This window comes from Bacillus sp. I-2 (genome assembly GCF_001974945.1).
In the GTDB taxonomy this organism is placed as follows: domain Bacteria; phylum Bacillota; class Bacilli; order Bacillales; family Bacillaceae; genus Bacillus; species Bacillus safensis.
Map to the genome: position 1 here is coordinate 173,014 of NZ_LZRW01000032.1, position 115,343 is coordinate 288,356.

Annotated in this window: 127 protein-coding genes, 2 pseudogenes, 1 riboswitch and 3 other annotated features (1 of these 133 running past the window's edge); of the genes and pseudogenes, 110 read left to right on the top strand and 19 right to left on the bottom strand. The window is 41.5% G+C overall.

The window, feature by feature from the left end; genetic code table 11:
- The 3 genes from BAE31_RS09865 to BAE31_RS09875 all read right to left on the bottom strand — a co-directional run.
- Positions 1-800: the 5' portion of a T7SS effector LXG polymorphic toxin gene (locus BAE31_RS09865; protein ID WP_076840335.1), read on the bottom strand. The gene continues 748 nt to the left of window position 1, outside the view; 800 of the gene's 1,548 nt are visible here — the first part of the coding sequence; the start codon lies at positions 798-800; its stop codon lies beyond the left edge, outside the window.
- Positions 801-894: 94 nt separating this feature from the next.
- The gene (locus BAE31_RS09870) at positions 895-1,083 is read right to left on the bottom strand and encodes a hypothetical protein (protein WP_076840336.1); all 189 of its coding nucleotides are present in this window, start codon (positions 1,081-1,083) and stop codon (positions 895-897) included.
- Positions 1,084-1,679: 596 nt separating this feature from the next.
- A complete protein-coding gene (locus BAE31_RS09875; protein WP_024427819.1) occupies positions 1,680-2,075 on the bottom strand; it encodes a VOC family protein in 396 nt (131 codons plus the stop codon).
- Positions 2,076-2,409: 334 nt separating this feature from the next.
- Between BAE31_RS09875 and BAE31_RS09880 the strand changes: the two genes are divergently transcribed.
- From BAE31_RS09880 to BAE31_RS09905, 6 genes are all read left to right on the top strand, one after another.
- Complete coding sequence (locus BAE31_RS09880) at positions 2,410-2,559, top strand: teichoic acid D-Ala incorporation-associated protein DltX (RefSeq protein WP_024427820.1); 150 nt, start codon at positions 2,410-2,412, stop codon at positions 2,557-2,559.
- Between the two features lie 14 nt (positions 2,560-2,573).
- Positions 2,574-4,079 (top strand): D-alanine--poly(phosphoribitol) ligase subunit DltA, encoded by a 1,506-nt coding sequence (gene dltA, locus BAE31_RS09885; RefSeq protein WP_076840337.1) that lies wholly within the window; start codon positions 2,574-2,576, stop codon positions 4,077-4,079.
- Positions 4,076-5,260 (top strand): D-alanyl-lipoteichoic acid biosynthesis protein DltB, encoded by a 1,185-nt coding sequence (gene dltB, locus BAE31_RS09890; RefSeq protein ID WP_076840338.1) that lies wholly within the window; start codon positions 4,076-4,078, stop codon positions 5,258-5,260. Before dltA ends, dltB begins: the two co-directional genes overlap by 4 nt.
- A 21-nt stretch (positions 5,261-5,281) precedes the next feature.
- The gene (gene dltC, locus BAE31_RS09895; RefSeq protein WP_024423191.1) at positions 5,282-5,518 is read left to right on the top strand and encodes a D-alanine--poly(phosphoribitol) ligase subunit 2; all 237 of its coding nucleotides are present in this window, start codon (positions 5,282-5,284) and stop codon (positions 5,516-5,518) included.
- Entirely contained in the window at positions 5,518-6,684 is a 1,167-nt protein-coding gene (gene dltD / locus BAE31_RS09900; protein WP_025092477.1) for a D-alanyl-lipoteichoic acid biosynthesis protein DltD, read from the top strand. The genes dltC and dltD overlap by 1 nt, the downstream gene beginning before the upstream one ends.
- 95 nt (positions 6,685-6,779) lie before the next feature.
- Complete coding sequence (locus BAE31_RS09905) at positions 6,780-7,199, top strand: YkvA family protein (RefSeq protein WP_024423190.1); 420 nt, start codon at positions 6,780-6,782, stop codon at positions 7,197-7,199.
- A 33-nt stretch (positions 7,200-7,232) separates the two neighbouring features.
- On the opposite strand, the gene BAE31_RS09910 is transcribed toward BAE31_RS09905, so the two are convergent.
- Positions 7,233-8,276: a lactonase family protein gene (locus tag BAE31_RS09910; protein WP_076840339.1), complete on the bottom strand. Its 1,044-nt coding sequence runs from the start codon at positions 8,274-8,276 to the stop codon at positions 7,233-7,235.
- 433 nt (positions 8,277-8,709) lie between these two features.
- Between BAE31_RS09910 and ilvE the strand changes: the two genes are divergently transcribed.
- The 14 genes from ilvE to yihA all read left to right on the top strand — a co-directional run bounded on the left by ilvE (position 8,710) and on the right by yihA (position 27,057).
- The gene (ilvE, locus tag BAE31_RS09915; protein ID WP_039180440.1) at positions 8,710-9,624 is read left to right on the top strand and encodes a branched-chain-amino-acid transaminase; all 915 of its coding nucleotides are present in this window, start codon (positions 8,710-8,712) and stop codon (positions 9,622-9,624) included.
- Positions 9,625-9,632: 8 nt separating this feature from the next.
- Positions 9,633-9,880 (top strand) — a binding site (T-box leader).
- A 122-nt stretch (positions 9,881-10,002) separates the two neighbouring features.
- Entirely contained in the window at positions 10,003-11,727 is a 1,725-nt protein-coding gene (gene ilvB / locus BAE31_RS09920) for an acetolactate synthase large subunit (protein ID WP_025092480.1), read from the top strand.
- A complete protein-coding gene (ilvN, locus tag BAE31_RS09925) occupies positions 11,724-12,242 on the top strand; it encodes an acetolactate synthase small subunit (RefSeq protein WP_007501584.1) in 519 nt (172 codons plus the stop codon). Before ilvB ends, ilvN begins: the two co-directional genes overlap by 4 nt.
- 18 nt (positions 12,243-12,260) lie before the next feature.
- Positions 12,261-13,289, top strand: coding sequence for a ketol-acid reductoisomerase (gene ilvC / locus BAE31_RS09930; RefSeq protein ID WP_024423187.1), 1,029 nt, complete (start codon positions 12,261-12,263; stop codon positions 13,287-13,289).
- Positions 13,276-14,829: a 2-isopropylmalate synthase gene (locus BAE31_RS09935; protein ID WP_024423186.1), complete on the top strand. Its 1,554-nt coding sequence runs from the start codon at positions 13,276-13,278 to the stop codon at positions 14,827-14,829. Before ilvC ends, BAE31_RS09935 begins: the two co-directional genes overlap by 14 nt.
- 18 nt (positions 14,830-14,847) lie before the next feature.
- The gene (gene leuB / locus BAE31_RS09940; protein ID WP_076840340.1) at positions 14,848-15,945 is read left to right on the top strand and encodes a 3-isopropylmalate dehydrogenase; all 1,098 of its coding nucleotides are present in this window, start codon (positions 14,848-14,850) and stop codon (positions 15,943-15,945) included.
- A 40-nt stretch (positions 15,946-15,985) separates the two neighbouring features.
- Positions 15,986-17,401 (top strand): 3-isopropylmalate dehydratase large subunit, encoded by a 1,416-nt coding sequence (gene leuC, locus BAE31_RS09945; RefSeq protein WP_076840341.1) that lies wholly within the window; start codon positions 15,986-15,988, stop codon positions 17,399-17,401.
- A 13-nt stretch (positions 17,402-17,414) separates the two neighbouring features.
- Positions 17,415-18,014: a 3-isopropylmalate dehydratase small subunit gene (leuD, locus tag BAE31_RS09950; protein ID WP_024423183.1), complete on the top strand. Its 600-nt coding sequence runs from the start codon at positions 17,415-17,417 to the stop codon at positions 18,012-18,014.
- A gap of 125 nt (positions 18,015-18,139) precedes the next feature.
- Positions 18,140-19,147, top strand: a complete 1,008-nt coding sequence (ddcA, locus tag BAE31_RS09955) for a DNA damage checkpoint antagonist DdcA (RefSeq protein ID WP_041107110.1) — start codon at positions 18,140-18,142, stop codon at positions 19,145-19,147.
- A gap of 240 nt (positions 19,148-19,387) precedes the next feature.
- On the top strand, positions 19,388-20,662 hold the full coding sequence (gene tig / locus BAE31_RS09960; protein WP_034279803.1) for a trigger factor: 1,275 nt from the start codon (positions 19,388-19,390) through the stop codon (positions 20,660-20,662).
- A gap of 251 nt (positions 20,663-20,913) precedes the next feature.
- Positions 20,914-22,179: an ATP-dependent protease ATP-binding subunit ClpX gene (gene clpX, locus BAE31_RS09965; protein WP_024423180.1), complete on the top strand. Its 1,266-nt coding sequence runs from the start codon at positions 20,914-20,916 to the stop codon at positions 22,177-22,179.
- Positions 22,180-22,315: 136 nt separating this feature from the next.
- Entirely contained in the window at positions 22,316-23,977 is a 1,662-nt protein-coding gene (gene lonB / locus BAE31_RS09970) for an ATP-dependent protease LonB (protein WP_041107108.1), read from the top strand.
- A gap of 171 nt (positions 23,978-24,148) precedes the next feature.
- A complete protein-coding gene (gene lon / locus BAE31_RS09975) occupies positions 24,149-26,473 on the top strand; it encodes an endopeptidase La (protein WP_024423178.1) in 2,325 nt (774 codons plus the stop codon).
- The gene (gene yihA / locus BAE31_RS09980) at positions 26,470-27,057 is read left to right on the top strand and encodes a ribosome biogenesis GTP-binding protein YihA/YsxC (protein WP_024423177.1); all 588 of its coding nucleotides are present in this window, start codon (positions 26,470-26,472) and stop codon (positions 27,055-27,057) included. The genes lon and yihA overlap by 4 nt, the downstream gene beginning before the upstream one ends.
- Before the next feature lie 42 nt (positions 27,058-27,099).
- Here yihA and BAE31_RS09985 read toward each other — a convergent pair whose 3' ends face one another.
- Positions 27,100-27,585 carry a hypothetical protein gene (locus BAE31_RS09985; protein ID WP_076840342.1) on the bottom strand — a complete coding sequence of 162 codons (486 nt, stop codon included), beginning with the start codon at positions 27,583-27,585 and terminating at the stop codon, positions 27,100-27,102.
- Between the two features lie 242 nt (positions 27,586-27,827).
- On the opposite strand from BAE31_RS09985, the gene hemA reads away from it, so the two are divergent.
- The 8 genes from hemA (at position 27,828) to ysxE (ending at position 36,625) form a co-directional block, all read left to right on the top strand.
- Positions 27,828-29,195, top strand: coding sequence for a glutamyl-tRNA reductase (hemA, locus tag BAE31_RS09990; RefSeq protein WP_076840343.1), 1,368 nt, complete (start codon positions 27,828-27,830; stop codon positions 29,193-29,195).
- Positions 29,196-29,202: 7 nt separating this feature from the next.
- Positions 29,203-30,033 carry a cytochrome c biogenesis protein gene (locus tag BAE31_RS09995; RefSeq protein ID WP_024423174.1) on the top strand — a complete coding sequence of 277 codons (831 nt, stop codon included), beginning with the start codon at positions 29,203-29,205 and terminating at the stop codon, positions 30,031-30,033.
- Between the two features lie 37 nt (positions 30,034-30,070).
- The gene (hemC, locus tag BAE31_RS10000; protein WP_034279812.1) at positions 30,071-31,003 is read left to right on the top strand and encodes a hydroxymethylbilane synthase; all 933 of its coding nucleotides are present in this window, start codon (positions 30,071-30,073) and stop codon (positions 31,001-31,003) included.
- Entirely contained in the window at positions 31,000-31,791 is a 792-nt protein-coding gene (locus BAE31_RS10005) for a uroporphyrinogen-III synthase (RefSeq protein ID WP_076840344.1), read from the top strand. The genes hemC and BAE31_RS10005 overlap by 4 nt, the downstream gene beginning before the upstream one ends.
- A complete protein-coding gene (hemB, locus tag BAE31_RS10010) occupies positions 31,791-32,759 on the top strand; it encodes a porphobilinogen synthase (protein WP_029706177.1) in 969 nt (322 codons plus the stop codon). The genes BAE31_RS10005 and hemB overlap by 1 nt, the downstream gene beginning before the upstream one ends.
- A 27-nt stretch (positions 32,760-32,786) precedes the next feature.
- Positions 32,787-34,079 carry a glutamate-1-semialdehyde 2,1-aminomutase gene (gene hemL, locus BAE31_RS10015; protein ID WP_076840345.1) on the top strand — a complete coding sequence of 431 codons (1,293 nt, stop codon included), beginning with the start codon at positions 32,787-32,789 and terminating at the stop codon, positions 34,077-34,079.
- Positions 34,080-34,215: 136 nt separating this feature from the next.
- Positions 34,216-35,556: a LysM peptidoglycan-binding domain-containing protein gene (locus tag BAE31_RS10020; RefSeq protein WP_076840346.1), complete on the top strand. Its 1,341-nt coding sequence runs from the start codon at positions 34,216-34,218 to the stop codon at positions 35,554-35,556.
- A gap of 37 nt (positions 35,557-35,593) precedes the next feature.
- Positions 35,594-36,625 (top strand): spore coat protein YsxE, encoded by a 1,032-nt coding sequence (gene ysxE / locus BAE31_RS10025; RefSeq protein ID WP_041107093.1) that lies wholly within the window; start codon positions 35,594-35,596, stop codon positions 36,623-36,625.
- A gap of 51 nt (positions 36,626-36,676) precedes the next feature.
- Here the strand turns inward: ysxE and BAE31_RS10030 are convergent, their stop codons facing one another.
- Complete coding sequence (locus BAE31_RS10030; RefSeq protein WP_003216497.1) at positions 36,677-36,865, bottom strand: hypothetical protein; 189 nt, start codon at positions 36,863-36,865, stop codon at positions 36,677-36,679.
- A gap of 168 nt (positions 36,866-37,033) precedes the next feature.
- Positions 37,034-37,263: a binding site (T-box leader), on the top strand.
- 59 nt (positions 37,264-37,322) lie between these two features.
- On the opposite strand from BAE31_RS10030, the gene BAE31_RS10035 reads away from it, so the two are divergent.
- The 6 genes and pseudogenes from BAE31_RS10035 to BAE31_RS10060 all read left to right on the top strand — a co-directional run.
- Entirely contained in the window at positions 37,323-39,965 is a 2,643-nt protein-coding gene (locus BAE31_RS10035; protein ID WP_041107091.1) for a valine--tRNA ligase, read from the top strand.
- Between the two features lie 65 nt (positions 39,966-40,030).
- On the top strand, positions 40,031-41,335 hold the full coding sequence (locus tag BAE31_RS10040) for a bifunctional folylpolyglutamate synthase/dihydrofolate synthase (RefSeq protein WP_076840347.1): 1,305 nt from the start codon (positions 40,031-40,033) through the stop codon (positions 41,333-41,335).
- A gap of 147 nt (positions 41,336-41,482) precedes the next feature.
- A complete protein-coding gene (locus BAE31_RS10045) occupies positions 41,483-42,214 on the top strand; it encodes a prepilin peptidase (protein ID WP_024427839.1) in 732 nt (243 codons plus the stop codon).
- A gap of 157 nt (positions 42,215-42,371) precedes the next feature.
- A complete protein-coding gene (locus tag BAE31_RS10050; protein ID WP_226014647.1) occupies positions 42,372-43,388 on the top strand; it encodes an SPOR domain-containing protein in 1,017 nt (338 codons plus the stop codon).
- Between the two features lie 177 nt (positions 43,389-43,565).
- On the top strand, positions 43,566-44,135 hold the full coding sequence (locus tag BAE31_RS10055; protein WP_024423165.1) for a Maf family protein: 570 nt from the start codon (positions 43,566-43,568) through the stop codon (positions 44,133-44,135).
- A gap of 47 nt (positions 44,136-44,182) precedes the next feature.
- A pseudogene (locus BAE31_RS10060) lies at positions 44,183-44,572 on the top strand (UPF0758 domain-containing protein); the annotation flags it as partial.
- Between the two features lie 9 nt (positions 44,573-44,581).
- Here BAE31_RS10060 and BAE31_RS10065 read toward each other — a convergent pair.
- The 3 genes from BAE31_RS10065 to BAE31_RS10075 are packed head-to-tail and all read right to left on the bottom strand — an operon-like array spanning position 44,582 to position 46,931.
- Positions 44,582-46,000 (bottom strand): recombinase family protein, encoded by a 1,419-nt coding sequence (locus BAE31_RS10065; protein WP_076840348.1) that lies wholly within the window; start codon positions 45,998-46,000, stop codon positions 44,582-44,584.
- A gap of 47 nt (positions 46,001-46,047) precedes the next feature.
- On the bottom strand, positions 46,048-46,485 hold the full coding sequence (locus BAE31_RS10070; RefSeq protein WP_076840349.1) for an ImmA/IrrE family metallo-endopeptidase: 438 nt from the start codon (positions 46,483-46,485) through the stop codon (positions 46,048-46,050).
- Between the two features lie 17 nt (positions 46,486-46,502).
- Positions 46,503-46,931 carry a helix-turn-helix domain-containing protein gene (locus BAE31_RS10075; RefSeq protein WP_047946298.1) on the bottom strand — a complete coding sequence of 143 codons (429 nt, stop codon included), beginning with the start codon at positions 46,929-46,931 and terminating at the stop codon, positions 46,503-46,505.
- A 253-nt stretch (positions 46,932-47,184) separates the two neighbouring features.
- Here BAE31_RS10075 and BAE31_RS10080 point away from each other — a divergent pair, with 253 nt between their 5' ends.
- The 41 genes from BAE31_RS10080 to BAE31_RS19485 all read left to right on the top strand — a co-directional run bounded on the left by BAE31_RS10080 (position 47,185) and on the right by BAE31_RS19485 (position 78,427).
- Positions 47,185-47,457, top strand: a complete 273-nt coding sequence (locus BAE31_RS10080; RefSeq protein WP_076840350.1) for a helix-turn-helix transcriptional regulator — start codon at positions 47,185-47,187, stop codon at positions 47,455-47,457.
- A 68-nt stretch (positions 47,458-47,525) separates the two neighbouring features.
- Positions 47,526-47,681 (top strand): hypothetical protein, encoded by a 156-nt coding sequence (locus tag BAE31_RS19655; protein ID WP_170871289.1) that lies wholly within the window; start codon positions 47,526-47,528, stop codon positions 47,679-47,681.
- Positions 47,678-47,953: a YqaH family protein gene (locus BAE31_RS10085; protein ID WP_076840351.1), complete on the top strand. Its 276-nt coding sequence runs from the start codon at positions 47,678-47,680 to the stop codon at positions 47,951-47,953. The genes BAE31_RS19655 and BAE31_RS10085 overlap by 4 nt, the downstream gene beginning before the upstream one ends.
- Before the next feature lie 192 nt (positions 47,954-48,145).
- Positions 48,146-48,694 (top strand): host-nuclease inhibitor Gam family protein, encoded by a 549-nt coding sequence (locus BAE31_RS10090; RefSeq protein ID WP_076840352.1) that lies wholly within the window; start codon positions 48,146-48,148, stop codon positions 48,692-48,694.
- Between the two features lie 3 nt (positions 48,695-48,697).
- Positions 48,698-49,645, top strand: coding sequence for an AAA family ATPase (locus BAE31_RS10095; RefSeq protein ID WP_076840353.1), 948 nt, complete (start codon positions 48,698-48,700; stop codon positions 49,643-49,645).
- Positions 49,635-49,832, top strand: coding sequence for a hypothetical protein (locus BAE31_RS10100; RefSeq protein WP_073206656.1), 198 nt, complete (start codon positions 49,635-49,637; stop codon positions 49,830-49,832). Before BAE31_RS10095 ends, BAE31_RS10100 begins: the two co-directional genes overlap by 11 nt.
- Before the next feature lie 21 nt (positions 49,833-49,853).
- Positions 49,854-50,291, top strand: a complete 438-nt coding sequence (locus BAE31_RS10105; protein ID WP_076840354.1) for a DUF669 domain-containing protein — start codon at positions 49,854-49,856, stop codon at positions 50,289-50,291.
- Between the two features lie 60 nt (positions 50,292-50,351).
- Positions 50,352-52,766: a phage/plasmid primase, P4 family gene (locus BAE31_RS10110; protein ID WP_076840355.1), complete on the top strand. Its 2,415-nt coding sequence runs from the start codon at positions 50,352-50,354 to the stop codon at positions 52,764-52,766.
- Positions 52,767-52,973: 207 nt separating this feature from the next.
- A complete protein-coding gene (locus tag BAE31_RS10115) occupies positions 52,974-53,411 on the top strand; it encodes a hypothetical protein (protein ID WP_076840356.1) in 438 nt (145 codons plus the stop codon).
- Positions 53,408-53,947: an ERCC4 domain-containing protein gene (locus BAE31_RS10120; RefSeq protein WP_034319962.1), complete on the top strand. Its 540-nt coding sequence runs from the start codon at positions 53,408-53,410 to the stop codon at positions 53,945-53,947. The genes BAE31_RS10115 and BAE31_RS10120 overlap by 4 nt, the downstream gene beginning before the upstream one ends.
- Positions 53,944-54,135, top strand: coding sequence for a Fur-regulated basic protein FbpA (fbpA, locus tag BAE31_RS10125; protein WP_076840357.1), 192 nt, complete (start codon positions 53,944-53,946; stop codon positions 54,133-54,135). The genes BAE31_RS10120 and fbpA overlap by 4 nt, the downstream gene beginning before the upstream one ends.
- Positions 54,116-54,631, top strand: coding sequence for a putative metallopeptidase (locus BAE31_RS10130; protein ID WP_076840358.1), 516 nt, complete (start codon positions 54,116-54,118; stop codon positions 54,629-54,631). The genes fbpA and BAE31_RS10130 overlap by 20 nt, the downstream gene beginning before the upstream one ends.
- A gap of 124 nt (positions 54,632-54,755) precedes the next feature.
- The gene (locus tag BAE31_RS10135; RefSeq protein ID WP_076840359.1) at positions 54,756-55,682 is read left to right on the top strand and encodes a DNA cytosine methyltransferase; all 927 of its coding nucleotides are present in this window, start codon (positions 54,756-54,758) and stop codon (positions 55,680-55,682) included.
- Positions 55,683-55,703: 21 nt separating this feature from the next.
- A complete protein-coding gene (locus tag BAE31_RS10140; RefSeq protein WP_083703999.1) occupies positions 55,704-55,886 on the top strand; it encodes an XtrA/YqaO family protein in 183 nt (60 codons plus the stop codon).
- A 277-nt stretch (positions 55,887-56,163) separates the two neighbouring features.
- On the top strand, positions 56,164-56,598 hold the full coding sequence (locus tag BAE31_RS10145; RefSeq protein WP_076840361.1) for an ArpU family phage packaging/lysis transcriptional regulator: 435 nt from the start codon (positions 56,164-56,166) through the stop codon (positions 56,596-56,598).
- 174 nt (positions 56,599-56,772) lie between these two features.
- Positions 56,773-57,117 (top strand): structural protein, encoded by a 345-nt coding sequence (locus BAE31_RS10150; protein WP_076840362.1) that lies wholly within the window; start codon positions 56,773-56,775, stop codon positions 57,115-57,117.
- Positions 57,118-57,424: 307 nt separating this feature from the next.
- On the top strand, positions 57,425-57,817 hold the full coding sequence (locus BAE31_RS10155; protein WP_076840363.1) for an HNH endonuclease: 393 nt from the start codon (positions 57,425-57,427) through the stop codon (positions 57,815-57,817).
- Complete coding sequence (locus tag BAE31_RS10160) at positions 57,814-58,077, top strand: Gp49 family protein (RefSeq protein ID WP_076840364.1); 264 nt, start codon at positions 57,814-57,816, stop codon at positions 58,075-58,077. Before BAE31_RS10155 ends, BAE31_RS10160 begins: the two co-directional genes overlap by 4 nt.
- A 231-nt stretch (positions 58,078-58,308) precedes the next feature.
- Positions 58,309-58,797, top strand: coding sequence for a phage terminase small subunit P27 family (locus tag BAE31_RS10165; RefSeq protein ID WP_076840365.1), 489 nt, complete (start codon positions 58,309-58,311; stop codon positions 58,795-58,797).
- The gene (locus BAE31_RS10170) at positions 58,784-60,511 is read left to right on the top strand and encodes a terminase large subunit (RefSeq protein WP_076840366.1); all 1,728 of its coding nucleotides are present in this window, start codon (positions 58,784-58,786) and stop codon (positions 60,509-60,511) included. Before BAE31_RS10165 ends, BAE31_RS10170 begins: the two co-directional genes overlap by 14 nt.
- Before the next feature lie 14 nt (positions 60,512-60,525).
- Positions 60,526-60,726 (top strand): hypothetical protein, encoded by a 201-nt coding sequence (locus BAE31_RS10175; protein WP_076840367.1) that lies wholly within the window; start codon positions 60,526-60,528, stop codon positions 60,724-60,726.
- Between the two features lie 6 nt (positions 60,727-60,732).
- Positions 60,733-61,968, top strand: a complete 1,236-nt coding sequence (locus BAE31_RS10180) for a phage portal protein (RefSeq protein WP_076840368.1) — start codon at positions 60,733-60,735, stop codon at positions 61,966-61,968.
- Positions 61,946-62,536: an HK97 family phage prohead protease gene (locus BAE31_RS10185; protein WP_076840369.1), complete on the top strand. Its 591-nt coding sequence runs from the start codon at positions 61,946-61,948 to the stop codon at positions 62,534-62,536. The genes BAE31_RS10180 and BAE31_RS10185 overlap by 23 nt, the downstream gene beginning before the upstream one ends.
- 52 nt (positions 62,537-62,588) lie before the next feature.
- Positions 62,589-63,749, top strand: a complete 1,161-nt coding sequence (locus BAE31_RS10190; RefSeq protein ID WP_073206599.1) for a phage major capsid protein — start codon at positions 62,589-62,591, stop codon at positions 63,747-63,749.
- Positions 63,750-63,761: 12 nt separating this feature from the next.
- Positions 63,762-64,064, top strand: coding sequence for a head-tail connector protein (locus BAE31_RS10195; protein WP_076840370.1), 303 nt, complete (start codon positions 63,762-63,764; stop codon positions 64,062-64,064).
- Positions 64,046-64,378, top strand: coding sequence for a phage head completion protein (locus BAE31_RS10200; RefSeq protein ID WP_076840371.1), 333 nt, complete (start codon positions 64,046-64,048; stop codon positions 64,376-64,378). The genes BAE31_RS10195 and BAE31_RS10200 overlap by 19 nt, the downstream gene beginning before the upstream one ends.
- Positions 64,378-64,761, top strand: a complete 384-nt coding sequence (locus BAE31_RS10205; RefSeq protein WP_076840372.1) for an HK97-gp10 family putative phage morphogenesis protein — start codon at positions 64,378-64,380, stop codon at positions 64,759-64,761. Before BAE31_RS10200 ends, BAE31_RS10205 begins: the two co-directional genes overlap by 1 nt.
- Positions 64,758-65,150 (top strand): DUF3168 domain-containing protein, encoded by a 393-nt coding sequence (locus tag BAE31_RS10210; RefSeq protein ID WP_076840373.1) that lies wholly within the window; start codon positions 64,758-64,760, stop codon positions 65,148-65,150. Before BAE31_RS10205 ends, BAE31_RS10210 begins: the two co-directional genes overlap by 4 nt.
- Before the next feature lie 14 nt (positions 65,151-65,164).
- Complete coding sequence (locus tag BAE31_RS10215; RefSeq protein ID WP_076840374.1) at positions 65,165-65,770, top strand: major tail protein; 606 nt, start codon at positions 65,165-65,167, stop codon at positions 65,768-65,770.
- 74 nt (positions 65,771-65,844) lie between these two features.
- Entirely contained in the window at positions 65,845-66,168 is a 324-nt protein-coding gene (gene gpG / locus BAE31_RS10220) for a phage tail assembly chaperone G (protein WP_076840375.1), read from the top strand.
- Between the two features lie 235 nt (positions 66,169-66,403).
- Positions 66,404-70,063, top strand: coding sequence for a phage tail tape measure protein (locus BAE31_RS10225; protein WP_076840376.1), 3,660 nt, complete (start codon positions 66,404-66,406; stop codon positions 70,061-70,063).
- Positions 70,060-70,887: a phage tail domain-containing protein gene (locus BAE31_RS10230; protein ID WP_076840377.1), complete on the top strand. Its 828-nt coding sequence runs from the start codon at positions 70,060-70,062 to the stop codon at positions 70,885-70,887. Before BAE31_RS10225 ends, BAE31_RS10230 begins: the two co-directional genes overlap by 4 nt.
- Positions 70,888-70,895: 8 nt before the next feature.
- On the top strand, positions 70,896-72,797 hold the full coding sequence (locus BAE31_RS10235; RefSeq protein ID WP_076840378.1) for a phage tail protein: 1,902 nt from the start codon (positions 70,896-70,898) through the stop codon (positions 72,795-72,797).
- A gap of 41 nt (positions 72,798-72,838) precedes the next feature.
- A complete protein-coding gene (locus BAE31_RS10240) occupies positions 72,839-74,710 on the top strand; it encodes a right-handed parallel beta-helix repeat-containing protein (protein WP_076840379.1) in 1,872 nt (623 codons plus the stop codon).
- A gap of 11 nt (positions 74,711-74,721) precedes the next feature.
- A complete protein-coding gene (locus BAE31_RS10245) occupies positions 74,722-76,326 on the top strand; it encodes a BppU family phage baseplate upper protein (RefSeq protein ID WP_076840380.1) in 1,605 nt (534 codons plus the stop codon).
- A gap of 14 nt (positions 76,327-76,340) precedes the next feature.
- A complete protein-coding gene (locus BAE31_RS10250; protein ID WP_076840381.1) occupies positions 76,341-76,613 on the top strand; it encodes a hypothetical protein in 273 nt (90 codons plus the stop codon).
- Positions 76,610-76,750, top strand: coding sequence for an XkdX family protein (locus tag BAE31_RS10255; RefSeq protein ID WP_076840382.1), 141 nt, complete (start codon positions 76,610-76,612; stop codon positions 76,748-76,750). Before BAE31_RS10250 ends, BAE31_RS10255 begins: the two co-directional genes overlap by 4 nt.
- A 33-nt stretch (positions 76,751-76,783) precedes the next feature.
- Complete coding sequence (locus BAE31_RS10260) at positions 76,784-76,996, top strand: BhlA/UviB family holin-like peptide (RefSeq protein WP_073206560.1); 213 nt, start codon at positions 76,784-76,786, stop codon at positions 76,994-76,996.
- Positions 76,997-77,019: 23 nt separating this feature from the next.
- Positions 77,020-77,283 (top strand): phage holin, encoded by a 264-nt coding sequence (locus BAE31_RS10265; RefSeq protein WP_076840383.1) that lies wholly within the window; start codon positions 77,020-77,022, stop codon positions 77,281-77,283.
- Positions 77,284-77,343: 60 nt separating this feature from the next.
- Positions 77,344-78,141 (top strand): peptidoglycan recognition protein family protein, encoded by a 798-nt coding sequence (locus BAE31_RS10270; protein ID WP_076840384.1) that lies wholly within the window; start codon positions 77,344-77,346, stop codon positions 78,139-78,141.
- 106 nt (positions 78,142-78,247) lie between these two features.
- A complete protein-coding gene (locus tag BAE31_RS19485; RefSeq protein WP_139336381.1) occupies positions 78,248-78,427 on the top strand; it encodes a hypothetical protein in 180 nt (59 codons plus the stop codon).
- A 38-nt stretch (positions 78,428-78,465) separates the two neighbouring features.
- Here the strand turns inward: BAE31_RS19485 and BAE31_RS10275 are convergent, their stop codons facing one another.
- Positions 78,466-79,194 (bottom strand): hypothetical protein, encoded by a 729-nt coding sequence (locus BAE31_RS10275; protein ID WP_076840385.1) that lies wholly within the window; start codon positions 79,192-79,194, stop codon positions 78,466-78,468.
- 182 nt (positions 79,195-79,376) lie between these two features.
- Between BAE31_RS10275 and BAE31_RS10280 the strand changes: the two genes are divergently transcribed.
- Entirely contained in the window at positions 79,377-80,510 is a 1,134-nt protein-coding gene (locus tag BAE31_RS10280) for a Rap family tetratricopeptide repeat protein (protein ID WP_076840386.1), read from the top strand.
- Positions 80,500-80,637: a hypothetical protein gene (locus BAE31_RS19660; protein WP_167753087.1), complete on the top strand. Its 138-nt coding sequence runs from the start codon at positions 80,500-80,502 to the stop codon at positions 80,635-80,637. Before BAE31_RS10280 ends, BAE31_RS19660 begins: the two co-directional genes overlap by 11 nt.
- 26 nt (positions 80,638-80,663) lie before the next feature.
- On the opposite strand, the gene BAE31_RS10285 is transcribed toward BAE31_RS19660, so the two are convergent.
- Together BAE31_RS10285 and BAE31_RS19665 are read right to left on the bottom strand one after the other, a co-directional pair.
- On the bottom strand, positions 80,664-80,855 hold the full coding sequence (locus BAE31_RS10285) for a hypothetical protein (protein WP_076840387.1): 192 nt from the start codon (positions 80,853-80,855) through the stop codon (positions 80,664-80,666).
- 22 nt (positions 80,856-80,877) lie between these two features.
- Positions 80,878-81,030 (bottom strand): hypothetical protein, encoded by a 153-nt coding sequence (locus BAE31_RS19665; protein ID WP_170871290.1) that lies wholly within the window; start codon positions 81,028-81,030, stop codon positions 80,878-80,880.
- 123 nt (positions 81,031-81,153) lie between these two features.
- Here BAE31_RS19665 and radC point away from each other — a divergent pair.
- From radC to pheA, 15 genes and pseudogenes are all read left to right on the top strand, one after another.
- Positions 81,154-81,456, top strand: a pseudogene (gene radC / locus BAE31_RS10290) (RadC family protein); the annotation flags it as partial.
- A gap of 89 nt (positions 81,457-81,545) precedes the next feature.
- The gene (locus tag BAE31_RS10295) at positions 81,546-82,565 is read left to right on the top strand and encodes a rod shape-determining protein (protein ID WP_007501538.1); all 1,020 of its coding nucleotides are present in this window, start codon (positions 81,546-81,548) and stop codon (positions 82,563-82,565) included.
- 27 nt (positions 82,566-82,592) lie between these two features.
- Positions 82,593-83,492 (top strand): rod shape-determining protein MreC, encoded by a 900-nt coding sequence (mreC, locus tag BAE31_RS10300; RefSeq protein WP_024423163.1) that lies wholly within the window; start codon positions 82,593-82,595, stop codon positions 83,490-83,492.
- A complete protein-coding gene (gene mreD / locus BAE31_RS10305; RefSeq protein ID WP_024423162.1) occupies positions 83,489-84,007 on the top strand; it encodes a rod shape-determining protein MreD in 519 nt (172 codons plus the stop codon). Before mreC ends, mreD begins: the two co-directional genes overlap by 4 nt.
- 54 nt (positions 84,008-84,061) lie before the next feature.
- Positions 84,062-84,745 carry a septum site-determining protein MinC gene (minC, locus tag BAE31_RS10310; protein WP_024423161.1) on the top strand — a complete coding sequence of 228 codons (684 nt, stop codon included), beginning with the start codon at positions 84,062-84,064 and terminating at the stop codon, positions 84,743-84,745.
- Positions 84,746-84,747: 2 nt separating this feature from the next.
- Positions 84,748-85,551 (top strand): septum site-determining protein MinD, encoded by an 804-nt coding sequence (minD, locus tag BAE31_RS10315; protein ID WP_017358134.1) that lies wholly within the window; start codon positions 84,748-84,750, stop codon positions 85,549-85,551.
- A gap of 218 nt (positions 85,552-85,769) precedes the next feature.
- Complete coding sequence (locus tag BAE31_RS10320; RefSeq protein WP_076840460.1) at positions 85,770-86,561, top strand: M23 family metallopeptidase; 792 nt, start codon at positions 85,770-85,772, stop codon at positions 86,559-86,561.
- A complete protein-coding gene (locus tag BAE31_RS10325; RefSeq protein WP_076840389.1) occupies positions 86,554-87,423 on the top strand; it encodes a M50 family metallopeptidase in 870 nt (289 codons plus the stop codon). The genes BAE31_RS10320 and BAE31_RS10325 overlap by 8 nt, the downstream gene beginning before the upstream one ends.
- A gap of 66 nt (positions 87,424-87,489) precedes the next feature.
- Positions 87,490-87,562: a sequence feature (ribosomal protein L21 leader region), on the top strand.
- Between the two features lie 12 nt (positions 87,563-87,574).
- Positions 87,575-87,883, top strand: coding sequence for a 50S ribosomal protein L21 (rplU, locus tag BAE31_RS10330; RefSeq protein WP_003216781.1), 309 nt, complete (start codon positions 87,575-87,577; stop codon positions 87,881-87,883).
- Positions 87,884-87,897: 14 nt separating this feature from the next.
- Positions 87,898-88,236: a ribosomal-processing cysteine protease Prp gene (locus BAE31_RS10335; protein WP_034279847.1), complete on the top strand. Its 339-nt coding sequence runs from the start codon at positions 87,898-87,900 to the stop codon at positions 88,234-88,236.
- 12 nt (positions 88,237-88,248) lie between these two features.
- Entirely contained in the window at positions 88,249-88,533 is a 285-nt protein-coding gene (rpmA, locus tag BAE31_RS10340; RefSeq protein ID WP_003216586.1) for a 50S ribosomal protein L27, read from the top strand.
- A gap of 257 nt (positions 88,534-88,790) precedes the next feature.
- On the top strand, positions 88,791-89,384 hold the full coding sequence (locus BAE31_RS10345) for a sporulation initiation phosphotransferase B (RefSeq protein ID WP_024423157.1): 594 nt from the start codon (positions 88,791-88,793) through the stop codon (positions 89,382-89,384).
- 21 nt (positions 89,385-89,405) lie between these two features.
- On the top strand, positions 89,406-90,692 hold the full coding sequence (obgE, locus tag BAE31_RS10350; RefSeq protein WP_076840390.1) for a GTPase ObgE: 1,287 nt from the start codon (positions 89,406-89,408) through the stop codon (positions 90,690-90,692).
- A gap of 55 nt (positions 90,693-90,747) precedes the next feature.
- The gene (locus BAE31_RS10355) at positions 90,748-91,191 is read left to right on the top strand and encodes an ACT domain-containing protein (RefSeq protein WP_008342790.1); all 444 of its coding nucleotides are present in this window, start codon (positions 90,748-90,750) and stop codon (positions 91,189-91,191) included.
- 18 nt (positions 91,192-91,209) lie between these two features.
- Entirely contained in the window at positions 91,210-92,088 is an 879-nt protein-coding gene (pheA, locus tag BAE31_RS10360; protein ID WP_024423155.1) for a prephenate dehydratase, read from the top strand.
- A gap of 24 nt (positions 92,089-92,112) precedes the next feature.
- On the opposite strand, the gene BAE31_RS19670 is transcribed toward pheA, so the two are convergent.
- Both BAE31_RS19670 and BAE31_RS10365 read right to left on the bottom strand, forming a co-directional pair.
- Entirely contained in the window at positions 92,113-92,655 is a 543-nt protein-coding gene (locus BAE31_RS19670; protein WP_170871291.1) for a transcription repressor NadR, read from the bottom strand.
- Between the two features lie 3 nt (positions 92,656-92,658).
- A complete protein-coding gene (locus BAE31_RS10365; protein WP_170871292.1) occupies positions 92,659-93,801 on the bottom strand; it encodes an IscS subfamily cysteine desulfurase in 1,143 nt (380 codons plus the stop codon).
- Positions 93,802-93,895: 94 nt separating this feature from the next.
- Between BAE31_RS10365 and nadB the strand changes: the two genes are divergently transcribed.
- The 5 genes from nadB to BAE31_RS10390 all read left to right on the top strand — a co-directional run bounded on the left by nadB (position 93,896) and on the right by BAE31_RS10390 (position 99,561).
- Complete coding sequence (gene nadB / locus BAE31_RS10370) at positions 93,896-95,470, top strand: L-aspartate oxidase (RefSeq protein WP_076840391.1); 1,575 nt, start codon at positions 93,896-93,898, stop codon at positions 95,468-95,470.
- The gene (gene nadC / locus BAE31_RS10375; protein WP_041107077.1) at positions 95,452-96,315 is read left to right on the top strand and encodes a carboxylating nicotinate-nucleotide diphosphorylase; all 864 of its coding nucleotides are present in this window, start codon (positions 95,452-95,454) and stop codon (positions 96,313-96,315) included. The genes nadB and nadC overlap by 19 nt, the downstream gene beginning before the upstream one ends.
- Positions 96,302-97,411, top strand: coding sequence for a quinolinate synthase NadA (gene nadA / locus BAE31_RS10380; RefSeq protein WP_041107075.1), 1,110 nt, complete (start codon positions 96,302-96,304; stop codon positions 97,409-97,411). The genes nadC and nadA overlap by 14 nt, the downstream gene beginning before the upstream one ends.
- 131 nt (positions 97,412-97,542) lie before the next feature.
- Entirely contained in the window at positions 97,543-98,814 is a 1,272-nt protein-coding gene (gene safA, locus BAE31_RS10385; RefSeq protein WP_076840392.1) for a SafA/ExsA family spore coat assembly protein, read from the top strand.
- Between the two features lie 132 nt (positions 98,815-98,946).
- A complete protein-coding gene (locus tag BAE31_RS10390) occupies positions 98,947-99,561 on the top strand; it encodes a YhcN/YlaJ family sporulation lipoprotein (RefSeq protein ID WP_076840393.1) in 615 nt (204 codons plus the stop codon).
- A 45-nt stretch (positions 99,562-99,606) separates the two neighbouring features.
- Here the strand turns inward: BAE31_RS10390 and BAE31_RS10395 are convergent, their stop codons facing one another.
- On the bottom strand, positions 99,607-100,239 hold the full coding sequence (locus tag BAE31_RS10395; RefSeq protein ID WP_024423148.1) for a LysE family transporter: 633 nt from the start codon (positions 100,237-100,239) through the stop codon (positions 99,607-99,609).
- 235 nt (positions 100,240-100,474) lie between these two features.
- Positions 100,475-100,583, top strand: a riboswitch (TPP riboswitch).
- Positions 100,584-100,709: 126 nt separating this feature from the next.
- Here BAE31_RS10395 and thiC point away from each other — a divergent pair.
- Positions 100,710-102,470, top strand: a complete 1,761-nt coding sequence (thiC, locus tag BAE31_RS10400) for a phosphomethylpyrimidine synthase ThiC (protein ID WP_076840394.1) — start codon at positions 100,710-100,712, stop codon at positions 102,468-102,470.
- Positions 102,471-102,505: 35 nt separating this feature from the next.
- On the opposite strand, the gene BAE31_RS19675 is transcribed toward thiC, so the two are convergent.
- The gene (locus BAE31_RS19675; RefSeq protein WP_170871293.1) at positions 102,506-102,652 is read right to left on the bottom strand and encodes a hypothetical protein; all 147 of its coding nucleotides are present in this window, start codon (positions 102,650-102,652) and stop codon (positions 102,506-102,508) included.
- A gap of 191 nt (positions 102,653-102,843) precedes the next feature.
- On the opposite strand from BAE31_RS19675, the gene BAE31_RS10405 reads away from it, so the two are divergent.
- Positions 102,844-103,026, top strand: coding sequence for a hypothetical protein (locus tag BAE31_RS10405; protein ID WP_008342761.1), 183 nt, complete (start codon positions 102,844-102,846; stop codon positions 103,024-103,026).
- A 32-nt stretch (positions 103,027-103,058) separates the two neighbouring features.
- Here BAE31_RS10405 and BAE31_RS10410 read toward each other — a convergent pair whose 3' ends face one another.
- Positions 103,059-103,703, bottom strand: coding sequence for a serine/threonine protein kinase (locus BAE31_RS10410; protein ID WP_041086432.1), 645 nt, complete (start codon positions 103,701-103,703; stop codon positions 103,059-103,061).
- Between the two features lie 239 nt (positions 103,704-103,942).
- On the opposite strand from BAE31_RS10410, the gene BAE31_RS10415 reads away from it, so the two are divergent.
- The 7 genes from BAE31_RS10415 to yajC all read left to right on the top strand — a co-directional run bounded on the left by BAE31_RS10415 (position 103,943) and on the right by yajC (position 108,960).
- Positions 103,943-104,443: an intercompartmental signaling factor BofC gene (locus BAE31_RS10415; protein ID WP_073979823.1), complete on the top strand. Its 501-nt coding sequence runs from the start codon at positions 103,943-103,945 to the stop codon at positions 104,441-104,443.
- A 148-nt stretch (positions 104,444-104,591) separates the two neighbouring features.
- Positions 104,592-105,197, top strand: a complete 606-nt coding sequence (ruvA, locus tag BAE31_RS10420) for a Holliday junction branch migration protein RuvA (RefSeq protein WP_076840395.1) — start codon at positions 104,592-104,594, stop codon at positions 105,195-105,197.
- A gap of 11 nt (positions 105,198-105,208) precedes the next feature.
- On the top strand, positions 105,209-106,213 hold the full coding sequence (gene ruvB / locus BAE31_RS10425; protein ID WP_024423143.1) for a Holliday junction branch migration DNA helicase RuvB: 1,005 nt from the start codon (positions 105,209-105,211) through the stop codon (positions 106,211-106,213).
- Positions 106,206-106,406: a DUF2905 domain-containing protein gene (locus BAE31_RS10430; RefSeq protein ID WP_012010741.1), complete on the top strand. Its 201-nt coding sequence runs from the start codon at positions 106,206-106,208 to the stop codon at positions 106,404-106,406. Before ruvB ends, BAE31_RS10430 begins: the two co-directional genes overlap by 8 nt.
- 34 nt (positions 106,407-106,440) lie before the next feature.
- Complete coding sequence (queA, locus tag BAE31_RS10435; RefSeq protein ID WP_024423142.1) at positions 106,441-107,469, top strand: tRNA preQ1(34) S-adenosylmethionine ribosyltransferase-isomerase QueA; 1,029 nt, start codon at positions 106,441-106,443, stop codon at positions 107,467-107,469.
- A gap of 31 nt (positions 107,470-107,500) precedes the next feature.
- A complete protein-coding gene (tgt, locus tag BAE31_RS10440) occupies positions 107,501-108,646 on the top strand; it encodes a tRNA guanosine(34) transglycosylase Tgt (RefSeq protein WP_025092430.1) in 1,146 nt (381 codons plus the stop codon).
- Between the two features lie 47 nt (positions 108,647-108,693).
- A complete protein-coding gene (gene yajC / locus BAE31_RS10445; RefSeq protein ID WP_008360993.1) occupies positions 108,694-108,960 on the top strand; it encodes a preprotein translocase subunit YajC in 267 nt (88 codons plus the stop codon).
- Between the two features lie 48 nt (positions 108,961-109,008).
- Here yajC and BAE31_RS10450 read toward each other — a convergent pair whose 3' ends face one another.
- Positions 109,009-109,386, bottom strand: coding sequence for a TIGR04086 family membrane protein (locus BAE31_RS10450; protein ID WP_076840396.1), 378 nt, complete (start codon positions 109,384-109,386; stop codon positions 109,009-109,011).
- Positions 109,387-109,538: 152 nt separating this feature from the next.
- Between BAE31_RS10450 and BAE31_RS10455 the strand changes: the two genes are divergently transcribed.
- Positions 109,539-110,201: a DUF421 domain-containing protein gene (locus BAE31_RS10455; protein WP_076840397.1), complete on the top strand. Its 663-nt coding sequence runs from the start codon at positions 109,539-109,541 to the stop codon at positions 110,199-110,201.
- A gap of 1 nt (position 110,202) precedes the next feature.
- Here the strand turns inward: BAE31_RS10455 and spoVB are convergent, their stop codons facing one another.
- Positions 110,203-111,753, bottom strand: a complete 1,551-nt coding sequence (gene spoVB / locus BAE31_RS10460) for a stage V sporulation protein B (protein ID WP_076840398.1) — start codon at positions 111,751-111,753, stop codon at positions 110,203-110,205.
- A 116-nt stretch (positions 111,754-111,869) separates the two neighbouring features.
- Here spoVB and BAE31_RS10465 point away from each other — a divergent pair, with 116 nt between their 5' ends.
- The 3 genes from BAE31_RS10465 to BAE31_RS10480 all read left to right on the top strand — a co-directional run bounded on the left by BAE31_RS10465 (position 111,870) and on the right by BAE31_RS10480 (position 115,307).
- Positions 111,870-112,166 (top strand): post-transcriptional regulator, encoded by a 297-nt coding sequence (locus BAE31_RS10465; RefSeq protein WP_003216788.1) that lies wholly within the window; start codon positions 111,870-111,872, stop codon positions 112,164-112,166.
- 41 nt (positions 112,167-112,207) lie between these two features.
- Positions 112,208-114,436 (top strand): protein translocase subunit SecDF, encoded by a 2,229-nt coding sequence (secDF, locus tag BAE31_RS10470; protein ID WP_041107052.1) that lies wholly within the window; start codon positions 112,208-112,210, stop codon positions 114,434-114,436.
- Positions 114,437-114,818: 382 nt separating this feature from the next.
- A complete protein-coding gene (locus BAE31_RS10480) occupies positions 114,819-115,307 on the top strand; it encodes a cation:proton antiporter regulatory subunit (RefSeq protein WP_073979791.1) in 489 nt (162 codons plus the stop codon).
- Positions 115,308-115,343: the final 36 nt, after the last annotated feature.

A 115,343-nucleotide genomic window follows, 5' to 3' on the forward strand; every position in this document is an offset into this window, starting at 1 on the left:
TTTTGATTGATTTTATTAGACGGTTTCTTCTTCACAAGAGTATCCACATTCGATTGCTCTTTATCATTCAGCTTGTTCAGCATGATCATCATTGGGTTTTCTTTAGGGTTGTCTATTTTTTCATTCAATTCGCTGATGTTGCTGCTGATTTTTTCTTCTTTTCCACCTTTGAAAATAGAGCCTTTTTGATAACTGGTAATTTCAATTTTCGGGCCAGTGAACATCTTGCTTAAAGTATCTATGTATTGCTTCATTGTGTGAAGGGAACTTTTTGTTTCATTTAGAGCACTTGTTTGTTCTCTGTCAAATGCATGAAGTAGTCCAATGGTTTTGGACGTCTCAAGCCAGGCTTTTTGATAGCTTTGTTGAAAAGCAGATTCATCTACATGAGGCAAATGCGCAATATGGCTGACCCTGCTGAGGGCTTGATTCACATCGGATACAATATCAGAAATAGTCCGTTCGGCTTTTTTTAACCCTTGGTCAAGCTCGTGTTCAATGAATGATTGAGAGATAAAACCATTCGGGTTTGATTCAAAAGCATGAAGTGCCTGTTTTGTCTTTTTTAGTGCACCACTGTATTCTTCAATGACGATCTGAAAGAATTGCAAAAAGGGAATGTGACACTCCATATAAAAATCTTTTATCGCTTGTCCAGCTTCTCCCTTCAATGCACCATCTAAGGAGATGATTTGGTTGATTTGCTTTTCTAGGGACTTAACATTATGTGATTGCTGCTTCAACTTGTTCAGCGTTTGGTCAATTCCATTCTTCAACTCAAAGACATCAAGGGTTTTCATTCCGTTCTCCTTTACTTTCTGTTAGTACTCGAAGCAATTAAGCGTCCACATAAAGAAAGGGAGCTGCATAAACGACAGCTCCCAAGTTGAGGAGTTAATTTTTCTTTTTTCTGTAGTCTTTTACTAAGCTTGAAACAACTAACCCCATCACACTAAAAGCCACAAGATAAAATAAAACATTTGTTACAGGTGTATCAATTTTCCCTAAGATCATCACAAGGGCAATAATAGCGCTGGGTAAAGTAATTAATAACATTTTGGATGGCGTGCTTTGCTGTGACACTTAATGACCTCCTGATTGATCCATTAAATAGATATTTTAGTTGATTTTAACATATGGAGATTGTGCGAACAACATAAGGGGGATAGCAATTTACTTTAAGAGTGGACGAACGAAACTTGCCGATTTTATGGAAATCATTTCAATTAAACCTTTTGTGTAATAAAATGTATATGATTTATACAAAGGGGTGAGATGGCGTGAAGCATTTTTTCACGGCAATCGTAGTGGCTATCATTGTCGGGATCATTGTATATGTTGCAGATAATCGTTTAAGCATGTTTCCGTTGATGCTGATTTTAGCGGTTGCGATCTAAGCAGAATTAGCGAAGCATTGATTAAGAAATACTCAAAAGAAAATAGTTAATAGCACCGCCCTCCATTGGAAGGGCATTTTTAAATTAACCTCCCTAATGAAAAAGGCATTGTAAAGTGGTAAATATGCAAAAGAGAAAATATTCTTTCTCTCCAACTAAAAAAAGTAAGGTGTATAAAATCAAAACGGAGAACCCGCTTGCCTTATGACGGATTTTCTTATCATGCAATGACGAGAAACCCATGAAATCATGGGTTCTTTTATTTCTCTAGTCAAACTAAAATCAAGGTGCCACCAATTCAACTTTCATTCTATCAGGATCTTCGAAATAAACTGCGTAATGTTTATCGCCGCCTGCGAAGGGGTGTGTATCGGTATAAAGAATTTTAACCCCCATGCTTTTTAACTTTTCAGTCATATCATCTACTTGCTGCCGGGAACTGGCATGAAAAGCCAGGTGGTTTAGACCTGCCCTGCGTCTATGATATGGTATGTCCATAAATCGTTCCTCCGTTTGTACGAAAACGATATAAGTTTCTCCTAATTTCCAACTTCGACCGCTTTCCCAGGTTTGATACGGCTCGTAGCCTAACTCCTCTAAAAACCACCCCCAAAAAATAATCGAATTCTTTAAATTCGAAACATTTAGTTCAATATGATGAATAAGTCCTTTTGACAATAGATGAGCCCCCCCATTTAGAAGATTAATGATTATATGACTTAATGTAACTTAATTCAGATGAATATGGAACTCTATTTAATGGTTTAGCTGTTAATGAATAAATCTAAAGAAGAATATGCTGCTTCTCGACAGCTTTCAGCAATTTTAAGGCAAATTTAAGCTCGGATTTCATTTCAAATGTATTAAATCTTTGTTACAATAAGACAGCTTTGCGCAAAAGAGACGTTCTAAGGTTCGACATTTTTTTAGTATTTCTTAAAAATTTTATGTTTTAACATGAAACTCTTTTAATGATTCATGCGTCTCTATAAGTGTCAAAAGAAAAGAGGTTATCAATATGCTATTCAAAAAGCTATCAGAAAATAAGTCTGTAAAATGGATAGGATATACAAGCTTTTACTTACTTATTTTGCTATTATTGTTCTTTATTTACGGATTCCACACAGCAAATACGGGATCATTCATTTACAACGATTTTTAATTGGAGATTAAATTATGAAACTATTACAAACGATTCATGAATACCAGCAAACGAAACCAACACAGCCAGCATTTGTTTCTCAACATGCATCGATCACATATGATGAGCTATGGCATTTATCAGACCAAATGGCTGGTGCGATCGATGCAGTCACAGCTGGCAGTGAACCTGTCATTGTATACGGTCATATGGAGCCAGAGATGCTGATTTCTTTCTTAGGTAGTGTGAAATCAGGCAGACCATATATTCCGGTCGACATCTCAATACCTGTCGAGCGCATCGTCTCTATCATTGAAAGCTCAAAAGCCAGTCTATTGATATGTGCAAATGAGCAGAATGTATTAGATGTAGAAGAACACATTGAAGTGAAGAGTGCGGCATCGCTTTTAGCACTTGAAAAAGAAGCACCGCCATCCACGCAGTGGGTTCAACAAGATGATGTTTTTTACATTATTTATACGTCTGGCAGTACTGGAAAACCGAAAGGCGTTCAGGTAACAGCCAATAATTTAGAAAGCTTTACAGAGTGGATGTGCCGTGACTTCCCAATTGGTGAAGGACGCACATTCTTAAATCAAGCACCATTTTCTTTTGACTTATCAGTGATGGATCTCTATCCAGCCCTTCAATCAGGCGGCACGCTTTACTGTTTAGTGAAAGATCTTGTGAATAAGCCAAAGGATATGTTTGTAGCACTTGGTCAATCTGACGTTGAAGTGTGGACATCAACACCTTCTTTTGTGCAAATGTGCTTAATGGATCCTTCCTTTACAGGGGAGCTTTTACCAGAGCTGAACGTTTTCTTGTTCTGCGGTGAGGCGCTTCCTGTAGCTGTAGCAAGTGCACTTCTTGAGCGTTTTCCAAAGGCGCAGGTCTTTAATACGTATGGTCCAACTGAAGCAACTGTTGCGATTACATCGATTGAAGTGACGCAGGCGATTCTTGATCAGCACGATTCTTTACCAGTAGGCTATGCCAAACAGGATACAGACATCGTCATTTTAGATGAAGAAGGCAAGACACTTCCTGATGGTGAAAAAGGAGAAATTGTCATTGTGGGGCCAAGCGTCACAAAAGGCTACTTAGGTGAACAAGCCTTGACAGATAAAGTGTTCTTTGAATACGAAGGACGTCCTGCTTACCGTACAGGTGACGCAGGTGTGGCGAAGGATGGATTAATTACGTGCCATGGCCGTCTCGATTATCAAATTAAGCTTCATGGATACCGGATGGAGCTTGAAGAAATTGAATATCATGTAAGCGAGACAACCTATGTCAATGCTTGTGTAATTGTTCCATACCAGCCAAATGGTCATGTGGAGTACTTGATTGCAGCGATTGTTCCAGCAGCTCATTCATTTGAAAAAGAGTATCAGCTGACAAGCGCGATTAAGAAAGAAATGGCGGATTCACTGCCAGCGTACATGATCCCAAGAAAGTTTGTCTATCTTGAGCAGCTGTACATGACGCCAAACGGGAAGGTTGACCGTAAGAGAATCGCGAAAGAGGTTCTTCTATGATTCCGTTTAGTTCATTCTTTTTCTTCATTCTAATTGGTATTCTTCTTTTGCCGACGATCATTCTTGGTCTTCGCGGCAAAAGAATGCAGGGCTACAACATGTTTGCAACGGTTGTGGCGCTGGCACTTATTTTCTCAAAGGATGCCCATGGCGCGCTGCTGCTCTTCTTGTTCACGGTGTGGCAAGTCTTCATCATCCGCCTGTACCTTGCATACAGGTTAAAGGCGAATCAGGCATCTGTTTTCTATGCAGCAGTGGTGGCATCTATTTTGCCGCTTGTGCTGTCAAAGATTTTACCGTTCTTTTTAACTCATCAGCCGCACCAGCCGCCGCCAATGAACTGGCTGAGCTTTTTGGGGATCTCGTACTTAACATTTAAAGGTGTTCAGTTAATTATCGAGACAAGAGACGGCTTGATTAAGAAGAAAATTCCGATTCACCGTTTGGTCTATTTCATTGTCTTTTTCCCGACGATTTCATCAGGTCCGATTGATCGTTACCGCCGATTTGAAAAGGATATGGATACACCGCTTGAAAAGGAAGCATACAGTGATCTTCTATATGCCGGTATTCATAAAATTTTCATTGGCTTCTTATATAAGTTCATTATTGGTTATCTGATTCACACATATATTCTGATGAATATTCATCACATTAGCAGCAGTCACTTTGTTCAGCAGTTAACATATATGTATGCTTACAGCATGTATTTGTTCTTTGACTTTGCTGGATATACAGCGTTTGCTGTAGGTGTGAGTTATATGATGGGGATTAAATCACCAGAGAACTTTAATAAACCGTTTATCAGCCGAAACATTAAAGACTTCTGGAATCGCTGGCACATGTCCCTGTCCTTCTGGTTCAGAGACTACGTGTTTATGAGATTTGTGTTCTTTATGACCAAAAAGAAGTGGATCAAGAACCGAATGGCTGTATCAAATATCGGGTACTTTGTCCTCTTTCTATTGATGGGTGCTTGGCATGGTCTTGCCCTTCAATATATTATTTACGGACTATATCATGCAGTTGTCATGTCCGGTTACAATTTATTTGAGAAATGGAATAAAAAGCACAAGTGGTGGCCGGATAATAAGGTCACAATGGTTGTGTCTATCATTATTACATTCCATGTGATTTGTTTCGGATTTTATATTTTTTCAGGAAAACCATTTCATCATTAATGATTAAGGGAGTAGAAAATTATGGAATTTAAAAATCAAGTATACGGTATTATTGCAGAGGTTTGTCAGGACGACGTTGTGAAAGAAAATCCAGAGATTGCGATTTTTGAAGAAGGCCTTCTTGATTCATTTGGTACAGTAGAACTGCTTATGGCAATTGAAAGTCAACTCGGAATCACTGTTCCGATTACAGAATTCGATCGTGATGTGTGGGATACGCCGAATCATATTGCTGAGCAGCTGGCAGAGATGAAGTAATGAAAAAGCGTTTTTTTGGGCCGCTTATTTTAGCGGCTGTTCTATTCATTGGTGTTCTTCTTGTACCAAATGCATGGCTCTCACACCTGATCCCAAAAGACAAATTACAAAAGTCAGCCACAGAATTAGATCCAGGGATGTTCCAAGGGCTCTACTTACAAGATGAAATGCTAAAAGATCCAACTTATTTGCCGATCTATGGATCTTCTGAACTATCACGTTTTGATCCATATCACCCTTCGAATTTCTTTCATGAGAATCCTCAAGGGTTTACACCTTATCTTATTGGAAAAGGTGGATCGCAATCATTAATTCATGCGATGAACTTCGCAGCGCATATGGATGAATTAAAAGGGAAGAAGCTTGTATTTATCGTGTCCCCGCAGTGGTTTGTGAAATGGGGATCTGATGAGAATCACTTTGCACCGAACTATTCAGCGCTTCAAGCGCTGAATCTCGCCTATAATAAAGAAATTGATCCAACTGTGAAAAAAGAGCTGATCAAAAGAATCATGAAGTTTAAAGCAGTCAAAAACGACATGGTGATTACAGAGCTTTTTAAAGCAGAGCTATCTGGAAACAAGTTCGCTTATGGCGCGATTTCTCCTATTGCGAAAATGTATTATGGCATGCTTCAAAAGAAAGACATGTACTATACGATTGGATCGGGGCATGAGCGCAAGCTTCAACCGTCTCCTTCAGTCAAAGGAAAAACATGGGCTGAGCTTGAAAAAGAAGCGAGCATTTTTGGTGCGAAAAGAGCAGGGGACAACCCGTTTTATATTAATCAAAAACTGTTTGACCACAAGCTGAAACCGATCATGAAAAAGATGAAGGATTCCCGTGAAGGCCACTCTTATGCGGAATCACCAGAATACAAAGATTTTCAAATCATGCTGGATATTTTAAAACAGGCAGGGGCGAAGCCTTTGTTTGTGACGATTCCTGTCAACGGAAAGTGGTATGACTACACCGGTTTTCCGAAAGAAGGCCGTACAGGTTATTATGAAAAAATCAATCGTCAAATTCGAGATAATGGGTATGAAGTCGCAGATTTGACTAAGCATGAGTACGATCCATACTTCTTTAAAGATACGATTCATGTGTCTTATAAAGGATGGGTTTACATCGATAAGGCAATTGAAAAGTTTTACAAAGAGCAGTAGAATGCAGCAGCTTTCTGCTGCTTTTTGTTTGTCGAATCGGCGGATATCTTGTATAACTAAGGGAAAAGGGCTATGCTGTAGATGGAGGCGATATGATGAATCGTTCTGAGAAAAAAGAACTATTAAAGCGTTCGAAGAAGCATTTTAATGATCATGCCTTTTGGGAAAAGCTAAAAAAGACGGCACAAAAAGCTGGTGTCTCTCTTGTCTATGCTGTGCTATTACTTTACTATACATTGCAAAAACCCGAAGTGCCGGTCAAAGCAAAGACCCTGATTATTGGAGCACTCGGCTACTTTATCCTTCCACTTGATCTCATTCCGGATACATTGATTGGTGTTGGCTATACAGATGATTTAGGCGCCATTACATTTGCTCTGCTTCAAGTAGCGATGTACATTGATGATGATGTGAAAGGGAAAGCAAAAGACAGGCTGTCAAAATGGTTCGGCGAAAAAACCGATACGTCTTTGATTGATCAAAAGCTTGAGGATGGCGGTATGCCGTCTGTATAAAGAAAAGCCTCCGTTATTGGAGGCTTTTTTCTTTTACCCTAAAAATTTCACGCAAACTGGGTGAGGGACGGTAATGTCTGATTGTAAGACAGTGAGTCGTCCTGTTTCTTTGTCGCGTTTGTATAACACGAGATTGCTAGATTCTTGGTTTGAACCGACGAGGAATACTTCTGTTGGATCAAGCACAAAATCTCTAGGCCAGTTTCCTTCAGAAGAAGCAATCTCGACTAGGCTTAATTGGCCGTCATCGTCTGCTTTAAAAATCGCAATGCTGTCATGACCGCGATTTCCTGCATAAACAAATTGTCCGTCTGAAGAGACATGAATGGCACTGCCTTGATTGTTCTCTGTAAAATCGCTTGGAATGGTCGCGATTGTTTGGATCTCTTCAAAATGACCATCTTCAAAGTAACGAAGCACAATGACCTCGGAGCTTAGCTCTGTCATTACATATGCCACAGGTTTCGTTGGGTGGAATGTGATATGACGAGGTCCGCTGCCTGGCTTTGTTTCAAATGTATGAGCAAGCTCAAGTTTGCCGTCTTCTTTCTTATACGTATAAATTCCATCTGTTCCAAGGTCAACAGCCACTGCAAATTGTTCATCTGGTGTGAGACCCATAAAGTGAGTGTGCGGTTTTTCCTGACGATCTTCGTTAGGGCCAGTTCCTTCATGCTGCACCTGTGAGAGCGTGCGGATCACTGAGCCGTTTTCAGCATCGATTTCATACATCTCTGCTGTCCCTTTATGATAATTCGCTGTATACGCCGTTTTCGTTTGACTGTCCACGCTGACGTGGCAAGGAGAAGCTCCATCGGCAAGCTCTTGGTTGATGAAGTGAAGTCTGCCTGTTGTTGAATCAATTTGATACGCAGCAAGGCCGCCCTGTGATCCTTTTTTCACAACAGCATAAACAAACTTTTGATCCTCTGACACGGTTAAATATGTAGGATTTTCAAGTTCAGCAGCGACTTCTACTTGCTCAATCTGCTGCTTGTCCGTATTTAATGTAAACGTATAAACGCCTTTACTGTCTCCCTTAGTATACGTACCGATATAACCTCTGATGTTAGCCATGTATTGCCCTCCTTCTATTAGATGCTCTCATTCTATCATAAATTCATAGGAAAACGCTTTAGAAAGGCATGCCAAAAGAAAAAACAAAGTCAATGAAATCTCACAATATTCATCAAAAATGTTGTGAAAAAATATCACAAAAGTTTTCTCAAAAGAAAACCGTTCATGTAAAGTAAATAAATTGAAGAAAAAATACAAAAAATTTTAAGTTTTTTCATTCCTTGTCTAGCAAAGGTGTAAGCGTATACATTTAATTTTGATTAGTCTAAATTGTCTAATAATTTTAAAAATGCTGTTGACACTGTATGGAAAGCGGCGTAAGATGGGTTCAACAAAAGCTAAACAAACACGCAGTGCAAGCGAGAGACACTTCAATATAAAGTGTCTGAAAATTCAACTACTTTTTGTTTGAAAGAGAGGGTGCTCACTGAAAATGGAAGACCAAAAGGAACAGTGGATCTTTTTAAACGATGAACTCGTGAAAAAAGAGGATGCGAAAATTTCAGTTTACGATCATGGCTTCTTATATGGCGACGGTGTTTTCGAAGGGATTCGCGTGTATAACGGAAATATCTTTCGAATGAAAGAACATTTAGACCGCCTGTATGATTCCGCTAGATCCATTATGCTGAACATTCCATATTCACTTGAGGAACTCACGGAAAAAATGATTCATACAGTTGAAAGGAACGGCTTAAAGGACGCCTATATCCGCCTTGTCGTCTCAAGAGGAGCAGGTGATCTTGGATTAGATCCTAACAACTGCGGGAGAGCCAATACAGTGATCATTGTAGAGCCGCTGGCCATTTTTCCAAAGCACCTATATGAAACGGGTATTGATATTGTGACGGTTCCAACAAGACGAAATCGTCCAGATGTCCTTAGCCCAAAAGTGAAATCATTAAACTATTTGAATAACATTCTTGTCCGAATCGAAGCCCATATGGCCGGTGTGAGTGAAGCGCTGATGCTGAACGATCAAGGGTACGTGGCGGAAGGTTCTGCAGACAACGTGTTTATTTATAAAAAAGGCAAGCTTTATACACCGCCAGGTTATATCGGCGCACTTGAAGGCATTACAAGAAATGCCATCATGGAGATTGCAGAAGACTTAGGCTACGAAGTGAAAGAAGAACCATTCACAAGACATGATGTGTATACAGCTGAAGAAGTATTTCTAACAGGAACCGCAGCCGAAGTCATCGCCGTTGTAAAAGTTGACGGCCGTACAATCGGTGAAGGAAAACCTGGGTTCCACACAAACAAACTTCTTGAACAATTCCGCAAGCGAGTAGTTGAAGAAGGAGAAAAAGTCGTTTTTACAGATGAAAACATTCATGCAAGTTAAATAGATATCGATAAACGTTGAAGAGGACTAGTAGCTTTAGAGTCAGTATCTACAGAGAGCCGGTGCTAGCTGGAAACCGGTGTTACTTTCTAAAGTGAACTCACCTCTGAGTGTCTGCTTGAAATGATAGTAGGGCAGACCGAGTGACATTGCTCACTCGTTACCAAAATGGACGAAAGATGTCCATGAGACGGCAGCAGGATATGCCGTGAACAAGGGTGGTACCGCGAAAAAACAAAGCTTTTTCGCCCCTTTGACCTAGTGAAAAGTAGTGTCATTGTGGGGTGAGAAGGCTTTTTTATATGGTCTCATATCTCTATCTTGAATAGAAAAGGGTGAAAGGACTTGACTGAAGCAAGACAAAGAGGAGGAAATCAAATGGGGACAAATGTACAAATGGAGACGGAAAAATCAAAAGCGCCACAAACGATGAACGGTGCACTCATGTTAATTGAAGCACTCAAAAGAGAAAAAGTAGAAGTCATTTTCGGCTATCCAGGCGGAGCAGTTTTACCAATCTACGATAAAATTTACGATTCTGGTTTATTTCATGTCCTGCCAAGACATGAGCAGGGAGCGATTCACGCAGCAGAAGGATACGCAAGAGTATCTGGTAAACCAGGTGTTGTCATTGCAACATCAGGGCCGGGAGCGACAAACCTTGTGACAGGGATTGCAGATGCAATGATTGATTCACTTCCCCTTGTTGTATTCACAGGGCAGGTGGCAACGTCAGTCATTGGATCGGATGCTTTCCAAGAAGCTGATGTACTCGGCATCACAATGCCAATTACAAAGCACAGCTACCAAGTAAGAAATCCAGAGGAATTACCGGGTGTCATTAAAGAGGCATTCCATATCGCAACAACAGGCAGACCTGGTCCAGTTTTGATTGATATTCCAAAAGATGTCGCAGGCATTGAAGGAACGTTTGAATATGATCAGCCAATTGATTTACCTGGTTATCAGCCAAAAGTAGAGCCGAACTATTTGCAAATTCGCAAATTGGTAGAAGCTGTCAGCAGAGCGAAAAAACCAGTCATTCTAGCAGGAGCCGGCGTACTTCATGGCAAAGCATCTGAAGAATTAAGACAGTATGTAGAGCAGCAGCAAATCCCAGTCGCTCATACACTGCTTGGACTTGGCGGATTCCCGGCAAAGCATCCTCTTTTCCTAGGGATGGCCGGTATGCATGGCACATATGCAGCGAACATGGCTCTTCATCAATGTGACCTGCTCATTTCAATCGGAGCAAGATTTGATGACAGGGTAACAGGCAACCTTAATCATTTTGCGAAACATGCGAAGGTGGCTCATATTGACATCGACCCAGCGGAAATCGGCAAGAACATTCATACCCATATCCCGGTTGTTGGAGACAGTAAGCTCGTTCTTGAAGAACTGATCAAGCAAGACGGGAAGCAAGGAGAATCAGACGAATGGAAAAATCAATTAGATCAGTGGAAGGAAGAATATCCACTCTGGTACGTTGAAAACGAAGCAGAAGGCTTTAAGCCTCAAAAGCTGATTGAATACATTCATCAATTCACAAAAGGTGAAGCCATTGTCGCAACTGATGTCGGACAGCATCAAATGTGGGCTGCTCAGTTCTATCCATTTGAAAATGCAGATAAGTGGGTAACATCTGGAGGTCTTGGCACAATGGGCTTTGGATTACCAGCAGCCATCGGCGCTCAGCTGGCTGATCAAGAGGCAACTGTTGTGGCAATTTTAGGAGACGGAGGTTTCCAAATGACCCTGCAAGAACTTGCCGTTATCCGTGAGCTGAACCTTCCAGTCAAAGTGATTGTACTCAATAATCACAGCCTTGGAATGGTAAGACAATGGCAAGAAATTTTCTACGAAGAACGCTACTCACATTCTAAATTTTCAGAGCAGCCAGACTTCGTCAAATTATCTGAAGCTTATGGCATTAAAGGAATCAGAATCTCATCAGACGAAGAGGCGAAAGAAAAGCTTGAAGAAGCCTTAACCTCTAGAGAGCCTGTTTTCATCGATGTCAATGTAGCGAGAGATGAAAAAGTATTCCCGATGGTAGCACCGGGGAAAGGACTTCATGAGATGGTGGGGGTGAAACCTTGAAAAGAATTATTGTGTTGACTGTATTAAATCGATCAGGCGTACTGAACAGAATCACAGGCCTCTTTACTAAAAGACACTACAACATTGAAAGCATTACGGTCGGCCATTCTGAGATTCAAGATGTATCACGCATCACGTTCGTCGTCCATGTAGACCAGGAGAAAGACATCGAGCAGCTGACAAAACAGCTGAACAAACAAATCGATGTTCTGAAGGTAACAGACATTACAAACCAATCAATCGTTCAGCGAGAGCTGGCTTTGATAAAAGTCGTATCTGCACCAGCATCTAGAATGGAGATCACGGGGGTCATTGAACCGTTTAGAGCTTCTATTGTAGATGTGAGCAGAGAGAGTGTCGTCATTCAGGTGACAGGTGAGTCTTCAAAAATTGAAGCACTCATTGAATTACTTAAGCCATACGGCATTAAAGAAGTCGCCAGAACTGGCACTACGGCCTTTGCGAGAGATAATCAGCAAAAGCCGCAAACAAATAAAACAATTTCAATTGTCTAAACAAAAGGAGAGAGTCAAATGGTAAAAGTATATTATAACGGTGATATTCAAGAAAACGTATTAAATGGTCAAAAGGTAGCGATCATTGGCTACGGATCACAAGGTCATGCACATGCATTGAACTTAAAAGAAAGCGGCGTAGATGTGATCGTCGGCGTAAGAAAAGGCGGATCTTATACAAAAGCACAAGAAGACGGTCATCAAGTATTTACAGTAAAAGAAGCAGCAGCACAAGCAGACGTAGTCATGGTACTACTTCCAGATGAGCAGCAAAAGAAAGTATACGATGAAGAAATCAAAGATCAATTAGAAGCTGGCAATTCACTTGTATTCGCACATGGATTCAACGTTCACTTCCATCAAATTGTTCCTCCAAGTGACGTAGATGTGTATCTTGTAGCTCCAAAAGGTCCAGGACATCTTGTGAGAAGAACATATGAGCAAGGCGCTGGTGTACCTGCCCTATTTGCTATCTATCAAGATGTATCTGGTCAAGCGAAAGACAAAGCACTTGCTTATGCGAAAGCGATCGGCGGAGCAAGAGCGGGCGTTCTTGAAACAACATTTAAAGAAGAAACAGAAACGGATCTTTTCGGTGAGCAGGCAGTTCTTTGTGGAGGTCTTACTTCACTAGTGAAAGCAGGTTTCGAAACGTTAACAGAAGCTGGTTATCAGCCAGAGCTTGCATACTTCGAGTGTCTGCATGAACTAAAATTGATCGTTGACCTTATGTATGAAGAAGGCTTAGAAGGCATGAGATATTCAATCTCTGATACAGCACAATGGGGTGACTTCGTATCAGGACCACGCGTTGTGGATGCAAAAGTAAAAGAATCAATGAAAGCTGTTTTGACTGATATCCAAAACGGTACATTTGCAAAAGAATGGATTGTTGAAAACCAAGTGAATCGTCCACGTTTCAATGCGATCAATGCAAATGAAAATGAGCACCAAATTGAAATCGTTGGTAGAAAGCTTCGTGAAATGATGCCTTTCGTTAAACAAGGAAAGAAAAAGGAAGCGGTGAGCGTCGGTGCGGAAAATTAATTTTTTTGACACAACACTTCGGGATGGAGAGCAATCACCAGGAGTGAACTTAAATGCACAAGAAAAGCTAATCATTGCAAAGCAGCTTGAGCGCCTTGGGGTTAATATCATCGAAGCGGGTTTTCCCGCTTCATCCCGAGGGGATTTCTTAGGCGTACAAGAAATTGCAAGAACGATTAAAAACTGTTCTGTTGCTGGTCTTGCACGATGTGTGAAAGGTGACATTGATGCTGCATGGGAAGCATTAAAAGATGGAGTGGAGCCAAGGCTTCATGTCTTTATTGCCACTTCTGATATTCACCTGAAGCATAAACTAAAGAAAACACGTGAAGAAGTAGTAGAACAGGCTGTCGCAATGGTAAAATATGCGAAAGAACGTTTTCCAGTTGTCCAATGGTCAGCAGAAGATGCGTGCCGTACAGATCTTGCTTTCTTGGCAGAAATTGTAGAAAAGGTCATTGACGCTGGGGCGAGTGTCATTAACTTGCCAGATACAGTTGGATACCTAGCGCCAAAAGAGTACGGTAATATTTTTAAATATATGAAGGAACACGTTCCGAATATCGACCGCGTCAACTTGTCCGCTCACTGTCACGATGATCTAGGAATGGCTGTGGCAAACTCACTTGCTGCCATTGAAAATGGAGCAGATCAAATTGAAACGGCTGTCAACGGAATTGGCGAGCGCGCTGGAAATGCCGCGTTAGAAGAAATTGCAGTAGCTCTTCATATTCGAAAAGATTTTTACCAGGTCGAATCAACGATTCAATTGAATGAAATTAAGCGTACAAGTGATGTAGTGAGCAAATACTCAGGAATGATTGTGCCGCGTAATAAAGCAGTCGTTGGAAACAACGCATTTGCACATGAATCAGGTATTCACCAAGATGGTTTCCTCAAAGAAAAAACAACCTATGAAATTATTTCTCCAGAGCTTGTCGGCGTGACAACAGATGTGCTTGTCCTTGGAAAACACTCCGGAAGACACGCGTTTAAAGACCGCATGAAAACACTAGGCTTTAAACTAACGGAAGACGAAATCAATAAATTCTTTGAGACTTTCAAGAACTTGACAGAGAAGAAGAAAGAAATTACAGATGATGACTTGATCTCTATTATATTAGAAGAAAAAGTAGCAGACCGAAAAATCGGCTACGAATTTGAAAGTCTGCAAGTGCACTATGGAACAGAACAAATGCCAACAGCAACAGTTTCTCTGAAAAATCAAGAAACACAGGAAGTCATTCAAGAAGCAGCTACAGGTGCAGGCAGTGTAGAGGCTGTGTACAACACGCTTGAGCGCTGTATGGAAGAAAGAATTCATTTGCTGGACTACCGCATTCAATCAAATGGAAAAGGCAGAGATGCACTAGCAGAAGTATATGTCACTGTTTCAATAGAAGGAAAAGAAACAGCAGGACGCGGTGTAGCGCAAGATGTGCTTGAAGCATCGGCGAAAGCTTACGTCAATGCGGTGAACAGGCATTTAATCTTCAAATCAAATCTGATTGAAATTGAGAAACATCACGCGATCTCATAGGAAAGGAGGAAGGTTCTCATGAAAAAGAAAATTGCACTTTTGCCCGGCGATGGAATCGGACCGGAAGTCGTGACATCTGCAGTCGCAGTCCTTCAAGAGACAGCGGCTCAATTTAGGCACGAATTCGAATTTGAAACTGCGCTTATTGGCGGTATCGCAATAGATGAAAAAAACAACCCGCTTCCAAAGGAAACAGTAGATGTATGCAAAAACGCTGATGCGATTTTATTAGGAGCAGTCGGCGGACCAAAGTGGGATCAAAACCCGCCTGAGCTTCGTCCAGAAAAAGGCCTGCTCGCAATTCGTAAACAGCTGGACTTATTTGCCAACATTCGCCCTGTAAAGGTGTTCGATAGCTTAAGCGAGGCATCTCCGTTAAAACAGGATCACATTAACGGAGTTGATTTCGTCATCGTTCGTGAATTAACAGGCGGTCTCTATTTTGGTGAACCAAGCGAACGCTATACGGATGATGAAGGAAAAGAAGCTGCCGTTGACACGCTCCTTTATACAAAGGAAGAAATTGTCCGCGTATTAAAAGAAGCGTTCGACATGGCCTTAACAAGACGGAAAAAAGTGACGTCTGTGGATAAAGCGAATGTTCTTGCTTCTAGTAAACTATGGCGGGATGCAGTAGAAGAAGTTTCTGCTCAATATCCAGAAGTTGAATTTGAGCATATGCTCGTCGACAATGCTGCCATGCAGCTGATTTACAAGCCCGCTCAATTTGATGTCATTGTGACGGAGAATATGTTCGGGGATATTTTAAGTGACGAAGCTTCTATGATTACTGGATCACTCGGCATGCTGCCATCTGCTAGTTTATCAAGCACAGGCCTTCATTTATATGAGCCAATTCATGGTTCAGCACCCGATATTGCGGGGCAAAACGTTGCAAACCCTCTGGCAACCATTTTATCAGCAGCAAGCTTGCTTAGAACTTCCTTTGCATTAGAAGACGAAGCGGCTGCAATAGAAGAAGCTGTCGAAGCTGTTCTTGCCTCTGGCAAACGAACAAAAGATTTAGCAGCAAAAGAGGGAACTTATCAAACGACTGAAGAAATCACTAATGCGGTTGTAGACGCACTCAAGCAGCGCGTGCAAACCATTGTATAAATAGAATCTTGTGGAATTAGATAGAGGGAGGAAAAGGGTTATGCCTCGAACAATCATCGAAAAAATATGGGATCAGCATGTAGTCAAAAGCGGCGAGGGGAAACCAGACCTTTTATATATTGATCTGCACTTGGTGCATGAAGTGACATCACCTCAAGCATTTGAAGGATTAAGACAAAAAGGGCGCAAGGTGAGAAGACCTCAAAACACGTTTGCGACGATGGATCACAACATCCCAACTGTGAATCGATTTGTGATCAAAGATGAGATTGCTAAAAAGCAAGTGAGTGCTTTAGAGCGCAACTGTGCGGAATTTGGCGTTCGTCTTGCTGACCTTCACAGTGTTGACCAAGGAATTGTCCATGTCGTTGGACCTGAGCTTGGATTGACACTTCCTGGGAAAACAATCGTTTGTGGAGATAGTCATACATCAACTCACGGTGCGTTTGGTGCACTTGCCTTTGGGATCGGTACTAGTGAGGTTGAACATGTACTTTCTACACAAACACTTTGGCAGCAGCGTCCGAAAACGCTAGAAATTAGAGTAGACGGAAAGCTTCAAAAAGGGGTAACCGCCAAAGATGTCATTTTAGCCGTCATTGGTGCGCACGGCGTGAAGTTCGGCTCAGGTTATGTCATTGAATACACTGGGGAAGTATTCAGAAACATGACGATGGATGAGCGGATGACCGTTTGTAATATGTCAATTGAAGCAGGCGCAAGAGCAGGATTGATTGCGCCTGATGAAGTCACCTTCGAATATTGCCGCGGACGCAAATATGCACCGCAGGGTGAAGACTTCGAAGCAGCTATTAAAGAATGGGAAGAACTTAAAACAGATCCAGGTGCAACCTACGATAAAACCATTGTATTAGATGGAAATCAGATTTCACCAATGGTTACGTGGGGAATTAATCCAGGAATGGTACTGCCTGTGGATGCATCGATCCCAGGACCTGAGGACTTTGCACAAGAAGATGATCAAAAAGAAGCGATTCGTGCTTACGAATACATGGGTGTCCATCCGCATCAGCGTATAGAAGATATTACGATTGAGCATGTCTTTATCGGCTCATGTACGAACTCAAGAATGACTGATTTACGCCAAGCCGCTTCTATGATTGAAGGACAAAAAGTAGCAGATCATGTCAGAGCGATTGTGGTACCTGGCTCTCAAAGTGTCAAATTGCAAGCAGAAAAAGAAGGTCTTCATGAAATCTTCCTTGAAGCAGGATTTGAATGGAGAGAATCAGGCTGCAGTATGTGCCTTAGTATGAATAACGATGTGGTACCGGAGGGCGAACGCTGCGCGTCCACATCAAACCGTAACTTTGAAGGGCGTCAAGGGAAGGGTGCGAGAACGCATCTTGTCAGCCCGGCAATGGCTGCAATGGCTGCGATACATGGCCGATTTGTCGATGTCAGGAAGTTTAATCAAGAGAAAACAGTCGTGTAAGGAGTTGTCATAGATGGAGCCTTTAGTCACTCATAAAGGAAAAGCCGCTGTGCTTAACCGAATCAATGTAGATACAGATCAAATTATTCCGAAGCAATTTTTAAAAAGAATCGAACGAACAGGATATGGCCGCTTTGCCTTTTTCGACTGGCGTTATTTAGCCGACGGCAGCCCAAATCCAGATTTCGAACTGAATCAGCCGATCTATGAAGGAGCATCCATTTTGATCGCAGGGGAGAACTTTGGCTGCGGATCATCTAGGGAACATGCTCCTTGGGCGCTTGATGATTATGGCTTTAAAATTGTCATCGCACCATCATTTGCAGATATATTTCATCAAAACTGCTTTAAAAATGGGATGCTTCCGATTCGCCTTGATTATGATGTGTGGAAAACCTTCGCTGCGTCATATGAGAACAAAGGGTATGAGATGACGGTTGATCTTGAAAAACAGCAGATAGAAGATCACGAAGGGAATATCACCCCTTTTCAAGTCGACCCTCACTGGAGAGAAATGCTCCTAAATGGTTATGATGAGATTTCATTAACATTACTTCTAGAAGATGACATTCAAGCATTTGAAGAAAAGCGCAGCAGCTGGCTGCGCGCTTAAGTAACGAGAAGCTGTCCGCCCGAGGTGTGACGGCTTCTTTTTTGCATGAAAACCTCTCGTTACTTGTGTTTACTAATCTTCGTTGGTAAACTGATAAAAAATATGCGCCCGAAAGGAACGTAAGCATGAAGCATGACAAGAAGAAAGATAATGTCATTTTGTTTCCTGGTCTGAAAGAAAGACTGATTGAAAAAGGAATGGCAGCATTAAAAGATAAACAGTATCAAGAGGCGCTTCACTTGTTTTCAGAAGCTAAATCGTACGATGACGATGAAGAATCCGATATTCACCTCGGAATGGCCATTTGTTTTCTGGAGCTGGGTGAGCTGCAGGATGCAAAGCGTGTTTGTGAAAAAATGCTGCATGAAGGATATGGCCACTATTTCACTGTGCTCCAAGTGTATATGACGATCCTCATTCAGTTGAAAGAATATGAAGAAGTCAAACAGACGATTGAGGCTGTGCTTGAGGAAAACCACCTTCCGGCAGAAAGTGCGGAGCATTTTTACAAGCTGCTCGAATTTAGCAGAAAAATGATTGAATCACCTGAAGAGATTTTAGATGAAGATGAGGACGCCGGAAGTGAGGTCAACATAGATGATATGCTGAAGCGGCCGGAAGAACAGGTCCAGTTCATTCATTCATTGAAAGACCGGAATATTACACCGCACATGGGTCTATTAAATACCATCTTACAAAACCCTGATGGGAACCCTTTGGTCAAATCAATGATCCTGCAGCTTCTGGCAGATCATGATGTGGCAAAGCCGGTTCATGTGACAAAATTCGGTGATTCATTAACACTTATTCCTTCTGAGGCTGTAAAGCCAGAGCAGATGCCGCTTCTTCAGCAAGTGCTTCGTATGCTCGATGACACGCTCGGCAATGAGAACCCAACCCTTTACCAAGGCGTGGAAGAGTTATGGCGCCGGCACTTATTTGTGCTGTATCCATTTCTTCCTAAATACACAGATCCAAGTCTTTGGGCAGCGGCACTTCATAAAGTCGGCTATGAAATGCATGGGATTGAGATTGAACTCGAAGAATTGCATTTATTGTATGAATTTAACGAACGAGAGCTGAGAGAAGCTTGCACAATGCTGAAAGATATTGAAGAAATTTCTTATTTGTAATTTGTCGATTTAGTTGAAAGACGGACTTGTTATGTTATAATATAATGGTTGTATTTGTGCATATATAGTGCAGTTGTCAGATTCCAACGGTTGAAAGACGATATGTATAATCAAGTCAAATGTTGTATACATAATGCAAGCTTCTTAGCGGAGTGCGTGGTTTTTGATTGGACGAAGTCTTTATGATGCTTTAGAATGGAGCAACGCACAATCTGAATAGATTTTTGGAGGGAAACACACATGTCAGTAAAATGGGAAAAACAAGAAGGTAACGAAGGCGTTCTAACTGTAGAAGTTGACGCTGAAACATTTAACAAAGCACTTGACGATGCATTTAAGAAAGTGGTTAAGCAAGTATCGATCCCTGGATTCCGTAAAGGGAAAGTACCACGTGGTCTTTTCGAGCAGCGTTTTGGTGTAGAATCTCTTTATCAAGATGCATTAGATATTCTTCTTCCAGTTGAATATCCAAAAGCAATCGACGAAGCTGGTATCGAGCCAGTTGACCGCCCTGAAATCGATGTTGAGAAAATCGAAAAAGGCGAAAGCTTAATCTTCACTGCAAAAGTAACAGTGAAGCCTGAAGTAAAACTTGGTGACTACAAAGGTCTTAACGTAGAAAAAGACGACACAGCTGTCACTGATGAAGATGTACAAGAAGAGCTAAAAGGCATGCAAAACCGTCAAGCTGAGCTTGTTGTCAAAGAAGAAGGCGCAATCGAAAACGGCGATACAGTTGTTCTTGATTTCGAAGGATTCGTTGATGGAGAAGCATTCGAAGGCGGAAAAGCTGAGAACTACTCTCTTGAAGTAGGTTCTGGTTCATTCATCCCTGGTTTCGAAGAGCAATTAGTTGGTCTTGAAGCTGGCGCTGAAAAAGACGTAGAAGTTACATTCCCAGAAGAATACCATGCTGAAGACCTTGCAGGTAAACCAGCTGTATTCAAAGTGAAAATTCATGAAATCAAAGCAAAAGAACTTCCAGCACTTGACGATGAGTTCGCTAAAGATGTTGATGAAGAAGTAGAAACGCTTGCTGAGTTAACTGAAAAAACGAAGAAACGTCTTGAAGAAGCAAAAGAAAACGAAGCAGAAGGAAAACTTCGTGAAGAGCTAGTTGCGAAAGCTTCTGAAAATGCGGAAGTTGACATCCCACAAGCGATGGTTGACACTGAGCTAGACCGCATGATGAAAGAATTCGAACAACGTCTTCAAATGCAAGGAATGAACCTTGAGCTTTACTTCCAATTCTCTGGACAAGATGAAGATGCGCTGAAAGAGCAAATGAAAGAAGATGCTGCTAAACGCGTAAAATCTAACCTAACACTTGAAGCAATTGCTGCTGCAGAAAACTTACAAGTGTCTGACGAAGAAGTGGAAGAAGAACTTTCAAAAATGGCTGAAGCATACAACATGCCAATTGAAAATATCAAACAAGCGATCGGATCTACTGAAGCAATGAAAGAAGATCTAAAAGTTCGTAAAGCAATTGATTTTCTTGTAGAAAACCGTTAATATGGTGCATAATAATAAAACAGGGCGCGAGTGACTCGTGCCTTGTTTTGTACAATTTTTGACTTATCATCGCTTCTTTTGGAAACGATAGTGTAAGTCGCATCTTTCTGTCATACATATCTCAATGTGCAGTGTTAGAAACACATCGTTACCGTCTTTTAGGAAAGTATGGTAAAATGCATACATACTGGACCCAGAAAGGTAGCTGACTGTTAGCTACAGGCAAGTGAAGAAGAATAAGGGGTGAAAGAATGTTTAAATTCAACGAGGAAAAAGGTCAATTAAAATGCTCGTTTTGCGGAAAAACGCAAGATCAAGTGCGTAAACTGGTCGCAGGACCTGGCGTATATATATGTGATGAATGTATCGAGCTTTGCACGGAAATAGTTGAAGAAGAGCTCGGCACAGAGGAAGAAGTTGAATTCAAGGATGTTCCGAAGCCTCATGAAATTCGGGAGATTCTTGATGAATATGTCATCGGACAAGACAATGCGAAGAAATCCTTAGCTGTAGCGGTGTATAACCACTACAAACGGATCAATTCCAACAGCAAGATTGATGATGTTGAGCTTTCGAAAAGTAATATTTCTATGATTGGACCAACAGGAAGCGGTAAAACATTACTTGCTCAAACACTTGCTCGTATTTTAAATGTTCCATTTGCGATCGCAGATGCAACATCATTAACTGAAGCAGGTTATGTTGGTGAAGACGTAGAGAATATTTTACTAAAGCTGATCCAGGCAGCGGATTATGATGTAGAAAAAGCGGAAAAAGGCATTATCTACATCGATGAGATCGATAAAGTAGCAAGAAAATCAGAAAACCCTTCTATCACTCGCGATGTATCTGGGGAAGGCGTCCAGCAAGCCCTTTTGAAAATTCTTGAAGGAACAGTCGCTAGTGTACCGCCTCAAGGTGGACGTAAGCATCCGCATCAAGAATTCATTCAAATTGATACGACGAACATCCTCTTCATTTGTGGAGGAGCCTTTGACGGGATTGAGCAAATCATCAAACGCCGCTTAGGTCAAAAAGTAATTGGATTCGGTGCGGAAAATAAAGTCGAAGATCTTGAAAAAGAAGTGCTTCTATCAAAAGTACTGCCAGAAGACTTGCTTCGCTTCGGTTTAATTCCAGAATTCATCGGTCGTCTGCCGGTTATTGCAAGCCTAGAGCCGTTAGATGAAAAAGCACTTGTAGAAATCTTGACGAAGCCTAAAAATGCGCTTGTTAAGCAATATACAAAAATGCTTGAGCTTGACGATGTAGAGCTTGAATTTGAAGAAGATGCTCTTAGCGAAATTGCGAAAAAGGCAATTGAGCGTAAAACAGGGGCTCGTGGTCTTCGCTCGATCATTGAAGGCATCATGCTTGATGTCATGTTTGACCTTCCATCTCGTGATGATATTGAAAAATGTGTCATCACTGGTGCAACGGTTGCTGACGGTGAGCCGCCGCGTCTTGTGTTAAAGGATGGTACAGTCGTCAATAAAGATACAAAAACATCTGCATAAGAGAAGTCTCACTCCTGAATCATTTTGATTCAGGAGTTTTTTATTTATCGCAGAAGACGTGTTTATTCCGTCCAGCTCTAGGAAATACTAGCAGACAGAAACCAATACATACGATAGATGAAGGAGGGAGCACCGATTGAGCTGGACAGGAATCGTATTATTTATACAGCTGTTCTTTGGTATCGTCATCGGGCTGTACTTTTGGAACTTACTGCGAAATCAGCGCACACAAAAGGTGACGATAGACAAAGAATCAAAGAAAGAAATGGAAGCACTCAGAAAGATGCGGTCAATCAAGCTGAGTGAGCCTTTATCAGAGAGAGTCCGGCCAAAGGGGTTTCAAGATATTGTAGGGCAGGAAGACGGCATTCGTGCTCTAAAAGCAGCGCTGTGCGGACCGAATCCTCAGCATGTCATTGTCTACGGACCACCGGGGGTTGGAAAAACGGCCGCTGCCCGTCTTGTCATGGAAGAAGCGAAACGTCATGCTGATTCACCGTTTAAGAAAGATGCGGTATTTGTGGAGCTCGATGCCACAACAGCAAGATTCGATGAACGGGGCATCGCAGACCCGCTCATTGGTTCCGTGCATGACCCGATTTACCAAGGGGCGGGAGCGATGGGACAGGCAGGCATTCCGCAGCCAAAACAAGGAGCCGTTACGCATGCGCATGGCGGGGTTCTGTTTATCGATGAAATTGGGGAACTGCATCCGATTCAAATGAACAAAATGCTGAAAGTCCTTGAAGATCGGAAAGTATTTTTAGACAGTGCCTACTACAGCGAGGAAAACACCCAAATTCCGAATCACATTCATGACATTTTTCAAAATGGGCTTCCGGCTGATTTTCGATTGATTGGTGCCACGACAAGAACACCTGAAGAAATTCCACCAGCGATTCGATCGAGGTGTTTGGAAATTTTCTTTAAGGACCTTGACCAGCATGAACTGAAAATTGTTGCTGCTAAGGCTGTAAAGAAAATCCAAAAGGAATTATGTGATGAAGGGCTGAACCTGTTAACCTCTTATGTGAAAAATGGCCGTGAAGCAGTCAATATGGTGCAGATCGCCGCTGGAATGGCCGTCACGGAAAACAGAAAAGACATCACGATTGCCGATGTCGAGTGGGTCATTCACTCAAGCCAGCTGACACCAAGATATGAACAAAAAGTACCGGAAAAGCCAAAAGTCGGTGTAGTGAATGGTCTGGCAGTCTACGGACCAAACAGCGGTGCCTTGCTCGAGATTGAAGTGAATATATGTAAGGCACTCGAAAAAGGAAGTATCAACATTACAGGCATTGCAGAAGAAGAAAGTATTGGCAGTCAGTCTAAATCTATTCGACGAAAAAGTATGGCAAAAGGATCTGTTGAAAATGTATTAACAGTGCTGAGAAACTTGGGCATACGGACAAATGAATATGACATCCATATTAATTTTCCAGGCGGTGCCCCTATTGATGGACCGTCTGCTGGGATTGCCATGGCGGCGGCGATTTTCTCTGCCATTCATCAAATCCCGATTGATCATCTGACAGCGATGACAGGTGAAATCGGGTTGCAGGGTCAGGTGAAGCCGATCGGCGGTGTGATACCGAAGATTAAGGCGGCGAAGCAGGCTGGTGCCACAACCGTGATTATTCCTTATGACAACCAGCAGTCGATCTTAAAAGAGATTGAAGGCGTCACCATTGTGCCTGTGAAGCACTTCCAAGAGGTGCTGGATCAGTGTTTGGTCAACCCGCCAGACGAGAAGAAAGATGGACTAGAAGAGGAAATGAAAAGAAAATCTGTTTAATCCCCATCACATATGGGGATTTTTTAGTGAAATAGATCTTTTTTTCTTTTTCAAGATAAAAAGAAAGGGTATACTACGGTAAGATCATCATTTCTCAAGTCTTTTACATTGTACAAGACTGAAACAGGTATATTATAATGATTCATACTAGTGACGGAGGTGTCAATCAACATGGCAGATGAAATCAAAAAGAATGTTCCGCTCCTCCCATTGCGAGGCTTGCTTGTTTATCCAACAATGGTCTTGCATTTGGACGTTGGACGCGAGAAGTCTGTTCAGGCATTAGAACAGGCGATGATGAACGATCATATGATTTTTCTAGCAACACAGCGGGAAATTTCAATAGATGAACCAGGTGAAGAGGAAATTTTCAAAGTCGGCACCTACACAAAAATCAAACAAATGCTGAAGCTGCCGAATGGAACGATTCGTGTACTCGTTGAAGGCTTAAATCGAGCGCAGATCGAGTCATACGTGGAGCTGGAGGACTATACGTCCGTCGATATTAAAGAATTGGCAGAAGAAGAGTTAAAGGACGCAGAAGCAGAAGCACTCATGCGCACTTTGTTAGATCACTTTGATCAGTACATAAAAATTTCAAAAAAAATCTCAGCTGAAACATATGCAACGGTGACGGATATTGAGGAGCCGGGGAGAATGGCAGATATCGTCGCTTCTCACCTGCCGCTTAAATTAAAGGACAAACAAGAAGTACTGGAAACAGTGGATGTCAAAAAACGTCTGAATCGTGTCATCAGCTTAATCCACAATGAAAAAGAAGTGCTTGAAATTGAAAAGAAAATTGGACAGCGCGTCAAACGTTCAATGGAACGAACGCAAAAAGAATATTATTTGCGTGAACAAATGAAAGCCATTCAAAAGGAGCTTGGAGACAAGGAAGGGAAAACAGGCGAAGTCAGTTCATTAATGTCTAAAATCGAAGAGTCCAGCATGCCTGAGTCTGTTCGTGAAACGGCGTTAAAAGAATTGAACCGTTATGAAAAAATTCCTTCAAGCTCTGCGGAGAGCTCTGTCATTCGAAATTATATTGATTGGCTGATCAATCTTCCATGGGGCATCTATACAGAAGATCGTCTAGATTTAAAGCTTGCAAGTGAAATTTTAGATGATGAGCATCATGGGCTGGAAAAAGTCAAAGAACGTGTGCTTGAATACCTTGCTGTACAGAAGCTGACCAATTCATTAAAAGGGCCGATTCTTTGCTTAGCAGGACCTCCCGGGGTAGGGAAAACGTCACTTGCCAAATCGATTGCTAAATCACTTGACCGAAAGTTTATCCGTATCTCTCTTGGCGGGGTGCGTGATGAATCTGAGATTCGTGGACATAGAAGAACATATGTAGGGGCGATGCCAGGCCGTATCATTCGCGGGATGAGTAAGGCAGGCACAATGAATCCGGTGTTTCTTTTAGATGAAATCGATAAGATGTCCTCTGATTTTAGAGGTGATCCGTCTTCTGCGATGCTTGAAGTGTTGGACCCTGAGCAAAATCACAACTTTAGCGATCACTATATTGAAGAGACATTTGATTTATCGCAGGTGTTATTTATTGCCACTGCCAACAATTTAGCAACCATTCCGGGTCCACTTCGTGATAGAATGGAGATTATCACGATTGCAGGGTATACAGAGGTTGAAAAAGCAGAGATTGTGAAAGATCATCTTCTGCCGAAGCAGCTAAAGGAGCACGGATTAAAAAAAGGGAACTTGCAGCTTCGTGAAGCAGCGATTTACGATATGATTCGCTATTACACAAGAGAAGCAGGAGTTCGTGGATTAGAGCGTCAGCTTGCGGCCATTTGCCGAAAAGCGGCAAGAGCGATTGTGGCTGAAGACCGCAAGCGCATCACAGTGACGGAAAAGAACTTATCTGAATTTCTCGGAAAAAGACTTTACCGTTATGGTCAGGCTGAAACGACAGACCAAGTCGGGGTTGTCACAGGACTTGCGTATACGACGGTTGGAGGAGACACCTTATCAATTGAGGTATCACTTTCTCCTGGTAAAGGCAAGCTCTTGTTAACAGGTAAGCTTGGCGATGTCATGAGAGAATCTGCACAGGCGGCATTCAGTTATATTCGTTCCAAAGCAGATGAACTGAACATTGATCCTAATTTTAATGAAAAGCACGATATTCATATCCATGTTCCAGAGGGTGCGGTTCCAAAGGACGGGCCATCAGCTGGTATCACCATTGCGACGGCTCTTGTATCAGCACTCACAGGACGTCCTGTGTCAAAAGAGGTTGGTATGACAGGAGAGATAACGTTAAGAGGAAGAGTGCTTCCGATTGGCGGATTAAAAGAAAAAGCATTAGGCGCACATCGTGCAGGATTGAAAACCATTATTCTTCCAAAGGACAATGAGAAGGATATTGATGATATTCCTGAAAGTGTGAGAGAAGGACTAACCTTTATTCCGGTCTCACATTTAGATGAGGTGCTTGAGAAAGCGTTGGTAGGAGAGGGAAGATGAAAGTAACAAAATCAGATATCGTCATTAGTGCGGTGAAACCAGAGCAGTACCCAAGCGGCGGACTGCCTGAAATCGCGCTTGCTGGACGATCAAATGTTGGAAAGTCCTCGTTCATCAACTCATTGATTAATCGTAAAAATTTAGCGCGTACGTCTTCTAAACCAGGAAAGACCCAAACGCTTAATTTCTACATTATTAATGATATGCTCCATTTTGTGGATGTTCCGGGCTACGGCTTTGCCAAAGTATCAAAAACAGAGCGCGAGGCCTGGGGTAGAATGATCGAAACGTATATTACAATGCGTGAAGAATTAAAAGCAGTCGTCCAAATTGTGGACCTGCGCCACAAGCCATCAGTAGATGATGTGAACATGTATGAATTCCTTAAATATTACGGAGTTCCCGTGATCGTCATCGCAACAAAAGCGGATAAAATTCCAAAAGGCAAATGGGAAAAACATGCGAAAGTCGTCAAACAGACGCTCGACATTGACCCATCAGATGAACTCATCTTATTCTCTTCTGAAACAAAAAAAGGAAAAGATGAAGCTTGGAATGCGATCCTTGCGAAAGTAAACGGCTAAAAAAAGCATCTGCGATGAGCAGATGCTTTTTTATTGTATAAGTTATTTCCTTTTTAAAAATAATAAGAGGAGACTGACAGCAATCAGTACATAAGGCCAGTACAACTCAAAGCTGGAAACAGGGATCGAAAGGGAACTTAGCTGTTTTGTAATTTGCTGAAAGAAATAAAGGAACAAACCGAGTGCGATCAGCACAACACTTTCAATGCGATATTCTTTTTTCTGAGATGATTTCACAAAGAGTGCAAGTCCTAAGATGAATACAATCATTGTAAATGTGTCTGGCCAATGGTCCAATTTAGGCTGAAGAATAAAGTGTAGCGAAAGGCCTGTCATGAGCATACCGATAAACACATGAGCGCTTTCTTGCTCCTTTTTTCCTTGATATAAAAAAGCGAGGCCAAAAAGCAGTAAAAGTGTATACCATTTCTCTTGATCCTTCCAAATGTCAAATTGACCTCCTGAGAGAATGGCATATAGCGCTACAGCCAGTAAAGTGAGCGGCAGCAAAATGGATTTCTTCTTCAAAGATGTCACCTTCTTTTAAGCAGATCATTTGTCCGCACGCGCCAAATCTGGTAAATTGCTTGAAGTGATGATATGGCATAATTGGTGTCGAACATTTTTCTACTATATCACAACATTTTTGAAATCTGTTCACAATTTTTATCCAGTTAAAAATGAATATATGTTATAATCATTATAAATAATAAATTCTATATTGTAATTATTATAAATTAGACAGGGCGTTGGGGGTGCAAGCTGAAGTTATGCATATTCTTGTTGTGGGTTTAGATTATAAAACAGCCCCTGTTGAGATACGGGAACAGCTGAGCTTTGAACCGAGTGAGCTCGGAACAGCGATGTCCAAGCTTAAAGAAGAAAAAAGCATTCTAGAGAATATCGTCATCTCAACATGTAATCGAACAGAGATCTACGCAGTAGTAGATCAGCTTCATACTGGACGGTTTTATATAAAAAGATTTTTAGCCGATTGGTTCGGTTTAGAAAAGGAAGATGTCTCTCCATATTTGAAGTTCTATGAAAGCGATGGAGCAGTTGAGCATTTATTCCGTGTGGCCTGTGGACTTGATTCCATGGTCATTGGTGAAACGCAAATACTCGGTCAAGTACGTTCCAGCTTTAAAGTAGCTCAAGAGGAGAAGACCATTGGTACCGTTTTCAATTATTTATTTAAACAGGCGGTAACCGTTGCAAAACGCTCTCATGCGGAAACGGATATTGCGTCTAATGCCGTGTCTGTCAGCTATGCAGCTGTTGAGCTTGCCAAAAAAATCTTTGGACGTCTTTCTGATAAGCATGTCCTGATTCTTGGTGCGGGCAAAATGGGCGAACTGGCGGCTCAAAACCTTCAAGGTCAAGGAATTGGCCAAGTAACGGTCATCAACCGAACGTTTGAGAAGGCAAAGGAATTGGCGGGTCGTTTTTCAGGAGAGCCTAAGAGCTTAAACCAATTAGAAAAAACATTATCCGAAGCGGACATTTTAATCAGCTCAACGGGAGCGAAACAATTTGTCATTACAAAAGAAATGGTCGAAAGTGCGAATAAAAAGCGGAAGGGCAGACCTTTATTTATGGTGGATATTGCTGTACCTCGTGATTTAGATCCAGCCATTTCTGAAGTAGAAGGTGCTTTTTTGTATGACATTGATGACCTTGAAGGCATCGTGGCTGCCAACTTAAAAGAGCGCCGTGCAGTAGCTGAGCAGGTTGAGCTCCTGATTGAAGCAGAAATTGTGGAATTTAAGCAATGGCTGAATACGTTAGGTGTTGTTCCGGTGATTTCTGCACTTAGAGAAAAGGCACTCACGATTCAAGCCGATACGATGCAGAGTATTGAGCGGAAGCTTCCAAACCTCACAAATCGTGAAATGAAGCTGTTAAATAAACATACGAAAAGCATCATCAACCAAATGTTGAAAGATCCTATCTTAAAGGCAAAAGAAATTGCCGCGGAGCCGAATGCAGAGGAAAAGCTTTTACTCTTTAAAGAAATCTTTGATTTACAGGTTGAAGATGAAGAGCAAAAGGTCGAGCCAATGCAGGTGGAGCAAGGATCATTTCAGCTGTTCAAACCAAATATGGCACAAGGCTTTGCTACAGTTGCCAGTGAGTGATTAAGCGATGATGGAATCCATTGTAGCGAGACTCAATGAAGCGACGATCTTAATCTATGCACTAAGTGTCTTGTTCTATTTCATAGATTTTCTTCAACACAACCGGAAGGCTGGAAAAATGGCTTTCTGGTTGCTTTCTATTGTCTGGCTGCTGCAAACAGTCTACATGTTCTATATTATGATGGAAACAGACCGATTCCCTGTGTTGAATGTAGCAGAGGGGTTATATTTTTATACGTGGGTGCTTGTGACACTGTCTCTTGTGCTCACAAAGGTATTGCGCGTTGAATTTATTGTCTTTTTTACAAATGTGATCGGTTTTTCCATGATGGCGATTCACACCTTTACACCATCTGACCTCCATTCAGCAGAACTGACGGGGAAGCTGACGAGTGAACTGCTCGTGATTCATATTACGATGGCGATTTTATCCTACGGTGCCTTTTCACTTTCATTTGCGTTTTCACTGCTTTATCTCTTTCAATATCGTTTACTGAAAAAGAAAAAATGGGGAAAATGGCTTCTGAGAATTGAAGATTTATCAAAGCTGGATCATATGGCGTACGTATTAAACATTATTGGTGTGCCTATGCTCTTGCTTAGTTTAATTCTTGGCATCATTTGGGCATATATTTCGTATGATACGTTGTACTGGACAGATGCAAAGGTGCTTGGTTCGTTTATTATGCTGTTTTTATACGGCTTTTACTTATATATCAGATTGGTGAGAAATATGCAGGGCAAAATCGTGGCACTATGGAATGTCGCTTCATTTCTTGTGCTGATGATTAATTATTTTCTGCTTGGTAGCTTATCAACCTTTCATTGGTTTCAATAATGATGAGTCTTAAAGGCATTGTCGGGAGGAAGACGTATTGCGTACAATTAAAGTAGGTTCTAGACGAAGTAAGCTGGCAATTACACAAACAAAATGGGTCATTCAAAAGCTGTCTGAACTAAACCCTTCTTATTCTTTTGAAATAAAAGAAATTGTAACAAAGGGTGATCAAATTTTAGATGTGACCTTATCTAAGGTTGGCGGAAAAGGACTGTTTGTTAAAGAGATCGAGCAGGCGATGCTGAATCATGACATTGATATGGCGGTGCACAGCATGAAGGATATGCCGGCTGCTCTTCCAGAAGGTTTAGTCATTGGCTGTATTCCTGAGCGTGAGGATGTACGGGATGCACTTATTTCGAAGGATCATCTAAGTCTCAGCGAACTGCCTAAGGGCGCAATTGTGGGAACAAGCAGCTTACGGCGCAGCGCCCAGCTTCTTCAGGAAAGACCAGATCTTGAGATTAAATGGATTCGAGGAAACATTGATACAAGATTGGAAAAGCTGAAAAATGAAGAGTATGATGCCATTATTCTAGCGGCTGCCGGTCTGTCCAGAATGGGATGGAGCAAAGAGGTCGTATCGGAATTCTTATCTCCTGAGACTTGTCTGCCTGCCGTTGGACAAGGCGCGTTATCGATTGAGTGCCGCGGGGATGATGAAGAACTGTTGCAGCTTCTCGCTCAATTTACGAATGAATATACGAAGAAAACGGTCCTTGCAGAAAGAGCCTTCCTCAAACAAATGGATGGAAGCTGTCAGGTGCCGATCGCTGGCTATGCAACGATGAATGAGCATAATGAAATTGAACTAACAGGTCTTGTTGCATCTGCTGATGGGCACACGATTATTCGAGAAACCGTCACAGGCACTGACCCTGAAGCAATTGGAACAGCGTGTGCGAAGCAGATGGCCGATAAGGGAGCAAAGGATTTGATCGACAAGGTGAAAAAGGATCTGTCTCAATGAGCATAGGCAAATCGCTTCACGGACAGACGGTGCTTGTCACTCGAAATGAACGTCAAGCGGGCGTGTTTCAGCAAAAGATCGAAGCGCTGAACGGCCATGCGGTTTTAACCTCTCTTATTCGGTTTGAGCCTACGCTCACAAAAGAAAAAGCGCAGGCCTTTGTAAAGGACTTACAAAATAGCCACTGGCTTGTTTTCACGAGTGTGAATGGTGCGTCTTTTTTTCTAAACTATATAAAAGATCATCATTTACATAAGAGCTTATCCCATTTGAAAGTGGCTGCTGTAGGAGAGAAAACCTCTGCCTATCTTAAGCAGCATGGCTTGAAGGTGGATGTGGTGCCAGAACGATTTATAGCGGAAGAACTGGCAGATGCATTACTTGACCATGTACGCCCAGGAGAGCGTGTGTTTGTAGCAAAAGGGCATCTGTCACGAGATGTGGTGAAAAAGACCCTCGTTCCGCTCGGCATAGAAGTAAAAGAATGGATTTTATATGAAACAGTCAAGGATGAGGAAGGAATTGCTGCGCTTAAATCGGCAATGACGAAGCAATCATTTGATTTTATTACATTTACGAGCTCATCCACTGTTCATTCTTTTATGCATGTGATGGAAGCAGATGCAGCGAAGCTTGCTGCATCTGACACCTGTTTTGTGACGATAGGTCCTCTGACAAAAGAGGCACTGCTTCAATACGGGATTTCTTCTGAAACCCCAGATACTTATACGATAGACGGAATGCTAGATTTAATGTGCCGTTTATCTGAAAGGAAGTTGAACCATTGATGAAATTTAACAGACACCGCAGATTGCGGACAAGCGCAGGAATGAGAGAATTAGTCAGAGAAACCTTTTTAAGACCATCTGATTTCATTTACCCGATCTTTTTTGTAGAGGGAGAAAATGTCAGAAAAGAAGTCTCTTCAATGCCAGGTGTGTATCACATTTCTGTAGACCTCGTGAAAGAAGAAGTCCAAGAGCTTGTTGATCTTGGCATCAAATCGATCATTGTATTTGGTGTGCCGGATCATAAAGATCATGTAGGCAGTGAGGCGTATCACGATCATGGCATTGTTCAAAGAGCAACGCTTGAAATCAAAAAGCATTTCCCAGAGCTCGTGGTCATTGCAGACACTTGCTTATGCCAATATACAGATCACGGACATTGCGGAATCGTTGAAGATGGAGAAATTTTAAATGATGAATCTCTTCAGCTATTAGCGAAAACGGCTGTCAGCCAAGCGCGTGCAGGTGCAGATATCATCGCGCCTTCAAATATGATGGACGGATTTGTTGTTGCCATTCGTGAGGCACTTGATGAAGCAGGCTTTATTCATGTACCTGTCATGTCATATGCGGTGAAATATGCAAGTGCTTTTTACGGTCCGTTTCGTGATGCGGCACATAGTACACCGCAGTTTGGAGATCGTAAAACATATCAAATGGACCCTGCAAACCGTTTAGAGGCTCTGAGAGAAGCGCAATCTGATGTAGAAGAGGGAGCTGACTTCTTGATTGTCAAACCATCTCTTTCTTACTTAGACATTATGCGTGATGTGAAAAATGAATTTACACTCCCTGTTGTTGCTTATAATGTGAGCGGAGAGTATGCGATGGTGAAAGCCGCCGCTCAAAATGGCTGGATTTCTGAAAAAGAGCTTGTTCTTGAAATGCTGACAAGCATGAAACGTGCAGGAGCAGAACTCATCATTACGTATCATGCAAAAGATGCAGCAAAATGGCTCTCAGAATAAAGAACGGATAGACAGGAGGACGTTGAAATGGGACGTAGCTATGAAAAATCAAAGCAAGCATTTGAAGAAGCACAGCATTTAATGCCTGGTGGTGTCAACAGCCCTGTGCGTGCATTTAAATCAGTCAACACAGACCCGATTTTTATGGAACGAGGCAAAGGCGCCAAGATCTATGATATTGATGGAAATGAATACATCGATTATGTCTTATCATGGGGACCGCTTATTTTAGGACATACGAATGACCGTGTTGTTGAAAGCATTCAGCGAGTAGCGGAAAATGGGACAAGCTTCGGTGCTTCTACGTTAGTTGAAAATGAATTAGCTAAACTTGTATCAGAACGGGTTCCTTCCATCGAAGTTATTCGCATGGTCAGCTCTGGTACAGAGGCGACGATGAGTGCACTTCGTCTAGCTCGTGGTTTTACAGGCAGAAATAAAATTGTGAAATTTGAAGGCTGCTATCATGGCCACGGTGATTCTTTGCTCATTAAAGCGGGTTCTGGAGTAGCAACGCTTGGACTGCCGGATAGTCCTGGTGTTCCTGAAGGGACTGCAAGCAACACAATCACAGTACCGTACAATGATTTAGAAAGTATTCAAGTTGCTTTTCAAGAATTTGGAGATGATATCGCTGGTGTTATTGTAGAGCCGGTCGCAGGAAATATGGGGGTTGTCCCTCCGCAAGAAGGTTTCTTGCAAGGACTAAGAGACATCACGGAGAAATATGGATCATTGCTTATTTTTGATGAGGTCATGACAGGCTTCCGTGTGGATTATCACTGCGCGCAAGGCTATTTTGGTATCACACCTGATCTGACGTGCCTTGGTAAAGTGATTGGAGGCGGTCTTCCGGTCGGTGCTTATGGCGGAAGAGCGGATATTATGAGACAAATTGCGCCAAGTGGTCCAATATATCAGGCAGGAACGTTATCTGGTAACCCTCTTGCGATGACAGCAGGCTTAGAAACCCTAAAACAGCTGACACCTGAGTCTTATGAAGAATTTAAACGAAAAGGTGACCGTTTAGAAGAAGGCATTTCGAAAGCGGCAAAAGCATACGGAATTCCATTAACGTTTAACCGTGCGGGCTCCATGATCGGATTCTTCTTTACAAATGAAGAAGTGATCAATTATGACAAAGCGAAAACAGCTGATCTTGCTTTATTCGCTGAATTTTACAAGGAAATGGCCGATCACGGCATCTTCCTCCCGCCTTCTCAATTTGAAGGACTATTCCTGTCAACAGCTCATACAGATGAAGACATCGAATATACGATTGAGACAGTGGAAAAGGTTTTTCAAAAACTACGTCGATAAAACAAAAGGCCGATATGGAGACATATCGGCTTTTTTGCATTGGAGAAAACCAATCATATTTTCACTACCTCCCTCATACAACTGTATTGACATCTAATTTTATTTTTTAAGGATTAGATGAAAGGAGGACACCGACTTGTCTCAAAACAATCGATTACAGTTTTCGGTAGAAGAATCCATTTATTTCAAAAGCGGACAGGAAGTCAGTGAGCTGCTGTCAATTTCTCTCGACCCTGACATTCTCGTTCAAGAAGTGAATGATTATGTTTCTATTAGAGGTTCACTCGAGCTAACAGGAGAATACAACATAAATCAAGAGGAGCTATTGGGTGAATTGAGTTCCTTTCCAACATACAGGGAAGCAGATGAGGTAAAGGTCAGAGAAGACGGAACGGCGGAGCTTCTGCATCAATTTCCAGTCGATATCACCATTCCGAAGAACAAAATTAGTCATTTAAATGATGTGTTTGTGTTTATTGATGCGTTTGATTACCAGCTGACAGAGAATCGTTTGCTCACCATTCAGGCTGATTTAGCCATTGAGGGCTTGTTAGACGAGGAAACGCCTCAAGCGCCTATAGAGGAGCCGTATGAATTTGTCCATCGTCCTGAAGTGGATTATGGCGATATGGCCTACGATTATCAATTGCAGCCGGAACAAGAAGAACAAGAAGAGCTGCAAGGCGAAGAACGTGAGCATGATGAGAATCAGCCTGTATTCCAACATGACACGCGCGCGGAGCAAGAGGAACAGGAAGTGCAGGAAGTACAAGAAGAAGAGGAAGAAGAAATTGAGATAGAACTGGTGAACAGGGAAGTAGAAGAAGCGTCCGAAGAACCTGAAGAATTAGAAGAACCTGAAGAACCTGAAGAACCTGAAGAGCCAGAACAGCCGGAACAGCCGAATAATCAAGAAGAAGCTGTGGCGCTTGGTTATCGATCCATCCCTGAAGCTCAGGTGCAGGAACCGCCATTTTTTGAACCGCCGAAGCTATTAGAAGAAGAGGAGCGGGAAGAGCCGTTCTTTGAAGTGGAAGTAAGAAAGGATCCGGAAGCTGCTGAAGAGCAGGAAGAAACGGTACAGTCGTATCCGGCTTTTGAATCACCTGCTGATCAAGTGGAGCCTGAGCATGAGGCGCACGATGATGAATATCAGCTCGGGCGGTTATATGAACGGGAAGCACCTAAAATATATGAGTCAGCTCAAGAAGAAGAGGAGCTTGAAGAAGACGTGAGAGAAACGTCTGGCAGTGAGAACTCTCTTTATTTAACAAAGCTGTTCGCTAAGCAGGAGGAGGAAGATTTTTCCCGCATGAAAATATGTATAGTTCAGCAAGAAGATACGGTCGATCGTATTTGTGAGAGATATCAGTTGAATGTGCAGCAGCTTCTTCGCACAAACTCATTATCGATTGATGCGGAGCTTGAGGAAGGGCAGATTCTTTATATTCCTGAATATCAAAAAAGCAATGCATAGCAAGCGATGACTGACCGAGAAAATGTGGTGAGTGAACGTGGATGAAATCCAATCTGTCTTATACGAATACGGACTTGAGGCTGAATATATTGAACCTGTCAGTCCTGCTGTCATTAAGGTATATACAAAGCAGGGTGTATTTGCCCTGAAACGAGTAAAAGCCAGCCGGCATATGCAATTTACAGAACAAATGCTTGAACTGGAATCAAAGGGCTATCGCTCATTTGTGCCGATTTATCGGACGACGAGCGGTTCCTTTTTCTCAAGTCATCGAGAAAGCCAGTATGCATACTATCTGATGCCGTGGCTGACGAATGAAAAAAGAGAAGAGCAGGACGATAAGCACGAATATTTATTTCAAGAGATTGCAAGACTTCATAAGCGAACTGAAGTCATGATGGATATCACAGAGCAAGAGATAGAAGCACATTACACACAAATCAAGACCAAATGGGAAACAGAGAAAGACATGTATGAACGATTCATAGAGCGGGCAGAACAAACGTGGTATATGTCGCCATTTGAGCTGGCCGCTGCTATGTATTTTTCAGAGGCGATGTCTGCCAGCGAATTTGCGCTTGAACGTTTAGAAGATTGGCATGAAGAAATGAAAGACAAAGAGACAACGCGTGTTGTGCTAAATCATGGGCAGCTATCGATCCATCACTTTTTGTATAATGATGTAGGGACAGGACATTTCACCAATTTCGAGCGGTCCAAAAAAGCCGCCCCCATTTATGATCTTCTGACCTTTTACTTTCGGACTTTCAAAACCTATCCTACGTCTTGTCCTGAATGCACTTCTTTGTTTTATACGTATCAAAAAGGAAACCCTCTTCGGGAGGAAGAACTGCATTTGTTCCTAAGCTACCTCGCTTATCCGCAAGGGCTGTTTGATACAGTAAAAGCCTATGAAGCAGGCGGGCAGGATGAAATGGAAAGCTGCCAGCAGCTGTTAAGAGCGTATTGGCAGATGAAAAATTCAGAGCCGACCGTCATGAAAATTCACGAAATTGAGCAGGCTAGACGGCTTGAAGAAGAACAAAGTGCCTCGTCATCGGCGGAATGACGAGGTTATGCTGCGTTGGCTTTATATGGGCAGGTACATAATGATGAGTTTTTAAAACCAATCAAGGTGAAAGGCACAGGCGAGAAAAATAAGGATACCTAGAATGAGGACGTCAAATGTCGTAGGGAAAATGATCGTACGAAACCCTTGAAATATAGCAATCGGGAGAACGACTTGGGAGGCAACTGCCCGAATTTGTCTCAGCCAGGGGGGGAGTGTGTAAGGATTGATCTTCTTCAAATCAAACGCCCTCCTTCTTCATTTTGTTATTATCATATGGGCAAAAGGGCGAAGGGTGCCTGCCCAATTTGTATAAAGAAGAAGAAAAGCGGAAAAGATGATTGACGAAAACAAAAGGCATTTAGTAATATTAATAAAAGATGAGTATGTGCTGATGAACGTGATATATCGTAAGCGTGGATCAGGAAGAGTACGAGCAAGACCCTAAAGAGAGGGAAGCCAAGAGCTGAAAGGTTTCCTAGGATGTACTTGTTTGGAAGGTCGCCTGTGAGCTTAATTTCTTGAATGAACAAGTAGAGAAATTCGGGAGAACCCCGTTATCCTTTAGAGTGTATGGGACACGTGGATGTGTCTCGTGAAAAAAGGTGGTACCGCGAAAAAGCTTTTTCGTCCTTTTATAAGGATGGAAAGGCTTTTTTTATGTTTCATCAGCCGAAAAAATGTGGAGGTTACACAAATGGGAACAAATAATCAAGAAATGCCAACAAAGTACGATCCAAATGCGATTGAAAAAGACCGCTATACGTACTGGCTTGAAGGGAAATTCTTTGAAGCACAAAATGACAAAACGAAAGATCCATATACAGTCGTCATTCCTCCACCAAACGTGACAGGAAAACTGCACCTTGGGCATGCGTGGGATTCTACACTTCAAGACATCGTGACACGTATGAAGCGGATGCAGGGCTATGACGTTCTATGGCTTCCAGGAATGGATCATGCCGGTATTGCGACCCAAGCAAAGGTTGAGGCAAAGCTTCGCGAAGAAGGCGTAAGCCGGTATGACCTTGGCCGGGAGAAATTTGTGGAAGAAACGTGGAAATGGAAAGAAGAATATGCGGACTTTATTCGCAGCCAGTGGGCGAAAATGGGCCTTGGTCTCGATTACTCTCGTGAACGTTTTACTTTAGATGAAGGTCTGAATAAAGCCGTTCGCCAAGTGTTTGTTCAATTGTATGAAAAAGGACTTATCTATCGCGGAGAGTACATCATTAACTGGGATCCAGCGACGAAAACGGCACTTTCTGATATTGAAGTCATTTATAAAGATGTTCAAGGTGCGTTTTATCACTTGAGATATCCGCTTTCAGATGGAACAGGTTCAATTGAAATTGCGACAACAAGACCTGAAACTATGCTGGGGGATACAGCCGTAGCCGTACACCCTGATGACAAACGCTATCAGCATTTGATTGGAAAAACAGTGGTTTTACCAATTACAGGCCGCGAAATCCCAATCGTCGGTGATGACTATGTCGATATGGAGTTTGGCTCAGGTGCTGTGAAAATTACACCTGCTCATGACCCGAATGACTTTGAGCTTGGAAACCGCCACGGGCTAGAGCGTATTCTTGTCATGAATGAAGATGGCACAATGAATGCGAATGCCCTGCAATATAAAGGGATGGACCGCTTCGAATGCCGCAAACAGCTTGTGAAGGATTTACAAGAGGAAGGCATTTTGTTCAAAATTGAAGACCACATGCATTCAGTTGGTCATAGTGAGCGAAGTGGAGCTGTCGTGGAACCGTATTTATCGACACAATGGTTTGTGAAAATGCAGCCGCTGGCAGACGAAGCCATTCATCTGCAAAAAGGGGACGACCAAGTTCAATTTGTTCCAGACCGATTTGAAAAGACATATTTACATTGGATGGAAAATATCCGTGACTGGTGTATTTCTCGTCAGCTATGGTGGGGACACCGCATTCCGGCTTGGTATCATAAAGAAACGAAAGAAGTATACGTTGGACTTGAAGCACCAGAAGATATTGAGAACTGGGAACAGGATAACGATGTGCTTGATACATGGTTTAGTTCAGCGCTGTGGCCGTTTTCTACAATGGGCTGGCCGGATGCAGACAGTGAAGACTTCAAGCGCTACTACCCAACCAACCTGCTTGTAACAGGCTATGACATCATTTTCTTCTGGGTATCCCGTATGATCTTCCAAGGTCTTGAATTCACAGGAGAAAAACCGTTTAAAGATGTCCTCATTCATGGGCTCATCCGCGACGAACAAGGACGTAAAATGAGTAAGTCGCTCGGCAACGGAATTGATCCAATGGAGGTCATCGACAAATACGGTGCGGATTCATTAAGATATTTCTTAGCAACTGGAAGCTCACCAGGTCAGGATCTTCGTTTTAGCTTTGAAAAGGTTGAATCCACATGGAACTTTGCGAACAAAATTTGGAACGCATCCCGTTTTGCTTTAATGAATATGGATGGTTTAACGTATGATGAGCTTGATTTATCAGGGGAAAAATCAGTTGCTGATCAATGGATTTTAACACGCTTAAATGAAACAATTGAAAGTGTCACACAGCTTGCTGACAAGTATGAATTCGGTGAAGTGGGCAGACATTTATACAACTTCATTTGGGATGATTTCTGTGATTGGTACATTGAGATGGCGAAGCTTCCGCTTTATGGAGAAGATGAAGCAGCGAAGAAAACGACTCGTTCGATCCTTGCGTACGTATTAGATCAAACAATGAGACTTTTACATCCGTTTATGCCGTTCTTAACAGAAGAAATCTGGCAGCATCTACCGCATGAAGGCGAGTCCATTACTGTAGCGGCATGGCCTGAAGTGAAGCCGGAGCTTTCCAACGAACAAGCTTCTGCTGATATGAAGCTGCTTGTTGAACTCATTCGTTCTGTTCGTAACATTCGCAGTGAAGTGAACACGCCAATGAGCAAACAAGTTGAGCTTTACATTAAAGCATCTACGTCTGATGTTCAGGAACGTTTAGAGAAAAATCGTTCATATATTGAGCGCTTCACGAACCCAAGTGTTCTTGAAATTGGCACAGATGTCCCAGCTAGTGATAAAGCGATGACGGCAGTTATTTCTGGAGCAGAACTCATTCTGCCGCTCGAAGGCTTAATCAACTTAGATGAAGAAATTGCTCGTCTGCAAAAAGAGCTTGATAAGCTGACAAAAGAAGTGGAACGAGTTCAGAAAAAGCTTGGCAATGAAGGCTTTATGAAAAAAGCGCCTGAAAGTGTCGTAGAAGAAGAGCGTGCGAAAGAACGTGATTATGTCGCAAAACGCGAAGCTGTTCAAAAGCGTATTGAAGAGCTGAAAGCATAAGAGTGAAAAGACGGCTCCTAATGAAATGGAGTCGTCTTTTTTGAAAATTTCGTATGAAATGAGAGATGACATTGTTTACAACCTATCATGAAGCGATTGAGTGGATTCACAGCAGACTGGCCTTTGGCGTAAAACCGGGTCTTGAACGAATGAAATGGCTGATGAACAGACTAGGAAATCCGGAACAAAGCATAAAAGCAGTACATGTTGCAGGTACAAATGGCAAGGGATCAACCATTGCGTTTACACGTTCTGTTTTACAAGAAGCCGGCTATTCAGTCGGAACCTTCACCTCTCCGTTTATACTAACATTCAATGAAAGAATCAGCGTGAACGGAGCGCCTATAGAGGATGAAGAATGGCTGAGTTTGGTGAATGAAATCAAGCCTCTTGTTGATGAACTAGATCAAACAGAGCTTGGCGCAGCAACAGAATTTGAAATCATTACAGCATGTGCATTTGCTTATTTTGCTCATGTGCACCAAGTAGACTTTGTTCTCTTGGAAACAGGGCTTGGCGGAAGGCTTGATTCTACAAATATTGCTGTGCCTATCTTAACAGCGATTACGTCGATTGGTCATGATCATATGGCCATTTTAGGTGACACACTTGAACAGATTGCAGCTGAAAAAGCGGGTATTATCAAAACGGGTATTCCAATGATTACGGCAGTCCACCAGCCTGAAGCTCTTGCTGTCATTCAAAACACAGCCAAAGAAAAGAATGCTGAATGTATTTCATTACATGATACTTGTAGCTTTGATGAGCAGCAGCCGACAGAAACAGGTGAACGTTTCACGTTACGCACATCAAAAAGGCAGTATCCTCAGCTTGAAACAGGATTAATTGGAACGCATCAAAGGCAAAATGCTTCTCTTGCTGTTTTGCTCATTGAATGGCTGGAGCAAGAAGGCTATATTAGCGTGACAGAAGAGCAAATATATGAAGGCATTCGGCAGGCAGTTTGGGCTGGGAGGTTTGAAAAGGTCAAAGATCATCCTCCAGTGTACTTAGACGGCGCACATAATGAAGAAGGGATCGACCGTTTAATTGAAACCGTACAAGCTCATTTTTCTAGTAAACAGGTGCATATATGTTTTAGTGCTTTAAAAGATAAGCCGTACAAGCAAATGATTCAAAAGCTTGAAGCTGTCAGTTCTTCTATCCATTTTGTTTCGTTTGATTTTCCAAGAGCCGAATCAGCTGAGAAGCTTTATGTATGCAGTCAGTTAGACGCAAAGTCGTATGATGATGACCCTCGTACAGTGCTTGAGTTCATTCAGAAAAAAAGTGATGATCCTTCAGCGGTGATTCTTGTGACAGGCTCTCTTTATTTTATTTCAGATATAAGAAATCGTATGATCGGGTAACAAAAAAACGCAAATGGCTTCAATGCCTTTTGCGTTTTTTTCTTTTCATGTGCAGAAGGAAAGTAAAATCATATTTTTGCTATATGCTCAATGAATAGAGTCATGGTAAAATCCGGTCTATCTTATTCTCGGAAGGAGCCACGATATATGATTGGCATTTTTGTGTTTCTTGCAGGCATCACCATGGGGTCGTTCTTTCATCTAGTTGGTGAGAGGCTGTCACTGAAGCGGTCTATTCTTTTTCCTCGTTCTCACTGCACAGCCTGTAAACAGCCGCTTTCCTTGCGTGAGATGATCCCGCTAATTTCGTATGCATTATTGAGGGGGACTTGTAAACATTGCGGCACACGGCTGTCTTTGCTATATCCACTGGTTGAGCTGCTGTCAGGTAGTCTTTTTTTGCTCATATATAGAATCGCTGGTATTTCGTTTGAAGGTCTTTTTCTTGTGATTCTTTGTAGTTTATTTGTGATTGCTGTCGTGAGCGATCTCCTTTATATGAGGGTGCCAAACGAGCTGTTTCTCTTCTTTTTTCCTCTTTTCGTCATATACCGCACGCTTGAACCTCTTCTTATTTGGTGGGAAGGAGCGGCTTCGCTTCTTTTTTGCTTTCTCTTGTTTTATAGTTTAGATCGTTTCAAGCCAAATAGCATGGGTGGAGCTGATATGAAGCTGTTCGGTGTGCTTGCATTTTGCTTTGGCTTAAAGCCATTCCTTCTCATTCTTTTCCTCTCGTGTATCACTGGAATCGTCTATGCGAAGGTTTTTTCTTTTCGATTAGATGAGCCATTTCCCTTTGTTCCTGCGATCTCTTTTTCTTTTTGGCTGTATCTCTATGGAGCTCATGTCATGCTCCCGTTCGCCGGGTCGATCGGTTGAAAAAATTGGCGAACACTTTTTTTCCCTGCCGACAAAAGTCTTGTTCTTTTTTTTATCCGCTATGTTAAAGTGTGAAACAGAAAGAAGGACGGGTTACATTCGCGCTGATTCATTGGACAAAAAGGTCTTTCTTACAAACAATGTCAGAAAGCGGGGAATGACAGTGAAAAAAAGGCAGGCAAAAAAACAAGGGTTAAAAGTCAATATTAATGGCAAAGAAGAAATGCTTCATGAAGATGACCACCAGCCGCCAAAACAGCAAGAGGATGATCAAGTGACGTTTTCGAATTGGGAGGAAAAAAGGCAGGCAGAACAGGAGACAGCTGCATCTGAGGAAGAACCGGCTAAACCGAAAGAAGAAGATTTCCAGTGGGATGATGCAGCTGATCATATCTATCATTCTGACCCAAAGGTCGTCACACCTTATCAAAAGAAAAAAGGTTCCTTTGAAAACAAGTTCGGTAAAAACCGCGGCCCGTTTAAGAGAGTGATGACAACGATTGTGTTTGCAGTGGTTCTTGGGACAGGCCTTGGTGTGTTTGCACTAAGCTTAAGCCAAGATGGTACTCAGAATCCATCAGGGGGAGATATCAGCGTTTCAGCATCCGGAAATCAATCATCAATGAAAGCAGGCGGTGATGCGCCGCCAGCAGATACTGCTGATGATTCAAAAGAGAATAAGGATGAAAAAAGCGCCTCTGGCAGTTTTTCAACCTATGTTGTACAGGCTGGAAAGTTTTCCTCTGAAAAAGGAGCAGATGAATTAGTTGGCAGTTTAAAAGAAGCAGGATATGCGGGGAAAAAGGTCTCGATGGATGATGGCTATTATGTCATTGCCGGGCTTGCGACAGAACAGGGCATGACAAGTGCTGTTGGGAAGAAGCTGATTGATCAGCACTTTGAGGCGTGGGGAGGCAAGGAGCTCTCATTTCAAGTACCGGAGGAGCTGACTAGTTTAATAGAAAAGGCATCTGTTTTATCCTCTAAGGTCATTGCAGGGGATGATGTGGATCAAAAGGACGTTGCGCAGCTGATCTCTGAGCTTGAAAGTGCCAAAACAACGGACGCACCAGCTAAAAGCAGTTTGCTGAAAGCGGTGCAGCTGTTAAATGAACCTACTGCTGAAAACGGATGGAAATCTCAGCAGGCACTGCTTGATCAATTAAATACGTAAAATCATATTTTAAGAAACCAAACTAGTCAAAAAATGACTAGTTTTTTTCTTTTGCATCCAACATAATGATGATGGAACATGAAAAATGAATTTTCGTAAATTGTCGGTAAGATGTACATTTGATAGGATGAATGGGTATCTTACTTCTTAGGCTAAACCCTGAAAGGATGAACAAACATGAACCAATTGATTCTCGCATCTCAATCCCCTAGAAGAAAAGAATTGCTTGATCTAGCAGGGTTTTCTTATGACATTCAAGCAAGTCAATTAAAAGAAGAAATAAATCGAAACTTTTCTCCTGCAGAGAACGTCCAATGGTTGGCAGAACAAAAAGCAAGTGATATTCAAAGATTATATCCCGAAGCTGTGATTATTGGTGCAGATACGATTGTTGCAATTGACGGCAAATGTCTTGGGAAACCAAAAGACAAGGAAGAAGCGGCCTCAATGCTTCAATTATTGTCAGGAAAGACACATCAAGTCTTGACGGGTGTCACGATTCAGTCAGAGAATAGAAAAGAAACATTTTATGAACAGACAGAAGTGACGTTTTGGACACTTACGCAAAATGAAATAGACCGTTATATCGAAACGGGAGAACCGCTTGATAAAGCGGGAAGCTATGGCATTCAAGGAAAAGGCGCACTGTTTGTTCAAAAAATAGATGGTGATTATTTTTCCGTTGTCGGTCTCCCTATTGCCAAAACAGTTAGAGTGCTCGAAACATTTGGAATCACCCCTTTTTGATGACAGGAAGGAATCTAAAAGGAGTGGGCATCATGAACGATTTCCCTATGTTGCTAAAGCATTTTCCTCAAGATGAAAAGCCGAGAGAACGATTTATGAAATATGGTCCCGGCAGTCTGTCAAACCATGAACTTGTTGCGATTCTTTTAAGGACAGGTACAAAAAAGGAATCAGTTCTCCAAATTTCCGCAAGACTTCTGCAAACATTTGGCGGTCTTCGCTCTGTAAGAGAAGCCTCAATTGAAGAAATGTCGAAGATTCGAGGAGTTGGAAAGGCGAAGGCGGTCTCTCTATTAGCTGCTTTAGAACTCGGCACTAGATTACACCATCAAACGACGGACAACCGCTATGTGATCCGTACACCAGAGGATGGGGCAAACTTTGTGATGGAAGATATGAGGTTTTTACAACAGGAAAATTTCGTTTGCTTAAACTTGACATAAATACTAATAAAATTCTATATGAGTGATTATTATTTCACCGTCTTCTTTAGTGAAATTAATATGTTTAATTAGTTCTTGAACAATACTTCTTTTTTCTTCGTTTGTTAGTACAGACCAATTTTCGTTAAACATTTTTACGATCTCTTTCGCACGTTCAATGTCAATTTGTGAATTTTGGTATTCTGATGAATGGGCTTCAGCTAATTCATTTTGAGCGCTTTTAAGCGCTTTTTTTGTTTCATACATTAGTTGCTCAAATTCTTCATCTGTCATTAAATCTAAAGACCAGGCTTTTTGATATTTTTTTCTTTGTTTTTCTAATTTCAAGATTTTTTGATGAACTTTTTCATAATCATGTTTTTTCTCCTCGGGTATTACTGGCTCAAGTTTTGGTGTTACATTTTGCATATATTTCACAAGTGCTTTTTGAAATTTCTTCTCACTTCCCATAATAGAAGGATGCCTATTTTGCGCACAAGTCTGACATCTATAGTTTATATTTTCCACATATTTTTTGTCCTTTTTTCTTAAATAACCTGATCTTTCACTTGCAAGACGATTTCCACAGCTTGCGCAAATGATTTTAGATTGAAAAATGAATACTGAGTAACTATCTCTTTTTTTTACAATTGATCTTTCTTTAAGAATTTCTTGTAAATGATTAAATTCATCTTTTGAAATATACCCCTCATGTGTGTCTTCTATAATTTCATCACCCCATCGAAAAGAACCGTACAGAATAGGATTTTTTAATAAAGTTAATATTGTTCCTGGATGCCAACGATAACCCCTTCTTGGTAGGATTCCTGAATCATCAAGATAATTGGCTATTTGCCGTGTTGAATATCCTTTTTTCACCTTATCAATTATTTCAAGTAAGATTTCGCCTTGTTCGTGATTTTTGACCAGTGATTTTCCTTTTTTAATAAACCCGAATGGAGCAGGAGCACTAAACTGTCCTTGTCTTGCTTTTTCGTTTTGGCCCATCTTCACTCTTTCGCCTAAATTTTCTCTTTCCCATTGCGCCATTGCAGCAACTAAAGTAATAAATAGTCTGCCAGTTGCGGACCCCGTGTCATATACTTCTGTGGCAGAGCGAAAAACCGCATTATACTTATCAAAGTAATCTAATAAAGTATATAGATCACGTACAGAACGTGTTAAACGATCTAACCTATAAACTAGGACAGTATCAATAATTCCTTGTTCTATATGGCGTAATAACAATTCTAAAGATGGTCTATGCGTATCTTTGGCGGATTTACCTTCATCAACATAAAATTTGAAACTGGCCCAACCTTGTGATACACAATAGGCTTTTAATTTTTCTTTTTGAGCAGAAATAGAGTAACCTTCTTTAGCTTGTTCATCGGTTGACACCCTTACGTATATACCTACGCTTTTGTTACTTGAATCTTCCATTTGAAAATTACCTCCATCAAAAATAGAATGTATGTTCGGTTTTTAGGTTAAAAAATTTTAGTTTTTTTGTATGGTAACCATTCTTTAGGTACGTTGTGCATTAAAGCCACATCCGTGAGAGTATAACTTGTGTTTTTGTATTGCTTGAGCAAAGTATCAGGAAGAAGAAGCTCTACGGCAAAAGTGTTTGCTTCAACTTCTATTTTTTCAACAGATAAGAGGGTTTTTTCTCTCATAAAAGGTGTATTAGCATGAGTATGAAGTTGAGCATGTCCCAGTTCATGTCCGCATGTGGCTCGTTTTTCATATGGTTTTAAATTTGAGTTAATAAATATATATCTGTTCCTTCTATCGTATTTATAAAACCCTCTTATTTCGTGATGTAAATCCCACTCATAAACATGAATATTTAATTGTTCAGCGAGTTCAAATGGGTTGTTGGTTTTATATTTCTTTATTAGTGATTGCACAGCTGACTTAATCAAAGAAGACTGACCCCCTGTTAGTCTTTTTTTCTGTATTTATGTGGAATATATTTTTTGTTTATTCTTTGAGTTTGTCGAACAATATGTTCCATAGCCTCCATTAGTGACTCAATAGCTTCTTCGCTCATAGGCTCACCCGAAAAACTTAATCCATCGGTATTTTCCAGGTCTTTCTTTATAGCCTCCATACGTTTGGCAATATCTTTTTCATCACTTTCATTGTAGTTAGCAGCTTCTTCATGTAATAAGTTGTCTGTTTCAACGATTTCAGAAACATGAATATCTAATGCGTCTGCAATTGTTTTTAATGTTGCAAGGCTCGGGTTGTATCTATCTCTTTCTATATCGCCGAGGTAAGAACGGGAAAGGTTAGCCTTATCAGCCAATTGTAATTGGGTTAACTTTCTTTCTTTCCTAAGCATCTTTATTCTTTCTCCAACAGTCATCAAGTCAGTTACCTCCCACACAATACACAGCTTTCATGTACCAACGTTTAATATGAATCTAATTATAATGCCGGAATGTCGGAAATACAATGCTTAAAATGACGGAAATACAAGTAATTTAAAGCAAAATGACGGAAATACAATGTAAATGCTCTTTTTTTCTCGATATTGCTTTTATTTAAACGAATTTGGACTTTTACAAAAAGACGTGAATACCATACAATTTGATCATACCTTAACGGGAGGTGATTACATGCTGGACGGGAAAAAACTTGGAGCGTTAATTCAAAGTAAACGTAAAGAACAACACTTAAAACAAACAGAAATGGCGGAAGCGCTAGGCCTTTCTAGGACTTATCTTTCCGACATTGAAAACGGGAGATACCTTCCAAGTACAAAGACACTTTCGAAAATAGCAATTTTTATAAATTTAGATTTAAATGTATTGAAAATGACGGAAATACAAGTGATTGAGGAGGGTGGATATGATAGAGCTACCGGCGCATGTAGAAGCAAGGCTTTATGAAATTTTCATGGAGTTATCGGTTCCGAGAATCTTAAAACAAGAGGCTTTAGAGAAAGGAGAAAAAAACAATGACAAAAGAAAAGGTAATTGAATTAGCCGCCTTCTTCGCTGAATTTGAACAAAAGATGATTAAAAAGAAACGAACTAAAATAGCCGATTTTTCTAAGAAACAAATGATCAAATGGTGTCATGTTTATTTAAAAATGGAAGGAGCTCAATCATGAACTTGAACCACTTTTTAAAAACTGATCGTGAAAAGGCAGAAAGACTTATTAAATCACTTCACTTTCTTGTTGATGAGTTACTAACCGATGCTATCACCGATCAAGATTTTGAAGGATGTATAGAGATTGCAGGGTCAATTGTTTCAAATTGCGAGGAGCTTAAACGAATGCATCACCCTGAACAAGTTGTGCAGCTGCATGAAATTGCGACTCAATTTTTAAGTAAGGGTTTAAATGTCTCAACTATAAAGAGGCCGACATATGAATCTTGAGCATCCGGTCATTACTGAAATACTTCGCAATGGATATCCAAAAGAGTATCAACAGTATGACCAAGAGCATGGCGATGACACCGAGGAAGAAGATGAATAAAAAAAGCCCACACGGCAATGTGGACTAATTAAACAAAAGCAATTCCATTTTAAATGGAAGTATCAACAAAAGCAAATAAAGGAAGGTGCAATATGAATCCTTTGCAAGACTTTGAACTTAATGAAATTAGTGAACAGCCAGGCAACCGTCCACAATTTGAGATTAATGATATGAACAGTCTAAATTGGGCTTTTCGTAAAATTGCTGCTCTCAAGTCACAAGAAAAAGAAATTAAAGCACTGGCAGCCACAGAAAAGCAGCGTATTGAAGAATGGGAAAGCAAGGAACTGAAACCGATTGAGGAAAATCTAGCATTCTTTGAAAATTTGGTGGGTGTCTATCATACAAAGCAGCTGCAGGAAGACCCGAAGGCAAAAACTCTATCGACGCCTTACGGGAAATCTAAAAGCCGAGCAATTAAAGAACAACCTAAAGCAGTCGATCAGGATCAACTTCTCGAGCATGTGAAAAAAGCTGGCCTGAATGAACTAATCAAAGAAGACATCAAATGGGGCGACTTCAAAAAATCTTTATCTATTAAAGAAATTGACGGTAAGAAAGTTGTCATTGACGAAAACGGACAAGCCGTCCCAGGTGTAGAGGTAGAACCGGCTTCAATCAATTTTAAAGTGGAGGTATAAGCTATGTTTCAAGTAACAGACGCACAGCGTCAAAAGGAAAAAGCAATTGTGGGATTTATCGGTCCGAGTGGTTCCGGAAAAACAGCCGGAGCGCTGCTTGTAGCTTACGGAATGATGCGGGAAGCATATCCAAACGCAAGCGATGAGGAAATCTGGTCAAAGATCGGGGTTGTTGATACCGAGCATCGCCGAGCGAAACTATACGCTAATTTACAATTTGATGAAATTCGCATTGGCAGCTTTAAGCATATTGATTTTACGCCGCCTTACACAACCGAACGTTATCAAATGGCCGTTGAGGCAATTAAGAACGCAGGGTCCGAGGTGGTTGTAATTGATTCACTTTCCCACAACTGGCAAGGAGAAGGCGGAATCGTTGAAACGCATGGCAGCATGTCCGGCAACTCTTTTCAGAACTGGGGCAAACTTGCGCCGGAAACAACCAAGCTAATTAAAACTTTGACACAAAATAATGTTCATATCCTGGCAACAATGAGAACAAAAACAGAGTATGTTGTCGAGCCCGATAACAACGGGAAAATGGCCCCTCGTAAGGTTGGGACCAAGCCAGTTCAAAAAGATGAAATGGAATATGAATTTATGCTTAATTTCACTATTAGCATTGATCATATGGCCGAAACGTCTAAGGATAATACACGCATGTTTGAGGGTTCTTCCTTAAAATTAAATCCTGATGTTGGCCGTAAACTTTACAAATGGCTTGAGCTTGGAATTGATGTAAAAGCAGAGGAAGAAACCGAAAGAATCGGCTTAATTACTCATATTAAAACTTTGATTGAAGGTAACGAGAAGGCAGCTCAAATGATTGAAGAATTTCAGATTAAAGCGAATCAGAAATTGGATCAATGGAATGTCAAACTTGCTAAAGCTGCTATTGAGAGATTAAACGACGTTTTTGAAGTCTTGGGAGGTAATCAAGTTGAAAAATGATTCAAAGCTCGAGACGATTCGAGAACGTGCAGACCTATCAGATGTGCCCTGGTTAATTTCAGAGATTGATAGGTTGAATAGTGGAATAGATAGCGTAATTTATGATTTGCGAAATGAAGACACTAGCGATCCGTATGTATTGGACCAAGTAATTCAAAATCTTGTAACCGTTCTGAACGGTAAATAAAAAAATATGGGGGAATTAAATATGTTTACAGTAGATCACAGCAAAGGCGATACATTTGAACCAATTAAACCAGGAGAATATGAAGCAACAGTGATGCATTTTGAAGAAAAAACAGCAGCGTCAGGCAATAAGCGACTTGTCGTAGATTATGAAATTCGTTCAGATGTTGAACAGCCATGTCAGGGACAGAAAATTTTATATGATAACTTCACAGTTACGGAAAATGCTATGTGGAGATTTCACCAGGCATCAAAAGCCGCAGGTTTTCCAAACGGAATGAAATTCAAAGATCATATCGAATGGGCGAATGCTTTCTTAAATAAACCAGTTCGTCTAGTTGTCGGAGAAAGAGAGCATAACGGGAAAAAATATCCCGAAGTCAAAGGGTTTAAACCATCCGAAGCGTCGGCCCCGGAAAATGATCCAGTGAATATCAGTGACGACGATGTACCTTTTTGATCATAGAAAACACAATTGAGGGAGTGTATAGCTCCCTCGTCTTTAAAGGGGAGTTATTACATGTACGAATTTAAGAACATACCGCAAGAGCTCAAAAACGCCCCTCAATGGATATTATGGCGTTCCGAAGAACGTGACGGTAAGAAAACAAAAGTGCCGTATCAGATTGACGGCAGCATGGCACAATCCAGTAATAAAAGAACCTGGTCAACATTTCCGACAATTATAAAATTTTATAATAACCGAGACTATGACGGGATCGGCTTCATGTTTTCAAAAGATGATCCGTTTATAGGCATAGATATTGACCATTGTGTCGAGGATGGGGTTTTGTCATCATTCGCACAAGAAATTGTTGATAGTGTAGGCAGCTATACCGAATTTTCACCAAGTGGAGAAGGTGTCCACATTATTGCTAAAGGTAAGATACCATTACGGGGCCAGGGAACAGGAAGAAAAAATCCCGAACTAGGATTAGAAGTATATAGACATGGGCGCTATTTTACCTTTACAGGTAACAGTCTTGGGATAGGAGCCATAGAGGAACGATCGGACAAGCTCAAGGAGCTCTTTGATAAATATTTGAAGGACAAAAAAGAAGAAACGAAAACATCTAGCCCGTCTGCTGCTTCATCCCGTGATATGAATAATCTTTCTAATAAAGAGATATGGGAAAGGATGTTCAACAGCAAGAACGGAAAGAGCATTCAAGATTTGTTTAATGGTCATTTGATAAACGAGGATCATTCTGCCACAGATATGGCCCTGTGTAATCATTTGGCATTTTGGACCGATAAAGACACTTCAAAAATGGATTCGATGTTCCGTGAAACGGGATTGTATCGGGAGAAGTGGGATCGGCAACACTCATCCGATGGTGCTACATATGGAGAAATGACCATTGCAGCTGCCGTTTATTCTACTCATAAAACAATATCCGATTTGATGGAAGAACAGCAGGATCAGCCTTACGAGGTATATATTTCTCATCCTGATAATTCTCAAGTTGAGGACACCGAAGAAATTATAGATACGCCGCCCGTATTTCATTTGACCGAGTTGGGGAATGCTGAAAGGCTTGTCTATTATCACGGAAAAAATATCCGGTATTGCAATGAGCTTGAATGGTTAATTTGGAATGGGAAGATGTGGGAAGAAGACAGTAAACGAAAAATTGAGGCTTTAGCTGCTCAAACATTGCGTGCCATTTATGGTGAAGCAAAAGCAACGGAAGACGGGTACAAAAAAAAGCAGCTGAACGACTGGGCAAAAAAATGCGAGCGCCGCAATATTCGGATGAATACGATTTTAGATACACGACCGATGGTTGCCGTTAAAAAAGAGGAGCTCGACTCACATAAATATCTCTTTAATTGTGAAAATGGTGTGATTGATTTAAAGACAGGTGAAATATTGCCACATGATCGGGATTTGCTATTTACAAAAATTTCAACAGTGGCTTATCAAAAAGATGCTGATTGTCCAAACTGGAAAGCATTTTTAGAAAGTATTTTCATAGATGAAAACGGGCAACCGAACTATGAAATTATTAATTTTATGCAAAAGGCCATTGGCTATGCATTAACGGGTGATACGTCTGAACAAGTTATGTTCTTTCTATTCGGAAACGGCCGTAATGGTAAATCAACCTTTATCAATACTGTTCAACAACTTCTTGGAGACTATGGGCGGCAAACGAACAGCGATACATTTATTAAAAAGAAAAATGATAGCAGCATTAATAATGACATCGCCCGCCTTGATGGTGCACGCTTTGTGTCGGCTGTAGAGAGTGAAGAAGGACAGCAACTTTCTGAATCATTGGTGAAGCAGATCACCGGAGGCGAAAAGATGTCCGCACGTTTCTTGCGCCAGGAGTATTTTGAATTTACACCAGAATTTAAAGTGTTCTTTACGACAAATCATAAACCAATCGTAAAGGGAAGCGACGAGGGTATTTGGAGACGTATTCGATTAGTTCCTTTTACGGTTACGATTCCAAAGGAAAAAGTAGATAAGAAGCTGCCGCAGAAACTAGCTGCCGAAATGCCAGGTATTCTAAGATGGGCCGTTGAGGGATGTTTGAAATGGCAAAAAGAAGGGCTCAAGGAGCCGGAGGTCATAAGGAAAGCAACCGAGGGATACCGAGAGGATATGGACATTCTAGGGCCGTTTCTTGCTGAAAGATGCGTGATCCATCCAGCCTCAAAAGTTGAATCGAAAGAGATTTATAAGGAATACAAGAACTGGTGTTATGAAAACGACGATGTAGAGCTAAAAAACAGGGCCTTTTATCGTCAACTTGAGATTAGAGGTTTTAAAAAGGAAACAGGAGCAAAAAATAAATTGTTTTTCATCGGAATTGGCTTACAAAAATTACAAGGTCATCTTAATTTTGATGAAAGGGTTAGTAAAGGGGTTAGTGAACCAACAACAAAAAATAACGTAACGCCGATGACAAGAAAGAAGCTCTAAGCATTGGTATATAAGGGTTTTAAATGATACTTTTCATTGGAAAAACAATATAGGGTTAGTAAGGGTTAGTTTTTTTATATGTTCCTCTCACATGAAAATTAATTAATAAAAAAATAAATATATATATAGGGCTTTAATACAAAAATATATAACCCTAACTAACTCACTAACCCAAAAACTAACCCTTTTTTAAAAGAGGTGGGAAAAATGCACCCAAAACAAATTTGTGCAGATATAGAAATGTTGGGCGCTCGTTTGGTTCTCGATGGTAACGATCTTTATATTGAGAATCCCGAAAACGTCTATCAAGAACTTGTGGAATTTGTCCAGTCTTACAAGAAACGAATTATTCGTTATTTGAAAGGCGAATACTCGGATCAAGAACATAATGTGAAACAAACAATAGATAAAATCATTAATTATTACATGGGCGTTGCTCAAGACTTAAATAAAAAAATAGATGACTGGTTCAATCATGATTATGAATCAGTTATGAAGGTGATGAAATTGCTCGTTTTATTTTGGGAGAACGGATGGAGAGACCTTGACACTTCCGTTTCAAATTTTGAAAGTGAGGAAACGGACAAGCTATCTTTAGAAATTTACGAAAGGGCCATGTCTTATTTTAAGGGAGATAAATCATGACTATTATTCACTACAACTATTCAGATACAGAATTAAAAGAAATTTTAGGCAGCATGGTCATTATTGTGGATACGAGAGAACAGAAGAATCAACATGTTCTTGATTATCTTCGCAAAAAGAACGTATCAATCAAATTCAAAGGGATGAAGACGGGTGACTATTCCGCAATGATTCCCAAAAATGAGGCATACGGGATCAATAGAGATATGTATTTAAACGCTGCTATCGAAAGGAAAAACGGAGTTGATGAACTTGTTCAATCCATTAAGGATCGTTCCAGGTTTGAAAATGAATTGATTCGTGCATCAAAAAACCCTTTCACTCTTCTTGTGGAAGACCTGGAAGGGTATCAAAAAATACTCAACGGAAAATATCGTTCAAAATATGAACCTAAATCGTTGCTAGGCAGCTTGAAAACATTTGAGGTTCGTTACAATTTCTCAACGGTTTTTATTAATCCAAGTGCGACCGGAAACTATATATATCATCATTTTCATTACATGGCCCGTGAATTACTAAAGGGGGGCTTGATGTGAATGAATTAATGAAGGCCCTTTATATTGAGCGAAAAAAGGATGAAATCAAAGCGCAGCTGCTTAAAATGGGATATTTTAAAACGCCTGATGGTCGGCAGTTGTATGAACTTTCACTAGATGAATTAGACGGAATATTCAAAAAACAATTGATTGAAAGGGGAAATAAAAATGGCGTTTGTAGGTTTTGAAGAATCACACGAGGTGCGGCAGCTGGCTAAAAGTTTAATTGATGAACACCACCCACATTTAAAAGATGCGATAGGACACATTGGTTTTTATATTCGAGAAGGCAGCAGCAAATGGGCGGGGAAAGCGAAAAAATGCACGGCCTTTGAACGCCATATGACCGATTACATGCTTTTCGTATTTGTAAATAAGGAAGCCTGGAAGGCAATGAACAAGAAACAGCGTGCCGCCCTGGTCGATCATGAACTTTGTCATTTTACACGTACTAAAACGGAAGAACCTGACCCGAAAGATGCGAGGAATTGGATTACTGTGTACGGGCCTGCCGATGATCCTGACAGCTGGGGAATAAGAGAGCATGATGTGGAGGAATTTTCCGAAATCATTGAGCGTCATGGTCTTTGGGATACGGGTATTGAATCATTCGCCGCAGTTGTGCGGGAGGCTGATCACCAAATGAATATTGATGATGTAAACCGTATAACAAGGGTCAAGTAAATGAGAAATCGTCTACTTATCTTTTATATCGTGTTCGGATTGTTTTCAGCTTTATCAATAATAAATGTGAAATAAAAGGCTTATATAAGCACTAAAGATACCCTAAAGGTTTGGAGTTAATGCAATGAAAAGTATAGAACTGTTTGCAGGAATCGGAGGAATTGCGCTTGCTGCAGAATGGGCGGGTATTGAAACTGTCGCCTTCTGTGAGCGTGAACCCTATTGTCAAAAGCTACTGAATCAAAATTTCCCAAACGTTCCTGTCTTTGATGATGTACGCACCTTGAATAGACAACTTTTAGAAGATAAAGGAGTGATTGAGCCTAGTGGAACAATTGACATTATTTCAGGAGGATTCCCTTGCCAGCCTTACAGTATTGCCGGGAAGCGAAGAGGCACGGAAGATGACCGCGACCTCTGGCCGGAAATGTTTAGGATCATCAAAGAAATTAGACCCACTTGGGTTGTTGGTGAAAACGTTGCTAACTTCGCAAAAATGGAACTCGACCGCACGCTTCTTGACTTGGAAGGTGCAGGTTACAAAGTCCAAACGTTCCTTATACCGGCTGTCGCCGTCGAAGCCCCGCATGAAAGAATGCGAACCTTCGTTGTTGCCTACGCCGACAGCTTCGGACGGAACAACGGGAGGAATAATCGGGAAGAACGATTCATTTCGAGTGACATCGGACGGCAACTTGAGAAAGGTGACGCAAAACGGAACGGACGGATCAATAGGTCTTGGAAGGTATGTTCAGTTCTTTCCGACACCGACCAAAGCTATAATGTGGCCCACGCCAAGAACGAAGGGGATGTGCGGAGGGACAGGTTCATTTCAGACGATGATCGACCTTCAAACAAAAGGCGTGATCACAGAAACCGAGAGAAAACAAATGACGGCGGGCAATGGTGGGCAGCTGAACCCGATGTGGGTAGAGTGGCTCATGGGGTTCCCAATCGGGTGGACAGAATTAAAGGATTAGGCAATGCCGTTGTACCACAACAAATTTACCCAATCTTTAAAGCGATTGTTGATATATCAAATAGAACCTAGTGAAAGGAGGCAATGAAAGACTTGAGATTACAAGAGATTCCAAGTAAAATTATAGAGACTTTAGACACAAAAGAGCCTATTGTTTTAGTTTTTTCTGATGGCATATTGAAATATACACAATTACCGCCGCATGGTGAAACAAAAATCGTTACACATGACAACAAAGTGACTCGAGTTACCTTCAATGAAGGCGAGTTATTCTAGTAAATAAAACCGTTCTACCGGAAAGCCGGTGGGCACTGATCATGACAGCATAAACGCTGTTTGGTTGGTGTCCCTTTTTTATATTCAGAAAAGAAGAAAACGAGGTGTAAATCTATGTTCAAAAAAAGAACTGACGTTACTAAGAACAAATGTACCCAAAATCGCACGCAGGAGCTTTCATATGAAGAGATAAAGGAACTCATGGGTGTTTACCGCCCAACATATAAAAGAAGCCGTGGCGGGGCGTTAAAAAGCAAATAAAGGGGGAGGGTATTTTATGTTGGGTGAACCACCTGTAATAGATAAGAAAGAGACGAGAAAAAGAGTTGAAAGTATACTTGACAATTATCGTTTGTATCTTCTTCAAGTTCCTGATGATATGCTGCCTAAAATAACGGCCGGATTTAGTATCGTGCCGCCAGCTGCGACGAATGCTTTTCATTCTTCCACCGAAAGTACAGCCATTAAACGTATTGAGTGGGAGCAAAAGCGAAATGCATATCTTGAGAGAGTTCAAAAGGCTGTCAATCGTCTTCCGTATAATGAGAGACAAATAATCATTAAACGTTACATGCAGCAAGAACCTGTTTTCGATTACCAGGTATACAATGAAATAGGCATGAGCGAAAGATCGTATACACGCCTGAAAGGAAAGACGTTCCTAGACTTGGCGTATGCGCTCAATGAAGTTGTATTTAAAGCACCTGTTTAGAGGTGTTTTTATTTTGGCGTTTTATTGGCGTAAAACTGGCGTATTTTTGGCGAAATGTTGGCGCAGCATGACAGAAAAAAGGTTGTAATATTGTATTATGCGATAGATTGAGAACGGCTTCCGAAGGAGGTCGTTTTTTTTCATTCACTAAACTTAAAAAGGAGTTGATAGATTATGGCGTCAGGATTTGGAGTGTCGGCGAACCCGACAAAAGCCAATCACAAAATTGGAGAGGATAAGGTCGTGCGAATTGCGGTACAAAACCACAACGACTTTATTGCTGGTCCGAACCTTATTCCTCAACGAAAAGTTGCAGGGAAATGGGTTACGATCAAAACGAATTCACCGAACGAACTCAACCCAAGTGAAAAACGGTACGATGAGTTCAGTATCAAGGAATCGCTTGATAACAAGAAAGGTACGTATCGATTCAAGGTTGATGTAGAGCGTTACGACAAACATGGTAATCATGTTGAAACAATCGGTACATTCTTCACATCTGAATTTTATATTAAGTAATTGATTGAAGCACCGTCTTTCATGGCGGTGTTTTTCTATTTGCTGTAAAGCGTCCCTGTCTGTTTACAAAATCAATGGCGGCTAACAAACGGGGGCGGCTTAGATCAAATAAAAAAGGAGAGTGTGGACTTATGAAATCGGGCTATGTGGTCTTAACGGATTATTGCGACCCTTACCTAGAGTTTTATGAAGATTATTCAGAGGCGAAAAAAGAATTTGACCGAAGAACTAACAACAAAAATGAAAACAGCCTTAACATACATCTTTGTCAGACGCTTGAGTCTTTTACAAGTGAAGGTAATAAGTGATGCCCTTGAAACGTTGTAACGTTCCCGCCTGCCGGGAATATATAGACTGGACCGAACGCTACTGTATGAAGCACCAGGGCTATGCTGATAAGCAATACAACAAAGATGTGAGATTCAACAAACAGAATGAAGCGCACTACAAATACTATCAAAGCAGAGAATGGAAATTACTTCGAGAAGCAAAGAAGCGTGAGAGTCATTACAGATGTGCTGTGTGTGCCGCAGAAGGACGTGTAAACATGTCCAATAGGTTAGTGGTCCATCATAAACATAAAGAGCTTCGAGAGGTATTTCATGACGATATAGAGCGCAATGATTTAAACAACCTTGAAGTGCTTTGTCAGTTTCATCATAACCAGGAGACATTTAAAAAAAGGAGTGTAAGGGAATGACTCAAAATATTGTAACTAAAGAACAAGTAGAGAAGATCATTAGTAAATCAACTGTGGATGTGAAAACGGTTTTTGATAAATGCACAATCGTTACATGTGTTCTTCCAAACGGTTTCGTCATTGTGGAACATTCAGCTTGTGTTGATCCAAAAAACTATGATGAGAACATTGGAGCTAAAATCTGTCTTGAGAAAATAAAAGATAAAATTTGGGAGCTTGAAGGGTACAAACTTCAATATCAGTTAAAAAAAGATAATTAAGTCCCCCCGACAATGAACGGGGTGGGCTTTTTTGATTCCTGGAAATCGGCGTCCCCTCAACTTTAAAAAAAGTGTTGAAATGGAGTTTTGATTTTTCCCGTTTTTTGCGGTTTTTCACTCATTCATAAAATGGCTCGATCCTTTATAGGCGTTGAGATAGAGCGATTTTACTCATTTGTTTGATTGCCTAAAATTAATAGGTTGGATTTTGCTGAAAGGTGGTGGTTTTTATTGGCGAGAAGAAAACAATTGACGGACACATTAAAAGGGCAAATATCAAATGAAGAACGAGAGCAGCGGCAGCAGCATGAAGAAAAATTGAAAGGCATTTCGCCATTGAAAGAGAACCCGCCTTATTGGCTGTCAACAATGGCAAAAAACGAATGGATCAGAATTTACCCGCATATTATCGAGCTGCCTATTTCAGAACTGGATCGCACTTTGTTGGCTATGTACTGTAATAGTTACGCACAGTATCGACAGGCACTAGATGATGTGGCAGCAGAGGGACAAGTCGTTTTTGAAGTGAATAGTAAGGGGTTTGAAGTGAAAAAGAAAAACCCGTCTATTGAAATCATGATGCAAATGTCGAAAGAGATTCGAGCCATTGCAGGACAACTTGGTCTTGCGCTTGATGCCCGATTGCGTCTAGTCGGTTTAGGTGATGACAGCGAAGAAGACGATATATTTGAGGCAATGAGGCAGGATGACGACGATTAAAAATGACCCCGGTACTCTTTACGCTAAAAAAGTAGTAAACGGGGAAATTGTAGCAAGTAAAAAAGTCATCCAGGCTTGTAAAAGACATTTGCGGGATCTTGAAAAATCAAAAGACCCTAACTATTCATACGAGTACAAGCCGAAAAAAGGGGCGAAGGTTGTAAAGTTTCTTGAAATGCTGCCGGATATTTCAACGGGAAAACCTACGTCATTAGCACTCTTTCAAAAATTCATTGTCTATATGATATTTGCCTGGCGAGACAAAGAAACAGGATATAGACGTTTTACAAAAGCATATATCAGCATGGCACGTAAAGGCGGTAAATCCGTTCTTGTGGCTGGTATAGCTTTATATGAATTGCTTTTCGGTGATGCGCCTAGATACGATCGACAGATTTACACGACGGCAAACTCTCGTAAACAAGCAAAAGCGGTTTTTAACATGATTGTCATGCAACTTAAAAAGTTGCGGAAGAAATCAAAACAAATTAAGAAAATGACCAAGATTATTCAAAATGAAATCCGTTTTTTGCTAGAGGATAGCATCATCATGCCATTATCTCGTGATACAGACAACCTTGACGGATTAAACGTATTGGTCGGTATTCTTGATGAGTTTCACACGGCGACTAATACAAAAATGATTGAGGTTTTAGAGTCCTCACAAGGTCAACAAGACCAGGGGCTTATCTTGATCATTAGTACAGCGGGTTTTAAGCTCAACGGTCCTATGTATGCACAAGAATATCCGTATGTAACGGATATATTGAGCGGAAAGAAAGAGAATGAAAACTATTTTGCCGTTGTCTATGAGCAAGATGACGAAAAAGAGATAAGCGACGAAAGCACTTGGATAAAAAGCAACCCGTTGCTTGAAGTTGAAAGTATGAAAAAGAAATTGCTCAAGAACTTACGCAAAAAATTGAAAGAAGCCCAGGAAAAAGACGATCTGAACGGAACGCTTGTTAAGAACTTCAATTTGTGGCGTTCTGCTTCTTCGGATAGTTTGTTGAACGGTGAGGATTGGAAAGATTGTGCCATTGAGGAGAAGCCGGATATATACGGAAAGCCTGTTTATATCGGTGTGGATTTATCCAGGGCGGAAGATTTATCTTCACTCGGCTTTATTTATCCTTTAGAGGACGACGAGGAAAACATTTATATTGATAGTCATTCATTTGTTGGGAGTAAAGGCGGTCTTGAAAATAAAATTCAACGTGACAAGATTGACTATAGAAGGCTTGAACAAGAAGGGTATTGCACAATAACAGACAAAGAGTCCGGGATCATTAATTTACAACAAGTGATTGACTACATGGTCGATCACATAACGAAAAATGATTTGCAAGTAAAGGGCATCTTTTATGATCCATATAACATTTCGTTATTCCTCAATGAAATTGAAAAATATGGCTACCCTGCTTTTGAAGTAAGGCAAGGGGTAAGGACGTTATCAGAGCCAACGAAAAACTTTAGACTCAATGTCATGGATCAGCGTCTCCTGCATACAAACAACCCATTACTCAACCTGGCAATTAACAACGCCATTTTGAAAAAGGTCAATGATACGGTGCAGATCGACAAGGATTTGAACCGGGAAAAAATTGACCCAATCGCTGCCGTTATGAATGCATATACAGAAGCAATGTACCATTACGAGCAAAATGAAACAGATTGGGACGCATATTACCAAAGTGAAGATTTTGGTATATAGAAGGAGGGGAAACAGTGCCAAAACAATTTAATCGTTTCATCAAGGGAGTATGGCGGTTCTTAACATTGAACCTTCATACTCTTTTGTTTTTGTTGGGGCTAATCCTTATCAATACCGCCGTTTACATGGTCGGGATGATTTTGGGGATTGCGGCTAGTGGTGTTTTGCTAGTCTTTGTTGCCATTCTTCTCAACCATGAAACAGAAAGGGGGTAGAGGAAATTGGCGTTCTTTAGATCAATCAATCAACAAAGCGCAGGACAAAGGGAATTTAATGAAATTTTGGTGGGCTTAGATGGTTTAAGTTATGTGCCAGCAACAGCTATTAAAAATAGTGATGTGTTCACAGCGGTTCACGTCTTGTCGTCAGACATAGCAGCAAGCCCCATCATGATAAGAAACAACGGAATAGAAGAAAAGGATAGTGACCTGTTTCAGCTTATCAACGAGCGCCCAAACGAATATTACTCGGGGTACTCATTCAAATATATTCTTGTCGCTAATGCGCTTTTAAACGGTCAATCGTTTGCTTATATCAAACGGGATAAAGACGGCACGCCATGGGAGCTTATTCACATGTTAAATAGTGAAGTCTCGGTTGATCAAATAAAGGGAAGGAACGATATTGTTTACCGTTATTACCCTTCTGACGGAAAAGAAACTATTTTGAAACCGTCTGACGTGCTGCATATCAAATTTTCCTCTCTGGATGGGGTAAACGGAAAGAGCCTCTTATCATGTCTCAAGCATGAACTTGAAAGCCAGGAGGCGGGGAAAAGGCTTGTCACGGACTTTTTTAGACGTGGCACAAATTTGAGCGGCATTGTAAACCTGAAAAAAGGCATACCATCACCCGAAGCAAGAGAAAACCTACGCAAAGAATTTGAGAAGGTTAATTCCGGCGCTAGGAATCAACAAAGAATAGCGGTCTTGAGCGAAAACGAAGAATTTAAGCAGCTTGAAATCAGTACGAAGGTTCTTGAAATCGTCAATAACTACACGCATTCAACCAAACAAATTGCGAAAGTGTTCGGATTGCCGCCTCACAAGTTGGGAATCGAGCAAGTGAATACTTCCCTGGAGCAAGCGAACCTGGATTATTTGACAAACACGCTTTCAAATTACTTTGCTGCCATTACAGCGGAATTAAATTTCAAAATGCTTTTTTACCCGGAAAGCAGGACCAAACGTTTTCAGTTTGATGCAAGACGATTCAAGGAAACAGACGCCAAAACAAAGCGGGAAAATGTCATTGCATTACTTCAAAACGGCATTTATTCGCAAAACGACGCATTAGCAGAATACGGGATTGCGCCTATTGAAAATGGAGATAGGCGCTTTATGAGTTTGAACTATGTGGATGTTGACATTATGGACGAAATCCAAAAAGCGAAGGCGAAGGGACTTCCGATTCCTACGGTCGATAAAGGGGGTGATGATATTGGAGAAGGAGATTAGAGCCATTCAAGAGGGTTCGCTAAAGGCGACAGAAAAAACCGATAAAGGCAGGATGATCACAGGCTATGCATTGAAATTTGGTACACGCAGCCACAACCTGGGCGGCTTTATCGAAACCATTGAAAAACGAGCGCTGCAAAATGCTGATATGTCAGATGTAAGGGCGCTTATTGACCACGATCCGTCAAAGATTCTAGGAAGAACCAAAGCCGGAACATTGAAACTATCTGTGGATGACATTGGCTTGCGATTTGAATTGTCTTTGCCGAACACGCAATACGCAAATGATCTATATGAAAACTTGAGACTTGGCAACGTTTCAAATTGTTCATTCGGCTTTCACCTTGCCAAAAATGGCGACAGCTTTAAACGAGATGAAAAATCGGGGCTGCCGTTGAGGAGCTTAAACAACATTTCACGTATTACTGATGTTTCTATCGTCACTTATCCGGCTTATGAAGATACTGACGTATCAATCGCACAGCGGCATTTAAAGCAGCATCAAAATAGCCATTTAGAAAAAGAAAAAATCAAGTTAGAGCTTGATCTAATTGAATTAAGTCTTTAGAAAGCACTCGTACATTGCGGGTGCTTATTTTATTTGGAAAAGGAGCATGAACATGTTAAAAGAGAAAATTCAGGAATTACGTTCAGAGATCACAAAAAAACAAACGGCTATCAATACAAAAATTAAAGAAGCGCAGAAGCGGGCTGAAGAAGATAACCTTGAAGAAGCAAAAACGATTAAAGATGAAATCACTTCTTTAAAAGCAGAGATTGAGACAATGACAGAAAAATTAAAAGAGCTAGAAGAACTAGCAGGGATCGAACAAGTAGAAGTGACAGAAGGAGAAGAAAGATCGTTTAATCCACGAGGCCCAAAAGTGAATCTTCCAAACGAAATCGAAGAAATTCGTAGCAAAGTAAACGACTATATCCGTTCGTATGGTCAAACTCGTGATGGGCTAAAAACTATTGATGCAGAGCCGATTATTCCAGTTGAAATTTTAACAACGCCGCAGCGTGAACCCGAAGATGTGGTTGATTTGGCTTCAATGGTTAATAAAAAGGCAGTAAAAACAGCTAGTGGAACATACCCGGTTATTGCAAATGCAAAGGTTGGACTTGTATCTGTAGCGGAACTTGAGAAAAACCCGGAGCTTGGTAAACCCGAATTTAAAAAGGTACGTTATGACGTTGAAACGTATCGTGGAGAGCTTCCGATTTCTCAAGAATCAATTGATGATGCTGGCGTAGATTTAACGTCTTTAGTTGCTGAATTCTTGCAACAAACAAAGCTAATCACAACTAACAGAGCAGTAGCAGCGGTTATTAAAACATTTACAAAGAAAACAGTTGCAGACACGGATGGCATTAAGCAAATTTTAAATGTTGATTTGAAACAGGCGTACAAACGTAATATTGTTGCGACTGCTTCTGCTTTCCAACATCTTGACACATTAAAAGATAAAAACGGACAGTACATTTTACAACAAAGCATTGCTTCACCTTCTGGAAAAACATTGTTTGGTAATTCAATTACTGTAATGGATGATGAGGTTTTAGGCTCAAAAGCTGGTGATATGATGATGTTTATTGGTGACTTAAAAGCATCCATCTTTTTTGCTGATAGAGTGGACGTTACTGCAAAATGGGTTGAAAACTCTGTCTATGGACAAGTGTTATCAATTGCGACCCGTTTTGACGTTCAAAAAGCTGATGAAAAAGCCGGGTTCTTCGTTACGATCAAGCCGCCAGTTGAAACAGGCGCTACAGAATAGGAGTGAAGAAATATGACCCTTGAAGAATTAAAACATGCTTTAAGGATCACTCATGACCTGGATGACAAAATGCTAGAAACCATAAAAGCAGCGGCAGAAAAATTTATAAAAGATAGCGTCACCTTATCGAAAGAGAGGGACGCTTTTTTTATTGATAATCCTTGTTTTGATGATGCGGTCATGATGCTTTGTGGACACAGATATGAAAATAGATCAGCAACAACAAACAAGAATTTACAAGAAGTGCCGTTCGGCGTTATGTCGTACATTCAACAATTTAAAGGAGAATACCCTTCATGGACTATGGACGATTAAATACGCCGATATCTTTCGTTAAAAAGTCAAATACGAAAGACCCTATATCCAGGGAGAACACGACCACATTAGAAAGACTTTTCACCACCTGGGCGGAGCGGCGAGATCAAAAATTAAGAGAAAAGCTATCAACAGCCGGAACGGTTTTGGAGGATAGTTTGACGTATGTTATTCGCTATCAACAAGTATCAACCATTTCCAATGCTATGCACGTACAGGACCACTTGACCAACGATCTTTATCAAGTCATTGATATTCTGCCAAACGAGCAGGACAAAGACTTGATCAATGTCTTTGTAAAGAAGGTGAGCTGATGGCGCTTGAAGCTAATGGAATAGAAGAAACATATAAAGCCATTGAAAAGATGGCTCGTCAAAATGTAAAAGCAGAAAAAGCTGCCGTTCATGCAGGAGCAAAGCTGATGGCGGCTGGCTTGGAAAAGAACACGCCTTTTGATAGCGATAGCGGCAACAAGAAGCATTTAAAATCAGATGTTTTCTATTCCAAACCAAGAGAGGACGGGGAAATATATTCAACCGTTGGCTATGGTAAGGAAACGGCTTATAGGCTGCATTTTACTAACTTCGGAACGATCAAGCAGCGCCCGCAAAGTTTTATTGAGCGCACGATCAACGAATATGAACAACTCGTTTTATCAAAAATGCAAAGTGTTTATAGGGGGTTGCTCGGGCTATGATGCTGCCAATCCAAGAAGTAGAAATGATTTTGACAGAATCAACCGATCTGACAAGCTACGTGCCGGATGAAAAAGTCTTTCTCGTGGACGTCCCGGAAACAGATCAAAAAGTAAACCAAGCCCCAATGATCCGTATTAATGAGCTTGAAAGCTATCGTAATGCGTATGAGGATGATCATGCGACAGGCATAAGCGTTGATATACAAATAGATTTATGGACCGGGACAATCAAGGAAGCGCAAGAAATACAACCGATTATTGATCGTTTGATGGCTTCGGCTGACTATCAGCAATACGCTTCCGCATTTGATAAAGACCCGGATATACAACTGTACAGATATGCACGAAGGTACAGAGCAAATAAAGAAATAGAAATCAATTTTTCATAGAGAGGATGAAATAAATGGCTACAACAGGATTGAGAGATATTAGAGTCGGCGTTTTTGAGGATGACGCCGCCAAAGAAGCAATCGAAGTAATAAATGTACCTGGGGCAATTGAATCAAAATTAGAACCAAGCTCGGAAATTGCCGTTCTTTACGGGGATGATGGGGTATTTGATCAAGAAGGCTCGGGAGTTGGCGAAGCAAAGCTAGAAATAAACGTGGCTGATCTTACAACAGAAATGAAAAATAAATTGCTAGGCGCTGAATTAATTGGCGGCTGGCTTGAGGCATATGGAAAAGATACTGATCCGCCTTTTGTTGCCCTCACGTTCCGGCAAAAGACAAAAGGTGGCTTTTGGTATGTGGGACTTTTGCGAGGCAAATTCGGTATTCCATCCACAGAAGGTAAAACAAAAGAGGATAAAGTCGAATTTATTACGCCAACTATTGAGGGACAATTCATGCCCCGTAAATTTGATGGTTGGACGTATGTCATGGCGCACAGCGCAAGTCCTGGATTCACTGAAAAAGGCTTTTATGATTTTGTGTTTAAAGGAATTGATACGACTGGCGGCGACAACGGAACAGCAAAAGCACCGTCAAGCACCACAACAAAAGAATAGTGTTTTCTGATAGCCAGGTAATTTATTTTACCTGGTTAGACTGGATTCATTAAAAAATATACGAGGTGTTTAAAATGTTGAAATTAACAATGATTGATGCACAAACAAAAGAAGAAAAAACGTACACAAAGGATATGCCGTCAGCTCGTCAATTAAGACGTGCGCTTGAATTGGAAGCTCAAGCAGAACAAGAAAATATGGAAGCTACAGCAATGCTTGATGAAATGATTACCTATGTTGTGGACGTATTCGGGCAGCAGTTTTCATATGATGACTTTTTAGACAACGTCCCGTCTGACGAAACATTTCAAACTATTGCTGATGTCATCATGCAAGTGACAGGACAAAAAAAGGGAAACGACGGCTTGAAAAAGAAAGCGGTGAAAGCACAGAAATAGAGCATTTAGAAACGTGGCAAGATTACCTAGATTCATTAGATGACATATACGAAGATTTGATGAAAGAAGGGTACAAGTATCATGAAATAGACAATATGGACTTGAACGGATTTTTACGTCTTGCGAATCGAAATGGACAAAGCGCGGGCAGCGTTCCAATAGATCAGATTTTAAAACCAGGAGGCTTTTAAGCCTTCTTTTATTTTTGAATTTTTAAGGAAAGGAGGTAAACCATATGGCAACGGAAGGGCGTCCGATAGGTTCATTAGTCGTTAATACGACGTTAGATAGTACAGGGTTTGACAAAGGCGTCACAGCCTTGAGGCAGCAGCTTAAAACGGCACAGACCGCAACCAAAGCAACCGCAGCCGAATTTAAAGCATTAGATGACAAGCTGGGCGAAAGTAAAAGTAAGGTGTCGGGCTTGTCGGATCAATTGAAGATTCAAGAAAGAATTGTAGATTCCTATAGACAAGCATATGAAAAGCAAGTGGAGCAATACGGCGAGGGATCAACCCAGGCGCAGAAATATGCACAACGCTTAAACTCTCAAATAACAAGTTACCGCAATATGCAAAACGCTTTAAGACTTGCACAAAGTCAAGTGGAGCGGCTTGAGCGTGCCGAATCAGAAGCAGCAAACAGCGCCGACGATTTAGCAACCAGTCATCAAAATGTATCTAATGATGTAACGGCAGCGGGTAAAGAGGTTTCCAAACTCTCAAGCATTTTAAAGGGCGGATTTGCTACGGCAGCGGTAGCGGGTACGGCAGCCATTGGAGCCTTAACGGCAGCCGTTGGCACGCTTGGCGCAAAAATGACGGCTGATATACAAGCCTCACAAGGGCGTTTAAGAGCGCAGCTAGGCTTGACGGGTGATGAAGCCAAAAGGCTCACAGGCATAGCAAAAGATGTGTGGTCACAGGGATTCGGAGAGAATTTGGATGATGCAAGGAATGGTTTGTTTCAAATTAAACAAAATATCCGAGGCATTGCAGACAAGGACCTTACGGACGTAACTAAAAAAGCCCTGGTCCTTGCTGATGCTTTTGATTCAGAAGTAAATGAAGTTGCAAGAGCGGGAAATAACCTTATGAAAGGTTTTGGCGTGTCTGTGAGTGATGCGTTCGATTTAATGACGTATGGAGCGCAAAACGGATTGAATTTTTCCAATGAGATGTTCGATAACCTGTCCGAGTATTCAACGTTATTCGGAAAAATGGGTTATTCAGCGCAGGAATATTTTCAATTACTTGTCAATGGAACAAAAGCGGGCGTTTATAACTTGGATTACGTCAACGACGTAATGAAAGAGTTTCAAATTCGTGTCAAGGATGGCTCGAAATCGACAAATGAAGCAATGGCGAGTATGTCTAAACCGACACAAAAGGTATGGCAAGACTTTTTAAAAGGTAAAGGGACCGTCAAGGATGTATCAAACACCGTTTTAAAAGAGCTTAAAGGCATGAAAGACCAGGTGGACGCTAACAATATCGGCGTGGCTCTTTTCGGGACAAAATGGGAGGACTTAGAGGCAGACGCCATGTATGCCCTGGGCGGCATTGATGGGAAAATCGGTGACGTAAAGGGCAAAGCTGACGAAGCAGGGGCAGCATTGCAAGACAATCTAGGCACACGCTTTAAAAAGATCGGGCGTCAAGCACTGTCAGCGCTAGAGCCGTTAGGAGGCGCGGCGGCTACAATGCTTGAAAAAGCCTTTAATATTGCTGACCCGATCATGAAACAAATGTCCAGCGCTGGCAATACAGTAAAACAGGCAATGGCGGGCATTTGGGGCATATTGCAAGGCGAGGGAAGCGCTGATCGCTTAGAAGGTTACGGCATATTATCGCAGCTTTTCCCGCCTGGCGTGGTTGATATGATTGTTAGCACTACCGATACAGTAAAAGGCGTGATTGATAGTATAAAAAGCTCATTTCAAAGTATGCAGCCGACCTTTCAAGCGATTGGCAGCATTTTGATGAATGTTTTTGTCACAATGGCTCCGATTGTAAAACAAGCCCTGGGCGGCATCTTGTTATTTATCGGACAGCTTGCCGCAGTGTGGGGAACATTTTGGAAAGAAAACGGCGGTGTGATTACACAAGCCTTACAAAATATATGGTCTGTGGTCCAATTTGTCATGCCCGCCATTATCGCTATTATCAAAAGCGTTTGGGGCAACATTAAAGGCGTTGTCATGGGCGCAATGCAAGTGATACAAGGCGTCATAAAATTTTTCTCGGGCTTGCTGACTGGAGACTTCGGTAAGATGTGGCAAGGCATCAAAGACGTGTTTTTCGGCTCGATTAAAGCGATATGGAATTTTGTTCAACTTTCCTTTTTCGGAAAGATTCTCGGGATTGCGAAATCACTCGGAAAAGGGCTTTTAGGCATCTTCCCGAAAATGTGGTCTAGCATTGTCGGTTTCTTTAAAAATGGCGCTGCAAACACCGGGAAAATGGTCACTTGGCTAAAAGACAAAGCCGTTTCTATTGCGACAAGCATGAAAGACGGCATGGTTAAACGTTTTTGGGACATTGTAGACGCAGCCAAAAAATTGCCGGGTAAAATCGGTAATGGAATTAAAAACATGGCATGGGAGGCACTAAAAGGCGTCAAAGCATTAGCAAATAAAATGAATGACAAACTTTCCTTTGTTGTGAATGGTGTTATCGGTGGCGTTAACTGGGTTCTTGGTAAAGTGGGCGTGCCTAAAGAAAATCAAATACCGGAATGGACACCGCCGAAATATGCAAAAGGGACAGGCGGTCATCCAGGAGGACCCGCCATTCTAGGCGACGGAGGAATGCAAGAACTGTTTATCACGCCTGGCGGTCAAATGGGGCTGTCACCTTCGAGTGATACGCTTATGAACCTACCAAAAGGCACAGAAGTATTGTCAGGACCTAAAACGAAAGCATTGTTTGATGGTGTGCCATTTTATAAAGATGGTACAGGCGAGGGCGGGAATTTCATTTCTAGTCTTTTCGGTAAAGTTAAAGATTTGGTACTTGATGTGTCTGACTTCATTACAAAGCCTAGCAAGCTGCTGAATACATTGCTGCAAAAGATGGGGATTACGACCCCGAGCATGGCAGGGGGCTTTGGTCAGATTGTCAAAGGCAGCTTTTCTTTTATCAAGGACAAAGCGGTTTCCTTTATTAAAAACAAGATCAAAGACTTTGGTTTTGTTCCTGGTGAGGGAGGCAGCGCAGCGGTCAAAAAATGGGTGGCTCAAGCAATTGCAATTAAGGGCATTTCCCCATCTTTTTCAAAAGCGCTTGAAACGATTGCTATGAAAGAGTCGGGCGGAAACCCTACAGTTGTAAACAATTGGGACAGCAACGCAAAAGCGGGGCATCCGTCCCAGGGGCTTATGCAATTCATTCCGTCTACCTTTGCAGCAAACAAAGAACCAGGTTACGGAAATATCAAAAACCCTGTTCACCAGGTTCTTGCGGCTATCAACTATTTGAATAGTCGGTATGGCGGAATCAACAAGCACCCGGGCTTAGTCAACATGAGAAAAGGCGGCAAGTACATTGGCTATGATAAAGGCGGTATCATTACCCGAAATCATATGGCAGAGGTCCATAAAGGGGAAATGATTTTACCTTTAAGACAATTCCGCAGAAACCGGGCTATGCAGGTTCTTGCTCAAGCTAATCGAATGGTGGGCTATCAGCCCGAGCAGCAGGGACAAGGTTCAACAAATGTGATTGTTCAAAATGATAGTGCTGATGCTATTAAGCAACTAGAAAACAAGTTTGATCAAATGATCGGTTTGTTGACACAGATCGCCATGAAAGACACCACGATAAATGTTGAGGGACTAAACAAGTACAATATGGATTTACTCAAAAATAGGCAGCGTAGGGGAGGGTTTGCATGAGCTATGAATTTTATACGGATTACGGGGAAGGACTTCAATTGATCAGCGAACGCCTTCCCTTTTTACGTTGCGTAAAATTTACGCCTGTGTCAGCTTCAATCGAACGTCAAACGGCGGTTGTGGCAAATAGACCAGGATTAAAACAAACGTCGAAAAAAGTCCGTTTCAAAGAAAGAAAAATCAAAGCACGATTTTATATTAAAGCAAAAAGCACGGATCAGTTTAATAGATACAGGGCGGCGCTCACAAGGGAGCTAGTAAGAGAAGAACCCTATTACATTAGTTGTTCTTTTTCTCCTGGCATACGCTACCTGGTGACGTGTGATGATGAAATCGAAATCGAAAAAGATGACGGGAAAAATTATAAAGAAGTTGATGTGGAATTTACCGCAGGGCTTGGGCTTGGAGAAACCGTCTTTAATACTGAAAAGCCCTTGAATTTGAACGGAGAGTATTTTTATCTTGGCATGAATTTACCGAGTCAAGACGATCTGAAATACCGTTTCACGTCCAAGACGTTCAAAGTCTACAACGCTTCTGATGTGACAATTGATCCGATTGACTTTGATTATAGCGTCACCATGTATTTAACAGGTAAGGACGTGAATATTCGTAATGATGCCACGAAAGAGGCGTTAACGATAAGGGGATCGGTTTCGAAAAAGCAAAAAATTATTATCACACGTCAATATGTCATGATTGATGGGAAAATGGCGGACACGTCCGGGCGCTTTCCGAGCTTGCGCCCTGGCTTTAATCCATTTGAAATCGAAGGCGCATCCAGTATTGATATACGATTTGTCTTGCGCTTTTACTATAAGTAGGTGAAATGATGAATCAATTATTTGTACAGTCAAAGCACGATCCAACAAATAAAGTACCTTTGGAACATATAGAACCCGAAGTCTCGGATAAATTAGACGGCACAAAGCAATTATCATTTCAGTGTTTACAAATACCCGAAACTGAACTTGCTTTCGATATGCTTGTAAATGACAACGTCTTGCTAATAGATGAGATCGAGCATAAAGCGCAACGATACATTATTGTCGAAGATGAAAAGAAAACAGAAAACGGCGTGTCATTCCGAAATGTGGCGGCTGATCATATGTATATTGTTCGCCTGACATATAACCAGGTGGATGAAGAAATTAACGGAGAAATAGACATAGACACAGCGCTTAAACACGCTTTAAAAGGAAGCGGACTTTCCTTTACCGTCATGCCGGATGCTAAAGGATTGAAAGCCAAACTAGAAGGGTTCGGCAAGAAAAAGTCGTTAGAGCTGATGAACGATCTTATATCGGCTTTTGTCGTGGAACTTGATGTAAACAATGATCATATATACGTATTCAAAGAAATCAAAAAGCGGATTAATTACAAATTAGATACCAGGGCGAATATGAATACGATTAGTGTTAAAAGCAGCTTGTCTGAATCTTTCACCCGGATAAAGGGTTATGGCAAGGTAAAAGAAGAAAAGGACACAGCAAGCGAGGAAACAAAAGGCTATGATAGTAAATCGGCGAAATGGAAAACAAACAGTGATTTAAATGCCATGTATGCGGAGGACGTTGGACAAACGTTCTCTTTTACGTTTAAAGGAACAGGCTTCAGCGTGAAGCTGATCAAAGAAAAATTAGGCGGGAAAATCACGTTCAATATAGATAAAAAGACAAACAAAACATTCAGCACGTACAAAGACACAGGCAAAGAAAGTCATGTGGTTGAAACGGTTGATGTGATCCGAGGTCTTGAGGATAAAGAGCATACGGTCGTTGCTACATTTAAAGGAAAAGACAGCAAAAACCCGAACACGAAAAAAATGAAAACGGGTTTCCGGGTGAGTATTCCTAACGGGAATTTTATTGGACTTTATCGGAACTTTAAAAATGATGAAAAGTACATGTTCCCACCTGTGACATATATTCACCCTGACGAAAAACTTTTTCTTGTAGATGGTCGCCCGAGAGTAGCAGAAACAGTTTACGAAGATTCCATTTCAAAAAAAGAGGACATGGAAAAACTTCTAAAAGAGAAAGTTGACCCTTATCCAAAATTAACTATCGAATTGGATTTTGAAAAAGTGTATGATCCGAAGCTCGAAGCGATTGAGGACAACATTTGTAAAGGCGCTATTGTTCCAGTCATTGCAGATACAGCATACGGCATCCTGTTTGAAGGAGAGGTAAGGGTACAGGAAATCAAATATAACCCTCTCAATTTGGACATGAAGCCATCTGTCACGCTGACGAATTATCGTAAAGACATTATTGACTATCAACTAGAAAAAGATGTTGAGATGAAAAGGCAGCGGAATTTAATCAAGAAGGAAATAGCAGAAATGCTTGAGGCTCAAAGGAGCATAGCAAGCAGCACGCAAAGCCAATTGAATAATATCAATACAAAGGTTTCCCAGGATTTGAGCTTGTCATATTCAAGCGTTACGAAAACCTGGTCAATTGATGATAGCAGCGTTGACGGTGCGGAAATTGATGAGATAGGGAACACTATTGATATTGATGTTGGGATCGACATAAAACCGAAAAGCCCCAGGGCGGGCGTTGATTTTGATTTAAGTCTAAAGGGAATCACGGCAGGCGTAACCGTTGATACGACCAACCCAAGCGGCATGAATATTATGCTTGCTAAAGACGGTCAAAGGATCAGCCCAACGGCTGCCGATATACCAAACGGCGCACAAATTAATATTTCATTTTACTTAGATAGCTGACGGGAAAACGTCGGCTATTTTTTATGAAAGGAGCTGATAGCATGGGAAGATTCAGCTTGTTAAAAGTATTCAAGATCGGAAAAAATGCAGAGTTTGAAGATAATCTATCGCAAAATGCACGTTCCACAGAAAACGCATTGAATCAACTAGATATTGAAATTAAGGAACACAAAGCGAGCGAAAAAGCTCACGAAGCGGCAAGTATCATACACAGAGGGAAAAGCGTGGCGCATTGGCTTAATAGTTATTGGTCACGTCTTGTAAATCTGATCGTCAATCACGACGGTAATGACGTGAAAGAGGTCGTGGATGGTCGGGTTGCATTAGATGCGACCATTCATCCGACTTTGAATGATCGTCTTGAATATGACTTCGATCAATTTGAAAAGAAAGTCAATGACATGCTTTCGGTTGTGTCTTTGCAGCCGTTTTTAAACAAATACGGCAACTTCACAAAGGCGTTACAAGCAGCACTAGAATTATCAAAGGATCGTCCCATTTGGCTTTATATTCCCCCTGGAGGCTATACGTTGCGGGAACGGGTGAGGATTTACAAAAACACTCATATCACTTTACAGGCAGGGGCAACCATCAAGCGTGGTTTTGTTGGCAGCATGTTTGTAAATGGTGATTCAAATGAGAGTTTCACCGGATATAACGGACACGGAAACTTGATCATTGACGGTCAAGGCTCTATCGACAGCATGGGGCATGAAATCAAAGAGCAGTGTTCTATTTTCGGCTTTGCTCACGCATCCGGCATTATCATGCGAGATATTACCTTGAGAAATGTTTGTGGTGGCCATGCTTTTGATTGTGCAGGGAATGAAAATGTCTTGATTGATAATGTGACATTTGAAGGGTTTGCGGATTATGTAGGGGATAGATGGTTCTCGGCTGCAATTCAAGTCGATCTAATGCGCGATTCTAGTAACTTCGGTGCATTCGGATCATATGACCACACGCCGACGAGAAATATCACGGTTCGTAACTGCTTCTTCGGAAAATCTACGAAGCTAGGCGGATGGGCGAGAGCCATCGATTCACATACAAGCACTGACGGCGTTCTATATTCAGGCATTAGATTCCTCAATAACAAGGTTTACGATTGCACAGAATGGGCGGTATCGGGCAACAAATGGCAAGATGTGTTTGTTGACGGCAATACGTTTGAAAACTGTTCAGGTGGCGTAAGAACGTTATTACCGAGTGTTGATAGCGTCTATACGCAAGACAAAAACGGAAACCCGACGGGCAGAGTAAACAAGACAAAGCGTCACACAATCACAAACAACAAATTTATAAATATGACGGTTGATCATGCGATTCAGGTTTATGGCCGTAAAGGGTATCAAACCATTGATCAAGTGGTTATTAAGGCCAATCAAATTGACGGTACAACGAGACATGGAATTCATGTTTCTGACGTCAAACATTTTGTTATTGATGATAACAACATGGAGAACATTGGACACCACGGCGTACTGATTACCCGCAGCACTCGGGGAAAAGTTCACCACAACACAGGACGTGACATCCAGGGGAACGGTGTGCGAGTAGAGGAAGGGAATTGCGATTATGTTTCAGTGGATGACAACACGCTAGAAGAGATCGGTTTCTCGGGTATATCAGTTTCGGGAGAATCGGAATATGTACAGGTGGATAAAAACACAATTATGAATGCAGGCAAGCGAGGGGATGAATACGACTTTATTTTGTTTATGGATGGGGTGAAAAACAGCGCCGTCCGCAACAACACCGCAACCGGGAAAACGGGTCGACACGGCTTATATTTAACAAGCAAATGTTCATCTATACAACATTTCGGAAACCGATTAAAAGGCGCCGGAAAAGTGTCAGCATTAAACGATAATAGCGTTGATCCAATACGTACAGTCGAAAATATTACTTGAGGGGGGAAATCATGACGAATCAACTTTTTAAAAATGGCGTGCTGCCTTTCGTGGTTGACGCCTATGATCAAAGCGTGTACGATTCAAAAATTGTTTTCTCAACCCAGGACATAGGCACAGCAAAGTTAGTTTTTCAATTGCGTAAAGATGGTGTGCCACTTCCGTTGTCAGCGGTTGACGGAAAACTCGTACTTTTATTTAATAATGGATCCAAGAACGTTCGGAATATCACGCTTGTTGATAAAGTCGAAGGGATTGCCGAATACGTCCTAGATAATGATGAGATTAAGCTATACGGCAAGGTCCAAGCGTCTTTGAATTTGTATTATCGAAATGGACAAGCATTGTCCATTCACGAATTTACATTCGAGATTGATCGAAATTTAATTGACCAGGACATTGCCCCGGCAGCGGAGTTTTATATTGATGATTTTCAATCGCTAAAAAAGCAGATTGAGCGCATGGCGGAGGAGCTTGAAGCGGATATAAAAAAGAGAACTGACGATATGCAAGGAAACATTGATAAGATCACGAAAGAGCTTCAAGAGCAGCTTGACAGGATGAAAGAGAAACTTGACGATCTCGAAGCGCTTGAAACAAAAGAAGGCGCAAAAGCTAAAGTAGCCGAAGCGCTTGCAGCTGCTAAAAAATATACGGAGGATTACGCAGAGACACCCGCCGGAGCATTGAAAATGGCTAAAGACCTGGTTGTGGGTTTTCAACAAAAGAAAATCACGACCGATACTGGTATGCCATTGATCTCAATTAAGGATACTTCTGTAAGCATCTTAGATGCTGTCATCAATAATGGGCTAGGACAAGGAACGTTTTACGCTATAGCAGGATCAAAAGACCTGCCGAATCACCGTTCTTTTAGAGGGTTCTTCCACATGACAGATGTGTCATCCGACGGGAAAGCTACTTTCGGTTGGGTATATGCAACGGATTATATAAACAATATCTATACAAATTACCTTAACAATAACGTGTGGAGTGGTTGGTCAAGAATTTCAAACCATAACATGCTATCTGAGGATGGAAAAAGTCAATTGTTGCCGAATGGCACGGACATTTTAACGCTGTCATCTGGCTATTACTATGCAGTGGGCACGAACGTTGTCAACATGCCGAGTAAAACCGATTCCAGTTGGTTTAACATCTATGTATTGGACAACGGTAACAACCGTAAAACTTTTCACGTTATACGTAGTGCTGATAACCTCCATTGGTGGGGAACGACTCATACTGACGGATCGTTCAAAGGTTGGGAACGAATGTTAACCGAAAAAGATTTAACTAGTTCATGGAATCAAGTCACGTTGGTAACTGGAGTTACGAAACACTTTGCCGGAAACCCTCTCTTATTCTCAATACGCTTAAACTCTTTACATCTTAGAGGGTCTTTCGAGGGCATACCCGCGAACGATACAGTCATTGCCCGTTTTGCTCAAAAACCAACAGGGGAAACCGTTTTTGGGGGTACAACAGTTGGATCATACGGAGCAGCACGTTTGACGCTTGGTGTAGATGGCTCACTAAAGTTCAATGGGCTAAACGCAAATGACAATTCAAAGGTGACAAGAATCGAAATAAACGAAGAAATTCCATTGTGGTAAAGGAGTGATTGACAATGCAAATTTTTTACTATGATGAGAAGTTTAAATATCAAGGTGAAGATGTAATTGATTATGACGAGCTGCCGAAAAATGCTACAGATGTAAGACCGCAAGAGGGGTTGTATCTTCCCGAGTATGACGAGAAAAAAAGAGTGTGGTTTGAATCAGCATCCAAAGAGTATATAGAGAGCTTGCAACCAAAGCCGCAGCCGTCAAAAATAGAGATAATGGAAAAGGAAATAGCCGAGCTGTATTATTTGCTTGCGGTAGGCGGTGAATCATCATGAATATTTGGTTTGAGAGAATCAAAGGTTTTTATGATAGAGAATTATGGACAAAAGAAATGGTGTATAACACCGTAGCAGCGGGGAGAATCACACCCGAACAATATGAGCAGATCACAGGTGAGCCGTACGAAGTATAGGCTTATTTTTTATGGCGGGAGAAGGTGAACAAAATGGAAATGGATATTGCACAGTATTTAATGACACAGGGACCGTTTGCGGTTCTTTTTTGTTGGGTGTTGTTTTATGTCTTGAACACGACAAAAGAGCGTGAAAACAAGCTAAACGAGCAAATAGATGCACAAAATGACGTGCTAGCAAAGTTTAGTGAGAAGTATGATGTTGTCATTGAAAAACTAGACAGAATCGAAAGAAACCAAAAATAAAAACGAAAAGAGGAATTTTTGATATGAAAAACTTTGACAAAGGCACGGTCGTTCGCACGGTGCTTCTTTTTATTGCACTAATCAACCAGGCGCTAATCATGTTTGGCAAACCTGTTTTGCCGATCAGTGAGGACCAAGTCACATCATTGGCTGACACATTGTATCTTGCTGGATCAATGATTTTTACAATTGTCACAACCTTGATGGCGTGGTTTAAAAACAATTATGTGACAAGCCGTGGTAAAGCTCAAAAAGAAGCGCTACAACAAAAAGGATTAACAAAGTAAAGGGCTGCCCCAGGCGGCTTTTTTAAATACTAAAAAACAATTTTAAGGAGTAGATGAACAATGGTAAAAATCATTCAAGATTATATTTCAAAGAGTAACCGCAACAGACCAGGCAACTATATGAAACCTTTATATATTACGGTTCATAACACGTCTAACACGTCAAAGGGCGCAGACGCAGCAAGTCACGCAGCTTTTGTTAAACGATCTAGTACAGCCGTTAGCTGGCACTACACTGTGGACGAAAATGTCATCTATCAGCACTTACCACTAAACGAAAACGGGTGGCACGCAGGAGACGGCAGAGGCACGGGAAATATGAAGTCAATCGGAATTGAAATTTGTGAAAATAGTGATGGTAATTTTGAGAAAGCAGTCGAGAACGCTCAATGGTTAATTCGTCAGTTAATGCAGGATCAAGGTATTCCATTGTCAAACGTTGTTCCTCATAAAAGATGGAGCGGGAAAGAATGTCCACGTAAGCTGCTTAATCGTTGGGACAGCTTCAAATCAGGTATTGCAACTGCTCACACGGGTAAAAAGCCTTCTGCTAAACCAACAAAAGCAGAACCATCCAAAACAGCAGCTTCCAAGCCTGCTAAGTCATACAACCTGCCTAATGGCATTTTAAAAGTTACAAAGCCTCTTACAAAGGGGGCAGGAGTAAAAGCTGTACAACAAGCCCTAGCGGCGGTTTACTACTACCCGGATAAAAAGGCAAAAAACAACGGGATTGATGGCTATTACGGACCGAAAACAGCGGATGCAGTCAAGCGGTTCCAGCTCATGCATGGACTTGCTGCCGATGGCATCTATGGACCGAAGACAAAAGCAGCATTAGAAAAAGCATTGAAATGAGTAAAACCCCTGTCCTTAAAGGATAGGGGCTTTTTTGTGTTTTAATAGGGAAAAAGTTGGTTATAAGGTTAGGTAAAACGTGATATGATTGTAAAAAGGAGGTAATATGATGACATTTAAAAAAGCGTTCAATATAGGTTATCTTGTTTTGCTTTTATCTTTTATTGTCGTATATTTCTTGCTTCCAGTCGATCAAATATTTACCGCAATTATGATCCTAACCGTACTATTTGGTGTATATCAATTTGTGATTTTCAAAAAGCTAAAAGAGCAAAAACAGCAATAAAAAAAGCCCTAGTCTGCATTAGACTGGGGCTGTCTTTATTATGTTCCGCACATGTAATGCTTGCCTGCCGATCCTACTTCGTCCAGTTTTTTATTTTTACGTTTACTGTCCGAGAACATTTTCAAGTGTCTCTTTCTCCACAAATAACAAATATCAGTGTCGGCTCGTGTTCCCCAACGTGCGGAGAAGTAACCTGTTTTCATTTTCAATTGAATCATTATTTGAGCAGCGGCAGTAGCAATCCAACCAACATAAGGAATACGGTTTAAAATTGCGGCTGCAATTACTCCTAGAGCTGCCTTTCCTTCTACTGTAACACGGTAATGATCATATTTGGACCACACCCATTTTCCTTTTTGTTTCTGTGTTGTGAAATCATCATTTGCTAATTGTTCAAGTGAATTAGAGATCATTGGATTCATTTGATTTTCTAATACAATGCTATTCGCAATTTTATTTACTTGTTTTTCAATTGCGGCTATTTCGTCAGATTTTAGATAGTTACTAGAAACAGAGATATGCCCTGTTTCTTTGTTAGAAGTATAGGTGATAGTACCAAGTTCAGTTTTAAAAGTGGTCACATGTTGAGAATCATTTTCCATTGTTTTTATATTCGTTTTCAATCCGTCTATTTCTTCGGTGAATTCTTCGTGATTTTTAAAATCATTTTCTTTTGAGGTGTTTTTCTCGGCTGCAAAACTTGGGGGAACAGAGGTCAAAACCAGGGACAAGGACAACAAGATAAAAAACAACGCCCTTTTTTTCATGTAATTCCTCCTATGGAAAATATAGTCTTGCGACACTATCTTATCTTTTTCAACAAATTTAAAACAGAGACTAAAATACCATTTTATGCTATGGAAAATTGCGGTTTCTTTTCGGTGTGGAATTATTCTGAAAATGATAATATATGTCATTATAAGGAATAGTTAGGAAGGGGTAGGGTCTTATGGAGAAAGTGCTTTCTTCTCATGTCGGTATGAAAATCAATGAATGGTATTACCATATTCAAAGATTTAACGTACCGGACGCCGAAGCATATAAAGAAGAAATAAAATCTTTGCTCGATGATATGGAAGAAAACCAGGATTTATTATTATATTTCTCACTCATGGAGTTCCGACATAAATTAATGTTGGATTATTTGAATCCATTGGAAAATGGGAAAGAGCGTGCCAACTTTAGAGAACTAGCAATGAAGATCAAAAGGGACCAAGAGAAATTAACAGGCTTACTTGATTATTATTTTAATTTTTTCTACGGTATGTATGAGTTTGAAAATTATGAATACCTCAACGCCATTACCTTCTATAAACGAGCAGAAAAAAAGCTATCTCTTGTAAGTGATGATATTGAACGTGCCGAGTTCAATTACAAGATGGCAGAAATCTATTACCACATGAAACAAAACCACATGTCCATGCACCATATAGCCCAAGCAATTGAATGTTATCGAGAAAAAGAAACTTATACTGTTAGACAGATACAATGTTCCTTTGTCATTGGATTAAACTATATTGATATGGGCTGCCCCGAAAAAGCAAAGCCTCATTTTAATCACGCACTAGAAAAAGCAACGGAAAGCGACACCAAAAGATTAGTAGGATCAGCGCTTTATAATTTGGCTTTAAGTTATTTCCACAATGATGAAATAGCTGCCGCAATCAAATATTTAAATGATTCAATCAATGCTTTTAAAGAACGAGGATATGAGCATTTTAACAGAATACTTGATCCTTTAAGTATGCTTGTAAGGTCATATTTTCAATCTCATGAAAACGATCTAGGCGTATACGCTCTCAACCAGGGCATAGAATTGGCTGAAAAATTAAACGATGACGTAATGCTTAAAGTATTCACTTTTTACAAGGCGCTTTATGTAAAGGAAGATTATGATAAAGTTTCAAGTGATACCGAATATTTAACCGAAAGAGGAATGTATGCAATTCTTGAAGAATTATCGAAAGATGCAGCAAGGAGATATAAAACAGTAGGAGATAAAGACAAGGCGTCGAACTTCTATGAGAAGGTTCTTTACTTCCAACAATTAATAAAAAGGAGCGATTGCCTTTATGAAATTTAAGTCAGTAGTAGCAACCCTCATCATTATTGGCACTTTGAGCACGCTTGGTTATTTCGCCTTTTCACAAAACCATGATGAAGCTATCAGAGGACACACCTCAAGTATCGGTTATGATAAATTTCATTAAAAAAAGCCCTTTTCGGGGCTTCTTTTTTATTTGAACCGCCATTCCTTCTTCTCTTTATCCCATGTCATTTCATTTCTTGACATAAGATTTCTAACGGCTTTTCTAATGGACTGTTCATCTTTACCTGTTTTTATTTTTAAGTCCTCTATTGTGGGGTTCTTGCGAAACCTACTCATATTATAGATGATCCTGTATAGCTTCCTCTCAAGATCATTCATGAAATCACCACCTCGGACTATCTTATTTGAATATCTTTTTCATTAGCTTACCGGATGCTTTACCCGCAGCACGTCTCATGATACGCTTGCCTATAGTGCCTTTTTGAACGGCATTGACGTCACCTAAGTATTTTGATGTTTTATAAAGGAATGATCTTATTTTATTTAAGTTCATGTATGCCCTCCAATGGTTTTAAACAAATTATATCAAATATGCAACATGAGAAAATTATTTGAAACTTTTTTTGTATACATGCGTCTAATCTACGGTTATAAGATTTTTTGTGTTTATGTTATGTTTACATGTCTTTATCTCAATACTAAAAATCAAGTCCTTCATAAACATACCGTGTTTATTGGAAGTTTGAACTCATCCATCGTTCACCCGCGTGAAATTTTCAAAGAGGCCTTTAAACGGTCCGCTGCTTCATTTATATGTGTGCACAACCATCCATCTGGAGATCCGACGCCGAGCAGGGAAGATATTGAAGTCACACAGCGACTTTTTGAATGTGGAAAGCTGATTGGAATACAGCTGCTTGATCATCTTGTCATAGGTGATCAAAAATTTGTGAGTTTGAAGGAAAAAGGGTATTTGTAACACTTTTTTTTTCAATGTTTTACGATATAATAGAGTTTATGAGTTTTTCCCTAAGGGAATTTTGGTTTAAGAAAGGAAGATACATACATATGTTTGGAATTGGTACAAAAGACCTTGGAATAGATCTTGGAACAGCGAATACGCTTGTTTTTATTAAAGGAAAAGGCATTGTTGTGAGAGAACCTTCGGTCGTAGCCTTGGAAACTGATACGAAGTCTATAGTGGCAGTCGGAAATGATGCTAGAAACATGATTGGCCGTACACCTGGTAATGTTGTGGCACTACGCCCAATGAAAGACGGAGTCATTGCAGATTACGAGACGACAGCAACAATGATGAAATATTACATTAATCAAGCATTAAAAGGCAAAGGGCTTTTTGCTCGTAAACCTTACGTCATGGTATGTGTACCATCTGGTATTACAGCTGTAGAAGAGCGTGCAGTCATTGATGCAACAAGACAAGCTGGTGCACGTGACGCATACCCGATTGAAGAGCCATTTGCTGCGGCAATCGGTGCTAACCTGCCTGTATGGGAGCCAACAGGAAGTATGGTTGTGGACATTGGCGGCGGTACAACAGAGGTAGCGATTATTTCTCTTGGCGGCATTGTGACATCACAATCAATCCGCGTAGCAGGAGATGAAATGGATGATGCGATCAGCAGCTACATCCGTAAAACGTATAACCTAATGATCGGTGATCGTACGTCAGAAGCGATTAAAATGGAAATCGGTTCTGCGCAGCCTGATGTACATGATGAGATGGACATTCGCGGCCGTGACCTTTTAACAGGTCTGCCAAAAACAATCTCTATTACGGCAGAAGAGATTGCAAAAGCGCTTCGCGATACGGTGGAAACAATTGTCGATGCAGTGAAAATGACTCTTGAAAAAACCCCGCCTGAGCTCGCAGCAGATATTATGGACCGCGGAATTGTTTTAACAGGAGGCGGTGCATTGCTTCGTAATCTTGACAAAGTCATTAGTGATGAAACGAAAATGCCAGTCATTATTGCAGAAGACCCGCTTGACTGTGTGGCAATCGGAACAGGGAAAGCACTAGAACATATTCATTTGTTCAAAGGAAAATCAAAAGATAATCGATAATCGGTCGTAATTAAAGAGGTGTAAGACATGCCGCAGTTTTTTATGAATAAAAGATTAATGTTGCTCCTTGTCTGTGTCATCGTACTGGTGGCCATGATTGGTTTTTCAGTGAAAAGCGGCAGAGGTGCTTCATGGCCGGAAAAATTAGTGGGGGATACGACAGGCTTTTTTCAAGGTGTCTTTCATAAACCATCACAATTTATTGCCGGTATTTATGGGAACGTACAAGATTTAAAGAACACATATGATGAAAACGAGCGTCTTCGAAAAAAACTTGATGGACAAACTCAATATGAGGCGAAACTTCAAGAACTAGAAGATGAGAACAAAAAGCTTCGCAAACAGCTTGGCTATGTGAACTCTATTCGTGACTACACGCCAATTCTATCAACTGTTATCGCAAGAAACCCTTCACTTTGGGATAGCTTTGTGATGATTGATAAAGGGAAAAAACAAGGCGTGGAAAAAGATATGGCAGTCACAAATGAGAGTGGCGCATTAATTGGGAAGATTGAAAGTGATAAGCTCAACAATTTTACTTCGACTGTAAGATTGCTAAGCTCTACTGACCAAAATAATAGAATTTCAACGAAAATTTTTGCGAAAAAGGGCAAAGAAGAACTCAATGGAATCATTAACGGTTATGACAGCAAGAAAAAAATGCTGACTATGAATATTCTGAAATCCGATGCAGATGGGGATGTCAAAAAAGGAGATCTTGTTGAAACATCTGGAGCAGGGGGCGTATTCCCGCAAGGCTTAACGATTGGTAAGGTAAGTGAAATCGAGCCAGACCATTACGGCCTGACAAAGATCATTTACGTAGAACCAGCGGCTGAACTCAACAATTTAGACCGCGTGATTGTGGTGAATCGCAGCACAAGTACAGCAGATGCATCTGAATTGACGAAGGAGGAAGGCTCGTGAAACGTGTCCTTCTTGCTTTCGTCATGTTATTTATCTTCGTATTTGACAGCATTTTTGTTGATTTAGTGAAGCTCCCATTTGTTTCAGAGAATCAAATTTTAGCTCCTCATTTCATTTTACTCGCACTTGTATTTATGACTGCTTTTGTGAATCAAAAATATGGTGTGATTTACGGATTTATCTTTGGACTTTTATATGATATTTCATATACAGGCATACTTGGTGTTCATATGTTTGGCTTTGGGGCGCTTTGCTATTTGCTAGCAAAAGCCTTTAAAGTTCTGCAAACGAATATGTTAGTCGTTGTCTTTCTGTCGATTATTGCTGTTTCCGTGATGGAGTTTTATGTATACGGCGTTCAAGCGACAATTCAACCAGGGATTATGCCGTTTAATACGTATGTCATCGAACGCTTTATTCCAACGATTCTTTTAAATACTGCTGCGTCTCTCATACTTGTTGTGCCGTTTAGGCTCTTTTTCACCCACGTGAAACAAGGACTGATCGACGAATAAAAGCAGGAGTTTGTCCAATTACGGCGAAATGAGTATGTTGTTGAGGTGAGCATCTTGAAAACTCAAAAACAGCAATATGTGACGATAAAAGGTACAAAAAACGGATTAACATTACAGTTAAATGATGACTGTTCGTTTGATGACCTTCTTTCCGGCTTGCGAGAGGTTCTATTACTTGAGCAATATACAGATGGAAGAGAAGGACATAAGGTCAATGTGCATATTAAGCTTGGTTTTCGGTATTTAACAGAGGATCAGGAGACGCGTTTGACTGAAGCGGTGTCTGAAAATGAACATCTCGTCATCCACTCCATTGAAAGTGAAGTCATGTCAACTGAAGAGGCGAGACGATTAAAAGCAGAGGCTGAAATTACTTCTGTAGCAAAAATTGTGCGCTCTGGACAGGTGCTGCATGTCGAAGGAGATCTTTTATTAATAGGAGATGTCAATCCTGGCGGAACGATTCGCGCAGGAGGAAATATTTTTGTGCTTGGCGCTTTAAAAGGTGTGGCGCATGCTGGATGTAATGGCAACAAACAGGCTGTTATTGCGGCATCTCATATGATTCCAACACAGCTTCGCATCGCACAAGTTTTTAACCGCGCGCCAGACCAAAAAGAAGATGGAAATGAAATGGAATGTGCTTATTTAGATATAGATGGCAATATGATCATTGAACGCCTGCAGCAATTGGCTCATATAAGACCTAATCTGACAAGGCTTGAGGGAGGAATGTGAAATTGGGCGAGGCTATTGTGATTACCTCAGGAAAAGGCGGCGTTGGCAAAACAACAACATCTGCAAACTTAGGCACAGCACTAGCAATTCAAGGGAAAAAAGTGTGTCTAGTTGATACCGATATCGGCCTTCGGAATCTGGATGTCGTGATGGGGCTAGAAAACCGCATTATTTATGATCTAGTCGATGTAGTAGAAGGAAGATGCAAAATTCATCAAGCGCTTGTAAAAGATAAGCGTTTCGAGGATCTTTTGTATCTTTTACCTGCTGCTCAAACAAGTGATAAAACGGCTGTAGAGCCGGAACAGATCAAAGAATTAATTCAATCATTGAAACAAGACTTTGATTATGTTGTTATTGACTGCCCTGCTGGAATTGAGCAAGGCTTTAAAAATGCTGTATCCGGTGCAGACAAGGCCATTGTCGTGACGACGCCTGAAATCTCAGCTGTAAGAGATGCGGACCGAATCATCGGTTTGTTAGAACAAGAAGATATCGAACCGCCTCGTTTGATTGTCAATCGTATTCGTACACACATGGCGAAAAATGGCGATTCAATGGATGTAGATGAAGTGGTACATCATTTATCAATTGATTTACTTGGCATTGTAGCAGATGATGATGATGTGATTAAGGCTTCAAACAATGGTGAACCGATTGTTATGGATGCTAAAAATAAAGTATCGATTGCCTATCGCAATATTGCCCGCCGGGTACTAGGCGAATCTGTTCCGCTTCAATCTTTTGAAGAAGAAAACAAGGGAATGTTTGCAAAGCTCAAAGCATTTTTTGGTGTAAGAGCATAATCACTGAACCGTGATAGAAAACCTTTGCAGTCTAGGAAAGACGGCTACCTTTGCGAAGCGAATTTGACATTCGTGAGTACCGGAGCGCAGACTGACACTGAATGCGAGTGTTTCTCTGCACGCTGAGACCGATTCGATGAGAATCGGTCTTTTTGTTGCATATCAGATGGGGGTGTCACATAAAATGTACAAACTGTTTGTATGTAAAGGGTGATCTCATGAAAAGAGTGGACGAGTACCGAAAGAAAATCGCGCAGCGCCGCAAAACGATGCAGCCAGCTGCTCCCCCTAAGAAGACGACTTTCAAGAAAAAAGAAGATATCCCGCCATGGGTTATGCTGACAGAGGAAGAAAAGCATTCTGGCTCGACCTCCTATGAACCGGCGTCCCATCAGCCAAAGAAATATCGTCATCCCTTATTTAACCCGAATACCTTTGTGCTTAAATGCTTATTATCAGCGTCCCTTGTCTTGATTGCAGCCATTTCATTTAAAGGTCAGACAGGTCCGTTTCAGCAGCTGAAGCCGATGATTACTCAGACTTTTGAGCAAGATTTTCAATTTGCTGCTGCTAACCGCTGGTTTGAAAAAACAGTTGGACATCCGCTGGCCTTTTTAACAGAGAAAAAAGATGGCCAAAAGGACGTACAAGCGAATCAAGAACTAGCTGTTCCTGCCTCTGGTAAAGTGCAGGAATCCTTTACGCAAAATGGCGCAGGGGTCAAAGTGGAGACATCCGCTGAAGCAATAGATAGTATGAAGGAAGGCTATGTGGTTGAGGTGAAAAAGAAAAGCGATACAGGGCTTACCGTTGTGGTGCAGCATGCAGATAACAGCTATAGCTGGTACGGTCAATTAAAGAAAGCCGATGTGGCCTTATACGATTTTGTCGATAAGGGTGAAAAAATTGGCCAGATTTCGCTTGATGATCAAGGGAAGGGCACGTATTACTTTGCTATTAAGCAAAATGAACAATTTATCGATCCTATTCAGGTGATGACCTTTGAATAGATGGCTGCTCATGCTGACGAAAATTCACATCCATCCGCTGCTGTGGATTGTGATGGCGTTTGCGATTCTGTCAGGTCAAATCAAGCCGCTGCTTTGTCTGCTCGTGATTGTCTGTGTCCATGAATTTGGACATGCAGCGGCTGCCTGCTATTATCATTGGCGCATTCGGCGGATTTTTTTACTGCCATTTGGCGGAACGGTGGAAGTAGAGGAACATGGGAACCGTCCGTTAAAAGAAGAGCTGGCGGTCATTTTGTGCGGGCCGCTTCAGCATGTACCGCTCCAGCTCATGGCATGGCTTTTCATGGAGGCTTCTCTTATCTCGCACGACGTCTTTACGATGTTTACCTTTTATAATATGGCGATTTTCCTTGTGAATCTTTTGCCCGTTTGGCCGCTTGATGGCGGAAAATTATTCTTTTTGCTCTTATCCGTTTTTTACCCTTTCCAACGTGCACATGCCCTAGCAATAAAAGGCTCACTTGTCTTTTTCGGCCTATTGACAGGAGGGTTACTTTTGTTTGCACCGCTGCAATTCAATGGCTGGGTGCTGCTTACTTTTTTAGCTTATTCACTCGTGATGGAGCACAGGCAGCGGCATTACGTCAGGGTTCGCTTTTTACTAGAACGGTATTACGGTAAAAAAGAGCAAAAGGTAGAAAAACTGATTCCGCTGAGAGCAAGTGCAGAGGAAAAAGTATACGAAGTGATGGCCCGATTTCAAAGGGGCTGCAAGCATCCGATTATTATTGAAAGAGATGGCGTGAAGATGAGCCAGCTTGATGAAAATGAACTGCTCCATGCGTATTTTTCAGATCGCAGAACCACCTCCTCAATGGAAGAGCTTCTTTTACCATACTAATGGTGAAAATACATTGACATTCTGCGTCTAGTTTGATATATTTTTTAATGTTATGGATATGTAGCACCCGTGCTACAACCGCGCGGAGCAGGTGTAAAGTGCCTATGGCCCCCTGTATTCGGCGAGTCTGAGTTTATTAGGAGGTGCAGAGATGTACGCAATTATCGAAACTGGTGGTAAACAAGTAAAAGTTGAAGAAGGTCAAACTGTTTATGTTGAAAAACTAGCTGCTGAAGCAGGTGAAACAGTAACTTTCGAAAACGTATTGTTTGTCGGCGGAGACACTGTCAAAGTGGGTAACCCTTCAGTTGCTGGAGCAACAGTAACGGCTAAAGTTGAAAAACAAGGTCGCGGTAAGAAAATTACTGTGTTCAAGTACAAACCGAAGAAAAACAACCACAAGAAACAAGGTCATCGTCAACCTTACACTAAAGTTGTTATCGAAAAAATCAACGCTTAAGGCGTGTGAGTGATATGATCAAAGCAACCATTACTCGGTCATCAGCAGATGAAAGCATTACGTCTTTTCAGATGACTGGACATGCCGAGTTTGCTGAAAAAGGTCAGGATCTCGTTTGTGCAGGTGTATCTGCTGTTGTTTTCGGCTCAGTCAATTCAATTATTGCACTGACAGGACTGGACCCACTGCTTGATATTGGTGAAGAAGGCGGCTACTTCTCTTTTGAACTGCCGGCTGATACAGATCCAGTATCCTTTGAAAAAGCCCAGCTGCTTTTAGAAGGCATGGTCGTTTCCTTAGAGACAATTGAACGAGATTATCACGATTATGTGAGAATATCAACAAAAAAATAGGAGGTGAACTTCATGCTTAGATTAGATCTTCAATTTTTCGCATCTAAAAAAGGGGTAGGTTCTACAAAGAACGGACGTGACTCTGAGTCTAAACGTTTAGGCGCTAAACGTGCTGATGGTCAATTCGTAACTGGTGGTTCTATCCTTTATCGTCAACGTGGAACGAAAATCTATCCAGGTGAAAACGTTGGACGCGGAGGCGACGACACTCTTTTCGCTAAAATCGACGGAACGGTTAAATTCGAACGTTTCGGTCGTGACCGTAAAAAAGTGAGCGTATATCCTGCGGCACAATAATTGCTAAAAACTCCGGTCATTGACTGGAGTTTTTTTCACTTTTTACAAGCAGTACCGAAGATGATAAAAGAAGATGCACTCCATAAATATCAAAGAACGTTTGCTGACTTTGCCTCATTTTCTCCTATACGATCAGAAAAAACAACCTTTCCTCACATAACTAGTGTTTTTCTATGCTGTCTTCTCTGTTATAATTCAGGGAGACATATTGATGATAAGACTCCTAAAAGAGAGACCAAACGATTGGGAGTGCGATAATGGAAGAGATACCAAGTAAAGAAAATGAAAAATTAACTCACGTTGCATTAACAAATGAATTGATCTATCTGCTCAGTCGTTCAAGACACGACTGGATGAATAAATTACAGCTGATCAAAGGCAACTTGACATTAGAAAAATATGACCGCGTGTTTGAAATTATAGAAGAAATGGTCATTGAAGCACAGCATGAATCCAAACTCTCAAATTTAAAAATTCCCCAATTGGCCTATTACTTTCTAACATTTAATTGGGAGTCGCATTTTATCACCTTAGAATATGAAGTGCTTGGTGAAACCCGAGACTTATCAGCATATGAATCGCAGCTGCTAACGGTATCACAGGAGTTGTTTTCGATATTCGATCAATCAGTTTGCCAAAAAACTGAAAATCATTTAACGGTCACTTTCCAAACAGATCATGAAGAAAATGATGTGATCTTATATTTTGATTTCAAAGGAAAATTAACAAGTTTGGATGCGTTAAATGCGTTTCATGACGCAAACTATCCATGTATGAGTATAACGCAATTTCATGTGACGCCTCATGAGTCCATGATTGAGCTTTGTTTGAGGCAAGAACGAGATATGTGATGCAGAGAAACGGAGGAAGTTATGTTTGTAGATCAGGTTAAAGTGTATGTTAAAGGCGGTGACGGCGGAAACGGTATGGTGGCGTTCCGTCGTGAAAAATATGTACCAAAGGGCGGCCCAGCAGGCGGCGACGGCGGAAATGGTGCAGATGTTGTATTTGAAGTAGACGAAGGACTTAGAACGTTAATGGACTTTCGTTATAAGCGCCATTTCAAGGCTGATCGCGGCGAGCACGGAATGAGTAAAAACCAGCATGGCCGAAATGCGGAAGAAATGATTGTCAAAGTTCCGCCGGGTACGGTTGTGACAGATGCAGAGACGGAACAAGTACTAGCTGACTTGACAGAGCATGGGCAGCGGGCTGTAATTGCCAAAGGCGGACGTGGCGGACGTGGGAATTCACGCTTCGCAACACCAGCAAACCCTGCACCACAGCTGTCTGAAAACGGTGAGCCAGGTAAAGAACGTGACGTCATCTTAGAATTAAAAGTACTTGCAGATGTTGGACTTGTTGGTTTCCCAAGTGTCGGGAAGTCAACGCTGCTCTCGATTGTCTCTTCTGCGAAACCAAAAATTGCGGATTATCATTTTACAACGCTTGTGCCGAACCTCGGAGTTGTTGAAACAGACGATAACCGAAGCTTTGTTATGGCGGATCTGCCAGGACTAATCGAAGGAGCGCACGAAGGCGTTGGCTTAGGTCATCAATTTTTACGTCATATTGAGCGTACACGTGTCATTGTCCATGTCATTGATATGTCTGGACTTGAAGGGCGTGACCCATACGAAGACTACGTGACGATTAATGAAGAGCTTGAGCAGTACAATATGAGATTGACAGAGCGTCCGCAAATCATTGTTGCGAACAAAATGGACATGCCAGATGCAGCTGACAATCTAAAGGCATTTAAAGAAAAATTAAAGGATGACTATAAAGTGTTCCCGATTAGTGCGATCACAAGAGAAGGGCTTCGTGAGCTCTTATTTGAAATCGCCAATCAGCTTGAAACAACACCGGAATTCCCGCTCTATAATGAAGAGGAGCTGTCGGATAACCGCGTGATGTACAGATTTGATGAGGGGGATGCACCATTTGAGATCTCTAGAGATCCTGATGGCACATTTGTCTTAACGGGTAAAGCACTTGAGCGTCTGTTTAAGATGACAGACTTCTCAAGAGATGAATCTGTTAAACGATTCTCTAGACAGCTGCGCGGAATGGGTGTCGATGATGCCTTGCGTGAGCGCGGTGCAAAAGATGGCGACATCATTCGTCTGCTTGAATTTGAATTCGAATTTATCGATTGATCAAAAGGAGGGTCCAGTCCATGGGCTCTCCCGTTTTTAAAAGGGGAGAAAACAGGTGAAAGAAGAAACGTTCTATTTAGTAAGAGAGGATGTACTTCCAGATGCGATGCGAAAAACGCTTGAAGTCAAAAAGCTTCTCGATCGCAAAAAAGCGGATTCAGTTGCCGATGCTGTTCAAAAAGCGGATTTAAGCCGCAGTGCTTTTTATAAATACCGAGATGCTGTTTTTCCATTTTATACAATGGTGAAAGAGCAAATCATCACATTGTTTTTCCACCTTGAGGACCGGTCTGGGGCTTTATCAAGACTGCTTCAAATTGTGGCTGACTCTGGCTGTAATGTGTTATCCATTCACCAAACGATTCCGCTGCAAGGAAGAGCGAATGTCACCTTATCAATTAGTACAGCTGGTATGGCAGATGATATCAACACCGTCATGAATCAATTAAGAAAGCTTGAATTTGTCGAAAAAGTCGAAATTCTAGGTTCTGGGGCGTAAAAGGAGAGATCATAGCAGATGAAGCAATTAACTGTAGGTTATTTTGGACCAGAGGCAACATTTACTCATTTGGCCGTATGCTCTTGTTTTCCAAAAGATGCGGTGCAGCGTGCCTATGCAACGATTCCGCAATGTATGGATGCTGTGTCAAAGGGCGAAGTCGATTTGGCGGTCGTTCCACTTGAAAATGCACTCGAAGGATCTGTGAACTTAACGATTGATTATTTAATTCATGAAGAAGCGCTGTCCATTGTGGGGGAGATGACAGCACCAATTCGGCAGCATTTGCTTGTCCACCCATCAAGAGCGGAGAGCTGGGAGACGTTAGATGTCATTCAATCGCATCCTCACGCGATTGCCCAGTGTCATCAATTTCTGAAAAAGCAGTACCCTCATATTCCTCATCGGCCAGTGGAATCAACAGGCTATGCAGCAAAATACATCAGTGAGCATCCAGATGAAGCTGTCGGGGCTATTGCCAATGAAATTGCCGCAAAAACGTATGGTTTGACGATAGCAAAAAAAGACATTCATGATTATCCGCACAATCATACACGCTTTGTGATTTTACATAAAGATCCTAACGCATCGTTCCCAATGAATTCTGGTTTTTCATCAAAGCCAAAAACGACCATTGTGGTCAGTCTGCCTAAGGATGACCAATCAGGCGCATTGCACCGCGTGCTGTCTGCTTTTTCTTGGCGGAATCTCAACTTGTCAAAAATTGAATCTCGTCCGACAAAAACAGGTCTTGGACATTATTTATTTATTATTGATATTGAAAAAGAAATGGATGATGTCCTCGTCCCTGGTGCGATTCAAGAATTAGAAGCGATTGGCTGTGAGGTCAAGCTGCTCGGCAGCTATCAAACATATGAATTAACGAATGAAAAATAGTGTCCCGTGCAGGACACTATTTTTTTAGTCTTTTATTAAAAACCCAGCATCATCCAGCGCTTGAATGGCTTGGTCAAGCTGCTTTTGGCTGTAAGAAGTGAGAGTATGCAAATGCACGCCGTCTGTTAGTTCTGACAAGTAGGACGCGCCGGTGTTAGAAATATGATGGACAAAATCAGCGACTTGTTTCCGTGTGCTGACGCGAATAGAGGCCGTTAGTTCACCATAAACAGGGTGCTCAATGATCACATCTTTTATCGTCACTCCAAAGTCTACAATTAAGGTCAGTTCCTCTTCTGTACGAGCAGGATCATGCTTGCAGGCGATGATTTGTTCAATTTCTCTTTCTGGCGCATGCTGCGCTGCCATATACACATAGCCTTGGCTTGTGGCAATAATGGGTTCGTTTTTTGCTTTTAATAATGAAATATCTTGTACAATGACTTGCCGAGAGACAGCCGCTTTTTTAGCTAAAAAGCTTCCAGTAAGCGGTGTGTCTGTTTCTTTCAGCCACTCTAAAATGGCGTTTCTTCTTTCTTCGCCAATGAGTTTCCTCTCTTGCTCCACGTCCTAAGCTCCCTTCTTCTCCTTTTGCAAATGCTCAAATGTATGCAAAAGCTGATCGATGTCCTCTTTTGATGACTGCCATCCAAATGATAGTCGAATAAATTGTAGGGCATCACGATCTGATACACGCAATGCCTTCACAGCAGGGGAAGGATGGTGATAACCGGAAGCACATGCGCTTCCAGTTGATAGACAAATCCCGTGCCGGTTACATGCTAACATTACATATTGTCCTTCAAACCCTTCAAAAAAACAACCAATAATATGAGGCAGCGTGCGGCGATTTTCATTGCCTTGAAGTGTACGAACAGGCAGCTGTCTTATTTTTAACTGTTGAAGAAAATAATCACGCAGCTGCTTATCTAATTTTTGCTGTTCATCCAGCCTAAGCATCGCTTGTTCACTTGCGGCAGCAAAAGCACCGATACATGGAACGTTTACTGTCCCTGGACGTAAGCCATTTTCCTGAACTGCACCTGCATATAAAGGTTTCCAAGGAACATGAGCGCCCAGATAAACGGCACCAGCGCCTTTAGGAGCATACACTTTATGACTTGAGATGGACACGGCATCGACTCCAAGTTCTTTGATGGACACACGAATCTTTCCAAATGTTTGCACAGCATCTGTATGAAAAAGAATGTTCCTTTCTTTTAAAAGAGGCGCTAATTCAGCAAGCGGCTGGATAATTCCTGTTTCTGAATTAGCATGCTGAATAGATACTAGTCCTGTTTCAGGCAATAATGCTTTTTTGAGAATGTCCTTTGTTATAATTCCATCCTGATTCGGTTCAATGATCGTGACTTTTACGCCAAGACGCTCTAAGCTGCTAACTGCATGATGAACAGAAGGGTGCTCAACTGAAGTTGTGATGACATGCTGTTGATGTGCTGGCAGTCCATTGATGATCGATTGAATCGCAAGGAGATTGGATTCAGTTCCACCGCTTGTAAAATAGATCCCATCCGGTTCACCCTCGATCATGGCAGCGAGTGATTGTCTGCTGTAAGTCAATATGTCATTTGCTTTTCCCCCAGCATCATGAAGGCTGCTTGCATTTCCGTAGAAATTTTTGCTTAGCTGCTCAAAAACATGCAGCGCTTCCTCTGAAACAGGTGTAGAAGCTGCGTAATCTAAATAAACCAACCTATCCATCTCCCGTGTGAAAATTTTTTCTTGTATTTATTTTAGTGTTGTGTAATGATATGTGTCAAGACAGGTGTAAATGACAGGAGGGGCGATGGTGTCATCAATCAAAAAAGTCATTGTGGTGGGATCAGGCATTGCAGCGCTTTCCTTTGCAAAAACCATTTCGAAAAGCTGCCAGGTCATCATGATGACAAAAAAACAATGTTCATCTAGTAATTCCATGCTGGCACAAGGAGGAATCGCTGCTGCTTTTTCAGCACATGACTCAGTTCAGCAGCATGTGCAAGATACACTAGCTGCCGGCTGTGATCACAATGATGAAAGAATCGTACAAGAAATCGTGAGACTTGGAAAACACCTTGTGGAGCAGCTCGTAGCAGAAGGCTGTCCATTTGATCAAGATGAGGCGGGAGAGCCGCAATTAGGCAAAGAGGGAGCACATACCACTCATCGCATCTTGCATGCAGGAGGAGATCAATCAGGCAAAACCCTTGTACAGTTTCTAAAAAGTCAGCTTGGCTCACATATTCATTTATACGAATGTCATCATGTCATTGATCTATTGATTCATGAAGGGAGATGTACGGGTGTTGTATGGAAAGACGAGGCAGGACACGTACATACGATGACCGCAGATGCCGTTGTTTTATCAACTGGCGGCTGCGGCTCCCTATATGAGACAAACACAAATGATCCTTCTATAACAGGAGACGGCCTGATGATGGCCTATCGAGCAGGGGCACAATTAGTGGATCTCGAATTTGTTCAATTCCATCCAACTCTTTTAACGATCGCTGGAAAAGCAGCTGGTCTCATTTCAGAGGCAGTACGGGGAGAGGGAGCTTATTTAGAAGATGAGACAGGCAGGCGGATCATGAAAGGTATTCACCCACAAGCTGATTTAGCACCTAGAGATGTGGTCGCTAGAGCGATTTTTCATGAGCAGCAATTAGGTCATCAATTGTATCTTAACATCCATGATATTCCGCATTTTTCAGCTCGTTTTCCAGCCATAGCTGCGATGTGTCAGCGTGCAGGCGTCGATATGGCAAGCGGCAGGCTGCCAATTTCCCCCGGTATGCACTTTTTAATGGGCGGCATCAGCGTCAATGAATATGGAGAAACGACTGTTCCAGCGCTATTTGCCATTGGAGAAGCGGCCTGCACTGGCTTACACGGTGCGAATCGATTAGCAAGTAATTCTCTTCTGGAAGGACTAGTATTAGGCAGCAAAGCGGCACAGAGAATTGAACAGCTGCCTAAACAGAAAGAACCAAGTCCACCTTTTTCAATTCAAGAAATATGGATGGTCCCAATGATTTCAACAACTCAGCTGAGACAATGGATGACTACATTTGCGGCCATTGTGAGAGATGAAAAAGGCTTGCAGACTTTGCTTCATTCATTGCAACGTGTCAATTTTCAGCAAATTAATGTGAAGGATATCACAAATGAACAGATCGAATTAAGCAATCAATGGGCATTAGCGGTCTGCCTTGCTAAATCTGCATTACTTCGTACAGAAAGCAGAGGCGGCCATTATCGAATGGATTATCCAGAGCGGAGTGATGCGTTGTGGCGGGGCAGACAGATTGTTCATGAAAAAGGCGACATTCACATTATGAAAAATGAAAGGATCGGTGCCAAATGGAACGTTTACAGTTAAAACAAATGCTCACTCATTTTTTCACAGAAGATATTGGCTTTGGAGATGTATCAGCTGATGCCATCTTTGGAGACAAAAAAGGAACAGCTCTTATCATTGCGAAACAATCTGGTGTATTGGCAGGATCACAAGTGATTGATATAGGGTACCGCCTGTTGAATGAACAGATTCAAACTGAGCTGTATTTTCAAGAAGGTGATTGGATTCATTCAGGTGCTGTACTGGCGAAAATAAAGGGCCCAGTCAACGACTTATTAAAGGGAGAAAGAGTCATTTTAAATCTATTGCAGCGAATGACAGGTATCGCCACCTTAACACATGAGGCGGTGCAGCGATTAGGTGACCCGTCTATTACGATTTGTGATACGAGAAAAACGACACCCGGCTTGCGTATGTTAGAGAAATACGCAGTGAAGACGGGCGGTGGAAAGAATCATCGCTTTGGCTTATCGGATGGGGTGATGATTAAAGATAATCATATTGCGGCATGCGGTTCTATCCGTGAAGCTGTAGAGAAAGCAAGAGCATATGCCGGTCATATGGTGAAAATTGAAGTGGAAATTGAATCAGAAACGCAGCTTATGGAAGCCATTGATGCAAAAGCGGATGTCATCATGTTTGATAACTGCTCTCCGGACGAGGTAAAACGTTTTAAACAAATGACACCAGAGTCCATTCTGACAGAGGCTTCAGGAGGCATCACGCTAGAGACATTGCCAAGCTACAGGGGGACAGGAGTCGACCTTATTTCACTTGGCTTTCTGACACATTCTGCTCCAGCATTTGATTTTAGTATGAATATGGAATTCAGTCATAAAGGGGGAACAACTCATGTCCTTGCTTAATGTATTAGCCAATCAACATGCAGTCATGATGCCAGATGAATATAAACACCGCTCTGATGATGAGATGAAACAGCGAGTGTTAGACATTAAGCGGGCTTTTGGCTCAAAGCTTTTTATACCAGGCCACCATTATCAAAAGGATGAGGTCATCGAATTTGCAGATGCCACAGGAGATTCATTGCAGCTGGCACAAATAGCTGCTGACAATCACGAGGCTGAATACATTGTATTCTGCGGTGTTCATTTTATGGCAGAAACGGCAGATATGCTGTCAAACAAGAATCAAAGCGTCGTATTGCCAGATATGAGGGCAGGCTGTTCCATGGCAGATATGGCGAACATGAAACAAACAGACAGAGCATGGGAGCAGCTCACTGATCTGTTTGGGGATACAATACTTCCGCTTACGTATGTCAATTCAACAGCAGATATTAAAGCATTTGTTGGCAAACATGGCGGGGCGACTGTTACTTCGTCAAACGCTAAAAAAGTACTCGAGTGGGCGCTGACACAAAAAGAGCGGATTCTCTTTCTCCCTGATCAGCACCTAGGGCGTAATACGGCTTTTGATTTAGGTATTCCGCTAGAAGAAATGGCTGTGTGGGATCAGATAGAAGAAAAGCTTATCACCGATCAGCCGCTTTCCCGGATCAAGATGATTTTATGGAAAGGCCATTGCTCCGTACATGAGAAGTTTACCGTTCAGAATATAGAAGAAATGAGAAAAAAAGACCGTGACATTCAAATTCTTGTCCATCCTGAATGCACGCATGAGGTCGTAAGGGCTTCTGACCTAGCAGGTTCAACGAAATTTATTATTGATACGATCAAACAGGCGCCAGCAGGCAGCAAATGGGCGATTGGAACAGAGATGAATCTAGTCAAACGGATCATAGCGCAGCACCCAGATAAACAAATTGAATCCCTCAACCCAGATATGTGTCCATGTTTGACTATGAACCGGATTGATCTGCCTCATTTGCTATGGTCACTTGAAAGCATTGAGAAGGGGCAGCCGGTGGGGTTGATACAGGTCAATGAAGACATCACGAAAGACGCTTTGCTTGCACTCGAGAAAATGCTCGCCATTAAATAATGAATCAGCCCCTCCTATCAGAAAACAAGTTTTTATCATATCGGCTTGTAAATAGGCATAAATTTATGTTGAAACATATTGTACTTCTGACATAACCGTTACGTTCACGTTTTGCATAGGAGGGGAAAACGTTGAAAATTCATATTGTGCAAAAAGGAGACTCCCTTTGGAAAATTTCAAAGAAATACGGAGTCGACTTTCAAGAATTGAAAAAACTAAATTCGCAGCTCAGTAATCCTGATTTAATCATGCCGGGTATGAAGATTAAAATTCCGTCTAGTGGTGTTCCTGTGAAAACAGATCATCACAAAGCAAAAGAAATGCCAAAAACGAAAGAACATCCGTATGTGAAAGAAAAGCCAAAAGATGTCGTGCAAGTGCAAGATACGAAACCGAAGGAAAAGCCAAATGAACCGGTACCATATGTACCGCCAGTGCCAAAAATCGAGCAGCCAGTTTTTCCGCAAGTGGATGTGAACTATTATCAGACCAATCTCTACCAGCCATTCACACCTCCTCCCAAAAAAGATCATCACGAGAAAAAAGACCACGTGCATGAGAAGAAAGATCATGTTCATGACAAAAAGGATCATAAGGATCATTTTCATCATGAAAATAAAGAACATAAAGATCACAAGGATCATGTCCATTATGAAAATAAGGAACATAAAGATCACAAGGACCATTTTCATCATGAAAATAAAGGTCATCTAAAAGATGAAGTGGCAAAGGGGTATGATCCGTTTATTCATATTCCGCATCAAAAAGAGGAGGGAAAAGACATGGAGCATGGCAATTATCCGAACCTTCCTAACTTCCCGCAAATGCCAAATGTGGGAGGGGCAGCGGTAGGGGGAGTGGCTGAAAATAACGAGCATCATCACCAGCATCATCATCATGAACCATATGATCCTTATTTTGGTTATGGTCATGGTCATTACATGCCGGCGATGTATCCATATCCGCAGCAAATGGTGCCGGCATCGCCAATTTTACCGGGATCAGGCCTATGTTATCCTATCCATCCATATTATCACCATCATATGATGCCATATCCATACCCGGCTCATCCTTATTATCCTGCGTATCAAGCGCCTGCTTACTACGGAGAAAATCATGAGCACCATGCAAACGACGGACATCACTGGCATCACCATATGCATCCAAACGCCAATGCAAATGCCAACGCAAATCAAGGCTTTTATCCAAACGTTTCAAATGCAGCATATGGCAAGGAAGATTGCGGATGCGATGATGGCATGAAGCATCATCAGCCTTGGCCAGGACATTATCCGAATCCTGTTCCTTATGGCCAAATGGGAGCTTATCCAGCTCAGCCTTATATGCAGCCATATCCAGGTCAATCCGTATTTGCAAGGCCGGAGGAGGAAGAAGAAGATTAATGACAGAAGGAACGATCTCAATCGTTCCTTTTTTTGTTTATAACTGACAGTTTGATTTTTTTCCTAACTGTACATGCTAAAACAGAGCCTGTTCGCGCTCATGAGATTGAATTTGTACAGGGGGTTTTTCGTTTGCAAAAATGGCAAAAAACAATCGCATTAGTGCTTCTTCCTATTGGTTTAACGGCATGTGGTGCAAATAATAACGCAGGTGTCGATACACGTCATAATCAATCAGGCCAGCCGGTTGGTTATCATTCGAATCAACGAGCGGACGACAACAACCAGGATCATCAAGGACCAGTTTCTGAACTCATGGAGGGAATGAACGGGAGAAATACAACGAATGTTGATTACCGTACACGTCCTCAAGCTGATGATCGAATGCCTCTTGCAGGTGGAGATGGACGCTACAGTCATGGAGATATGAACTATCATAACCAAATGTCGTTCTCAGGCTACGATAAACAAGAGAATATCCAGCGTTCAAGAAAAATTGCCAACCGCGTCAATAAAATGAATCACGTGGCAGACTCTCAAGTCATGGTGACGGATGAGAATGTGTATATTGCCATTAAATCAGATGGCCGCCTGACGTCAGAAGGCGTATCACAAGTAGAAGAAGCAGCGACTCGTTATGCGGATGGAAGAGCAGTCCAAGTCATAAAAGATGAAGGTGCATTCACACGCTTTAGAGACATGAGAAGAACGCAATTTGAAACAGGCCAAACAGGCATGACCCGATAGTTTGACACAAAAAGGCTAAAGTTCATTACGAACTTTAGCCTTTTCTTAAAAATAAACCTTGATGCCTATATAAAATTCGTAAAAGAAATAACAGCCAAACCCTAGTAATAAAATACCAGCAATAATGGATGTCCACTTGATCATCGTTCGATTCATCACTTTTCTTGTTAAGGATACAAGTGTGAGAAGACCGATGTCATGAAGGAGAATCCCTGCCAAAATACCGCCAGCAGCCAGCATAAATTCAGATGAATCTGTTTTTGTATAAGCATCCGCAAGTACAGCACCAAAAACAGAAACCCAGAACACAAGATTTCCAGGAGATACCGCCACGAGCAAGCCGTTTCGATACGTTTTTGCGAATGATTTATTGACCTTTTCTCCTGCTAGATGGATATCTTGATCCGCATTTTTAATGGAATCGTATGCGAGAATCATTAAAAATACAGCTCCGATCAGCCAGAGCGGGATTTGAACAAACGGCAAAGATAAAAACTGAGCAAATCCAGCATATAAAGCCAAAATAAGTAATAAGTCTATGGTCATACCGCCTGCTCCGACAGTTAAACCATGAAAGAATCCGTTTTTGAGTCCCTGTTTTGTCATTTCAACCGTGATTGCTCCAACAGGCAGAGCAATTGAGAATCCTACGACGATAAATGTGAGAAATGTTTGCAATCGACTAGAACTTCCTTTGAATAAATTGTATAAAAATTCTCCGTTTAGATTAATTATACATAATAGGAGAAAAGGATCAACGATTATTTCAGATTTAATTGAAAAGAGAGAGACAGATCATGTATAGAAGTCTGTATATCAATATGATCTATAAAGCTTGTAGGGGAAAGGAACTATTTTCCTGAATTCTCTTTTTTTCATGATGTCTCTGTGCTACACTGATGTGGAAATCAATAAAAGTGACTAGGGGTGCCCGTAAATGGGCTGAGAGAGAAGCATAAGCTTCTTAACCCTTTGGACCTGATCTGGCTCGTACCAGCGTGGGGAAGTTGAAGATGATGCATGTATCCTATCAATGATATGCATGTTTATTTCTGACGACGAAACCAGGTTCTTTCAATAGAGCCTGGTTTTTTGCTGGTGCTGATTCCATCCTGTCCGGTGACAAGAAGAAAAGGAGAGAACAGCAAATGAAGGAAAAGAAAAGTGTCCCATCCAACCAATCATTATTATCCAGCTTTGACGGCAGCCGAAAGGTGTATGAGAAAGGATCAAGACCCGATATCTTAGTGCCGAAAAGAGAGATTGCCCTCTCGCATACTGTGACAGAGGCGGGCGACATAAAAAATGAACCAGTCCGTGTATACGATACGAGTGGACCGTACACTGATGAGAATGTTCATATTGACGTCACAAAGGGATTAAAGCGCCTTAGGGCAGCATGGATTGAAGAAAGAGGAGATACAGAAAGCTATGAAGGGCGTCATTTAAAACCAGAAGATAACGGATATCGTTCAAGGGAGAAGGAGTCCATCCATTCTGTCCAAACTGATTTTCATCATAAGCCGCTCCGCGCGAAACAAGGAGCGCGCGTGACGCAAATGCATTATGCCAAAAAAGGCATCATTACGCCTGAAATGGAGTTTATCGCAATTAGAGAAGAGCTAAGCCCTGAGTTCGTTAGAGAGGAAGTAGCGAGCGGAAGAGCCGTCATTCCTTCGAATATTAACCATCCAGAAAGTGAACCAATGATTATCGGAAGGAATTTTCATGTCAAAATCAATGCGAATATTGGCAATTCAGCTGTCACGTCATCCATTCATGAAGAGGTAGAAAAGATGACGTGGGCGATCAGATGGGGGGCAGACACAATGATGGATCTGTCTACTGGAAAGGATATTCATACAACGAGAGAATGGATCATTCGGAATTGCCCAGTTCCAGTAGGAACCGTTCCTATTTATCAGGCCCTTGAAAAAGTGAATGGAGTCGCAGAAGATTTGACGTGGGACGTGTACAGGGACACATTAATTGAACAAGCAGAACAAGGTGTAGATTATTTTACAATTCATGCGGGCGTGCTGTTAAGATATATTCCGCTCACAGTTGATCGGGTGACCGGAATTGTTTCAAGAGGCGGTGCGATTATGGCAAGATGGTGTCTTGCTCATCATCAAGAGAATTTCCTCTACACTCACTTCGAAGACATTTGTGAAATTATGAAAACGTATGATATTGCCTTTTCACTTGGAGATGGACTTAGACCAGGTTCGATTGCTGATGCCAATGATGAGGCGCAGTTTGCAGAGCTGGAAACGTTAGGTGAGTTAACAGAGATCGCTTGGAAACATGATGTGCAGGTGATGATTGAAGGGCCCGGCCATGTCCCAATGGATAAAATCAAAGAGAATGTGGACAAGCAAATGGACATTTGCAAGGAAGCCCCATTTTATACGTTAGGGCCTCTTACAACAGATATTGCGCCGGGATATGATCACATTACATCCGCCATCGGTGCGGCCATGATCGGCTGGTACGGAACAGCCATGCTATGCTATGTAACGCCAAAAGAGCATTTAGGTCTGCCGAATAAAGAAGATGTGAAAGAAGGCGTAATCGCCTATAAAATTGCCGCACATGCGGCTGATCTAGCAAAAGGACATCCTGCGGCTCAAAAGCGCGATGATGCTTTATCGAAAGCGAGATTTGAATTTAGGTGGCGGGACCAATTCAATCTGTCACTTGATCCTGAAAGAGCCTTGGCGTTCCATGATGAAACATTGCCTGCCGAAGGCGCTAAGACCGCTCACTTTTGCTCGATGTGCGGACCGAAGTTTTGCAGTATGAAAATTTCTCATGATATCCGCAATCAATCTGAAGAAGTGAAAAGAGAGATGGAAAAGAAGGCGAAGGAGTTTGTCAGTGGGGGAAGTCAAATTTATCAGCCCTAAAAAAAGAACCTCGCACGATGCTGTGCGGGGTTTTATCAAACGGCTGAGATGGCTTTTCTTAAAAGATGAAAAAATGCCTTTACTGCATATGCCATCATGTCCACACTCGGAATGAGAGCATCTGTTAAATGAAAAAAGACTGTTTGTTTTTCTGGAGATGTTCGTTTCTTTTTCTGCTTCATAAAGGGCAGCCTCCTTTTTAACCAATATACTTCTTTGCAGATATAAGAGATAGATGTGTTGTGTGAATTTAAACAAAATTTAAACTTCTTGGGTTTGAATGGAAACAAGGAGGGGAAACGAGTTCAATAGAGAATGAATGAAAAGAGCTGATCTATTTGACCAGCGAACAAGAAGAGTGGAAGGTGATCTTATGATGAAAGTATTTAAGGTAACATTTCATATGAACAATGGGGAAGTGCTTGATTTCGAGCTCAAACGTCCAGCTACCTATGATGTGTATAAAAAAATTGAAGAAGCCAATCATTGGTTTAAGCTGAATAATGAAATCATTAACCTATTAAACGTCAATAGTATCCATGTAGAAACAGAATAACGCAGAAAGCCGCTCAAAGAGAGCGGCTTTCATTATGCAGAAAAATCATTTCGATTATTAAGCTGCCCGCGGGACAGCCAGTTCTTTTTATACAAATAAGCAATGACTTCAAGCCACAGACGCGGTGCTTTTTTAGGGAAAAAAGGTTTTTGGTAATAGGCATAAGCGGCTTTTAAATCATCCCATTGATGACATGCTTTCGTTTGCGTGAATCTGGCAACGTCAATGACTCTGATCCGTCCTTCTTTTGTTAAGATCAGATTGCGCAGATGGATATCAGAAGGATTCAATCCTTTCTCGCGCGCTTCCTCCAGCGCATCATCGACTTGATTGATCATTTGTTTTTTAATAGGAATTCCTTTTGTAAGGCATTCATAGAATGTGTAGCCTTTAATATATTCCATTAAAATATACTGATCCCCAGACTCATAAATCTCAGGGTAGTAAGACGAACCAGAAAGTTTTTCGTAAATGGCAGCCTCTTTGCGGGCAATATGCTGATAAGAAGGGAAAAAGACTTTTAGTGCCATTTTCTTGCCGTCTTTTTTGTATAAGAAGACATAGGCACTTCTTCCTTTGCCGCACAGTTCAAGCTCTGCTGGTTTATAGGCAAGCTTATGAAAATGTTTCTCTTCATGATACTGAATCGATTCGGCTAATCTTTTGACATCTGACATTGACTTCACCTTCTTTGGTTTCAGTTTATGCGGCTGAAAAACGAATGATGAAAAAACCGTGTCATTCGATAAAGCAATGGATTGTATAAAACATAACATTTACGAATGAAGGATACAACGAAAGACTCTTACCATACATTTGAATGATCGATTTGGTTAATGTTTAGAAAAATGGGTCAAACTACATATGTCATGCATCGATCTCATGTTCTAAAGAGGTGTAAATAGTGAAAGTGAAGATGAAATGTTTCGTTACAGGACTTATCATGACAAGTGTGCTTTTTTTTGCTGCGGATATGGAAGGGAAAGAACACTTGCAAAAGCAGTCAAACTCTATTACCGTCCAGCTTGAAAAAGTCTATCTAGACGGCGATGTGAGTATTGAAAGACACCGGGCATCATTAGAAGACAAAGACACATTCTGGGCGCAGTATAAAGGCTGGACGCTGGTAGAACAAAAAGAGGATTTTGCCCTTTTTAGAAAGCAAATTGATGATATCTCTCCATTAAGTAAAGCAAATGGATATATCGGATTATCAGAGGACGGTGTGATTTCTACGTTTCATGGAAGGCCTGACGGCTGGGCGGAGCCTATTCATCTCTTTTTTCAAATTGATACGTCCCGTTTAGAAAGCCATGTGGAAAAGCAGCTTGAGCAAGGCATTCCTTTTCGAACAAAGGATGAATTTGAGCATGTGCTTGAAGTCATGAAGCCTTATCGAAATGAAATATCGTTTTAAAGCGTGTAACAGCTTGCTGGTGTGAAGGCCGCAAGCTGTTTTTCGTGGTTTCATCATAAAAATGTACTGAGCGAACGTATGTTAACTTTTATTGCGGTTTTCTCTTCGATTTATGTTACAATGAAGAACAGTCAAAGAGGTGAAAACGGTGATAGAGTTTGTAAAAGGGACCATTGATTATGTGTGCCCGCAATATGTTGTCATTGAAAACGGCGGAGTGGGATATCAAGTCTATACCCCAAACCCGTTTATCTATCGAATAAATAAACAAGAAACGATTTATACGTATCATTACATAAAGGAAGACGCCTTTTCGTTATACGGTTTTCAAACACGAGAAGAAAAAGCGCTGTTCACAAAACTGTTAAATGTCACAGGAATTGGGCCAAAGGGTGCACTCGCGATTCTTGCTTCCGGTGATCCTGGCGCTGTCATTTCAGCGATAGAACGTGAAGATGAAGCCTTCCTGATTAAATTCCCTGGTGTGGGCAAAAAAACAGCACGTCAAATCATTCTGGATCTAAAAGGAAAACTGGCAGATGTGGTGCCAGAAATGATTGGCAACTTATTTAATCACGAGGACCACATTCAGGTCGAAACGCAGCAAACTGCATTAGATGAAGCGCTTGAAGCCTTAAGTGTCCTTGGATACGGTGATCGTGAAATCAAAAAGGTTCTTCCATTATTAAAAGAAGAAAAGAATCTCACAACCGATCAATATGTGAAAAAAGCTTTACAAAAAATGTTGAAATAGGGTGATGTCTCATGGATGAACGGCTCGTCTCAACTGAAGCAGACAACCATGAATCAGCCATTGAGCAAAGTCTGCGGCCACAGACACTTAGCCAATATATCGGTCAGCAAAAAGTAAAGGACAACCTCAGCGTATTTATTGAAGCTGCCCGAATGCGGCAGGAAACGCTTGATCACGTCCTTTTATATGGACCTCCTGGACTTGGGAAAACAACGCTTGCGTCGATCATTGCTAATGAAATGAATGTTCAGCTGCGTACAACGTCAGGACCAGCGATTGAGCGTCCTGGTGATTTGGCGGCCATCTTAACATCTCTTGAGCCAGGTGATGTATTGTTTATTGATGAAATTCACCGCTTGCAGCGCTCAATTGAAGAAGTGCTGTACCCAGCAATGGAGGATTTTTGTTTAGATATTGTCATTGGTAAAGGAGATACAGCACGCTCTGTACGGCTTGATTTACCGCCATTTACGCTTGTAGGTGCAACGACCCGTGTCGGGCTATTAACAGCGCCGCTTCGTGACAGGTTTGGGGTACATGCAAGATTGGAATACTATGAGCAAAGAGATTTGGCTCACATTGTGGCAAGAACAGCCGAGCTGTTTGAGATTGGGATCGATATTCGCTCTGCCGAAGAAATTGCGAGACGCTCCCGGGGAACACCGAGGGTTGCCAACCGTTTGCTCAGAAGAGTAAGAGATTTTGCGCAGGTGCTTGGGAATCATGCCATTACGCAAGACATTGCGGAAGATGCCCTTGAGCGTCTTCAAGTCGACAGGCTTGGCCTCGATCATATAGACCATAAGCTCCTTTTAAGTATGATCGAAAAATTTAGAGGCGGTCCTGTTGGGCTTGATACGATCTCAGCGACAATTGGAGAAGAATCACATACGATTGAAGATGTGTACGAACCGTACTTACTGCAAATTGGTTTCCTGCAAAGAACACCAAGAGGGCGGGTCGTCACAAGAGAAGCGTATGAACATTTTCAAATGGAGGTTCCGATTCGTGACTGAATTCCCTAAAATATTAATGATTTTAGGTGGTGTCCTTTTTGCCGCAGGATTAGTGTTTCAATTGGTTGGTAAGCTTCCAGGTGATATTTTTGTGAAAAAAGGAAATGTAACGTTCTTTTTTCCTGTCATTACATGCATTGTCATTAGTATCGTACTGACCATATTACTTAATATCTTTGGACGGATGAAATAACGTTAACTAGTTAACTACAGAATAGGTGAAGGAAATGAAGCTAGAACTATTTGATTTTGATTTACCAGAAAGATTAATTGCACAAGTGCCGCTTGAAAAAAGAGATGCATCAAGACTGATGGTCTTAAACAAACAAACGGGTGCGATTACACATGATACATTCTCACAAATCATCGATTATTTTCAAAAGGGTGATTGTCTCGTTCTAAACAACACGCGCGTTCTGCCTGCACGTCTGTTTGGTATGAAAGAGGATACAGGTGCCAAAGTTGAACTTCTTCTATTGAAACAAGAAGAAGGAGACAACTGGGAAACACTTGTCAAACCAGCCAAACGGGTGAAAAAAGGGACGGTTATCACGTTTGGTGATGGACGGCTCCAAGCGGTATGTACAGAGGAAATGGAACATGGCGGAAGAAAAGTCGAGTTTCAATATACAGGCATTTTTTATGAAGTGCTTGAATCCCTTGGTGAAATGCCGCTGCCTCCATATATTAAAGAGCAGCTTGACGACCGTGAACGCTATCAAACCGTTTATTCAAAAGAGGTTGGCTCCGCTGCTGCGCCAACTGCCGGTCTCCACTTTACAACCGAGCTGCTGGATGCGCTAAAAGCGAAAGGTGTACACATTGCTTTCATTACGCTGCACGTAGGGCTTGGCACGTTTCGTCCGGTAAGTGCAGAACGGATTGAAGAACACGAAATGCACGCAGAGTTTTACGAAATGAATGAAGAAACAGCTGATGAGCTTAATCGCGTTCGCAAGGAAGGCGGACGGATTATTTCAGTCGGTACAACATCGACAAGAACGCTTGAAACCATTGCAAGTGCACATGATGGTGAGTTCAAAGCCTCAAGCGGCTGGACGTCGATCTTTATTTACCCTGGCTACACATTCAAGGCAATTGATGGCATGATCACGAATTTCCATCTGCCAAAATCCTCGTTAATTATGCTTGTCAGCGCATTAGCTGGGCGAGAGCACGTACTAAAAGCGTACAATGAGGCTGTTAAAGAGGAATACCGATTCTTCAGCTTTGGCGATGCCATGCTGATTCAATAACATTATACAACTAAGACAGGAGGGCTCATTTTTGTCGCAATCACCGATACGTTATGAGTTCATTAAATCATGCAAACAGACAGGTGCACGTCTTGGCCGCGTTCATACACCGCACGGCTCCTTTGAAACACCTGTATTTATGCCAGTAGGTACACTGGCTACAGTCAAAACAATGGCGCCTGAAGAATTAAAGGCAATGGATGCAGGCATCATCTTAAGCAATACGTACCACTTATGGCTTCGTCCAGGTCACGATATCGTAAAAGAAGCAGGCGGTCTGCACAAATTTATGAACTGGGATCGAGCAATTCTAACTGATTCAGGCGGATTCCAAGTTTTTTCATTGAGTGAATTTAGAAAAATTGAAGAAGAAGGCGTTCACTTCCGTAATCATTTAAACGGAGACAAGCTGTTCCTATCTCCTGAAAAAGCCATGGACATCCAAAATGCACTTGGCTCTGATATTATGATGGCATTTGATGAATGCCCGCCGTATCCTGCAGAGTACGATTACATGAAACGTTCTGTGGAGCGGACAAGCAGATGGGCAGAGCGCTGTCTAACAGCGCACCAGCGTCCAGAGGATCAAGGGCTGTTTGGGATTGTCCAAGGCGGAGAATACGAAGAGCTTCGAAAACAAAGTGCAAAAGACCTTGTTTCACTTGATTTTCCAGGCTACGCCATCGGAGGCTTATCTGTAGGGGAACCAAAAGATGTGATGAATCGTGTACTTGAATTTACAACACCATTCTTACCAGCAGACAAACCGAGGTACTTAATGGGTGTCGGCTCACCAGATTCCTTAATTGACGGCGCCATTCGCGGTGTAGATATGTTTGACTGCGTACTGCCGACGCGAATTGCAAGAAACGGCACCTTGATGACAAGTGAAGGCCGTCTTGTTGTGAAAAATGCAAAATATGAGCGTGACTTTAGACCAATCGATGAAAACTGTGACTGCTATACATGTAAAAACTATACACGCGCCTATATTAGACATCTCATCCGAACAAATGAAACGTTCGGAATTCGATTAACAACTTATCATAATCTTCATTTTCTGTTAAAATTAATGGAGCAAGTGAGAGAAGCTATCCGTGAGGATCGTTTAGGTGATTTTAAAGAAGAGTTTTTTGAGCGTTACGGCTTTAACAAACCGAATGCGAAAAACTTTTAACGCATAAACGAAAGGCTTTACAATGCTTTAGAAAGGGGTGAAATAGAATGGATGGTGGTATGGGTTCAATCATTATGATTGTTGTCATGTTTGCTGTGCTTTACTTCTTGTTAATCCGTCCACAGCAAAAGCAACAGAAAGCTGTGCGTCAGATGCAGCAATCTTTATCAAAAGGCGATAAAATCGTTACAATCGGTGGTTTACACGGTGAAATCGACTCAATTGATGAATCAAAAGTGGTCATCAAAACAAGCGAAAACAACCGTTTAACTTTCGATCGTCGTGCTATTAGAGAATTAGCTGACAAAGGCTAATCCTCTGATACATAGCCATAAAAAAAGAGCGATATGACCGCTCTTTTTTTATTTGCCTCGAAGATTGACGCCAATCATTCCCCCCAGCATACACATGCCTAAAAATGCTCCATGATAGATAAACTGCTCTGGTGAAAACGTTTTTCCAAACCCCAAATATTGAAATAAAAATACAGTGAGAGAAAAAATGAGAGATGTGACCGCACCAATCAGCCAGCCGCGCTCCTTTGCTTTCCCGCCAGAAATGATACCTCCTAATAAAAGGGCAGCAAAGGACAAGATCATAATCATCCATTTAAATGATGATTCCTGCATACTTGTGAATGTAAGCATGAGCGACACAAGTAAACTTGTGACAACCATCACGACAAAAATGGCAATTAAGCCGGATAAAATGCCTTTTCCAATTTGTTTCGTTTCCTGCATGTAGATTCGTCTCCTCTCCAATTGAACGAAGCTTGTCTTTTACTAAAATGTATTCACAGTGAAGAAAAAATAGACATGTTTCAGACGTTTCTTTTCTACATAAATAAAGTGTTTTGACACAAGCTATGTTGGAGAAGGAGGGGCTACATCACATGCAGGACATCTTGATCATTTCCATGAGAACCATCATTTTATATTTTCTTATTTGGTTTATATTTCGCTTAATGGGCAAAAGGGAAATTGGCGAGCTGAGCATTTTAGATCTAGTCATTTTTATGATGATCGCAGAAATTGCGGTTCTCGCCATAGAAGAAGTAGAGGATCACATGTTACATACGGTATGGCCAATCCTGCTGTTGACCTTCATTCAAATCACACTTGCCTACCTCTCATTGAAATTCCAAGGCGTCCGGCGCTTTCTTGACGGCAAACCGGCCCTGCTCATCATCAATGGGAAAATAGACGAGGGTGCAATGAGAAAACAGCGATACAATTTTGATGACCTGCTCATTCAATTAAGAGAAAATAACATCGACAGCATTCAGGATGTCTCTTACGCCATTTTAGAGCCGTCTGGAAAGCTCGCCGTCGTCGAAAAAGAAAACAAGCGCAAACATGCAGCGCTTGAGCTTCCACTTGTTGCGGATGGTGTAGTGCAGCATGACCACCTTAAGCAAATCAATCAAAATGAACAGTGGCTGAAAGATGAGCTTGCTAAAAGAGGCTATCATGATATCGAACAAATCTCTTACTGCAGCTTTAATCAAAAAACATTTTATATTGATTTGAAAGATGAAGTGATCAAAAAGAGATGAGCTAAAACAGCTTCCCAACGAACGGGATGCGGCGCAGCTCTTCTCGTTTCACTAGGCCTAGGCAGATTAATAGAATGACATACAGCGTGCACGTAACAAAAATGAGCGTCACAAGTTCAATAGGAGCAGAAAAGAGTTCGTTTACTTGAGATTTCAGCCAAAGGCTGACAGCCCCCGTACCGATAATCACAAGGACGCATAGTCCATATTCCTTTAATGGTAAATGAATAGGCAGCACCTTTCCAACAGTTGCCGCATGGAGCAGTGTGACAAGGATGATGCCGATTAAGATCGCAAGTGCTGCGCCCATAATGCCAAAGCCTGGCTGTGAAGCAAGGACAAAAATCATCCCTGTTTTCACAATTGCACCTATCAGGCTGTTGGTCATCGCCGCACCAGCTAAATTGAGTGCTTGAAGCACGGCTTGAAGGGGCCCCTGAAAATAATATAGAAGGAAAAATGGCGCCATGAATTTCACATAAATGGCCGCGTGCGATGAACCATACATAAAGAGCGTTAAATCTTCTGCGTAAACGAAAAGAATAATACATGAAATGCCTCCACTGAGTAAACATAGGCGCATCGCCTGCTTCAGGCGGTATTCGACCGTTTTACGTTTATTCTGCTCCATTCCTTCACTGATCGCCGGAACTAATGCAGTGGAGAGTGAATACGTAATAAAACTAGGCAGTGTCAAAAGGGTCAGAGCAAGACCAGTCAACTCCCCGTACTGCCTTGTCGCCTCTACAGCCGCATATCCAGCAATGGCAAGACTTTGCGCGACAACAATCGGCTCTAAAAACCACGAAATATTCCCGATAAAACGGCTGCCTGTTGTTGGCAGGGCAATGCTCATCAGCTGTTTAAATGTGTCCTTCCCGTCATGAATCGCTTTAAAAAATCGTTTTCGAATACGAATGGTCTTTTTATAGCGAAAGGCGATCAGTAAGTAAGCAAGTGAAATCATCTCTCCAATGACAGATGACACCATCGCACCTGCTGCCGCAAATTCAATCCCGTAAGGAAGGAAAGCCGTTGTACACACCGCCACTAGTGAAATTCTTGCGACCTGTTCCAGAACTTGAGACATCGCAAGCGGACTCATTTGCTGTCTGCCCTGGAAATAGCCTCTTAACACACTGGAAATGGCGATGACTGGTACGACAGGTGTAATAGCAAGCAGTGGGTAGACCGTTCTAGGGTCTGTCAGCATATTTTCTGCCATGATGGGCGCAAACCATAAAAAGAGCGGCGTGAAAATCAGACTGAGTGTTCCTGTTATCGCAAGGGACATGACCAGAATACGTTTTGTTTTCTGTTTGTCACCCCGGGCTTCTGCTTCTGCGACAAGCTTACTAATGGCGACAGGCAGTCCGAATTGTGTGAGCGTCACGGCGAGAAAAAAAGTTGGTGCAGCCATCATATAAAGCCCGACCCCTTCTTCGCCAATGAACCTCGCAATGACAATTCGATTGACAAAACCCAATATTCTCGTGATAAAACCTGCTAAAATTAAAATAATGGTCCCCTTTAAAAACGTTTGCTTCGTCAAATCACAGATCACCTGCCTTCTCAAACGACATAGAATCATATACAATAAGATATGCGTGTATATCGTCCAAGCATGACAAGTCTCTCGATAAAAAACTGAAAAGGGGGAGCTACGCAATGACACAACACCCAGCTGCTATTTACAAAGACCATTTAAAGCCTTTTCTGTTCAGTAAGCTTGAAGAATTCATCGTTTTGGGCTATAAAGATGTAGATTTAGAGGAATTATGGTCATACTTAGAGAATAAGAAGTGGAAGAAAAAACAAGAGTATCCGATTCATGAAATGGTTGCAGATATTTTATCTGTGAAAATAGGCGAATTTATGAACTATGCAACCGTTCAGTCGTTTAAAACGTCTGCTTTTTTGGACAGTGAAGATGGCAAGAATATGCTTGATGAACTGTTGAAATAAGCCATCTTAATGGATTTAGGTGTTTAAGGAGGAAATACATAATGAAAAAAGGGCGCATTCTTGCGTTTTTCTTAGTGGTTCTGTTAATCGGAGCTGGCGTGGGCTTGCTGACAAAGCCTGTTGCGAAAGATATGACGCTAGGGCTGGATTTACAGGGTGGATTTGAAGTCCTGTATGATGTACATCCAGTGAAAAAAGAGGACAAGATCACAAATAGTGTTCTCGTTAGTACAGTGGAGGCTCTTAACCGAAGAGCGAACGTGCTTGGAGTAAGTGAGCCGAACATCTCGATTGAAGGCAATAATCGTATCCGTGTGCAGCTTGCGGGGGTAAAAGATCAAAACAGAGCAAGGGAGATTCTTTCCACTGAAGCACAGCTATCCTTCAGAGATACGAATGATAAAGAACTTCTTAACGGGGCTGACCTAGTCGAAAACAGTGCAAAACAAACATTCAGTCAAACGAATGAGCCAATTGTGACAGTTAAACTAAAGGATGCGAAAAAATTTGGTGACGTCACAAGAAAAGTAGCAGCGATGGCACCAAATAATCAGCTTGTCATTTGGCTTGATTACCACAAAGGAGATTCCTTCAAAAAAGAAGTCTCAAAATCAAACCACAAGTATGTATCTGCACCAAATGTGAATCAAGAGATTAACAGCAGTGACGTACAAATTGAAGGGAAATTTACTGTCCAGGAGGCAAAAGACCTTGCAAGTATTTTAAATGCCGGTGCATTGCCAGTGAAATTAACTGAAAAGTACTCCACTTCAGTGAGTGCGCAATTCGGCGAACAGGCATTAAATGAAACTGTCTTTGCAGGGATTGTGGGAATTGCCCTCATTTTCTTATTCATGCTTTTTTATTACCGAATACCTGGTCTTATTGCAGTCATTACGTTATCAACGTATATTTATATTACCTTACAGGTGTTTGACTGGATGGGTGCTGTTCTGACACTTCCTGGAATTGCGGCGCTGATTCTTGGAGTAGGGATGGCGGTTGATGCCAACATCATCACATATGAACGAATCAAAGAGGAGCTTAAGCTCGGTAAATCTGTCCGTTCTGCTTTCAGGTCAGGGAACCGCCGATCATTTGCGACCATCTTTGATGCAAACTTAACGAGTATTATTGCAGGGGGCGTCCTTTTCTTCTTCGGGACAAGTTCTGTAAAAGGGTTTGCGACTATGCTGATCCTTTCCATTTTAACAAGCTTTATTACGGCTGTATTCCTATCAAGATTTCTTCTTGGTCTGCTTGTGGAAAGCCGCGCACTCGACCGCAAAAAAGGCTGGTTTGGTGTCCGTCAAAAAGACATCATCGATATTCATGAAACAACAGAAAATACTGAACCAAAAACACCGTTTGATAAATGGGATTTTGTCAGCAAGCGAAAAGGTTTCATGATTTTCTCAGTAGCCATTACCATTGCGGGGATTATCGTCCTTTCGATTTTCAAACTCAATGCGGGTATTGACTTTGCAAGTGGTACAAGAGTAGACATTCAAAGTGATCATAAGCTGTCAACTGCTCAAATCGAGCAAGACTTTCAAAAATTAGATCTTGATACAGATAGTGTTGTGTTATCTGGTCAAAAAGAAAATCAAGCAGCGGCACGATTTGTTGGTGTGCCAAATAAAGAAAAAATTGCAGAAGTGAAAGATTACTTTAAAGATAAGTATGGAACAGAACCGAATGTCAGCACGGTGTCTCCTACGGTTGGAAAAGAACTTGCACGTAATGCTTTATATGCCATCATCATTGCATCGATTGGGATCATTATTTATGTTTCCATTCGGTTTGAATATAAAATGGCCATTGCCGCGATTGCTTCCCTTTTATATGATGCATTCTTCATTGTGGCATTCTTTAGTATCACACGATTAGAGGTAGATGTGACCTTCATTGCGGCGATCCTCACGGTGATCGGGTATTCGATCAATGACACGATCGTGACGTTCGATAGGGTTCGTGAGCAAATGAAGAAACGTAAACCAAAAACGGTAGAAGATCTATCTTACATCGTTAACTTGAGTTTACAGCAAACCTTTACAAGATCTATCAATACGGTACTCACTGTCGTAATTGTTGTGATCGCACTGCTTATCTTCGGATCAGCGTCGATTACAAACTTCTCCATCGCCTTACTTGTCGGCTTATTAACAGGGGTGTACTCATCCCTTTATATCGCGGCACAAATTTGGCTGATGTGGAAAGGCCGTGAGCTGAAAAAACCAGCTAAGATAGATACAGATCAAGATATTTAATCTAGAAAGACTGCCTTCTCGGCAGTCTCAGCGTGTAGACAAACCCTCGCATTCTTTGTCAGTCCTGCGCGCTGGTGCTCACGAATGTTCAATTCGCTCCGCGCCAGTGCTCGTCCTTCCTAGACTGCAAAGGTTTTCTATCACGCTGAAAAGAAGAAAAAGAGCTAAAATAAAAATCATTTTAGCCCTTTTTCAACAATCTGAGACTGCCTTCTCGGCAGTCTTTTTCTATTGGTTTTTCCGAAAAGTAGACGCTTTGAAAAAACATTTTGGGTTTCATTGATCTTGAAATGGTCTTTTGCTATAATGACATACGTTTAGATCAGTATAGAAAGCGGGTGTCTGTTTAGGGCATTTTGCTTTATTCATTGGAGGGGCTGTGATGAAGGTTCGGGAAACTGAACTGCCAGGTATCGGTCATAAAGCCGAAATGATCACAAGAAATAATGAGAAGCTTGCCATCATTACACATGATGACGGCAGAAGAGAAATGTATCATTTTCAGGAGGACGACCACGAGGAAACGATTTCTCGCATTCTGCTAAACGATGAAGAAGCAAGACAAATTGCGGCTATTTTAGGCGGCATGGTCTATAAGCCGAAAGCACTTGAAACCGTAGAGGTAGCCATTGATGAACTAGTGATTGAATGGTTTAAAATTGAAAAGAATGCACCAGCTGTTCAGAGAAGCATCGGTGACCTCAATGTTCGCCAAAACTATCAAGTAACAGTCATCGCCATTGTGAGAAAATCACATGAGAAGATTTTAAATCCAGGACCAGATACCATCATCGAAGAAGGGGATACCCTTGTCATTTCTGGAGAAAGAAAAGAATTAAAGAACCTGATTAAAGAAAAACTTAGCAGCTGATGATGCCCCTGCTGATAGGTTTTCTTCCACTGCTTT

Bases quoted from the DNA above. Each gene is read 5' to 3' on its own strand.
- nadB (WP_076840391.1), top strand. From the start codon at position 93,896: ATGGTGTCATCAATCAAAAAAGTCATTGTGGTGGGATCAGGCATTGCA.
- BAE31_RS10345 (WP_024423157.1), top strand. From the start codon at position 88,791: ATGGAAGAGATACCAAGTAAAGAAAATGAAAAATTAACTCACGTTGCA.
- BAE31_RS10270 (WP_076840384.1), top strand. From the start codon at position 77,344: ATGGTAAAAATCATTCAAGATTATATTTCAAAGAGTAACCGCAACAGA.
- rpmA (WP_003216586.1), top strand. From the start codon at position 88,249: ATGCTTAGATTAGATCTTCAATTTTTCGCATCTAAAAAAGGGGTAGGT.
- yihA (WP_024423177.1), top strand. From the start codon at position 26,470: ATGAAAGTAACAAAATCAGATATCGTCATTAGTGCGGTGAAACCAGAG.
- BAE31_RS10105 (WP_076840354.1), top strand. From the start codon at position 49,854: ATGTTTACAGTAGATCACAGCAAAGGCGATACATTTGAACCAATTAAA.
- ddcA (WP_041107110.1), top strand. From the start codon at position 18,140: ATGAAGCATGACAAGAAGAAAGATAATGTCATTTTGTTTCCTGGTCTG.
- queA (WP_024423142.1), top strand. From the start codon at position 106,441: ATGAAGCTAGAACTATTTGATTTTGATTTACCAGAAAGATTAATTGCA.
- BAE31_RS10335 (WP_034279847.1), top strand. From the start codon at position 87,898: ATGATCAAAGCAACCATTACTCGGTCATCAGCAGATGAAAGCATTACG.
- BAE31_RS10055 (WP_024423165.1), top strand. From the start codon at position 43,566: ATGAACCAATTGATTCTCGCATCTCAATCCCCTAGAAGAAAAGAATTG.
- BAE31_RS10260 (WP_073206560.1), top strand. From the start codon at position 76,784: ATGGAAATGGATATTGCACAGTATTTAATGACACAGGGACCGTTTGCG.
- BAE31_RS19665 (WP_170871290.1), bottom strand. From the start codon at position 81,030: ATGAACTTAAATAAAATAAGATCATTCCTTTATAAAACATCAAAATAC.
- hemL (WP_076840345.1), top strand. From the start codon at position 32,787: ATGGGACGTAGCTATGAAAAATCAAAGCAAGCATTTGAAGAAGCACAG.
- secDF (WP_041107052.1), top strand. From the start codon at position 112,208: ATGAAAAAAGGGCGCATTCTTGCGTTTTTCTTAGTGGTTCTGTTAATC.
- BAE31_RS10320 (WP_076840460.1), top strand. From the start codon at position 85,770: ATGAAAAGAGTGGACGAGTACCGAAAGAAAATCGCGCAGCGCCGCAAA.
- BAE31_RS10145 (WP_076840361.1), top strand. From the start codon at position 56,164: ATGTTGGGTGAACCACCTGTAATAGATAAGAAAGAGACGAGAAAAAGA.
- BAE31_RS19660 (WP_167753087.1), top strand. From the start codon at position 80,500: ATGAAATTTAAGTCAGTAGTAGCAACCCTCATCATTATTGGCACTTTG.
- BAE31_RS10205 (WP_076840372.1), top strand. From the start codon at position 64,378: ATGGCGCTTGAAGCTAATGGAATAGAAGAAACATATAAAGCCATTGAA.
- BAE31_RS10255 (WP_076840382.1), top strand. From the start codon at position 76,610: ATGAATATTTGGTTTGAGAGAATCAAAGGTTTTTATGATAGAGAATTA.
- BAE31_RS10040 (WP_076840347.1), top strand. From the start codon at position 40,031: ATGACATTGTTTACAACCTATCATGAAGCGATTGAGTGGATTCACAGC.
- pheA (WP_024423155.1), top strand. From the start codon at position 91,210: ATGAAGCAATTAACTGTAGGTTATTTTGGACCAGAGGCAACATTTACT.
- BAE31_RS10170 (WP_076840366.1), top strand. From the start codon at position 58,784: ATGACGACGATTAAAAATGACCCCGGTACTCTTTACGCTAAAAAAGTA.
- BAE31_RS10195 (WP_076840370.1), top strand. From the start codon at position 63,762: ATGACCCTTGAAGAATTAAAACATGCTTTAAGGATCACTCATGACCTG.
- BAE31_RS10415 (WP_073979823.1), top strand. From the start codon at position 103,943: ATGAAATGTTTCGTTACAGGACTTATCATGACAAGTGTGCTTTTTTTT.
- BAE31_RS10235 (WP_076840378.1), top strand. From the start codon at position 70,896: ATGAATCAATTATTTGTACAGTCAAAGCACGATCCAACAAATAAAGTA.
- BAE31_RS09910 (WP_076840339.1), bottom strand. From the start codon at position 8,276: ATGGCTAACATCAGAGGTTATATCGGTACGTATACTAAGGGAGACAGT.
- obgE (WP_076840390.1), top strand. From the start codon at position 89,406: ATGTTTGTAGATCAGGTTAAAGTGTATGTTAAAGGCGGTGACGGCGGA.
- BAE31_RS10155 (WP_076840363.1), top strand. From the start codon at position 57,425: ATGCCCTTGAAACGTTGTAACGTTCCCGCCTGCCGGGAATATATAGAC.
- mreC (WP_024423163.1), top strand. From the start codon at position 82,593: ATGCCGCAGTTTTTTATGAATAAAAGATTAATGTTGCTCCTTGTCTGT.
- BAE31_RS10035 (WP_041107091.1), top strand. From the start codon at position 37,323: ATGGGAACAAATAATCAAGAAATGCCAACAAAGTACGATCCAAATGCG.
- BAE31_RS10295 (WP_007501538.1), top strand. From the start codon at position 81,546: ATGTTTGGAATTGGTACAAAAGACCTTGGAATAGATCTTGGAACAGCG.
- BAE31_RS10410 (WP_041086432.1), bottom strand. From the start codon at position 103,703: ATGTCAGATGTCAAAAGATTAGCCGAATCGATTCAGTATCATGAAGAG.
- BAE31_RS10230 (WP_076840377.1), top strand. From the start codon at position 70,060: ATGAGCTATGAATTTTATACGGATTACGGGGAAGGACTTCAATTGATC.
- BAE31_RS10285 (WP_076840387.1), bottom strand. From the start codon at position 80,855: ATGAATGATCTTGAGAGGAAGCTATACAGGATCATCTATAATATGAGT.
- BAE31_RS10005 (WP_076840344.1), top strand. From the start codon at position 31,000: ATGAGCATAGGCAAATCGCTTCACGGACAGACGGTGCTTGTCACTCGA.
- BAE31_RS10075 (WP_047946298.1), bottom strand. From the start codon at position 46,931: ATGACTGTTGGAGAAAGAATAAAGATGCTTAGGAAAGAAAGAAAGTTA.
- BAE31_RS10245 (WP_076840380.1), top strand. From the start codon at position 74,722: ATGACGAATCAACTTTTTAAAAATGGCGTGCTGCCTTTCGTGGTTGAC.
- BAE31_RS10065 (WP_076840348.1), bottom strand. From the start codon at position 46,000: ATGGAAGATTCAAGTAACAAAAGCGTAGGTATATACGTAAGGGTGTCA.
- BAE31_RS10215 (WP_076840374.1), top strand. From the start codon at position 65,165: ATGGCTACAACAGGATTGAGAGATATTAGAGTCGGCGTTTTTGAGGAT.
- dltD (WP_025092477.1), top strand. From the start codon at position 5,518: ATGAAAAAGCGTTTTTTTGGGCCGCTTATTTTAGCGGCTGTTCTATTC.
- BAE31_RS09905 (WP_024423190.1), top strand. From the start codon at position 6,780: ATGAATCGTTCTGAGAAAAAAGAACTATTAAAGCGTTCGAAGAAGCAT.
- tig (WP_034279803.1), top strand. From the start codon at position 19,388: ATGTCAGTAAAATGGGAAAAACAAGAAGGTAACGAAGGCGTTCTAACT.
- BAE31_RS10090 (WP_076840352.1), top strand. From the start codon at position 48,146: ATGAATCCTTTGCAAGACTTTGAACTTAATGAAATTAGTGAACAGCCA.
- BAE31_RS10110 (WP_076840355.1), top strand. From the start codon at position 50,352: ATGTACGAATTTAAGAACATACCGCAAGAGCTCAAAAACGCCCCTCAA.
- BAE31_RS10265 (WP_076840383.1), top strand. From the start codon at position 77,020: ATGAAAAACTTTGACAAAGGCACGGTCGTTCGCACGGTGCTTCTTTTT.
- BAE31_RS09995 (WP_024423174.1), top strand. From the start codon at position 29,203: ATGATGGAATCCATTGTAGCGAGACTCAATGAAGCGACGATCTTAATC.
- BAE31_RS10210 (WP_076840373.1), top strand. From the start codon at position 64,758: ATGATGCTGCCAATCCAAGAAGTAGAAATGATTTTGACAGAATCAACC.
- clpX (WP_024423180.1), top strand. From the start codon at position 20,914: ATGTTTAAATTCAACGAGGAAAAAGGTCAATTAAAATGCTCGTTTTGC.
- BAE31_RS10095 (WP_076840353.1), top strand. From the start codon at position 48,698: ATGTTTCAAGTAACAGACGCACAGCGTCAAAAGGAAAAAGCAATTGTG.
- lon (WP_024423178.1), top strand. From the start codon at position 24,149: ATGGCAGATGAAATCAAAAAGAATGTTCCGCTCCTCCCATTGCGAGGC.
- ilvE (WP_039180440.1), top strand. From the start codon at position 8,710: ATGGAAGACCAAAAGGAACAGTGGATCTTTTTAAACGATGAACTCGTG.
- BAE31_RS10225 (WP_076840376.1), top strand. From the start codon at position 66,404: ATGGCAACGGAAGGGCGTCCGATAGGTTCATTAGTCGTTAATACGACG.
- BAE31_RS19675 (WP_170871293.1), bottom strand. From the start codon at position 102,652: ATGAAGCAGAAAAAGAAACGAACATCTCCAGAAAAACAAACAGTCTTT.
- hemA (WP_076840343.1), top strand. From the start codon at position 27,828: ATGCATATTCTTGTTGTGGGTTTAGATTATAAAACAGCCCCTGTTGAG.
- BAE31_RS10200 (WP_076840371.1), top strand. From the start codon at position 64,046: ATGGACTATGGACGATTAAATACGCCGATATCTTTCGTTAAAAAGTCA.
- ilvB (WP_025092480.1), top strand. From the start codon at position 10,003: ATGGGGACAAATGTACAAATGGAGACGGAAAAATCAAAAGCGCCACAA.
- rplU (WP_003216781.1), top strand. From the start codon at position 87,575: ATGTACGCAATTATCGAAACTGGTGGTAAACAAGTAAAAGTTGAAGAA.
- BAE31_RS19655 (WP_170871289.1), top strand. From the start codon at position 47,526: ATGACAAAAGAAAAGGTAATTGAATTAGCCGCCTTCTTCGCTGAATTT.
- gpG (WP_076840375.1), top strand. From the start codon at position 65,845: ATGTTGAAATTAACAATGATTGATGCACAAACAAAAGAAGAAAAAACG.
- BAE31_RS10240 (WP_076840379.1), top strand. From the start codon at position 72,839: ATGGGAAGATTCAGCTTGTTAAAAGTATTCAAGATCGGAAAAAATGCA.
- BAE31_RS10250 (WP_076840381.1), top strand. From the start codon at position 76,341: ATGCAAATTTTTTACTATGATGAGAAGTTTAAATATCAAGGTGAAGAT.
- leuC (WP_076840341.1), top strand. From the start codon at position 15,986: ATGCCTCGAACAATCATCGAAAAAATATGGGATCAGCATGTAGTCAAA.
- leuB (WP_076840340.1), top strand. From the start codon at position 14,848: ATGAAAAAGAAAATTGCACTTTTGCCCGGCGATGGAATCGGACCGGAA.
- BAE31_RS10455 (WP_076840397.1), top strand. From the start codon at position 109,539: ATGCAGGACATCTTGATCATTTCCATGAGAACCATCATTTTATATTTT.
- BAE31_RS10120 (WP_034319962.1), top strand. From the start codon at position 53,408: ATGACTATTATTCACTACAACTATTCAGATACAGAATTAAAAGAAATT.
- nadC (WP_041107077.1), top strand. From the start codon at position 95,452: ATGGAACGTTTACAGTTAAAACAAATGCTCACTCATTTTTTCACAGAA.
- ilvC (WP_024423187.1), top strand. From the start codon at position 12,261: ATGGTAAAAGTATATTATAACGGTGATATTCAAGAAAACGTATTAAAT.
- BAE31_RS10080 (WP_076840350.1), top strand. From the start codon at position 47,185: ATGCTGGACGGGAAAAAACTTGGAGCGTTAATTCAAAGTAAACGTAAA.
- BAE31_RS10405 (WP_008342761.1), top strand. From the start codon at position 102,844: ATGATGAAAGTATTTAAGGTAACATTTCATATGAACAATGGGGAAGTG.
- BAE31_RS10135 (WP_076840359.1), top strand. From the start codon at position 54,756: ATGAAAAGTATAGAACTGTTTGCAGGAATCGGAGGAATTGCGCTTGCT.
- BAE31_RS10085 (WP_076840351.1), top strand. From the start codon at position 47,678: ATGAACTTGAACCACTTTTTAAAAACTGATCGTGAAAAGGCAGAAAGA.
- BAE31_RS10480 (WP_073979791.1), top strand. From the start codon at position 114,819: ATGAAGGTTCGGGAAACTGAACTGCCAGGTATCGGTCATAAAGCCGAA.
- BAE31_RS10130 (WP_076840358.1), top strand. From the start codon at position 54,116: ATGGCGTTTGTAGGTTTTGAAGAATCACACGAGGTGCGGCAGCTGGCT.
- hemB (WP_029706177.1), top strand. From the start codon at position 31,791: ATGAAATTTAACAGACACCGCAGATTGCGGACAAGCGCAGGAATGAGA.
- BAE31_RS10150 (WP_076840362.1), top strand. From the start codon at position 56,773: ATGGCGTCAGGATTTGGAGTGTCGGCGAACCCGACAAAAGCCAATCAC.
- BAE31_RS10115 (WP_076840356.1), top strand. From the start codon at position 52,974: ATGCACCCAAAACAAATTTGTGCAGATATAGAAATGTTGGGCGCTCGT.
- dltC (WP_024423191.1), top strand. From the start codon at position 5,282: ATGGAATTTAAAAATCAAGTATACGGTATTATTGCAGAGGTTTGTCAG.
- thiC (WP_076840394.1), top strand. From the start codon at position 100,710: ATGAAGGAAAAGAAAAGTGTCCCATCCAACCAATCATTATTATCCAGC.
- BAE31_RS10160 (WP_076840364.1), top strand. From the start codon at position 57,814: ATGACTCAAAATATTGTAACTAAAGAACAAGTAGAGAAGATCATTAGT.
- BAE31_RS10045 (WP_024427839.1), top strand. From the start codon at position 41,483: ATGATTGGCATTTTTGTGTTTCTTGCAGGCATCACCATGGGGTCGTTC.
- BAE31_RS10465 (WP_003216788.1), top strand. From the start codon at position 111,870: ATGACACAACACCCAGCTGCTATTTACAAAGACCATTTAAAGCCTTTT.
- BAE31_RS10190 (WP_073206599.1), top strand. From the start codon at position 62,589: ATGTTAAAAGAGAAAATTCAGGAATTACGTTCAGAGATCACAAAAAAA.
- yajC (WP_008360993.1), top strand. From the start codon at position 108,694: ATGGATGGTGGTATGGGTTCAATCATTATGATTGTTGTCATGTTTGCT.
- ruvB (WP_024423143.1), top strand. From the start codon at position 105,209: ATGGATGAACGGCTCGTCTCAACTGAAGCAGACAACCATGAATCAGCC.
- BAE31_RS10450 (WP_076840396.1), bottom strand. From the start codon at position 109,386: ATGCAGGAAACGAAACAAATTGGAAAAGGCATTTTATCCGGCTTAATT.
- BAE31_RS19485 (WP_139336381.1), top strand. From the start codon at position 78,248: ATGATGACATTTAAAAAAGCGTTCAATATAGGTTATCTTGTTTTGCTT.
- BAE31_RS10185 (WP_076840369.1), top strand. From the start codon at position 61,946: ATGATATTGGAGAAGGAGATTAGAGCCATTCAAGAGGGTTCGCTAAAG.
- dltA (WP_076840337.1), top strand. From the start codon at position 2,574: ATGAAACTATTACAAACGATTCATGAATACCAGCAAACGAAACCAACA.
- dltB (WP_076840338.1), top strand. From the start codon at position 4,076: ATGATTCCGTTTAGTTCATTCTTTTTCTTCATTCTAATTGGTATTCTT.
- BAE31_RS10050 (WP_226014647.1), top strand. From the start codon at position 42,372: ATGACAGTGAAAAAAAGGCAGGCAAAAAAACAAGGGTTAAAAGTCAAT.
- nadA (WP_041107075.1), top strand. From the start codon at position 96,302: ATGTCCTTGCTTAATGTATTAGCCAATCAACATGCAGTCATGATGCCA.
- BAE31_RS10280 (WP_076840386.1), top strand. From the start codon at position 79,377: ATGGAGAAAGTGCTTTCTTCTCATGTCGGTATGAAAATCAATGAATGG.
- BAE31_RS10275 (WP_076840385.1), bottom strand. From the start codon at position 79,194: ATGAAAAAAAGGGCGTTGTTTTTTATCTTGTTGTCCTTGTCCCTGGTT.
- leuD (WP_024423183.1), top strand. From the start codon at position 17,415: ATGGAGCCTTTAGTCACTCATAAAGGAAAAGCCGCTGTGCTTAACCGA.